We start from the raw sequence: 115,343 nt of genomic DNA on the forward strand, positions 1-115,343 counted from the left end.
ATCTGTATAATAAGCAATTCCCTTCCACCTGCCCATTTCCTTCAGCTGGTACAGAAGTAAGAATATGAAGCATTCTCATATGAAGTGCCCAAAAGGTGTCCATTTTCCCTGCAATCTTTACTTATACTTACCCATACTTGCACATCCGTACACCATCTTGCACATATCTCTTCCTTTATATTGACGGATGTTAACTTGTCAACCATTGCATAAGAGCCCATTTCACCTCAGTCACACCTCTTATCCCCAGTCAATCCACGCAAAAAAGGATCAAGTATCTCTACTTGATCCTAATCTTTCTAATGCGAGCGTTCTTCTCGCTATACTGCAGTCGACGGGACTTGAACCCGTACCCAGTCAACCCGGACTAGATCCTTAGTCTAGCGCGTATGCCAATTCCGCCACGACTGCAATTTGTATTTTTGACTAAATACTGCCCGTCTTTTTCAACGGGCAGATATTAATATACCATGATTAAATTTAAATTGCAAGTACTTTTTTGAATATTTTTTTTAACTCAGAATGTATTTTCTTCCATAACGCTATACTCTCTAGGTACTACGTTTCCCCTTTGTTATCCTATTTTTTCTTATAGGATAAGATATAAGTACCTGGATTATATATCGTACATTGTAAAGTCTTTGTACCAGTAATATCTGTATTCATTTTTCCAATGACTGACTTTCTATTAGGTGTATAGTAAAGCTCGCAATCTTTGATATTAAATCCATCTGGTATGGTTACACGCATAATAAGTGGAAACTCATCAATAACACTATCTGTAGAATCCTCATCGTCAACGATACCTACCTCAAAAGCTATAAATTCACTCTTTCGAACAGCTCGTGTAAGGACTCTGGAAACAGCGCTTGCAGGTAGACTTTCTCCTGTAAATAAGTTAGTATTCACATTCTTTGGTAAATTAACTTCAACTTTACCTTTGTATTTTCCATTTGCTACATTGAATTTCAGAGCATTATTAAAAGAAATGTTTTGTATTGCAACACCCTGAACAATAAACTCTGCAGAAGCTCCACCCGCCTCAACCATCACGATATGATACCCTTCATATGTTATTGTAGGCGACGATAGTCTAAAATCTGTAATCTGCTGTTTTGTGCCATCACTGTATGTCGCTATTACTTCAACATCACTTTTACGAACGGAATATCCAACCCCAACCGGATCCCCTTTATAGGTTGCCTTGATACTGACAATATCCTTTTGTGCGCCTGTTACTTGAAATGGGGCCGATAACCCTTGATAAGATGCTACAACAAGTTGCAGACCAGTCTTGGTTATTATATCAGGATTTAAAGTGTAATTATTGATGGTTTCGCTAGAACCATCTTTATAAACGGCAGTTACTTCTAACTTCCTTGGGTCGATACTTCCGCCAACCATTACAGATTCCCCAGAATAAGTTGCATAAAGTGTTAAAAGCTCTTTGGGCGAGGTGCCATACACAGTGATATTGTATGTTAATCCCTTATAAGTTAATGTTATCGTATTATTTCCTGTTGAGGTAATGACTTTATTTAATATGTTAAAGTCCTCAACGTTTTCACTTGTTCCATCACTATAAACTGCTGTTGCTGATATTTTCCTTAGATCAACAGAGTTTCCAACACTCACGGTTGAACCATGATAGAAGGCATGAAAACTTGTCAACGTCTTCCCAATAATATAAAATCTTGCAACCTGACCTTTATATATGACGATGCACTCGTTAGTTCCAACCTGAGTAATTTTTGTAGTAGCTAATGTATAACCCTTAACCTCACCTGAAGTACCATCCTCATAATATGCAGTAACTTTTAATTTTTCTGGGTCGATGTTATCTCCAACCAGAACAGAAGAACCCATATAATATGCACTTAGACTGATTACTTTTGGTTCATTTACAGTATCTGCATATGCTGTTTCTACACTATGTAAACCAAGTGCCCCACCTAGATTCGTTAGTCCTAATACAAGTGCAGCACTAAAACATGCTATTCTTTTGGATACTTTACACGTTCTTGTCTTTTTTCCTAGCATTCTACTACTCCTTTCTCCTTTTGTTCTTTTCATGCAATACTTAAATCTATCTTACTTCTCTCGTTTTATTTGTTTATCTAATATCTCAGTATCTTTCTTCTTATGATATTATCGTCATCACTATCTCTCTACTTTAGCACTTTTCTTTAATTTGTCAATTAAGACGAGATTTATTATGCTTAATTGATAGGAAACAGCCATACAAAGGTTCGTATGCAAATAAAGTCCTTATTCTTACACTACTATTTAAGAAATTTGTATCTTGGTTTCTCCTCTTGAAATAACCAGTACCTAAGGTGATCATCCAAGATAATTGCGACTATTGCTATAACACACCACAAAATTGAAAATGGTAAACAAATCTGACCAAGTAGGTTGATTTTATAATTTGTATAATCCCAGACATCCCACTTTAAAATAATATTTAGTATAATTCCTGAAATGAACTCTAGTACAGTAATGACACCCCCGCCAATGAAAGACTGTTTCCATAGTGGAGTCTGCCAACTAAGCAGTTCATTAATTAAACCGCAGCAAACAAATGCGAAACCACCGACGATCGCCATGCTCCAATGAGTATCTCCGCGATATAATAACTCGATGCAAATATAGATAAGCCCTCCTAGTAAAAAAAGAATAATGTGTTTCAATAATATTCTAATAAATCGCTTCTCCATTACCCACTGCATGAATAGCCTCCTAATTTAATTCCTATTTATATTATGTTTTAAAAAGAGAACAGCCATCAAACCCTTGATTTTACTGGATTTAATGGCTGTTTTTCTATACTGCAGTTGATGGGACTTGAACCCACACCCGGGAACCCGGACATGAACCTGAATCATGCGCGTATGCCAATTCCGCCACAACTGCATATCACAATCAAATGCGACTTTGTAATTATAACACTACGCCCTAAAAAATTCAATATAAAACTATGGAGCAATCATTGCATAAAAGGACATTCTTCATTAATAGTTGACTTTTATAACATTGTTCCAAGAAATCATAGCTCAACTGTTTTTTGTACTTGTTATAAAAATTACTTTATATTACTATTCTATTATGCAAATCACAAGGAAAAAATATTATTTCCCTTTTTTAAATTTTCAATCGTATATTTATCACGATTAGCGAAAATTATTCTGTATTTTTATTTATATTGCTGTATAATATTTCAAAAAGCATAATTCGACAAAATAGAACAATTTTTTTCATATCATTTGTTACCATATTGTGACTTTTTCTGTTATTTATTTGTAATTAATTCATATTTATGTTATAATACCTATAGCGTTTCAGTTATAAGGAGGTCTATGATGCGCTTCGAATATGTACATAACCAAGATATGGCTACGTTCGCTATAATATGGAAAGAGGATGAATTAATGTTATCTTACTACGATGAACATTTTGGTCAACTTCTTAATATTCCCCATTCAATTGATTCTCCGATACCATTTAGAGCTTATATTGAGGAACAAGATTATCAACTGTTGAAGGGAGCTATTCGGAAACTTGATTCTGACTATAACACATTTCGTTGTTATAAGAAGGTGAAGATAAAGGATACACTCTTACCGTTTACTATATCGGTAGTATCCATTCCATATCTCAGTAAGATTAACTACATATGTTTTGCTACGATGGTTCGACTCCCAATGGCAGTAAAATCTTTAGATTTTCCTCATGACGTAAATCATACCTTATACAATTCTACCAATGATCTCTTATTTACAGTTCAATTAATTAATCAAAAGGAACTGAAGATAACTACATATAATACCCCATTTTTAGGATATCTTAACCTTTCAGAAATACAGGAAGAGAAAAAAAGACTAAGTGAAATCGTACCACCCTATGTATTACATTTCTTTATGAATAATGTATCGCATGCACTTGGGTTCGGTAAGACATATCACAATACACTTCATTACACATGTTCTCAACAAGAGTTAAAAAAATATAGCGTACCAAAAAACGGTGCTTATCATCTTGAAGTCACTTTCGTTCCGCTATATCAACATAATTATCGGTGGGTTCTTTGTTGTGCTAAGGATATTACCGCTGAGGTTGAGGCAAAAAAGGCAATGTCTGATTTATTAGAAGAATATAGCACTCTCTTTCATGCAACTACCAATGCTGCTGCAGTGCTAAATGTTGAATCAAGAGAGCTGATTACAATTGAGCGTATCAACCCTGTAATGACAGAGTACCTACAAAGATATTCCTTATTTAATGTATCAGCTTTATTAACATGCAGACAATGGGCTAAACTTTTTGAGGAGCGAACTACCATAGAATCTCCTATCACCTTCCCTTATGGGATAATTAACTATTATTTTAGATTTTAATCCCTATTTTACGAAAAGAGCGTATACAAAAAGTTATTATCATTATCGTCGATAATACAGAACAGGTTCGATTAAATTCCGGAAGTAATGTGTCATTAACGCCAAGGGAAAAGCAAGTAACCATCCTCGCTGCCGAGGGAGAAAAAAATACATATATTGCTTTAAAGCTTGGTATCTCCGTTGGTACTGTGAAACGGACTCTTTCTAATGCCTATAATAAACTCAATATAAATTCACGCGTGGAGTTGCTTCACTATTACTATAATGGGCAACTAGGGGGCCCACAACTGTGAATATTAAGTTTATTATATGATATTTTCTACATTATTCGACATATCAACCAAAGTTGTATTTCAAGATGTCGAAATAGAAAATATAATAAATTCAGCATGTTATTGTTAGAAATTCACAAAACATGTGTGGTGAGCTCGGGATCGATAACCTAGCTCGTTGCAAACAGTAACTATCACAGGTTACTGAAAAAATAGCGATGATACCATCGTTTGCGTAAGGAGAGAAATGAAACATATGTCGAACACAATGAAAACAACCAACCCCGCAACTGTTGACAATGAATTCGTAAATCCAGAGCAATGGTCTGTATCCGAAGACAAGTATACTATCAAGTATGAACTGCTCTACTCGGTAAATCCTTACTTTGAGGAGTATGAGTTATGGGAATACGGAATTCGTTGTGAGCTTTACAACCAGAATCTTGAGTTATTAAATGATTCCGTTGTTAGAAATGTCAGTAAAGATAAAGCTTATGTTAACAGCATCATGGACATCTTAATCAAACATAAGGTATTCCCTGTACACCTTAATGATGTAATCTCAGACAAATTGATAGAAGATACTTGCTATGCTAGTTAATCATACATAGATAACTTCCCTTTCATGTTAATATAATGATAAGGAATTAAGTAGTATGCCGATTTTATCATAGGTATGAGATAAGGCTTCTAATGAAATGTTAGCGTAATTTTGATACTCGTTCAACTGCAAATTAACAGTAGACTTTTTTAATTCCGGTGAGAATTAGAGCTACTCTAACATTCTGATTAAAAAACTCTCCATAGAATGTATGATAATTTACATTCTATGGAGAGAATACTCTACTTCTTTATTTCTTATAAATCGATTCGTCAAGTACAATAGTAAAAGGGCCATCGTTCACTAAGGATACTTTCATATCTGCTCCAAAACTTCCTGTCTCGACCGTATATCCCTGCTCTTTACATTTTAGAACAAAGTAATCATATAGTTCTTCTGCCTCTTTTGGAGCAGCCGCATTGATAAAACTTGGACGATTTCCTTTACTCGCATCTGCATACAAGGTAAATTGTGATATTATAAGAAGTTCACCAGACACATCTGCTAAAGATAGATTTGTCTTACCTTGCTCATCTTCAAATATTCTTAATTTCAGTAATTTATTCCTATAAAAATCTGCCGTCTCCTTGGTATCCTCTTTTCCAACACCCAAAAGCACAACATATCCCTTCGAAATCTTACCGATGACCTTCTCATCAACTGCTACAGCCGCTTCTTTTACCCTTTGTATTACTAACTTCATAGCGTTCTCCATTCCTACGCATGCTTCTAATTATTCAAAGTTTGTGCTTCAGAGTAACGGAAAGCACAAAACTATCTTGTTAAAATAACTTGATTTCCATTCTTATTTCAAGTATTTTTGTATATTTACTTTTTCATGCAATCCGCTAAGAAAGATTCTCCTTGAATTTTACTAGGAACATTAAAATACTCAAGAATAGTTGCCCCAATGTCTGCAAAGCTCTTTCTAGTACCCAAATTACAATTTCCTTTTATCTGACTTCCGTAGACAATCAATGGTGTATACTCTCTGGAATGATCCGTAGAAGGAGTAGAAGGATCACATCCATGGTCAGCAGTAATCATTAAGATATCTTCCTCTTGCATTGACTCTAAAAATCTTGGAAGTTGCTCATCAAAGTAAGATAATGCTTTCGCATAGCCATCCACATCATTACGATGACCATATACCATATCAAAATCAACTAAGTTTATAAAACATAAACCTTCAAATTCCTTCTTTTGATATTTTAATGTCTCTTCGATACCTTCTTCATTATTCTTTGTATAAACCATTTCAGTAACACCGCTGCCCGCGAAGATATCATTGATTTTACCAACCGCAAGCACAGAATAACCTGCTTCTTTTAATTGATTTAGCATCGTATCTCTCGGTGGCTGTAAAGAATAATCATGGCGCTTTGCAGTCCTTCTGTAATCCGGATATTCTCCTTCAAATGGTCTTGCGATAACACGGCCAACTCCAGTTGCTCCCTGGCAAAGTTCTCTTGCGATTTCACAATAGCGATATAACTCCTCAATTGGAACTATACTTTCATGGGCTGCAATCTGAAATACACTGTCTGCCGAGGTATAGACAATCAATGCACCTGTTTCTACGTGCTCTTTCCCATAATCTTTAATTACTTCGGTACCTGAGTATGGTTTGTTACAAATAACCTTTCTTCCTGTTCTCTTACAAAACTCATCTAACAGTTCCTTCGGGAACCCCTCTGGAAATGTTGGAAGCGGTTTTTCTGATATAATTCCTGCAATTTCCCAATGTCCAATCGTTGTGTCCTTACCCTTTGATGCCTCGGTCATTCTTGCATAAGTAGCCTGCGGTACTACTTTATTATTCGCCATATCGGTTAACCCGTCCATATGAAAAAGTCCTAGTTTTTCTAAATTTGGTGTAGAAAAAAACTCACTTTTTGCGGCTGCTTTTAAGGTATTACTACCTTCATCTTTATAGTTCGCGGCATCTGGCATTTCGCCAATACCAACACTGTCTAAGACAATTAAAAATACTCGTTTCATTGAAACTCCTTTCTCTTTCTGCTAATTTGTTTACAGATTTAAGAATTTTTTCATAATGTTATGCAATACAATATTTAAAAATCTATTGTTCCAAAGGTATAAATATGATATAATCACTTCGATTTACGAAAAAGTATACTAGTAAATGTTTCATATAAGAAAGGTCGTGTTCTCTTGAGTACATTCATAAAAAAATATAAACACGCATGGGTATTACTTTATTTCTTTATCTATGCTCCATGGTTTCTTTATCTAGAAAAAACAGTTACTGTAAACTACCATTCCGTGCATATTAAACTAGATGATTACATCCCTTTTAATGAATTATTCGTAATTCCTTATTATATCTGGTTTGCCTTCATCGCTGTAGTAGTCGGTTACTTATTGTTTGTAGACAAAAAAGAATTCTACCGGTCCACTGCTTTTTTATTTATTGGTATGACTGTCTGCCTATTCATATATACCATCTGGCCAAATGGGCAAGACCTACGTCCAGATTTAGCAACGATTGGACGTGACAACTTCTTAATCGATATTGTTCGCAACCTCTATCGTACCGATACTTCCACGAATGTTTGCCCAAGTATACACGCTTTCAACTCAATCGGAGTTTGTATCGCAGTATTCCATACTAATTCCCTAAAGAATAAACGCTATATCACGATCCCTACTGTAATCCTCGCTATTTTAATTTGTATGTCTACTGTATTTCTAAAGCAACACTCAGTATTTGATGTTATCTGTGCTGGTTTATTAGCAAGTGTCATGTATCTGGTAGTATATGTCCCAGATTATGCAAAGATTTTCGAGAATAGAAAAGCTCGAGTAAAATCATCGATTTCATAAAATACTACGAGTCACAATACACGTTAATAGCATGGTGTTGTTAAGGTATTTATAATAACCTTAACAGCACCATTTCTTTATCCAAATTTAAAAATTTTCTTAGAAATAGAATAACCCATTTTAACGATACTATGCCCTACTTTCGTTTTAAACTTCATACTTTTACCTAGGATGCCTACGCCAACCTTTTTATAGAGTACACTATCCTTGTCTTCAAGGTATTTCCATAAATCATCTCTTTTTTGTAAACTCTCTTCTGACCCTTCTTTAATCAAGTATACGGAGGAAACTGTCATAATGATACTTAAATACTTAATCAAATACCTTTGAAGATTTTTATTTTCAATTGACATTACATCCACAGAATCAATCATAATCTTATTTACCCTAAGTTGCTGATCGATACGTTTTATCATATTAGCTTCCGTCACTGATTGATCATCCCTACCAATAAAATATCGGTAAAGATCAACATTCATATAATACATGGACGTAACATAGCTTAGTGGCTGATAAACAAATATATTATCTACATAAAAAGTATGTTTCGGTAACTCTAACTTGCACTCTCTAAGGAGTTCAGTACGATAAATTACCGAATGCATCAACATATATTTCCCCTGTTGGAAATTTCCTACCTCATCCCACGTAAACACTTTATGTTGTGGAAGTGCAGAAGTATAATTGATGACTTTTTGCTTATTTTCATGGACCTTTTCATAAACATAATTCGCTATGAACATATCCACATAACGTCCCTCTGACGTCATTTCTTTTAAAACCCTCAATACCTTTAATAAAGCTTCCTCATCGAGCCAGTCGTCACTGTCCACAACCTTATAGTACAATCCTGTCGCATTCTTTAAACCAGCATTTACAGCAGACCCATGCCCTCCATTTTCTTGATTTACTGCTTTTACAATTGTAGGATAACGCTTTTCATATTCACTTGCAATCTCAGCAGTCTCATCTTTAGAACCATCATTTACAATAATGATTTCTACATCCTCTCCACCAACTAATATAGATTCTATCGCCTTTCTCATATATGCTGCTGAATTATAGCACGGTACTGCCGCTGTTAAAAGTTTCATTGCAATCCTCCTCCATTTTACTCAACATAGGTAATATAGACACTCCCTGCTTTCTCAAATGTTTCCTCCGCCTGTTTTAGAGTCCATCTTCTCTCTCCCCTTGACGATGGGTCTAATACCATGACAGATGTGCTGTCATACCCTGTTATTACTACTGCTTCCTCCATATCTTTAAAAGCAATGACTGGTCTTTGCTTTCCTACAAAATAAAGTACCTCATCTAAGGTAATTCCCCGAAGTTCTACTGGTGTAGCCTTCATTTGCGACTTCAAATATTCGATTGCTGTCTGCTCATTTTTATTATAGCTTGAAGTATTTACATCAGCATTTTTATACAGAAGCAACATTCTCATACATGCTTGCAAACTGGTAAATCCACTCTCCTTTGTTACCTGGGAAACTTCAGTGAGCTGCATCTTACTTGGCTTTGCTCCCCTTTGCCAGATTACTTTACCAAGATGATCTATTACAATCCCTACCTGCTCATCTGCAGCCTGAATGGCTTTTCCAGCATCGCTGGTAAATTCAATAATTTTACCATAAGAATAGGCAATATAGTACGGACGATAATCCTCTGGACGACTAACACGTACTGTTGTATCCTCTGTAATAATGGTATTTACTGTTGTTTTAGTCTCCGGTAATTTTTCCATAACATAATCTCTTCCAAGAGAAAGATAATACTCTGTTAACATATTTTCTGTCACACGCTTTGTAACTGTAATGCTACTATTTGCGCTGGTAAATTGATTTAAGATATAGTCTGGTTCCGTGGAGCGGTAGCCCACACCCACCGAATTATCTTTTTCCACTCTGGTAAGCTCCACTACATTATTTTCCACATTAGCATCAGTGACAAAGTATCCATCCTTTGCATACTGTTTTTTAACATTCCCTAAACTATCAACAATTAAAACCTCATACATTGGCTCTAATACTGTTCCATCTTCATGTACCGCGATGTCAGAGTTTTTGATTTTACCATAGATAATATTATTATCAATTAATCCTAGTAGCTTTAGCTTCTGACCTCTTTGAGCGTATATTACATCGGCTGCACCACTCTCTAGATTTAAAACATGAATCTTATCTTCCTCAGAATTTTTGTCTTCCTTATATACAATAAATGTATTTGATAAAGAAAAATATAAATTCTTCTTTGGTACATTAGTTGCAATTGTTTTCAAAACTTTTGTTGTCAAGTTATAAGAATAAATCGTATCAAAAATATGAAGGTAAAATACATCAAAATCATTTCGATAACACAGGCTACCAATCTCTTCTTTTAAAATATTGTAAGTAGTATTGATTGGAATATAAATCTGTTCTTCGATACGCCCTAATGTCTTATCATAGGTATATAAGATAAGTCCTACTCTTCCTTCATATTCTCCACGGTTCATATATCCATACACTAAGAAATCAATGTTACCCGCTTCATCCATCTTTAGAATCTTGATGTCATGTTGGTCAAATGTATCACGAACAAAATCTGTCTGATTCTGATAAAAGGAAAATACCCTTACCATAGTATTCTCTGCCAAGTTATAGGACCATAGCTCACGGCCACGTACAAAGGCAATGACGGACTTATCTTGGTTTGCTATTACTTCGACTTCAGGCTGATTGGTAATTCCTAATTTAAACTCGCTTTTTGCAAGACTTGTCCGATCAACATCAAAGATTGCTTCCATTTCTCTATCATAATTATATAAATACGTACGGTTTTGAGTATACTGAAAACGATAATTTTCCTCCACCGTAAAATACTCAAGCCCACTACCTGTTTCGATACTCACAATAAATTTAATCATGACCGATGCTGTATCTTTGGATATCTCTGTAATGGTCGGCACCTGCATATAAATCTTTTTTGGTTTTAAAGATCCATAAGTCACCATATCCAAACCACTGTTGATATTAACCTTAGCGAAGCTTTTTTCCTCTAAACCACGTTTTGTTTCCAAATACTTCTCAATATTTCCTGCGTTATCTTTATCGAAGGTAGCATTATGAAACTCTGATACAAAGGCAAGTTTTTCTGTTACATAGGATTGATCCATCACCTTGACTCTTGTGTAATAGTAAATACGCTTTGATTGATCTGTAATTAAAGTGATTCGAAGAACATATTCTGTATCTTTACTTAAGGCTTCTTTAAACTTTAAACGAGCTACCTTATAATCCTGTTCTTTATCAAATACCAAAGAAGAGCCCTCTTCCAAAGTATTTCCATCCTCCACAGATATCACTTCATATTTTAACTTCTTAACTACACTTTCTTTCTCCGTAATCAAAATTGAGAGCTCCTGAGACGAATTAATCGGTGTAATCGACTCACGTACGGTTAGTACGTCAAGACCTGAACAATAGCCATGTAATAAATTTATCTCCTGTCCCTCAGTAAATAGAGTCACATAAGGAAGTTTTGCATTTTCCATTTCCATTGTTTTGGTTTCTAAATGAAAAATCTGTTCCTCCATATTCATTCCAAAATAAGTTAGAGATCCCAGGAAAATCGCAAGCAAAATTAGGATACGATAGATTAATTTCATTTTCGCTTATTTCCCCTCTATATCTTCTGCCCACTCTTTCGTGGTAGTGATTAACTGATATAATGTTAAGTTACAATTTAAATATTCAAAAATACTCTTTAGTTTATTTAGATTCTCTTGTATTTCTCTTGCAGATGGTTGATTACCTTTTCTCACTGCACGAATTAAAATGTTTTTAGGAGTATGCTCCATATCAATAAATTCTAATATTTGTACCTTATATCCAAGTGCTTCCATTAGATTAGCTCGCATTGCGTCCGTCATTAAAGCTGCCATACGTTCTTTGATTAGACCGTACTTTAATATAGGTTGTAAATCATCACAGGATATCTGTTTATTCAATTCATGCTGGCAACATGGTACTGACAGTACTACTTTTGCTCCCCATATCGCTGCTTTGTATAAGGCATAGTCCGTAGCGGTATCACATGCATGCAAAGTAACTACCATTGTCACTTTATTCGTTCCCTGATAAGATTTAATATCACCTTTTCTAAACTCAAGTTCCTGGTACCCATAACGTTTCTTTAATTCATTACATGTTCTTATTACATCTTCTTTTAAGTCTAGCCCAGTTATTTTAATACGATACCCCTTGATTTCTTTCAAATAATAATACATAGCAAAGGTAAGGTAGGACTTTCCACATCCAAAGTCTATAATAGAGATCTCTTCTTCCTTGGAAAGACTTGGTAGCACATCTTCAATAAATTCTAAATAGCGGTTCATCTGACGATATTTATCATATTTGCTTTTTATTACATTACCATCAATACTCATGATCCCTAAGTCAACCATGAATGGTATCGCAACACCTTCTTTTAGTAGGTATTGTTTCTTACGGTTATGATCAATTAGCTCACGGTTCCCCTCACTCATGAAACCATCACTAGAATTCCAGAGGGGATCCTTTCCTTTACGCTGTTTTGTTTTAACCGTAACAGTCCCTTTCTTGCTAATTAATATAGTTGTCTGATCGCTTAATGTTTTTATCTCTACTTGGCGGAAAAGCCCAGAAAACCAATTGGACAACTCTTTTAAAAGTTCTTCTTTCCCATAATTATAATGTAACACTTTAGTACCACAGAAGCTACTTGCTTGAAAAAAGAGTTCTTTTTTTAATAATACCGGTCGAATTTTTATTTTACTTACTCTATTCGTATCGGAAGAGTTACTTATAATAATTTGTTCTAAATCTTTTGACAAGGCACTTTCAAATGCCATATATATTTTTTGATCCATCTTAGGATACCATCCAATCTAATTCATCTATTCCCCATTCATATTGTAACCTGTTTTGAAGCAAACTGCAATAAGTGTAGAGGACAAACACACTACAAACACCTTAAGATTTGATTAAAAAGCAAGAAAACTTCGGTATCGGTCTAGTAACATATCGCATATATTATTGTGAGTAAATATATATGAGGTTTATTATGTCTCCATTTGATGATCGAATTAGACAGACTTCCGTTGATTCCAATCCACCTTACTATACAAGCTACTCAAAAAACGGAAACAATTATATTATGCGTCAAAACAATACTCCTCCTCCAACCAGAGCTCCTTTTTATACTCTTCCAAAACCATATAAAGTTCCTTGCACACCTGTGGTGGAAACGACAGAAGCAGTTTTAGAGCAGTTTAGAACTTGCGAGGATTTATTGGAGCAATATCAAAAAGATTTAGAATTATTTCTATCACTCTATTCCTTTGACATCAAGCGTCTTAGAAACGAAATTCTAAAAGAAATTAATCGTATTGATCACGATGACAGTTTTATCTATGATAAAATTCCGGATCGTACTACCATCTTAAAAATGGTTGATTTTATTTATCAAAGAATCCTTCCATTAACGGAGACTGAATCCACGATTGAGAGCGAACCTGCGGAAGATAATATGAATGACTTACCAGACAAACTTCCAAGTGCATACTCAGGTGTATGGTTAAGACATGTGATAGAGATCCTTGTTTACCAAGAGTTAATTGAACGCAGAAAAAATTGGTCAGGACGATTAATGAAAAGATAATTAAACTTGATAAACTACAGGGGGAATTACTCAATATGCATAAAAAAAGAGGTATCTGTTGCAACAGATGCCTCTTTTTTTACTCTCTTCCTTATCCGAATCCATCTCTAGAAAAGGAATCCGCAGCGCTGATAAGTAAAAGATCATGTGACTGGGCGTCACGAATTTTCTATAATAAGTGTGTACTTATAGCTCTGTAATCGTTAGGCAGTTATCGGAAGGTAGAATTCTATGTAGGACTCTTCATTATCACGATTCGCAATGACATCGCCACCATGACGAAGTAGGGTGATTTTCATAAATGAAAATCCAACTCCTGTATTATCTTCTCCAGTGCTATAATAAGGTTCAAAAATGTTTTGGATATCTTCCTCACGGATAAACTCACCACTATCACTCACTCTGACATGTATGCATTTACCTTTTTTGTTCTTTTCTGTACTAATCGTCAATGATACTTTTATTTGATCGCCAGGTTTAAAATCATTTAACGCTTCCTGCAACAATTTTCTCATTACCTGCCTCATTCGTAACTCATCAAAACAACATTCATTCGAATAACGTTCTGTTTTTTTGTCATAGCTAATCGATAACAAAACACCTTGCTTTTCATATTCTACATTTACCTCTTGTACGATGGACTTAATTAATTCCAGTATATTGCCTCTTTTTAGTTCCTCCTCCATACAATCATATAAACGCTCATATTCTGTTAGACGATCACATACTACCCTCATATCCTGTTTTACATACTGCATATAATGGCTATCTGAGGTTTCAGGATAATCATCCTCCAATAGCTGCATCGAACTCCGAATGCATGCAAGCAAGTTTCGAAGCTCATGAATTGTTCTTGTCGCAAGAAATCGATGCTCATCACGAAAACGACGAAAAACAAACTCAGCTGTCGAGTTGTCTTTTGTCATTTCGTTTAAAAGCTCATAATCCTTCATTGTTAACATTAAAACGCCCCCTTTCATCAAATATTTTAGCAAATATTGTAATATTAAACAACAACAACACGTTGACATGCAACGACAAAATATAACATCGTAGTATACGACATTTTCAGCCTTTTGAATGATTTTCTCCCTTGCTAAATTCTAAAAATATATTATAATAAATGAAACTATGTAAACTGAATGGAGGTTTTTATGAGCGATAATTCTTGTATATTTTGTAAACTAGCTTCCGGAGAATTTCCTTCCGCGACTGTATATGAGGACGACCTTTTCCGTGCGATTTTAGATATTTCTCCAGCAGCCAAAGGGCATACTCTACTACTACCTAAAACACATGCTGTTAATTTATTCGAACTTGATGAACTTGAGGTTTCTAAAGCACTTTTGGTTGCAAAAAAACTGGCTGCTGCCATTCAGAAGACCCTGCAATGTGACGGTATCAACATTCTCCAAAATAACGGAACAGCTGCTGGTCAATCCGTATTTCATTTTCATATTCACCTTATCCCTCGCTACGAGGAGGATGGTGTTACAATCCCTTGGAAATCTCTTTCTTATTCCGATGGTGAAGCTTTCGAATTAGCAAATAAAATTCATCAGAACTTATAAATGTACATTGGAAAGTTTTGAAGCATAAGATTTTCACCTTTCATCTGTCGAATAATGTCTATGAAAAAAACGGGTATAAAGAGGAAAATTCTAATAAAAACATTTTATTAGTTGCTGTCGAAACTAGAAAATAAAAAAGCAGATATCAATAATAGGAGTTTTAGAATGTATTTTTACACAAAAAACTCTGATTGATTTCTGCTTTTTTATTTCATTACTTTTATTTTATTCGAACCTCTTCTATTAAGGAAAGAATCGTATTCACCGCATTATTTTGTTTGCTGCTCTTCATTGCTTCCACATAGTCTTTTTGATTATCAAAGACGTGATTAACAGCCTGTAATAGAGTTTCATTCGATAAAACCTCTTCTTTTATTACATAGCTGAACCCTTGGTGCTCAAAGGACTCCGCATTCAGTATTTGATCTCCACGGCTTGCTGCTGCAGATAAAGGAATTAATATATTCGGTTTCCTGAGTGCTAATAATTCACAAATAGCATTCGCACCAGCTCTAGATATTACAATATCAGCGGCAGCAAATAAATGATTTAATTCTGCCCCAATATATTCAAACTGAATATACCCTTTTTGATTCTTAAACGCAGGATCTACTTTACCCTTTCCACATAAATGAATCACCTGAAAACGCTTTAATAACGTAGGCAGTAAATTACGTACTGCCTCATTAACCTTGAGTGCTCCTGTACTTCCACCAATCACTAAAAGAACTGGAACATTCGCTGTAAATCCACAAAAATCTAATCCTTTTATCTTATTCCCTGAAAATAATTCCTTTCGGATCGGGGTACCAGTTAATACGGCCTTTTCCTTCGGAAGATAATTTAAGGTTTCTGGAAAGTTTGCACATACTTTCACTGCAGATGGAATACATAAGCGGTTGGCAAGCCCTGGTGTCATATCCGATTCATGTATAATGGCCGGAATCTTTCTTTTTTTGGAAGCAAGTACTACAGGTACTGATACAAAACCGCCCTTTGAAAATACGACATTCGGTTCCAACTTCTTTAGTAGCTTTTTCGCTTCACGATAACCCTTTAATACCTTGAATGGATCAGAAAAATTCTTAATGTCTAGATATCTACGCAATTTACCTGATGATATTCCATAGTAAGGGATATTAAGTTTTTCGATCAAATCTTTTTCTATACCTTCATAAGAACCAATATAATGAATGTCATAGCCTTCCTCTTTTAACCCTGCAATTAAGGCGATATTCGGTGTTACGTGACCGGCTGTTCCACCACCGGTTAAAACAATTCGTTTCATAGATTGCCTCCAATGTTGCTTACTCTAGCTTATTTGCTTAAGAGCTGCTGCTAACTGATCCGGACAAGAGGTGGCTTTGAACCCACATTTTACACCCTGTAACTTCTCAATAACCTCATTAACCGGCATTCCTTCTACGAGTTTAGAAATTCCTTGAAGATTTCCATTACAACCACCAGTAAATTTTACTTCTGTTACAATCTTCTTTCCTTCCTTTTCTTCTACCTCAAAATTAATTTCACTGGAACAAACTCCACTAGTCTTAAATTTCATCTTATCCTCCAATCTTTTGCATCCCTATTTCCACCCATTATTCGTATCTCTTTTTCTATCAATAGTGTTCCCAAAATACATGGATATTTCCGCGCATTCTAATATCAATAGTAACTTAGAACGCAAGTATAATTTGTGTGTAAAAAACCTTTCACTCTCACATCCTAGGTGAATGAAATCTAACCTATTTTATATCAGTTTACCTTAATTTGCAATTATAAATCTTGGAAAATTAACTGTGAAACGTTTTTACAGGCAATATATTGTAGAACTAGGAAAAAATCTGTTATAATAATAACATAATTGAAAATAATTTGAAGTAATAAGCTAATAGAACATATTCTTTTAGCAGAATGTTCGTGCCATGAAAAATCTTGGCACTATGGTGAGCGTGATTAGCGCAAAAGAATGGAGGATATTATGATCGGAATTATAGGTGCCATGGATGAGGAAGTAACTCAACTAAAAAATAAAATGCAACAAATTACAATTACAAAAAAGGCTGGAATGGATTTTTATAGTGGAAATTTTGGGGATAGAGCAGTTGTCATCGTTCGCTCTGGGATTAGTAAGGTAAATGCAGCGATCTGTACACAAATCCTCGTAGATGAATTTCATGCTTCTGCTATCATCAATACAGGTATTGCGGGTTCTTTAAATAATGACATCAACATCGGTGACATTGTTCTCTCAACAGATGCACTTCAGCATGATGTTGATGCTACGGCATTTGGTTATCCTATAGGGGTGATTCCTCGTATGGAGACATCGATATTTATAGCCGATGAAAAATTAATAACGAAAGCAGAAAATTTATGTAAAAAAGTAAATCCAGATATCTCAGTTTTTAAAGGCCGTGTTGTAACAGGAGATCAATTTATTGCTAGTAAAGATCAAAAAGATAAACTAGTTTCTGCTTTTTCTGCACTTTGTACGGAGATGGAGGGTGCAGCAATCGCTCAAACGGCATATTTAAACCAGATACCATTTCTAATTATACGTGCCATCTCAGATAAAGCAGATAATAGCGCTACTGTTGACTATCCTACCTTTGAAGCAAAAGCAATTGAGCATACGGTTAAGCTATTAACAGCTTTAATTCCAGAGATTTAAGTCTCAATCTTTTTAAAATCTAACGAAGCGAAAGGTAACTCTAACCCCTTTTGTGTATAAGTGTACGCAGTAAGTGCGAATAATATGATAGAAAGGAAGAATATATGGAGGGAAAGGAACGTAGAGAAAAACTACTAAATATACTAAACGCAGTAAATATGCCCATCCAAGGAAGTGAACTTGCAAAACAGCTTGGAGTGAGTAGACAGGTCATTGTTCAAGATATTGCTCTATTACGAGCGGTAAATAAGAATATCCTTTCTACTACAAAAGGATATATCCTTTATTGTCAAGAGCCTAAGAAAGTAAATCGTTGCTTTTATGTCAAACATACAACAGAACAAATCGAGGATGAGTTAGGTTCCATCGTAGATCAAGGTGGTAAGATTCTGGATGTTATTGTAAGCCATGAAATTTATGGTACAATTGAAGCAGATTTAATTATTAATACAAAGCAAGATGTCATTGATTTTGTAACTAAGGTAAATCAAAAGCAAACAGTTCCATTAAAAGAACTAACCGGTGGTAATCACTATCATACTGTAGAAGCGGATGACGAGAGTATTTTAGACAGTATTGAAACCGTATTAAGAGATAAAGGTTACCTGATAGATTCTAAATAACATGATTGACAATGCTTTCTGCCTATGATATATTTCTGTAAAGACAGCTGTGTATACACCTGTATGCATGGCTGTCTTTATACTAAAGTAGATGAAAACTTTCTGCTTTCGTTTCATAAATTAGGAGGATAACTATGTCAAACATAAGAAAAATTCTAAACCGTATCTTCATTGAAGGACTAAGTGGAATGGCACTTGGTCTATTTTCTACTCTAATTGTTGGTACCATCTTGCAACAGATTGCAAAGTTCATTGGTGGCACAATTGGTGATACCCTCTTTTTAATAAGTAAAATTGCAACTATTTTAACAGGTGCTGGAATTGGCTGTGGGGTAGCATATAAGTTTAAAGAATCCCCCTTGGTTCTATTATCCGCTGCCACAGCAGGAATGGTAGGTGCCTATGCTTCTAATATCTTAAATGGTACTCTTTTATTATCTGATGCCGCTTCACCTACTTTAGCATTCGCAACCCCAGGTGAACCATTAGGAGCATTTGTAGCTGCTTACATAGCAATTACTATCGGTCATTTGGTTTCCGGAAAAACAAAAGTAGATATTCTTGTTACGCCAATTGCCTCGATTGCATCGGGTTCGATGGCAGGTTTATTGGTTGGCCCAGCCATCTCCAATTTTATTACAGCTTTAGGTGAACTTATCAACTGGGGTACGGAAAGACAGCCTATCCTAATGGGTATCATTGTTTCTGTTATCATGGGTATTGTTCTGACACTACCGATTAGTTCTGCTGCCTTAGGAATTTCTTTAAAATTAGGAGGAATTGCAGCAGGTGCTGCCTGTATCGGTTGTTGTGCTAATATGATTGGATTTGCCGTTGCCAGTTATCGTGAGAATAAAATAGGCGGATTATTTGCACAAGGTGTAGGAACAAGTATGCTTCAGGTGCCAAACATCGTGAAAAAGCCAATCATCTGGTTACCAGCAATTATCTCCAGTGCTATTTTAGGCCCTATCTCTGCACTCATAGGTATGACCAATAACCCTACTGGTTCTGGTATGGGTACTTCTGGATTAGTTGGACAGTTTATGGCTTTTGATTCCATGGTACCGACTTTTGGAACCGCTGGCACGATAGGTTTAATCCTATTAATGCATTTTATTTTACCTGCAGTCATCTCGTTTTTAGTATCTGAATTTATGAGAAAGAAAAACTGGATCAAATTCGGAGATATGAAATTAGATGCCTAATTCACTCTCAATCCGCATATGTATTATGCTTATTTCATAAAAATGCACCAGACAGATATTTCTTTCTCTGCCTGATGCATTTTCATTCATGACAAGAAAAAGTTCGTAATGCGTGCTTTTTCTTGTTTGTTTTCTATCATGATTATTTTTAACCACTCTACAAGTCTCTTATTTCATCTCATCAAACTCTAGTCGTAGAAAATAGTCGTCATATCTATAAATCCTTAAACTTAGCATTATTTAAACTCATACTTCCACTCTCTAATAACTTCTCCGTCTAAAGATTTAATAAGAAAGAAACCTTTTTCATAAATCATATAGCTGTTCTTATTTCCCTCCTTAGGAATCGAAACAGAACCTGGATTTAAGTACATCCCTTTCTCCATCTTGCGGATTGTTTGAACATGAGTATGACCATGAATCAGTATATCTTTATCGCTAATTGGCGGAAGTTTCTCTTCATGAAAGAGATGACCATGCGTTGCAAAAATGGTGATTCCATCTACATAAAGTAGCAAAGAGTCTGACATGATTGGAAATTCCAATACCATCTGATCCACTTCTGCCTCACAGTTACCTCTAACGCATAGGATATCATTTTTCTTTTCATTTAGCATTCTAATGACTTCCTTTGGATTATATTCCTTTGGTAAATCATTTCTCGGACCGTGATATAGAAGGTCACCAAGTAATATTAATTTCTCTGGCTGTTCCTTCTCAAAACATTTCATTAATCTTTCACAATAATATGCAGAACCGTGAATGTCGGATGCAAACATAAGTTTCATAAGGTGTCCTCCTTGATGTCTTTATTCTTCCTATCTTATAGAAGCAGCATGCATAATGCAAGTTTTTTCACAAAAAATAGAACTATCCAAGTTTTACTAGCGTTGACCAGTAGAATATCTTGTGCTAGAATTCAACTATAGAACGGCTGATCCATTTTTTATTGTATCAAAACATTGTGATATTGTCATCAGCTTCTTAAATCAGACCCCTGGTTAAACCAAAAGAAAGGATGGGCCCTTATCATTATAGTAAAGGGCAAGACTACTATGAATGGAATCATTACATTACTTATGATACTTATTATTTTAATTTTCCTCATTTTCTTCCTAATTGCTCCGGGTAAATATCAAAAATCTATGGTAGAACCATTACAATATAGAAATTATGCGCATCGTGGTCTTCATAATAAATCAAAAACAATACCAGAAAACTCAATGGCTGCCTTTAAAAAAGCAGTAGAACATGGTTATGGAATTGAACTCGATATCCAATTTACCAAAGACGAACAGATTGTTGTTTTCCATGATGACACCTTAAATCGTGTCTGTGGTATTGATAATCGTTTGGACGCCTATACCTACAAAGAATTGAAGCAATTTTCACTATGCAACACAAGTGAACATATTCCTCTTTTTACTGAAGTCCTTCAATTAGTTAACGGAAGAGTACCTTTAATAGTAGAACTAAAAAATGGCCCAAAAAACAGCTTGCTCTGTAAAAAAGCCTATGATTTACTAAAAAGTTATCAGGGAGATTTTTGTATAGAAAGTTTCCAGCCATTGATTGTAGCTTGGTTTAAGAAACATGCACCAGAGATTTTACGTGGTCAGCTAAGCGCCGGTCCAGAGGAGTTCAAAAAACAACTTACAAAATTTCAAGCTTATGCAATAAGCCGAGTCCTAACAAATGTAGTTGCAAGACCTCACTTTATTGCCTATCATAAGAAAAAAACAGCTTGGTTAGTAAAATTCTCTGAGTTTCTGGGTGCCATTCCTGTTGTATGGACAGTTCGAAAAAATGATGATTCCTCATTTTATGAGAAAACGAATGACATGGTGATATTTGAATTCTATACTCCACAAGCAAAGTATAAGAAATAGTGATATAAAGTACCTTAAACATCCTGCTTTTCTCATTCGATGCCTCCCGCAATAAAATACTGTATTGATAGGAGGCGATAGCAAATCATTATCTCAACCTTTTTGTGTTCTAAAAGTCACTAAAATCAATACTCTATAATCCTTACTGCGTAACTTTCGTTACGCAGCCCATTCATTTTACCATTGACATGGGCGGCTGGCTTAGCTACCCCTTACGAGTTATTTACTCATAATCTCATGGACAAAGCGTAATTTGGCAAGTACAGATTATGCTCATAAATTACTTGATTCCTATTAAATTTCTTACGTAAGGAATTCTCTTTATTATCTCATATAGACATAAAGTTATTATAAAACTTGTCACCATTATGGTAAGCACCTGCAAGAATAAATCATCAATATATAATAGTGCATAATATCCTACCGTTACAAGAATCGATTGATGCAAAATATATATCGGGAAAGAAGCTTTATTGAAATAATGTAATATTTTTGAACTCTTATTTAAATACTTCATTGCATATGTAATTAATGCACAACTACCTATCCATGCAACAAAATTAACCAGACAATCTCCATAATAAGAATAATTATAGTATAAAATAACTAGTGTAATTAAACTTGCTAAAAATAGGAACATTAAAAGGACCAAATGCCTCTCTAATTTATTTAAAATTTCCTTATTGCTTAAAATATAATAGCCTAATAAATACAACACAAGATTTTTCCCAAGGCTAAATCCTCCGAAATTACCTATATAGTATCCTCCCCATACAAGCATAAACATTGCAATGATTATGTATATATTATTTTTACTATTTAAATCTTGTATTTTATTATATGGAATTAATTTTGTTATTAATAAACACACTAATGAAATAATAAATAAAAATAGGATAAACCATAATTGTCCAGGAGTAAATCCACCATCATATCCAGACAAATCCGTAAAATGTGTAAAAAAATAAATTATATTTTCTAATAAACTTCCATCATAGCCTGCAAAATATTTTCTAGCATATAAAGTTTGAAATGGCACAAGTAAAACCACCCCACTTATAAACGGAATGAATAATTTTTGCACTCTTTCATGAATAAATTCTTTTACTGTTCTTTTTTCTAATGCATATTTTGCACACATACCTGCAATAACAAAAAGAATTGGCATGAACCACGGATTAATCAGTATAATCAAACTACTTAATAATCTATTCTCTCCACCCCAAATATAAAACTTTTGTCCATAATCATTCCAAATCATTAAAGTATGAACCGGAAACAATAATATGATAGATATTACCCTTAACCAATCCAAATAATAACTTCTTTTTTTCTCCATATCTTCCTCCCTATTTATAAATAATCTCTGTTACATCTTCCGATTTGTTAGTCATTATTATATCATATCTCACTCAACGTTTCCAATTCATTCCATAAGCTAACATGGGTAGCCATTTTCAGCGATTTCTTTCAAACACTTATAACAAGATACGTGACTAAGCTATTTAGTCAAAAAAACAGTTGAAGTTTTACCTAACAATAGGAACTTACCTTCAAAGTTTCTATTGTTAGGCTTTTGAATTGATTAATGTAGTATAGAATAATACTATTATTATAGCTTCCGAACCTGCTATACACTGTCTTCCTCTATTTTTCTCTAATACGAATAAAGAAGGAACCAGAATGGCTTCCTTCTTTATTCGTTCTATTCCCTTATAAATCTACAACTCATATGGATTTCCATCCAAAGAAACGTTACCAATCTCCACTAATGATAGGAGTTGCCAGATAAATTTTTGTAGAATCATTCTTCTCATCATAATTCATAGCAACTTGTATATTAATCTTGTTGCCATCTACTTTAATGTATTCATCTAATACACCAGTGTAGGCATAGATTGTATATAAATCATTCTGGCGGTTTTCAAATACAATTGTTCCGTTTAAACTATCGATCATGCGGTCCGCTATTTTATTCTTTGTTTCTAGCAATAGATTTCCTGCAAATGCGCCACTAAACTGTAAGGTTGTATTGATGTTCGTTTTCGACACTTTTAGCTTTTCAAACAAAGACTTAACAATCTTTTGATACTCTAAAATATCATTATTTGCATCTTCATAGATTGTTAAACGTACCATTACATACTGAGTTACTCCTGAAGCTTTCTCTGAATTTTGTACAAATGCATCAACAGAGCTGGTACCATTTACCGTAACTACTTTAATCGTTGTTTTCGCTCTTTTTGCATCTTTAACAAATACCGTTTCCTTCCTTTCTGTGGTCTCGTAGTTTTGTGCTTCCTGATCAAAGCGTATTCCTAATCCATTCGAGAGAAAGGAAATTAACGATAACTTGTCCTCCCTTGTTAAGTACTGATTCCCGTAAGTTGCTGTTATCTCCAAGGTACTTTCCATTAATCCAGAATTGGTATTCATAAAAGCACCGATAATATCTCCGTCCTTCATGAATACTTTATTCGCAATGATTTGAGCCCCGACGGCAGTCCACAATAACATTACTACAGCAACTAAAAAACGCATCTTTCTATTATTTATAACCTCTCGAATCGGTATATGTCTACGTTTCCTATCATCGCTAAATTGAAAATTTCGCATAATAAAACCTCCATTCCTTTTTTACATTATTACCAAGAAATGGAGGTTTATTCTATTTATGATACTTTTCTGCTAGTTCAATACGCAATAAAGATCTACGAAGTGCCATTTCAGCTCTGGTCTCGTTGATATTGCCTTCTGCTCCCTTTAAGCGTCGTTCAGCTCGTATTTTTGCTTCTTTCGCACGATTTAAGTCAATTTCATCCGGCCACTCACACGATTCAGCAAGTATTGTTACCTTATCTCCAAGGATTTCAATAAATCCATCATGAAGAGCTGCGATACGTTCTTCGCTTCCCTTCTTGATCCGAAGAATTCCTGGAGTTAAGATTGCAGTCAGTGGAATGTGATGCTTTAAGATACCCATTTCACCTTCTGTCGTCTTTACTTCAATCATATCAGTCTCTCCGTCATAGAAGATGCGATCAGGAGAGATTACCTGTAACTTAAAATCCTTACTGTTATCTGCCATCTTCTTCTCCTACTTGTTTGCTTTCACTTTTGCAAGTACATCATCGATATTACCTGCATTTAAGAAGTAGCTTTCCGGAATGTCATCATGCTTTCCTTCGATAATTTCCTTGAAACCTTGTATTGTTTCTGTTACAGGAACATATCGTCCAGGAAGACCTGTAAACTGCTCTGCAACGTGGAATGGCTGCGATAAGAATCTCTGAATTTTTCTTGCTCTTGCTACTAAGAGTTTTTCATCCTCTGATAACTCATCCATACCAAGGATAGCGATGATATCTTGAAGTTCTTTATATCTTTGAAGAATTTCTTGAACACCACGTGCTACTTTGTAATGCTCGTCTCCTACAATTCTTGGGTCAAGAATTCTTGAGGTTGACTCTAGTGGATCAACCGCAGGATAGATACCTAACTCAACGATCGAACGAGAAAGTACAGTAGTTGCATCAAGGTGGGCAAAGGTTGTTGCAGGAGCTGGGTCAGTTAAATCGTCCGCAGGAACGTAAACTGCCTGAACGGATGTGATAGAACCATTTTTTGTGGATGTAATACGCTCTTGTAGAGCACCCATCTCTGTCTGTAAGGTAGGCTGATAACCAACGGCACTTGGCATACGGCCAAGTAACGCAGATACTTCAGAACCTGCCTGTGTAAAACGGAAAATGTTATCGATAAAGAGAAGAACATCTTTTCCTGACTTATCACGGAAATATTCCGCCATCGTAAGTCCAGTAAGACCTACTCTCATTCTTGCTCCTGGTGGTTCGTTCATCTGGCCGAACACCATGGTAGTCTTATTAATAACGCCAGAATCAATCATTTCGTAGTAAAGGTCATTACCTTCTCTGGTTCTCTCACCAACACCGGTAAATACAGAGTATCCACCATGTTCCGTTGCAATATTTGTGATAAGTTCCTGTATTAATACGGTTTTACCTACTCCGGCTCCACCAAATAATCCAATCTTACCACCTTTTTGATATGGACATAACAAGTCAACTACTTTGATACCAGTCTCTAAGATTTCCGTCTCAGTCGACTGCTCCTCAAAAGCAGGCGCTTTTCTGTGAATTGGATAATATTCTACGTCCTTTGGTGGTTCCTTCTCATCGATTGGATTACCAAGAACATTAAACATACGACCTAGTGTATTCTCACCAACTGGTACACTGATTGGAGCACCTGTTCCTTGTGCTTCCATACCGCGCACTAATCCATCGGTAGGTCCCATAGCGATACAACGAACGGTATCATCACCTAGATGCTGCGCAACTTCAACTACCAGGGTATCTCCATCGTTCTTCTTTATATTAACCGCTTCGTATATCTCAGGAAGTTTTCCCTCCTCGAACTTGATATCGAGTACGGCACCGATGATTTGAGTGATCTTACCTAAGCCTGACTTCAACTTATTATTACTATCTGTCAATTATTTGTCACTCCTTTTCTAATTAATAGCATTCGCTCCGGCGATAATCTCCGTTAACTCCTGTGTAATCGAACTCTGACGAGCACGATTATACTTCAGTGATAAATCAGAAATCATGTCTTCTGCGTTATTTGTAGCAGAATCCATTGCCTGCATTCTTGCACCATTTTCACTAGCAAGAGCTTGCACTAAGGCACCGTAGATAAGGCTGTTAATGTATTTTGGGATAATCAGATCCAATGCTTCTTCTGCCGCTGGCTCATAATTCATAAGAGTCAAACGCTCATTTAGATCCTCTTTATCATTCCCCTCCTGTAATGCTGCTTCCATATCTACTGGTAACAGCTTTATTAATGTAGGAATATGGCTTACCGTATTCTTAAAAGATGTATAGGCAAGGTAAATTTCACCTACCTCATCTGATACAAATGCATCAAGTACAGCCTGACCAATTTCAATAGCATCCTTATAAATTGGTGCATTCATTACTTCTGAATAGTCTTTTGCAATTTGGTATCCTCTTCTTGCTAATGCCTCTTTTCCTTTACGACCTACGGCATAGATAAGAGCATCTTCCTTTTTAATATCACTGCCCATAACGAGCTTTAGGATATTGGAATTATAACCACCTGCTAGACCACGATTGGAGGAAATTACAATAATCGCCTTCTTATTTGATTTACCTGCTGATAGATAAGGATGTGATATATTACCGGACTTACGAAGCATCGATAGTACAGTATCGTACATATGATCAAAGTAAGGTTTGGTATTCTCAGCCCTTGTCTTTGCTTTTTGTAATTTTACTGTAGAAACTAACTTCATGGCCTTCGTAATCTGCCCGGTGCTTTGAATACTTTCCTTACGCCTTTTAATATCTCTCATTGAGGCCATAGCTTCACACCCTCTCTATTAGTTCGTAAACTCTTTCTTGAATGCTTCGATTGCAGTGACTAATGCTTTCTCACATTCTTCATCCATTACCTTCTTTTCACGAATGCTTGACGGAATATCCGGATACTTCGTGTCGATATACTCAAATAATTCTTTTTCAAAATCTCTTATTCTACTAACTTCAACATCTAACAAATACTTCTTTGTTGCAGCATAGATAATGATTACCTGATACTCTACTGGCACTGGTTTATATTGTGGTTGCTTTAAGATCTCACGAATTCTTTCACCTTGTGCAAGTTTTTCTTTGGTATCTGCATCAAGGTCAGAACCAAACTGAGCAAATGCAGCAAGTTCACGATACTGTGCAAGCTCAATACGAATAGGGCCCGCAATCTTCTTCATCGCCTTGATCTGTGCAGAACCACCAACACGCGATACGGAAAGACCTGCATTCACCGCTGGACGAAAACCTGCGTTAAACATATCGGTCTCTAGATAGATTTGACCATCCGTGATCGAAATAACGTTGGTTGGAATGTAAGCAGATACGTCACCTGCCTGTGTTTCAATAATTGGAAGTGCTGTTAAGGAGCCACCACCAAGTTCATCGTTTAATCTAGCAGCACGCTCCAAGAGTCTTGAATGTAAATAGAATACATCACCTGGGTAAGCCTCACGGCCTGGTGGTCTCTTAAGGAGCAAGGAAAGGGTACGATATGCCGCAGCATGCTTCGTTAAGTCATCGTAAATTACAAGTACATCCTGACCAGACTCCATCCATTCTTCACCCATAGCACATCCGCTATATGGTGCAATATATTGAAGTGGAGCTAACTCACTTGCTGTAGATGCTACTACTGTTGTATAGTCAAGAGCACCATATTCTTCTAAAGTTTTTACTATATTTGCAACTGTAGAAGCCTTTTGGCCAATGGCTACGTAGATACATTTTACATTCTGTCCCTTTTGATTAATAATCGTATCAAGAGCAATCGCTGTCTTACCAGTTTGTTTATCACCGATAATAAGCTCACGCTGACCGCGTCCAATTGGAACCATAGAGTCAATCGCTTTAATACCTGTCTGTAGCGGCGTGTCTACAGATTTTCTTGCGATTACACCAGAAGCAACACGCTCTATTTGACGATATTTTTTTGTTTCTATCGGTCCCTTACCGTCGATTGGCTGTCCAAGAGCATTAACGACACGACCTAACAATGCATCACCAACTGGAACTTCTACTACTCTACCAGTTGTTTTTACAGTGTCACCTTCGTTAATATTCTTCATATCACCAAGCAATACGGCGCCGACATTATCTTCTTCTAAGTTTAACACCATGCCATAGATGTCTCCTGGAAACTCCAAAAGCTCTCCTTGCATAGCATTCTCCAGACCATGAATACGAGCAATACCATCTGCTACTTGAATAACAGTACCAACATCAGATACTAAAAGCTGCATGCTGTAATTCTTTATCTGCTCTTTTATGACTGAACTGATTTCTTCAGGTCTTAAATTCAAGAGATAAGCACCTTCTTTCTGTAAATTTCTTTTCTTAAGAACCGCCTTACAATTCGATTAGCCAAGCTGTATCTTAAAGAGATTTTTGGATAGTGTGGTTAGCTTCGATTTTAGACTGCTATCCACTACTCTATCTCCGATGCGAATAATTAATCCACCAAGGATCGTCGCATCTACCTTGTAATTCATCTCAAATTGAACATATTTTGTTGTAGCCAATAGCTTGTTTTCAATCTTTTCCTGCTCCTGCGCACTTAATTCTAGCGCGGAAGTCACATATGCTACTCCTATTTTCTTATGCTCACGAACCTTTGCCAGAAAATAATCAAAGATTTCCAAAATCTCATCATATCTTCCCTTCTTAATAATTATCACCAGGAATCCAGTAACATCATCACTTACTCTACCTTTAAAGATATTTTCAATAAATGCTACCTTTTCTTCCTTAGTAATCTTAGGATGATTTAAGAACTTGATAAGTTCCGTATTCTCTTTAAATACTTCCTTCACAGCTTTGATTTCTTCTTCTATGATATCAAGAGACTTATTTTCCAAGGCTAAATCGAATAACGCTTCTCCATATGTCCCCGATACTAATTTTGCCATGTCTCATCACCCATCTCATTCAAAGCTTCATCAATCAACTGTTTTTGTTTTGATTCATCTATGTTACCAGCAATGATTTTGCCAGCCATAACGGATGCGACAGCAATCATTTCTTGCTTTACCTCATCCTTCATCTTGCTCTTATTTAATTCAATTTCTTTATTTGCTCTATCTACAATTCTTGAAGCTTCCATCTTTGCTTCATCAACAATTTCATTCTCACGCTTTAATGCCTTCTTACGACCTTCGCTTAAGATTTCATCCACTTCCTTAGAAGCTTCTTTTATCTTTGCTTCGTAATTAGATTTTAACTGCGCTGCTTCCTTTTTATCCTTTGCTGATGCATCCATTTCCTCTTTAATACGGTCTTGGCGTTTTTGTAAGAGTTCTCTGGCCGGGTTGAACAGAAGATAAGATAAAGCTAAAAAAAGTACGAATATGGCAAGACCCATAATAACTACATCTGCTAAAAGTTGCATATCCAAACCAAAGATACGGTTCCATAGACCAGTCTCTTTTGTGGCTGCCAATACTGTACTGTTAACCATGCTTACTATCAAATTGCCCACATTTCGGCCTCCCTTCCTTTAAATTTTTCTAGAGGCCGATTACAGCTTACCGATAAGTGGGTTAGCAAATAAGAGAATAATAGCAACCGCGAAACCATAAAGACCGGTTGTCTCGGCTACCGCTTGTCCCAATAGCATAGTTGACATAATGTTACCCCTTGCACCAGGGTTTCTACCTACCGCAGCTGCACCATGACCTGCTGCAATACCCTGTCCAATACCAGGTCCAATACCTGCGATCATCGCAAGACCTGCTCCAATTGCTGAACAACCTAAAACAAATGCTTCATTAGAAATCATATATATTTCCTCCTTAAATCTTTCTTTTACTCTTTTTGTACTTACCTAAATTTACGCTTCCTCAAATGTGTTTGAGATAAATACCATCGTCAACATACAGAAAACGTATGTCTGAATAGCTCCTGAGAATACATCAAAGTATCCGTGTAAAGGTGCTGGCACCAATAATAAGATTGCCTTCGGCAATAATCCATATACCAATCCAAGCATTACCGTTCCTGATAATACATTACCAAACAAACGCAACGACATAGAAATTGGAGTTGCAATTTCACCGATAATATTTATCGGGGTTAATAGAATTGGTTTAAATAGATTCGTAATGTGTGCAGATTTTTGATACTTAAATCCATTGTAATGAATTAGTACGAAGGTAACTAATGCTAATGCTAATGTTACACCATAATCTGCAGTTGGTGATCTTAAACCAAATAATCCGGAGATGTTGGCTAACAGGATAAAGATGAACAAGGTACCGATGTAATTAGAAAACTTCAAACCATGTTTTTCACCCATGTTAGCTTTGGTTAAATTATCAAAGGTTTCCACCAGGTACTCAATAGCATTTAAAAACTTGCCAGGTACTTTATAGGGATCTGCTTTTTTAATAAAACGATTCGCAACCACTGCAAAAGCTATAATAACGACCATCACAATCAGTAAACTGATATGCGTTGTGGTAATCCATAACTCATGCCCGAATAGCTCATACCGTATCAGACCGTCAACACCAAAGGTTATCTCGTCATTTACCACACTGGTTGCTTGTGGGTCTAAAACACCTGAGGAAAGCAAAATGCCTCCTAAACTCACTTTCTCACCTTCCTTTTCTCTTAATTTTTACTAAACAATTTATGGGTTAACGGCTGCAAATAGGCCGATAACTTCAAGCTTAAAACACCCAGTACCACGGAAAATACGTTGATACTGTTGATAAAAACTGCAGCAACAAGAACTACAATAATTAACAAAAGACGAAAGATAGCATTCCTTTTGGTATAGTTCATTGCGCTCTTTTGATCCATATTTAAAGATTTCTCTATTGTTGTATACATGCTAATTGTCATTAGTACTGCTACCAGTATTCCCAAACCAAGCCCAAGATAATAGGCCAGCTTATCCACTTTCATAAATAATCCTGGAATAAAAAATAGGATTGCAAATAATGCGATACCAATTAATAATTCTTGAAATGTCTTTTTTCCATCACTCATACCAGGCAACCTCCATTTTACTATGACTTATATTCCGTCTCTTTTGTTTCGTAAGTTCCTTCTTTTTTCCTTCTCTCGCGCTCCTTTTTCATCTCATCCAAACGACTTAGTTCTGCATCCTCTCTTGCCTTATCTTTTGCATAAAACGATTTTGTCATTATATATATGTTGCGAAATGCCGCCATAATACCAAGAACAATACCAATAAGTGTAATATAACTGGTACCAAGCCAATCATCTAACTTCCTTCCAACAAAAACGCATAAGAAAATTGGAACAAGCATGCTAATACCAATTTGGCTTACCATTAGTATTCCTTTCACTACACTACTCTTATTCTTCATAATATACAGCCTTTACTCCTTAGTTATTCTTTTTATATTGATAAAAGCTCATAAAATTTTTCTATTTTTTCAGCCTAATTTCCTGTATCATGAGTAATATTATACCATTTTGTCTAAAAAAGTCCACTTTCTTACACTGGAAAAGTATGTTACATTATTCACATATAATTCCATGAATCACAAAAGCTGCTATACTAGCGGTTAATTTACATACTACGTATAATATATGCAAATTCCGTTATTATAACAGCCTTTCATTTTTTTAGTTCTCCAACATAGAGATTCTTCTAATATGTCTCTCATCATTGGAAAATTCAGTGTTTAGAAAGATTTCCACAATCTTTAATGCAAGGCCAGGACCAACTACTCTTCCTCCCATGCATAGTACATTTGCATTGTTGTGTTGTCTAGTCGCTTCTGCACTAAAGCAATCGTGACATAATGCGGCTCGAACTCCATCTACCTTATTTGCCGCCATGGAGATTCCAATTCCAGTTCCACAAATCAAAATACCAAACTCACATTCTTTATTTGCAACTGCCATAGCAACCTTTTTCCCAAAAACGGGGTAATCGCAGGATGCCTTAGAATCTGTTCCAAAATTCTTAAATGGAATTTTCTTCTCCTCTAAGAACGTAATTACTTCCTGCATTAAATCATACCCACCATGATCACATCCAAGTGCTATCATTGTTTCTCCTCCATTCAAACTCTTTCGCTTTTTACGGTCTTATGGTATCATAAAACCTCATCCTTGTATATCCTATTTTATCTCTAATCTCACGTATAATTCATATTAATTCACAATACCAACCCTATATTTCGAACTTATATACACTCAGTACTTAAAGTATTGACATGGATTTCGCAGGCACATACTTCTGTGTGAAAGAAATCTCTATTTCTTTCACACTTCTCGCAATAACCGATACATTGTTTTCTTTACTAAAAGAGCAAGTTCTTCATAACACCCTTCATAATCAAGAAGTGTACCGCCATATGGGTCAACTACATCACCAAACTCTTCTACATACTCTTTTATGCTATATAAATTTTTCTCAATACCATAATCTTGAATGATTTTTAATTTCTGTTTGTATGTCATGGTTAATACCAGGGTATTCTCTGTAACTTCAATCGCTTTAAATTGCTTTGTTGTATGCTCGGTTGTAGGAATGTCATGATTTTTTAAAACCTCTTCCGCTTTTGGATTGATTGGCTCCGAAAACAAAACAATTAATCCTCTCGATAGAATTTCAATCCCTTCCTCTTGAATTAAATTTTTTAGAAGTGCTTCCGCCATTGGACTACGGCAAGTATTCCCTGTACAAACAAAGATTACTCTATCATACTTTCGTGGCATGATTTATCCCCCTACTTTATTTATCTTTCTTCTAAACCTATCCTCTAATCTATTGTAACAACTTGATATCCTGCTGCCTTTAGTAGACGATTCATAATGGCTTGTCCTAAAGAATTATCATCAAAGCTTTCAGAAAAGATGTATGCTGCATTACTAGTGTCAAATTCTCTTAGACACTCAAATAAATGCGCTGCTATCGTTTCTTCCTTTTTTCTAGTTCCAATACTTTTTACTTCTCCATACAAATAATGGTGCTTCGTTTCTTCGGTTGCAAGGATTCCTACATGAAATCCTTCCTCTGTCTTTAGCTTGGCAATTTCATTGATTGCATTAATTACCCGATTTGTATCTCCTTCGTATATCGAAAGTTGTCCTTTCGGTGCATAGTGGCGATATTTCATCCCAGGGGCTTTTGCTACCACCGGATCACTCTTTTCTCTCTTTAATACAGCTTGGTCATACTCTGTTCCCTGAATACATCCATTCAGCATCTCTTTCGTAATAAAACCTGGCCGTAAAATAACTGGAGTTTCTCCAGTCAGATCCACAATTGTTGACTCCAATCCAATCGTAGAGGAGCCACCATCTATTATCATAGATACACAACCATCCAAATCCTCGATTACATGTTCCGCCTTTGTAGTACTTGGTCTTCCTGATTTATTTGCACTTGGTGCCGCTATATAAAGACCAGATTCTTCAATCAGTAGCCTTGCAATCGCATCCGATGGCATACGTATCGCTACTGTGTCAAGACCTCCTGTTGTCTCTCTTGGGACCAAATCACTTTTTTTTAATATCATTGTGAGTGGTCCCGGCCAGAAAGCATCAGCTAACCGATACGCTTCCTCCGGAACCTCCACTGCTAATTCCTTAAGTGCTTCTATATTTGCGATGTGAACGATTAAAGGATTATCAGACGGCCTGCCTTTTGCTTCGTAAATACGTCTTGCAGCTGTTTTATCAAGGGCATCACCGCCAAGACCGTAAACAGTTTCTGTAGGAAATGCTACCAGTTGCCCTTCTTTTAATAATTTTACTGCATCCTTAAAGTCATCTGAGTTTAAATTTTCTCGATCCATTCGCTTTATAATTGTTTTCACTGTTCTACCTTCTTAGCTCTTTCTGCATATTCAACTTACCCACTGATTGAATACTGCGTAACTCGGTGTTAAAAAACTTTCTGTTTTTCAACTTATTATTCCATCGTATTTAAGTACCTCATTACACCAAGATGAATCGCCCACGCCATTTCCCTTTGATATTCATCCGTAGCCAAAAGCTTCGCCTCTTTTTGATTGGAAAGGAAGCCACACTCAACTATAATGAGCGGACAGGTGGACTTCTTTAGCAGGTAATAATCTTTATTTGGTTTTTCCATTCGATGATTACCATCGGTTATTAATTCTTTTAATGTTGCTTGCATCATCTTTGCAAATTCTTTTCCTTGTTCAGAATCCGTATAATAAAATACTTGGGCACCATAACTTGATTCCTGTGGAAAACTATTTTGGTGAATGCTCACTGCCAAAACTGGATTTGCCTCTGCCATCAATTGAACTCGTTTTTTTAAATCTGAAGCTTTTTTGTTAGAGTCACCTTCTGAATAAAGAGCTTCATCTGTGGTTCGTAACATAACAACTTTTAAGTCATTCTGTTCTAATAATTCCTTTAAATGCATCGCAATTGCAAGATTAATATCTTTTTCAAGTGCTCCATTCACTCCAACTTTACCAGGATCAAATCCTCCATGACCAGCATCAATTACTACAGTTAACTTATGATCCTCTTTCGACTCCTTAGACCTTGAAAACATATGCTTCATGGTTTCAATGCTCTTATCTGAGAGAAGTAGCATCGAGCATAGAACCAAGATTGCAAATACAACATTAAAGTAACGTCTTTTCATTGCTCTGACCTAGTTTCCTTGCGTTTCTTTATATCATATGAAACGACAAAGAATCTAATTCACATATTTCTGAATTACATTCCATATGCTCGGTTTCTCAAATCCTAATCTCCAGCTTGCAACACCAGCCAAATCAGCTTCAAAGATAAGTTTCATCTTAGCTTCAATGGATTCTTCTTCCTCTAGCCAAATTTTATATTTCGCTCCATCTTTCTCATATTCTGCATAGTATTGTCCTGTCGTTTGATCCCAGGTCTTCGTTGCATTATTTGCTTCTAGTGTTTTTTCTGCACTAACCATACTAACTGCCTCAGATGCAAGCGCAGGATTTCCAAGTTCCGTATATTCCTTCCATAGTCTTGAATAGAATGGAATTCCCATAATCAACTTTTCCTTTGGTACTTGAAGCAACATATCATCAATAGCTTTTTGTACGAAGCCAATGGAAGCAACAGAACCTGCCTCCTCTGATTTGCTATGGTGCTCATCGTATGCCATAATTACAACATAATCAAGGATAGCCCCTTGTTCTTGCCTATCATAAAACTTTGAATAAGGTGCAGGAACATAAGTATCAGAAGACAATACTATCTGGTTGCTTCGACACTTTACCGAAAGTTCACGTAAGAACTGAATGTAATGTGGTCCCGTCTCCACAGTCAAATTCTCAAAATCAATATTAATACCATCGAGGTTGTATTTTATAGCTTCTGCGATCAGCTCATTAATCAAACGTTCTCTACTTGAAGTTTTTGATAATACCTCGTACGTGTTAACATTAGGATCAAAATTATCTACTAGCGCCCAAACCTCAAGCCCCATACTATGAGCCTTTTCTACATAACTTTCACTTGCCAAAGAAGATAGAGTTCCTTCTACCGAATTAATACGATACCAAGTAGGTGATATTGTCGTAATACCCTTAGTAGAATCTAATACTTCCCCTAACTTCTTATTTGCCTCCTGATTGGTAACCTGATGCCAAGTTAAATTAATCTTATAGTCTTTTGTTATATTGGTATATACAGGTGCTTCAAAGGTACTTGTTACTTTATCATAATAAGAATCGGAAAGATTCTTTTTACGAACGTATCCTCTGATACCTTCTTTCGTCATGACAGTTAAGAAACCATTTTCTTGGTTTCCTCCATTGTTGATTATTAATACTCGATCCCCTTTGCTTAGCTCCTTTAAAATTGGACTTTTAATCGAGGCTTCTGTTCTTACCTGAGTTGCATCCTCTACATCGGCAAACAAGTAATCACCCCATTTGCACTGAATAACAACGATATTCGGATTCTCATATGCTTCATAACGCATATCAGAGTATACAGAAACAAATGGAAGTGCCACATATACTTCTGTACCTATCGTTTTTACAATTGGATAGTCTGCAGCTACTTTATTTTTATTTACTAAATATTCTTTCGTTCCTACCTCTGCTTTAATGATTTCTGTTGGTGTTGTATAGATTAATACATTTTCTATCGCATCCCAATAAAATCTCTTATTAAACTTACTTGTAATGGTTTCAAAATCCATATATAGAACACCATCCATAAGTTTCGCATTTCTCTCATAGACGATATCATCCATGATTACCATCGCTTCCCCTTCAGGAACTTGATAATATTCTGATAATGCTTTAACCTCTTTGCTAGGTGTATTCTTCTCTACGATATAAGATACAACAATCGCAAGTACAACAACCACAACTGCGACAGTTCCGATGATTGCAAGTTTTGTTCTTTTTTCCATATTAACCTCTCTTCATATTCTCCTTTGAGTTTTGTGAGCATGTTAATGCCTGGCTAAACTAATCCATACTGAATATTATAGCATTTTTTCCTAGTATCGTCATCTATTATTTCGCTGTTTTCTTTGCTTTTTCCTTAAAAAAATATAAATAAATCATTGAAATCACTTAATTTGCTGTTCATTAACATAGAAGCACTCTCCTTCTTTGTATTTTAAGAATCTAAAAATTCTATATCTAGAACAAAAAAACAGTCTTTTATCCTAATTGCAAGAAGCAGTGTATTGAGACAATTGCTCCTAAAGCGGTTCACAGATAAAAGACTGTTTCGTCATGTGAGTTCTCGCATTATTATGCGAAACTCAAGTTGCATTTATACATCTTAAAAAACAAAGCAATTGCATCGCTAGTGCGAGTGTTAATTTGGATTATTGGCTAAAGATTTTTCAGCCATTCGAAAATTCTACCCTGATATGTATCGTAAGAACAATTGTAATTACTTTTTTGTTTGGAATAAGAAGGTTGTGATATGCATCTTAACTCCTATTTGTTACAGATTACCGATACAAAGTTGCAATGCTCATTACTTAAGTTTTTAAGTGAATGCCTATAAAAAGATTTTATATAAGAAGCACTGATTCAAATAGCCGTATTGCTTCTACAGATGGATTAAAAAAATCTGGCTCTAAACCAAGTACACTTGGTCTTATAGGTAATTTCAAACTATGATTCAACGACTTTTTTGTTGCCATATTACATATGACAGCTTTTTTTAGCCTATTATTATCCTCCTTCTTATATCTCCATAACATATCCACTGCTTGATACCACGGTGCATTCGTAAATACATAAATTAGAATGTCTAACCTGTCTTCTAACTCGATAACACCTTGATAATTTGTACCAAAATCAATAAGGACGCATTCCTCTTTTAAATTGTTGTTGATCATTACATTATCTTTTATTAAAAACTGAATACCATGTAGCATAAAACCCTCCTCCCACTTATCACAAAGGGAGTAATAATGCGATAGAGACCTCAAATCAAAACGCCCACTCTTTTCTAACACTGTGACCTTATGTCCTAGGCACCCTCTTAAATACTGAGCCATTAAAAGGGTAAGATGAGTAACTCCAGAACTTCTATGTAATCCCAGTATACCTATTCTTTTACACACCTCAATTTTCTTTTTTTTCATCCTTATTCTAATTGTTCTCTTTTCTTTTTCATTTTATTTCTTTTCCCTTTTCTATTTGCTAATACCTATTTTAATTCTTCTGCTTATAAAATATCCTGAAACAATCTTGCCGTTTCTGATGCTTTCCCACAGAGAGTTAACGCTTCATATGGCAATCGTTCAATCCGTAAATTTTCCTTACATAATAATCTTTCCTGATCCTTTGTAGTAATGAAATTTGCAAAATAAGTTACTTTACTATGCTTAAGAAGACTCTGTAGTTGCTTTGTTTGAGATTTTTCCCAATCTTTCGCTCCAACCACGGCGAAACATCTTTTTCCACTTAGATAATCCTCTTTGTTCTCTTCCATCACAACTCCAAAATCATAGACAATATGTCCATACTTTCGTAATACCTCATCAGGGATAATCCTACCTTTTTGAAATGGAATCATTGAAATCCCTTCATATTCGTAAATTCCATCTGCACTTAGTTTCCCTTTCTCAATCAACATATCACGAACTGCATAGGAAGTATTTCTTTCAATATAAAGACAATTACCATATCGATGCTTCAAAAAGTTACATAGTTTTAAAGCAAAATGAGTACATCCAATATGTTGCTGTGAACCACAAACTGAGTAGTAAACGGATTCTTTCCCTATTCCGATTTTACTTTGCTTTTGTTGTATTTGAAGCAATCGCTTTCTAATCTCTGAGATGGATGAATATCTAATCGTCCTTTTTAACTTTAAACAACGATTAATAACATCTGAAAGCTCCCTACTACATCGATTATTTACTTCAATATTTTCCCCTTTTCTCCTCGCATATTCTCGTCCAAATACCATATAATACAATACCATACCAAAAGAATAGATATCGGTTCGCTCATCAAGAGAGAATTGTTCATACTGTTCAGGCGGTGCGAACCATCTTGTTCCAAAAAAATCTTCTCGTAGATCCGATTTTCGCGTCGCACTACCAAAATCGATTAAATAAACATCCGACTCAAATATCAAAATATTAGAGGGTTTTATGTCAAGATGAAGTACAGGTTGCTTTTGGGAATGAAGGTAGTTAAGAATATCACATAACAAGATTGCATAAGATAGAATCAACTTCTCAGAAAGTTCAATAGTTTGACAGATACTAGATAATGTTTTACCAGGAAGATATTGTAGTATCAAACAAGCAAAATCTTTCGTTTCTATGAAGTCAAACACACAAGGAATTGATGTGTTATGTAAACTGCTAAGAATTTTTGCTTCCTGATACAACCCCCGGTACAAAGGAGATTTCTTATCAATTTGCTTTAAAATACAAAGACTATGTAACGATATATGTTCCGCTAAATATACTATAGTATCCTCATGTCTTTTAATTTCTTTTTGGATACGGTATTTTCCAAACCAAAGGTCGTTTTGCATACTCTCCTTTCTACCGGGAAAAAATGAGTTATATAGGCGAATGAATTCCTGAGTATATCACTGATTCAAAAGAATTTTAAGATGAAATAGAATCTATTTCTATTATAGGTGACTTTTCTCTCTGATGCAATGAGATTTCGCAATTTACGCTGTACAAAGTAATGTGGTTTTTTTAGTGATTCTGACGATAATTCTAAAATGTACAGGTTATTGACTTATCTATGGTTATCCATTATACTTTGTTCAAGACAATAGGGTTACCAGCCCTTATTGTTTATACAATGCAAATGATGTTAAGACTCAATATAGAATAGAGCCGTAAGAATAGAAAGGGGTGTGATTCTATGAAACTTGAAAAAATAAGCGATACTCAGATTCGATGCACACTGAATAAGGAAGATCTTATGGACCGTGAACTACGTATTAGTGAATTAGCATATGGTAGTGACAAAGCAAAACAGCTCTTTCGAGACATGATGCAACAGGCTGCTTATGAATTTGGTTTTGAAGCGGAAGATATTCCACTGATGATAGAAGCTACACCGGTATCGGCAGATTGCTTGGTTCTTGTAATTACGAAAGTTGAGGATCCAGACGAACTTGACACTAGATTTTCTAACTTTACACCTTATGCATCTAGTGATGATGACTTAGAGGAAGAGGAAGAAGAGGAAGACGCTTATGCAGATGAGATTTTAAATTGTTTTGAGCACCTTGGCGAATTACTTGGTAAACGCGAAAAAAGCGATTCTTCTAATAAAGAATTTGCTTCAAAACAAAAGGAATCCCAAAAGCAGGGAAAGGCAAATGAGGAGTTTATACAGTTAGCAAGCTCTCTTTATAAAATATTTTCCTTCCGTAATCTAAGTGAACTCACCAACTTAGCAAGGATCATCGTACCATTTTATCAAGGATATAACACATTATATAAGAATCCGGTAGATTCCAAATACTACTTGGTAGTTCATATTTCTAAACATACACCGGAAGACTTTAATAAGGTGTGTAATATAATCTCCGAATACGGGAAATCTGAGAAAACAAATTACGCAAGTATCGCATACTTCAAAGAACATTACGAGGTAATCATAGCGGATAAAGCGATGCAAAAATTAACTGCATTATAAAAACGTTATTCACTTACACTAGTAATCAAAGAATAATTTCTAGCATAGAAAATGGGCTGTATAATTACAGCCCATTTTACTTTCAGAAGACGAAACTCATGCTTAATCTTCTCTAAAATTAATTTTATATTTTATATTATTTTGCTTCTTCATAAGCATTTAATTTTGCAACTAACTCGTCCACTTCGATTCCATGAACCATACATGCTTCCTCTAATGTTTCTCCTTGAGCAGATGGACATCCGATGCAATGCATTCCGGCATCTAATAAAATAGGAATTAAATTCTGGTCAATTGCAATAATATCTGCGATAATCATATCCTTCGTAACTTTCATATTTATTACCTCCTTATGAGTAAAACCTGTCCATATAAACACGTTATCGTGTTCATTACATTATAGTTTACCCAATAGTTGCCGTCAAGCCTCTTCATGGAAAGAATATTTTTTCTTAAATCAAAGAGTGGCTCTTAAACCATCTCTATAGTATTTTCTTGTTTTATCGGAGATTTAGGAGCTTGGGAATAAATTAGTTCTTGTATTCTTTGTCCATTTAGAGTAAAATGAAATCAAATATTTTAAAGGAGGTAAACAAAATGGCATACGTAATTAATGATGGTTGCATCAGCTGTGGTGCTTGTGCAAGCGAATGTCCAGTGGGAGCTATCTCTGAAGGCGCTTCTCATTACGAAATTGATGCAGATGCATGTTTAGATTGTGGCGCTTGTGCAGCAACTTGCCCAACAGGTGCTATCGAGGGCTAATTAAACACATAAGAATCGTTGGATTCTATCAATAGACATACACATTATGTGATTCTATTGTCATGATAAGAAATATTATCATGTACAAAAAAAGCTGTTGTAATTATTACAACAGCTTTTTTTGTTAATGTGACTAGCCTTACCTACTCATTATATCCTAACTTTATTTTTCTTAAAAAATTTACTTTCTCTTTTTTTACCACCGTACTCTCTAGTCGCAGCAACCTGACCTTTCGCCTGCATTTCACGGATAAGTCGGTCTAGTTGTTTGTAACGTTCCTCTTCTCTTTCTTCTCTCAACCTCATACGATAATCAATCTCTTTGACTACAGAATCCGATACGGTACGGCTAATGTCCTTTGCTAAATACTGACTATTTTCCTGCATTGCGTCCACCATAATACCCTGCATAATTTGGATAAATTGCTTAACTTTATCTTGATTGTTTTTTCCAGACTTAATATCAATAGCTTCTACTTCTTTTATGATACTTGGTTCCTTCTCAACTATCTCTACAGATTCTTCGTTATCTAATAATTTCTCATCTCCTAATACTTCTTGAGACAAAGTGGAATCCTCCTTTTGTTCGGTTACCTCTTCCCTTGTTTGCACGTCTTTTATCTCTCCTTTAGCATTCAAATTATCTGATTCCGATGTGTCCTCCATACTATCTAAGTTCATTGCATCCCGCCACTTCGTGTATTGAAAACGCAAATTCTGTTGTGCCTTAGTACCAAAAAGCCCTGTTGCTACCCCTAGCTTGTCCTTAAATAAATCCATACGTTTTGGCTCCATGGAAAACAATTTATCGATATAAGGTAATATCATTCGAATGACCTTAAAAGAAAAACCTTCATTATTTAATATATTCACAGTTTTTAATAATTCGATATCTGATAGCTTATAGCAACGATATCCTAACTCATTACGGGGGATCTTCAATCCCAGTTGCTCTTCCATGTATCGAAGCTCATTGGACTTGACTTCAATCATTTTAGAAGCCTCCGATATCTTATAAACCCTATCTTCCATGTGCGTCCTCCGAAATGTTATAATTTTCCACTTCCTCATTATAACATCTGAACCCCGAAATGCAACAACTCGTCCCAATGTTTTAGAAAAACCCTTCGACAGCAATCTATAAAAAAAAAGAGGGTGTTTCAAAAACACCCTCTAAAACTTTTCATTTTGTCACTTCTTTTAAATTATCGTTCTAAGTTCGCAAATTTTGTAAACTGTGATAACCAAGCAAGTTTTACAGTACCTGTTGGACCATTTCTTTGTTTACCGATAATAATTTCAGAAATACCAGCATCCTCAGAATCGTGATTATAATAATCATCACGATATATGAACATAACGACATCGGCATCCTGCTCGATCGCACCAGATTCACGAAGGTCAGATAGCATAGGTCGTTTATCTGGGCGCTGCTCTACAGCACGAGATAGCTGTGATAGTGCAATTACCGGACAGTTAACCTCTCTGGCTAGAGCTTTTAAGGAACGGGATATCTCCGAAATTTCTTGTTGTCTGGATTCTGATTTCTTACCGCCTGACATCAACTGAAGATAATCGATAATAATTAATCCCAGATTATGTTCTAATTTAAATTTTCTACACTTGGAACGCAGCTCTGTGATCGAAATACCTGGTGTGTCATCAATAATTAACCCTGACTCACCAACGGTTCTAGCACTCTCCATTAACTTTGCCCAATCCTCGTCGTTTAGCTCACCGCTTCGGATTGCCTGAGAGTCCACTTTAGAATTCATAGATAATATACGATTTACAAGCTGGTTCTTCGACATTTCCAAACTAAAAATTGCCGTCGTTATTTTATTTCGAACCGCAACATATTCTGCGATATTTAAGACAAATGCAGTCTTACCCATAGAAGGTCTTGCTGCAACCAATATTAAATCCGATGGCTGTAAGCCAGCCATCTTATAATCCAAATCATAAAAACCCGTAGCAATTCCTGTTACGCTACCCTTACTCTTAGAAGCTGCCTCAATACTATCCAGCGATTTGATAACAATATCCTTGATGCTGACGAAATCACCAGAACTACGGTTTTGAACAATACTAAAGACTTCTTTCTCTGTCTGTTCTAATACCGCATCTACCTTCTCTTTATCAAGATAGCACATGTTGGTGATTCCTTCTGTTACCTTAATCAAGCGACGCAGTAATGCCTTCTCACTAACGATGGTCGCATAATACTTAACATTCGCAGATGTTGGAACCGAACGGATCAAATCACTGATAAACTCTAAGCTACATAATTCAGGAGGTACTTCCTTCTCCTTTAATTTACTCTGTAAGGTAATTAAATCAACAGGTTTTCCTTCCTGAAATAGTTCTATCATAGCATCGTATAATACACCATACTGATGCTGATAAAAATCTTCTGCATTCAATATTTCAGAGGCAGTAATAATCGCATCTCGGTCCATAATCATAGAACCTATTACCGACTGCTCGGCTTCTGCACTATGCGGTTGAATCTTTTTAATAAATGCCTCATCCATGGCTGATGCTCTCCTTACAGACTATCTACTTTTACCTTCAGTTCTGCAGTTACTTTCGGGTGTAGCTTTACCGGTACCGTATAAGTTCCCATATTCTTAATTGGGTCATTTAATACTAGTTTCTTTTTATCAATGTCATGCCCTAACTGCTCTTTTAAAGCAACTGCGATTTCCTTGGTAGAAACAGAACCAAAGGTTCTTCCACCCTCACCAGATTTAATTTTTAATAAAATGCTCTTTGACTCAATTTCTTTCGCAAGAGCCTGTGCCTGCTCTAATATTTCTTGAGCGAGCTTCGCTTCCGCCGCTTTTTGCAACTTTAAGTCATTTAAATTTTTAGGAGTTGCCTCTAACCCTAATTTCTTTGGTAAGATAAAGTTTCTTGCATAACCATCACTTACCTTAACCACTTCACCCTTCTTTCCAAGAGCTTTTACATCCTCTAATAATATAACCTGCATTTATATGTCTCCTTCCTCTGTCATCTTTGTTAATACATCCTTTACTTTCTGCATTGCCTCTGCAAGTGTACAATCACTTAGCTGGGCACCGGCTACACTCATATGACCGCCACCTCCTAGTTTTTCCATAACAACTTGAACATTTAATTCATCTATGGAACGTGCGCTAATATAAATCTTGCCATTAAACTGTGTGAATACAAAAGATGCTTTCATATTATTAATATTAAGAAGTTCATTTGCCACCTGTGCACCAAGAACGGTTGGGCTATCAACTCCATCGCTACTACATTCTGCAAATGCATACTTCTCCATAAAAACCTCAGTTGAAGTGATTGCCTCCGCCTTTGTCATATATTCTGGCATTTCTGTACGGAATGCTTTTCGTATTCTCGTAACATCAGCACCACTTCGACGAAGGTATGCTGCCGCTTCAAATGTCCTTACACCTGTTTTATTTAAGAAATTATTTGTATCAATCATAATACCAGCATACATCGCATCTGCTTCACACTGGCGAAGTTTTAACCCATCTCCAATGTATTGTAACACTTCAGCAACCATCTCACAAGAAGAGGAAGCATATGGCTCAATATAGGATAATACTGCATTTTCAACAGCTTCTCCGGTCTGACGATGATGATCAAGTATTACAATCGTTTTTGTTAATTCCAACAACTCTGGACACTCAGTATAGCTAGGTCTATTTACATCCACAACAATTAACAAGGTATTCATATCAACCGCTTGTATTGCACTGGCACTGTTTAGAAACATATCTTCTTCATAATCCGGATTGTTTGTAAACCTTGAAAGAATTGGGCGAACAGAGATTGTAACTTCATTGATTACAATGTGAGCTTTTTTCCCTAAGGTTTTTGCAATTCGATACATACCAATCGCAGCACCAAAAGAATCTACATCACCAATGGAATGACCCATTATGACGATCTTATCTTTAGCCTCTACAAATTCTCGTAACGCATGGGCTTTTACTCTTGCTTTTACTCTAGTATTCTTCTCAACAGAAACACTCTTTCCACCATAATATGAGATTTTCTCGCCCTCTTTAATAACTGCTTGATCACCACCACGACCTAGAGCAAGATCAATTGCCGCACGTGCAAATTCATAGCCTCTCATATAAGACTCTGCGCTCACTCCAAGCCCCATGCTTATCGTAACCGACATCTCATTACCGATATTAACACTTCTTACTTCCTCTAAGATTGAGAATCGATTGCTTTGGAGCTGTTGCATATATTTATTCTGGAACACAAAAATATACTTGTCTTTTTCAATCTTTTTAATCACTGCATCGATGCTTTGCATATATTTATTTATTTTTCGATCCACAAGCGCTGTTAGTAAGGATCTACGAACCTCATCAATACTCTCTAATGCTTCTTCATAATTATCAATATAAAGTAAGCCTATAATTTGACGCTGGTCATGATTTTCTTTCTGTAATGCTACAATTTCTGTCTCATTATGAAGGTACATCGCAATTAGGTAAGAGGTGTTTTGTATCGTTGTTTCATCTTCCATATAATAACTATCTTCTTCAAAATCCGGAATTGAAACTCGGCGTAATACTACCTTATAATTTGCATCCGCATAAGATAAATGTACTTCCACATCCATCTCACTAACCGGTAATATATCGTTCGTAATCTCCGGGAAAATATTCGTTATTGCATGTCGTGCTCTACGTTCCGAATGGATAATATCGCAAAATTCATCATTTGCCCAAAGCATCTTTCCAGTACTATCAATTACTGCATAAGGAAGTGACAATTCCTTTAATAGCTTACTTTGTACCTGACCATAGTTTGATGCAAAACGTACCATATCACCCATGATACTTGGGCGTTTCACAAAAAACAACGAAAGTGCTATCACAAAGTACAACACAACAAAGCAAGTCATAACTACACTTGCTTTTCGATCAACCATATATATACAAATATTCATAACCACTAATAATGCGGTAAGCAAGAGTGGCCATCTTAAATAAGCTCGTAAGGCTCCATATAATCTTTTTCTATTTCTCATATAAACTCCCATCTGCACGCTTTGGCATACACTACTAAGAGAAAAATTCGTAACTTCCCCCCTATTTTTCATATGCTTTTAGCTAAGGATGTGATATGTATCCCATATTGCAGTTATCCCTTTGTTTACTGCTGTTAAGATTCATATGACACAAGCTTTAAGACTGCAATTGTATTCTTCATTATATCATCTTAGGCGCGATTAATAAAGCCCCTTTTCAATTGTAACCCAAATTTCAGTCTCTCGAACTACTTCAATTCACTCTAAAAGTGAGCTTTAATAATAGTATAACCTACCAAAAGAAGAGAAATGAAACAATTTATGAAACTTTTATGAAACAGTTTGTTAAATAAATGGAACTATAGCTACCCTTAATTCGTCTAAACCATGTATCTCAACAAAGTTGAAATTACAAAGGAAAAGGAGAATCATTATGAAAAAATCTTTATGTTTATTACTATCAGCTACCCTAGCTATTAGTATGACCGCTTGCTCTGGAAAAAATGGAGATAGTGACGTAGAAGCCACCATTACTCCTACCGTAACAGAAGCTCCAACAACGGAACCTACTAGTACGCCAACTGAAGCACCAGTGAATACACCAACTGATGAACCAACCAAAGAACCGACACAAGAACCGACTACCAAACCAACCATAGAACCTACAAAGGAGCCAACAGCTACCGTACAACCTACAAAAGCCCCGGAAGCTACAAAAGCTCCTACAAAGACACCAACACCTACAAAGGCACCAAGTAAACCAACCAGTACCCCAAAACCTACCAATAAACCAAAGCCAACTAGTACTCCAAAACCTACAAAAGCTCCAACTGCTACCCCAGAAGCTCCCGCAGAAAAGAAAAGCTTAGAAGATATGATGAGTACTATTCTAGACGGAGTTAACCTTCCAATGGTTATGAATACTACAATTGATGAAAATAATTTTTCCTATTATTTAAATTTGGATGCAATTCCTGGAGCAGAGGGTCTTGCTTCTGACGCTGCCATGATGTCAGTCGCACATTCTGTAGTTCTTTTACGTGTTCCAAGTGGTAGTGATGTAAAAAGTATAGCAAATGAGGTAAAGGCTAATGCAAATCCAAGGAAATGGATCTGTGTTGAAGCTGAAAAAGTATCTGTTACTTATAAAGACGATGTTATTTTATTAGTTATGTCAACTGAAGAAGTGGCAGATGCAATTGTAGCTAACTTTGAGAATCAATAAAGATCTAACACTCTAAATCCTAAGGAGAATACAAATGAAACGTTCTCACTATTTATTTGCTGTCGCAGTTTTGGCTTTCAGTGTGACTGCTTGTTCCAATAAGAAGGAAGCTAGTAATGTAGAGCCTTCCAACAATCCTGATGCTACGGTTACCGAAGCACCAATAACCCCCACCATAGAGCCTACATTACCAGTAGAGAATCCTACTACAGAACCTACTTCTACTATAGAGCCTACAAAAGAAGCGGAGATAACAGTAGAACCTACAAAAGAACCCGAATTAACTACGGAGCCAACGAAAACCCCAAGTGTTCCATCTTCTACACCAAATCCAACAAGTGCTCCTACTGCAACACCAAAGCCTACAAAAGCTCCTACTTTAACACCGAAACCAACGAAAGTTCCTACTAAGCCTCCAAAGCCAACAAAAGCACCCACCCCTACAGTAACCCCTACACCAGAGGTGCAAAAGCAGAGTCTTACCGATATGATGGATTCCTTACTAGAAGGTATTGATGAATTACCGATGGTCTCCAATATTGAAATTAATGAAGATAACTTCTCTTATTATTTGTTTATCGATTCCATAAAAGGCGCTGAAGCACTCGCATCTGATGCTATGATACGTGTAACCCCTCATTCTGTAGTATTACTTCGTGTCCCTGAGGGTGCCGATGTTGAAAGTATAGCAAAGGATATCAAAGCAAATGCAAATCCAGCAAAATGGATTTGTACTGGAGCCGAGAAAACTTCTGTTACTTACAAAGACGATGTAATTTTATTAGTTATGTCGAGCGAGGAACTTGTTGATGCAATTGTCGCTAACTTTAATGAATTATAGGTAATACCAGATTATACTTAAAGTCTTTATTATTACTAATTACACTTTGATGTCTGCGATTGGTTCACCACTCTAATTAATTAAAAACGGACAGACTTCTTATCCGCCTTGTACACCTCGGATAATTTAGTCTGTCCGTTTTTATTTATCTTAAAGTATTTATTCAATAACTCTTTTAAAAGAGCTGTTCCTCTGTTTCCCACTTTGTCTTCGCCTCATTATAACAATACCCTAAAAATGTCTCAAAATCCTTATGAAAACATTTTTCTAATTCCTTATCATATCCTACGATCATTTGAGGTTGGGACTCCTGATAGTATAGTAATAATGCCTCTGCATCCACCCTGCAGGCATTTATATCTAATTTATTCTTATTGCTGTTAAACGTACGAACTAAGCTTTGTGAATTCTTCCCACTTCTACTAAAATAATATGCCCATACAAAATCACTATGATCTACTACGTGCATATAAGCTCCTGTTTGATAAAACGTATACTTTCTTCCAGCAACGATATTCATTCCGATTAGTTTTCCCTTACTGTATTCTAACTCCAATCCAGAAAGTGTAACCTTACGATTGCTATCTAAAAATTTCTTTATGTATTTATCTGGCTTTCCAATCAGTAGTCCAATCAGTCCGATGATTGCAATAATAAGTGCAATTGCAGCTGCACCAGTTAGTATATAAACAATGATAATATCAACACCATTTACTTCTTCATCGAAGATAGCATAGGGTATCGAGTCAGCAAGTAAATCTCCCTCTGCCAACACCTCATTATAGTATTGTAGTATCTTGCCATCCATCTTCTGAAATGTACCTGTAATTCTCTGGTTCTCATATGAGTATGAACCATTATATATTGCATCCATAATTCTTTCTAAACCGTCTTTTTTGCTATTACTAACCTTAATACCATAGATTGCTTGATAATTCGAAGCTTCATCATAATAGCTTCCCAAATAACATACACTTTTCGTCGTAGTCACACGCGTCTTTGCATTGGTGCTGGTTTCTTCTGCAAATGTCCCAATTACCCAATCCACGTCTAGTGTCACATATTTCCCCTCTAAATCTTCCAGATTCCATGCACCCTTTAATTCCACTGGCCCTTTTAGAATAGTAATGATTCCAAATTTACTAGCAATGAGCATTAAAATGGCTACAACAACACAAATAGCGATCCATTTTAACGTATACTTTCTGTACCTGTATTTCAGTTCTTCTAACATGAGGTCCCCCTTTTTGCTGTAGTGATAGTGTTAACAAGCACTCCTCGAAATATATCGTCATATTTTTGTATTTATTAATTCTTTTTTAATACTATTTTTATTTTTATAACATATGCTTTATTTTTGTTACTTATCATATATCTAAGCTAAACTGTTACATCTATATTCTCACACTATACCTATCAAGCGCTAAACTATATCTAAATGATCCGTATGTAGAATAAAACACCCCACTAAGAAAGAATTCCTTTTCAGTGGGATGTCTCGATTTAAGCTAATTAAACAGGATAGCTCTATCTATCTTTTCATAAATGATCATTTCTCTTTCTCTACTAGATACCTCCTACTATAAGGAAACTCTACTAAAAGCATCCCTATCCAACCAAGCAAACTTGCAAATGCTACGCCAACCATCCCCACCTTTGGCACAAGAAGAAAAACGAATAATACACGAAGTGAAATCTGCGTTATTGTCCCAACCAGTGTGATCTTCATATCCCCCATTCCACGGAAGAATCCTTGTAAGCCGTTTGTAAATGCAGGCAGCAAGTAGAAAAATGCCATGTACCCCAAATAAGTAGTACCAACCTTGATTAAAGCTTCTTCCTCACCCGAAACAAAAAGCTTCATAATTGGTGTCTTAAATAATGTAATGACGATGCATATCATTGCCCAGTATAAAACTTCAACAAAAAGACCGTTACTGAGTCCTTTTCGCATTCGCTCCTTTTTACCCGCACCCCTATTCTGAGCTACAAAAGTCATCATTGCACTCGCTATGCTTTGCTCTGGCGTAAATGCAAAATCATCGACCCGATTAACTGCATTAAAAGCCGCCATCGTATCTACCCCAAGAGGATTGATCGCACCTTGGATTAATAGCTTACCAATCGGTTGACAAGATTGTTGTAGTGCAGTTATGGAGCCATGTTTTAAAGTTTCTTTCAATAATCTGCGATCAAGTTTTAACTCAGCTCTCTTTAATCGAAGCATGGATACCTTACGATTTACATAGTATATACATAATAGGGCAGAAGCTGCCTCTGCAATTATGGTGGTAAGCGCAGAAGTTACTATACCAAAACCAAAGCCCGCAATAAATATCAAATCAAGCAAGCCATTTAATATGGATGCAAATGAAAGAAATAGAATTGGGGTTTTCGAATCCCCTACACTTCGAAGTGCTGAAGCAAACGCATTATAAAGGTATGTAAATGGCATTCCTAAAAATATAATTTTCAGATAGATAGACGCTTCTCCTATAATATCTTCCGGTACCTTCATAAGCCTAAGTATTCCAGTAGAGCAGAGTACTCCAAGCATCGTGATAATTACAGAGAAAAATGCCCCGAACAATAATGTTGTAGATAATTCTTTCTTTAAATCCTCATATTTGCCAGCACCAAACAAGTTACTCATTAATACCGATGCACCAATACATATTCCGGTGATACCAAGTATCACAATATTCATAATCGGATTTGCTGTACCAACCGCAGCAAGTGCATCCTTTCCAATAAACCTACCCACGATAATGGAATCCACTGCGTTATAAGTTAATTGAAAGATGTTTCCTAAGATAATTGGGATAGAAAAACTGATTAGTTGTTTCTTGATGTTTCCTTCGGTTAATTCTTTCATTATGTAACGCCTCTTTCGTTTTTAACCTTCGTTTTATTACCTTCGTTCTCATTGCATTTCCTCATTATAACACTGGATGCAGGAAAAATAAATAATAACGTCGCCTATGCTTGTAGTTTATTAAAGAAATACTATTAGATAATCTATATTAGCATTTTTTTGGAGACACTATTTATTGTTGTATTATAGAAACACAAAGCCTAAAAACTTCAGCTTACATAAAAAGTTTTACTTACACAAAAAACCGCTGCATAGTTTCCTATGAAGCGGTTCCTTTTAAATAATATTTTTAATTAATCTAAAGTGTATGGCATTAAAGCGATGTGACGAGCACGCTTAACAGCTACTGTAAGAGCTCTCTGGTGCTTTGCACAGTTTCCAGTAATTCTTCTAGGAAGGATCTTACCTCTTTCGGAAACGTATCTCTTTAACTTATTTACATCCTTATAATCGATTTCTGTGTGAGTTTTATCTGCACAGAAAACACAAACTTTCTTTCTTCTACGGGTCATACGTCTCTTCATTGGAGCGTCGCCCTTATCGCCTTTATCTTGTCTATTAAAAGCCATTTTTATTTCCTCCTTATTCGATACTGTAGACTTTCGCCTACGATTTTGCTCTTACACATATCAGGATTTGTTTGGGTATTAGTTAAATGGTAACTCCTCATCAATTCCATCTGGAATGTTCATGAAGCCATCACCGACAGCTGCACTTGGAGTAGGTCTTGCAGATGGCTGATATCCACCAGACTCACCGCCTGATGCATTCTTACTTTCTGCGAATTCCTGCTCGTCCACGATAACTTGAACGCTGTAAACCTTCTGGCCTTCTTTGTTCGTATAATTATCCTGTTGGATTCTTCCGGAAATTAAGATTCGAGTACCTTGTTTCAAATATTTTTCTGCAAACTCCGCATTTCTACCAAAAGCAGTACAGTTAAAAAAGTCTGCATCTGGCTCGCCTTCCCTCTTAAAGGAACGGTTTACTGCTAAGGAATATCTTGCAATTGCAAGAGAATTTGCACCTTGTGAATATCTGATTTCTGGGTCTCTGGTAAGTCTACCCATTAAGATGACTTTGTTCATTTAAGGATAACCCCCTTTGTTATGCGTCCTGTCTAATGCATAAAAATCTGATTACGTTCTCCATAATACGAAGTCTTTGTTCAACTTCGTTTGGAGTTGTAGAATCAGCATCGAATTTGATGAAATAATAATAACCTTCTTTCATCTTCTGGATTTCGTAAGCAAGTCTCTTCTTACCCCAATCATCAACGTTAGTAATGTTACCGCCGAATCTTGTAATAAGCTCTTTTACAGCTTCCACTGTAGCATTTTTTGCTTCATCCTCGATTTTTGCATTTACAACTAAGGCTAATTCATATTTGTTCATAGTTGCGTGCACCTCCTTTTGGTCTCTGGCCCTCTTCTTTTAAGAGAGCAAGGAATTAATATACATATCACAATTCGATATTATAACATAATAAAAATGCTTGTGCAAGTCACAATTGAAAGGAATACTTGATAACTGTGATAGAAAATTTGTAAATTTCTTATGCAAACTGCCCACAACCTAGGGGAAGCAGATGTTGTAGGCAGCTAGTGACTTGATGAGTTAGTTATTCATTCATAATTGTTTCGGCAAACGTATCAATTTCAGTCTTATCAGCCAATGCACTTGTTTTACCATTCACTGTTACTGTATAACGATCATCACTATATGGATGATATTCTACAATCAATTTCTCTCCATCTGCCTCAGTAAAGGTTAGTGTTAATACAGCATCTCCGCTAATATGAACCACTTCTTTTAACGGCTCTGCCATCTTAAGACCAATGATTTGCTGATAAGTAGTTCGAAACTCTGTTTCATCCGCTTCCACACCATCGATATAAAATGTTTCTGTGGTGGTAGTATTTCCATCAGAATCTGTAGCATCAGTTCGTTTAATCTCATATACCTTATTCTTTCCAGCCGCAGACACCGAAACCTTCTCAATATTTAAAATGTTAACCATATGAGTAAATTTACTTAGATAACTATCCTTATCTTCTATATTAATCTTCTTATCTACTGAATCCTTTGTCATCAGATAGGTACGATTGGAACCTTCAGGTGAAACATAGTAGTTTCCCTCGGAATCGGTATTTCCTATCCGTAATGTATAGGATTTTTCTTCTCCCTCTGTTGATAAGTATCTTACGAATACCGTGGCGCTTGGAGCTGTAAGGCCGTAGTTTTTCTGGTTCTCTACCTTATAATCAATCCCTTTACTAAAAGAAAATACGGTGTAGTTAGACAGTATTTCACCAGTCATCGTATTATCCATATTGATTGGGTTAACATAAGTATCTTTTATATACCAAGGATAAGTCCCTGTTCCACTATAATCAATTGGATTATTTTCATCGTATACCATATGAAAATCACCAAACGCTTCACTTGTCACTTTCACTTCTCGAATATTGTCTGCTGTGATTGATGGAGAACTTTCAATATCAAACAAGTCATCTTTTGTAACCACATATTTTGTTCTTGTTGCCATAGGTATTACGTATACGGTATCTTCATTTGCTACAATACCATAATAATCAGTGTCTGTTGCAAGTTTATCCCCGATTTGTAAAGAATATTCCTTTCCCTCAATCGTTACAGCTTTTACTAAAATGCTCGGCTGATCCAGTCCATATTCCGACAAATCTTCTGCATTCTCTACTACCAAGCGTTCTGCTGATAATTTTGCAATACCTGCTGCCATTGAACTAAGTTTTGACTGACTAAGCGGATAATCCTCTTCTCCCTGTAAAACCCAAGTATCTTCTTCTTTTACGAAGACAAAATTACCATCCGTTGAAGTTACAGAGATATTAACAATACTATCCGCTTCAAAATCATTTAACACTACTTTGGAATCTTCCGCATCTTCCTGCTCTTTTTCTTTTTCTATTTTATCATTATGTGACTTAAGCATCCCATAACTGATTCCTGCAAGGATTAGAATTAGAAGTAAAAAAATTATTGTTAACGTGTTTTTTTTCTTTTTCTTATTCATAGATACTATTTTCTCCTCCTACGAACCACAACTGTGATGCCTGTTGCAAGGAATAACAGTGGAAGGATAACAACGACAACAAGACCAATCTTATTCTTCTGGGCTGTATTCATTGATACCATTGGTTCGTCTAGACTGGTGGAACGAATCGATAGAGAATTTTCCTGATCTGACATCTCATTGATTGTGTTAATTATTAAGTCAGCATTACCGAAGCTAGCTGTCTGTAGGTATTGGTCCTCTAAGAATGCTTTACCAGTATAAACAGCAACTCTAGTCTCTTCTTCTCCAACTGCTTCTCTTGCTTCAACCCCTAGAATAAATGGACCTGAAATATCATTTTCCTCTTTTTCTGCCACTGTGGAGTTAATATTTATTTTAGAATATGCACTGTCAGAGGTTTTCAAGATCGTATCTGTTTCCACGGTTTCTCTTATGTCATTACGAATTGTTAGTCCGCTACCTAACGGTACAATAATATATTTCTTATCTTTTATATTTTTAACAAACTCATGACTTGAAATTTTTGGTACTAAGAGTGTTGGATACCTACTACTCATCGTATACTGAGAATCTCCCTCTACGACAAAGCCTTCGACAACATCTACTCCATAATAATTTAATAAACTTACTACATTAGGTAGGGTATAGGTGACGTAGTCAACCAAGAAGATTGCATCGCCTCCTTGGACTAAATAGTCCTTAATTAATGCAGCCTCTTCTTCGGTTAGATCGTATTGTGGCATATTAATAAGTAAAACATCACAGTCCTCAGGAACTGATTGAGCCGTTAAAGAACTAAATTCTGTTGCTGTGATGTTATTATCTTTCAATAATTCAGATAAGTAGGATGAAACTGAGGTCTCCCCATGTCCTGTCAGAGTATAAACAGTAGGTAAATCTTCGTTTGTTACGGCTGCAATTGCTGCATCAATCTGTGCTTCGACCTTTAATCCTGTCACATCGTACTGATACGTTGTGTAGTTAATTTCATAATCCAGTAAATCCTCATAAGCAATATATTTTGCTGCATTGGTATCTTCATTTACAACAAGAAAGCTCTGTGTTCCAATTTCATCCTCTACATACTGAGAGGCAAACTTCGGGTACTGAACTGGATCTTTATATTTCACTGTAATTTTACTATTTATGTTATCATAGTTTTTTACGATACGATCAAACTCATCGATCTCGTTACCACTTTCTACAAGATAATAAATCGTTATATTTTGATCTATACTCTTAATTAATTCTTTTGTTTCATCGGTTAAAGAATACCTGCTATCCGCAGTTAAATCCTTCGTAATTCCAAGTTCCTGAACAAATAAATTAATCAATAAAACGATGAGGATAACAACCGCAGAAATAACTGTTGCATAGGCTCCTCCTTTAAACTTACGGCTCTGAAAGGAGGATTTGATTCCTTTTCCAATGTTATGTTCTTTTTTCTCACTCATGACAATTCCTCCCTCCTAGCTCCATCTTCTCTTTTTCAATGCTTGAATCGTTAAGAATACGAAGATGCAAATCACACTAAGGTAATATACGATGGCTGATAAATCAAAAACTTCGTAAACAAAACTATCAAATCTTGTGCTTATCGTTAACCAGTCAAAGAATTTAACCACAGAGCCATCATAAACACTTGGTTTTATCAAATAAAGTCCACCAACGATTCCACTACCTAATAAACCAACCAAGATAGAAAACGTTAAATTATGCATCATTACATACGTAATTATGGCAAGTAATAACACAAATAGTAAGAACACTTTTACTGCCGTAAAATTATCGGTTGGCAGTACTTGCCCAAGCGTAGAACTAAGGGTTGTGATTAACACCACAGCAAAAGTAATAATTGCTGCAAGAGCTTGACTTTCCGTCATCGCTGAGATAAACAATCCGATCGCAAGATAAGCTGCGCCCATAAAAAAGAAGGCAAGTATCGCTGTATAGGATGAAACCAAATTGACATCACCATACTTACTAAGTACGAGTGGATAAATACCTGAGATGGTCATTACTATTGCAAATACTGTTAGTACAGCTACATATTTTCCGATTATAATTCTCTCTAATGAAATCGGTGAGGTTAATAAAAGCTGGTCTGTTTTCTGGCGATTTTCTTCAGCCATAATTCTCATTGTTACCATGGGAATTAAAAGCGTAAAGAAATAACGTATTCCATAGAGAGAATACGAGAAATTTGCATATCCAGAATAAACATTATTGATATAAAAATAAAGTCCGATAAAGAATAAAAAGAACGCAATAAATAAATAACCAATAATAGAATGAAAATAGGCTCTAAGCTCTTTTTTATAAATTGCTATCATCTCTTAGCTCCTCCTCTTCTGTTTCTTTTACTACACTTTCCCCCTGATTATCTTGTGATATTGTTTTTTGTTCTATCTCATCCCCTAAATCTTTTTCTTCACTCTTTGTTAATTCTAAGAAGATATCCTCAAGAGTAACTGATGTTGTGTGCATTTCAAAGATTGGACATCTATGTTTTGCAAGGGCATAAAAGACATCTTCACGGACATCTATGTCAATGCTTTGATGTATGGATACCTCGATTAGATGTGTTTCTTCATTCTCCTTAATTTCTATCTTCTCAATCCCTTCTAATGCAAGAAGAGCCTCTTCTACTGTATTTTTATCTCCTTTTATTGAAAGGATAAGATTATTTGTACCTTTTTGATGTTTTGCTAACATCTCTGGTGTATCACTTACAACAAGCTTGCCATGATTAATGATCATAATCGTATCGCATACCGCACTAATCTCTGAGAGAATATGAGAACTTAAAATGATGGTATGTTGCTTAGCAAGATCACGGATTAAGTCACGAATTTCAATAATTTGCATAGGATCTAATCCTACAGTTGGCTCATCTAATATAATTACTTCTGGATACCCAATGATTGCTTGTGCAAAGCCTACCCTTTGGCGATAACCTTTCGAAAGATGCTTTATGAGTCGGTGCCCTACTTCTTCTAGTCTAACACGACCTATAATTTCCTCTATCATTGATTTTCTTTGCATTTTTGGTACTTTCTTTAGTTCTGCTACAAAATAAAGATACTCTCGCACTGTCATGTCAGGATATACTGGTGGCTGTTCTGGAAGATAGCCAATACTCTTTTTTGCTTCTTCCGGCTCTTCATAAATATCATGCCCATTGATAATTACGGTTCCTTCTGTGGCTGATATGTATCCTGTGATCATATTCATAGTCGTAGACTTACCAGCACCGTTCGGTCCCAAAAAACCCAGTATCTGTCCTCGTTCTACTGTGAAGCTAAGGTGATCAACTGCCAAATGATTTCCATACTTCTTCACCAAACCTTTTACCTCAATCAACTTCTTCTCCTCCTTTTGATCCAAACCATTAAACTCCTTGTTTCTCCGCCCATAGACCCAAAATGATACTAGATAAATGGTATCAACTGTTTGTGAAGAAACGTGGAAAAATATGTGATTTTTCTGTGAACGAAAAGAGCATGGTATTAAGCCTTTCAGCTTCATACCATGCTCTTCCTGTCCTTATTGTTATAGGAACCATCTAATCTTTCGTTGTGCTGTATGGCAATGCTACAGCAATTTACTACATCATAATTTGATCTCTATATTATTTTTTTCTATCTATCTGTTTTATCTGCAGGTATTACCTGACGTATTCCCTTTTCAACCTGTTTTCTTGGAAGCATCACCTGATGTCCGCACCCTTTACACTTTAGACGAAAATCAATACCAACCCGTAGTATTTCCCATTCATTACTTCCGCATGGATGTGGTTTCTTCATCTTAATATTATCACCAATTTTTAAATCCATCGTCAATCACCTTAACTCCTTATTCTACATTCTTACACCCATTGCATACCGCAATTACTAGCAGGTTGTACTGCTAAAATAAACTTTTCCTTACTATGAATACAACGTACTACGTAAAATTTAAAACTATTATAACATACGATTTTTCTATCATCAAGGCTACAACATCTTTCCCAATAGGTTAAGTAAGACAACAATACAAAAAGTATTGCAATTTATTCTTCAATGTAGTATTATCATATCTAGTATATAGTTTCTATTACTACATATAATATCATCCATAGCTATTAGATGTATTACTTATTACCATGGATAATATTGGAACTATAAATTCAGACATCAAGCGCTTAAAACAAAAAGAAAGAAGGTTGACTATGCTAATGGAAATGAAAAGGCAAACTACATCCAAATTCAAATTCAAAGATCCTGGTAGTGCTATTTCGCATCTTATCTTTACTATTATTGCGTTAATTGCCACACCTCCGCTTTTACTAAAGGCATATCATATGCCAGGGTATGCACCGTTATTATCCATGATTTTATTTATGTTAGGCGTTATCTTATTATATAGTGCAAGTACTATTTATCACTCTTTTGATATCTCCATAGAAGTTAATACAAAATTAAAGAAAATCGATCATATGATGATTTATATTTTAATCGCTGGCTCCTATTCTCCTATTTGTTTAATTGCTCTTGGAAATACAACAGGACTGGTTCTTTTTATCGTCATATGGGTACTCGCACTCATTGGAATCTTTCAGGCTCTTTTCTTTATTCATTGTCCAAAGTGGGTAAACTCTACGATTTACATTGCGATGGGATGGAGCTGTATCTTTTCCTTTACACAGTTAATAAATTCTCTTTCAAGACCTGCCTTCCTGTGGCTTCTAGCTGGTGGAATTATCTATACGATAGGTGGAGTCATATACGCATTAAAGCTTCCGATTTTTAATGGACGACATAAAAATTTTGGCTCTCATGAAATTTTTCACCTGTTTTGCATCGGTGGCACGCTTTGTCACTACATCCTGATGTATTATTTAGTTTAATGCAAATATTCCTCTTAGTAGGTGTGAAATTAGAAATTCTTAGTCAGTGTAGTTTACTGGCTTAGAATTTCTTTTCACACTTGAATAAGGGTGCTGCCCAAACAACCTGTCATACAGATTGTCTGGGCAGCACCCTTTGATCTATGTCAAGCAACCGAACATAGTGGTTTTTTAATAAGTGGTAATCCGGGAGGGGGACCTCCACGCATATCCAATAGATCGCAATCTACTGACATCCACAGCATCTTGACTACAATAACCCTTTTGCTGTTGTTCTGCCGCATGAAAAAAGAACGTAGGAAGAGATCGGTTGCTAATTTTTGTAGATATGTACCACTTGTTTACCACCTTCCATTACATATTATATGCAGAAGTCGCGAAATTATTGCTCTAAACAAATATAGAACAAAAAACACTTGGTTGGATAGACTTCCACTCACTATCCAATCAAGTGCTTACTTTCACAATGAAAATACTTTACTCACAGACTTATTTCTTTTCCTCACGATTTACAAACAGTACTCGTAACTTACTTATTCTTCTTTGAATAAGGTCATTGGGTCTAAACTACTATCTCCCTCTAATACTTGGAAGTATAAGTTCTCACCCTCTACAGTATAGAATTTACTTACCTTTGCAAGCTTTGCAAATTCTTTTCCTGCTTCCACTACGTCGCCAACCTTAAGATTATTTTTTTCTAATTGACCATAAACAAGCTTATATCCACTACCGATATCCATAGTTACAGTGATTCCTGTATATGGTGCTTCTTCAATGTTTGTTACAATACCTTTTGCTGCCGCCTTAACAGGTGTCCCAATCTCACCTTGAATCAGGATTGCAGGATTTGTCTTGTATTGTTTTAAGGTTGCATGGAATACGGTTTTATCAACACTATATGGAAGAATCACATTTCCCTCTAGTGGTTTTTCTAATCCTTCTGCCTTATCAAACTTTAAGTTCTCCGCTGTGTTTTGCATAACTGGCTTTGTATCAACTGGGGTATTCTCCTTGGCAGTATCCTGAGGAGTCGTTGTAATCTGTGCTGTATTGTCTTTCTGGGTTATTCCCTCTGTTGTATTTCCCTCTGAGTTCTGTGGTGTCTTATCCCCATCTGGCTGTGTAGCAACCAAAGTATCAGAAGGATCTTTTGCTACATCCTCCTCATCTCCTGTATATGTGCCATCCAATATACTTGCATTGTTCTTACCGATGTCAGCTATTTGATCTTCAGAATCATCAAGACCTACTAAGTTATTATCTTTTTGATCTCCTGTTCTTGCTGTCATGGTTACTAGGGCAACTGCGACAACAACAAATACTCCCACCAATAGCGTTGCATACACTACTTTCTTTTTTGCCATTTCACTTAACTTTTGTTTTTTCACTGTTTGCACCCCTACCTTTCTAGGTTAGAATATGATAAGCATTTCGTATGCCTCAAGTATATTCTGTCCTAAGAGGTGCTTTTTATACATTAACGACAGGCACAAGTCTGTAGATTCCTTAAGATCCTGTCGATTTATAATGTTTTAATCCAATTTGAAAAAAAAGATAACAAGGCAGATAAAAAAATGCAGAAGCAAGAGGTAAAATAATTAGCACTTTGTTCGTATTTCTTCCTAATAAATAAAGAAAAGGGTAATACTGAAATAGCGCAAATGGTACAACATAGGTAACGATCTTTAATACGGCTTTGCCGTATGTATCAAAAGGATATTTCCCATATTCTCTCGCACCATCTGTAACAATATTCATTACTTCAATTCCCTCGATTGTAAAGAAGCTAACCGCTGCGTATAGCAGAAATAGTGCACTGTAAAGTGCAGTTCCCCCAATTAACATAAAACATACCGTAATGATCTTATCTACACTCCAAGGAACACCACTTGTCTTCACACCATAGGTAAACATCACGATAGCCTGAATCATACGACCAATCCTCGTAAATTCTATTTTACTGCATAAAATTTGCAGAAGGATTCCTTTCGGCCGAACTAAAATACGGTCAAATTCTCCATTGTTTATCATAGAAGGAAACGTATCGAAACCTCTTGCAAACATCTCAGCTAAAGAATACGCCATAATATTTACAGCAAAACAAAGCATGACTTCTTGATAAGTATATCCTTTTACAGATGAAAATCTCGCAAATAGAAAATATATTCCTAAAAATATATTAAATGATACTAAAAACTGTCCAATCGTCGTTAGTAAAAACGATACTTTATATTGCATCGCACTACGAAAATGAATACCAAAATATTTTTTATATAATTCCATCCTTTTATACTCCTATCAACTCTTAGGCGGTATCTTTTACCTCCTTAGAACTCCTCTTCATACTAACCGCCTTGTACAACTACTTTATTCAGTGCATTTTTCAGTAGTAATTTACCAGATAAAATCAGGGCAACTACCCAAAATAGCTGTAAGGAGATGGCTCCATATCCTCTGATTCCAGAAAGGTCACCACTATAGATTCGAAACGCTACATTTTGCATGGAAGCAAACGGTAATAGTTCACACACCTGTCTTATGCCATCCGGTAAGAATGGCAGTGGTATAACTGCTCCTGAGAAGAATTCCACCAAGGAAAATGCAACCATACGTATTCCTAGCGGTGAAATAGTATAAAAACATAGGAGATATAAGATCATACTAAACGCAACAGTAACAAGTAACGCAAGTCCCATAGAAAACAAGAACAATATAAATGTAATCAAACTTCTCGGTGGCTGCATTCCATATGGTTTTGGTAAACATGTAGCAAGAAGTAATATTGGAATACATCGAAGCACTGCTTTTGACATACGGTTTGCTATATTTCTCGCAAACCACATAGAGTATAGATCAAGCGGTCTGCATAATTCATATGCAATCCCTCCGCCAGTAATTGAATCAAATATTTCTCGTTCCAAAAACCACATCATATAAAGCGCTAAAAATGCCTGTTGTAACCAAATATAAGACGTAAGTGCTGAAAACTCCATCGGAAACGCTGACGGATCCGCCTCATAAAACGCTTTAAATAATAAAATCTCCATAGCTCCCCATACAAACTGGGTTGACATTCCCGCAATGGCTGCCTGACGATATTGCAATCCCGTAGAAAACCGCATGCGAAAAAAAGAAACATATTTTTTCATATCTTCCTCATTTCTGCGCACGCATTCTTGCGTGTGCTTCTCTGTGCATAGCACATCTTATTCATTTTACATATTCTTTTATTATGCGATATCATACTTACGGTACATGGAAGCAATTACTTCATCAATAGAATCCTCCGCTTTGACAGATTTTAAATCGTCAAGCGTTCCATCCATAAGGAGTCTGCCTTTACCAATTAAAATAATTCGCTTTGACAAAGCCTCAATGTCTTGCATATCATGTGTCGTCAGAATAACCGTCGTTTTATGAGTTTCATTTCGTTTCCGAATAAAATCACGTACTGCTAGCTTTGATATTGCATCCAGTCCTATCGTCGGTTCATCCAAAAATAATATCTTTGGTTCATGAAGAAGGGAGGCTGCAATCTCACAACGCATCCTCTGCCCCAAAGATAATTGTCTTGTTGGGGTTTTTATAATTTGGGATAAATTAAGAAGTGCAATCAGCTCCTCTAGGTTATTCCGATACGTAGTCAAAGGAATATCATAAATATCCTTTATAAGCTCAAATGAATCAATGACAGGAACATCCCACCATAGCTGTGAGCGCTGCCCAAATACGACTCCAATGTCTTTCACATGAGCCTTTCGTTCTTTCCAAGGTATTCTTCCATTCACAAAACAGGTACCGGAATCCGGATATAAGATTCCACTTAAAATTTTGATGGTGCTACTTTTTCCTGCACCGTTTGGACCGATATAGCCAACCATCTCACCGTCAGCTATTGTAAAAGAGATGTCATCGAGTGCCTTTAATTCTTCATATTCACGGTGAAACAGCGCTTTTGCTGCCTCCTTAAACCCTGAATTTCTTCTGCTCACTCGAAAGATTTTAGAAATGTGTTCCACTTCAATCATATTGGTTCCTCCTGGTAGTAATATTATAAAATATCTTGCCAAGCGGCTGACTTTTCTTGGATTTTGCCAAGAAAATTCCGTGGTATAAAACAAGTAAAAGCACGCTTCGCGAACTTTTCCTTGTCATGAATTATACTGCATATGCATATTCTTAAGCTTTCATGCAGGAAATTACATTTTATCACAATTATGTAAGAATGTCAATAATACAAGCATATTTTACCACAATATTCGTTTACAAATGAACTGCAATATGCTAAAGTACCAGTGTATGGTTTCGTTCATTTTCGTAACATCAAGAATGTACATGAAAACCATAATATTCTACATTTTATTTTACCTTCAGCTCACTATAATGAAGGTACACAACCAATGTTTTAATACTTAGGAGGACTGATCCATGACCCCAATGAAATGGTTTTTTTCATTTCTAAAAAAGTACCGACTGCGGATGATCATTGCATTTATTATGGTAACCGTAGCAACCGCCATGTTTATTATTAACCCTTATGTATCCGGTATCATTGTTGACCGCGTCATAGAGAAAGGCGAGTACGAACTTCTGTGGAAGCTTGTGATTATCTTAATTGGAACGACGGTAATCCGTTCCATTATGAAGTACTGTTATCTCTTTCTATTTGAAACTACTTCACAACGAATGTTATTTACTATGAGAGATCATGTATATCGCCGTCTCTTACTACAGGATTTTAATTTCTACAACAAAAACCGTACTGGGGAATTAATGTCCAGACAAACTGGAGATATGGATGCGATCCGTCATTTCGTAGCTTATGTTACCTACTCCGTCTACGAAAACTCCTTGTTATTTCTATTTGCCATGATTATGATTTTTACGGTAGATTACCGTTTAGCCTTATGTTTAATCGCCATTGTACCATTAACAGCTTTTACCACAAGGAAGCAGTTAAAAGCAATTAAACCAGCATTTCACAACATAAGAAAACATTTTTCTAGCTTAAATACTGCAGTGCAGGAAAATATTAGCGGAAATCGTGTTGTAAAAGCATTTGCAAAAGAAGATTATGAAATCGAAAAATTCATGAAAGAAAACGACGGATATAGAAATGCAGAATTGAACGCAACTGCACAATGGCGTAAGTACATACCATTTTTCGAATTTTTTGCAAACTTTTCTTTGTTCGTCCTTTACCTCGTTGGTGGAATTATGGCAATCAATGAAACTATTTCTGTAGGTCAATTAATTACGGTAAGCGGTTATCTATGGATGATTAATAACCCTCTAAGAATGGCTGGCTGGCTTGCCAATGATTTTCAGCGTTTTGTTACTTCTGTAGAACGAATTTATTATACTATTAATAAAGATCCAGATGTTTCAGATCCAGAAGAACCAATGAAAGTTGACAGAATAAAGGGGGATATTAAGTTTTCTCATGTTTATTATAATAGTGAAGATGATGTGATTTTAAAGAATATAAATTTTCATGTAAAACCTGGCCAGACAGTTGGAATTATCGGAGCTACCGGTTCCGGTAAATCAACTCTTATGAATCTTTTATGCCGCTTTTATGATGTATCTTCTGGTGAAATTACCGTGGACGGGATTAATGTGAAAGATTATGAACTCTATAGCTTACGTGGCAATATTGGTATGGCAATGCAAGATGTTTTCTTATTCTCAGACACGATTGAAGGTAACATCGCATATGGAAAGCCAAACTGCTCCTTTGAAGAAGTAGAGCGTGCTGCAAAACTTGCAAATGCAGACGAGTTTATAAGACAGATGCCAGAAGGTTATGATACGATTGTCGGCGAGCGTGGTGTTGGTTTATCTGGCGGCCAAAAGCAACGTATTTCCCTTGCCAGAGCAATCCTAAAAGATCCTGCCATAATTATTCTTGATGATACGACTTCTGCCGTAGATATGGAAACAGAATCACAGATACAAGAAGCTTTGCATTCCATACAAAATCGTCATACCGTCTTCTATATTGCACATCGAATCTCGTCCATCAAGGATGCCGATCAGATTTTAGTAATTGACGAAGGTACCATAAGAGAAGCTGGAACTCATGACGAACTAATCGCAAAGAAAGGCTATTATTATACAGTATTCCACCATCAGTATGGTGAATTCGATTCGATAAAAGCTCAGAAAGGGGATATTAGTCATGGCAAGGAATAAATACGATATTGATGAAACCTTACAATCCGAGTTTAATATAAAACACCTGAAACGACTTGGTCACTATATTTCACCATACCGTAAAGATATGGTAGTCACGATATTATTAATGATGACCTCCAGTGCCCTTGGAATGTTAGTGCCGCTTTTTTTCATGAAGATTATAGATGATTTTATTCCTAATAAGAGTGTTGCCGGTATCGTTGTTGTCTGCCTCTTATTACTACTGATTAATATTATCAATATGATCATTCTTAGACTTAAAGTAAATATTACAGCAAAACTTGGTCAAAATATTATCCATCAAATACGTACCGATATTTTTACGCACCTTCAGAAGTTGCCATTTTCGTATTATGATGATCGCCCACATGGAAAGATTCAGGTGCGTGTTGTTAACTATGTTAATAGTTTAAGCGATCTTCTAAGTAACGGTATTGTTAATACAATTACCGAATTGTTTAGCTTATTCTTTATCGTCGGCTTTATGTTATCTATTGATATAAGACTCACCGGTATATGTATGATTGGTCTTCCTGTTTTAATGGCGCTAATCTTCTTTATTAAAAGAAAACAACGTGTTGCTTGGCAGATACAAAGTAACAAATCATCGAACTTAAATGCCTATATCGCAGAAAGTATTAATGGTATTCGCGTGACTCAGAGTTTTGTTAGAGAGCGTGAAAATATTCAGATTTTCAATAATCTTAGCAAGAGTTATAGTACTTCCTGGATGGATGCTGTTCGTTATAACTTTATGCTTTGGCCAGCGATTGATAATATCTCAACACTTACCACCGCTGCAATCTATGTCCTTGGTGTCAGTTGGATAACAGGAGGTGTCGCAGGGATTACAACTGGTGTATTGATTGCCTTCACCTCTTATATAGGCAGGTTCTGGGCTCCGATTAACACCTTAGCAAGTTTTTATAACTCTTTATTAACCGCTATGTCATACCTGGAACGTATTTTTGAGACAATTGACGAGGACGTTACCGTAAAGGATAAGGAAGGTGCTACAGAAATGCCTCCAATCATCGGCGATGTGGAATTTAAAGATGTAACTTTTAGCTATGAGGATGGAGTGCCTATTTTAAATGGAGTTAGCTTTCATGTAAAACCAGGAGAAACCTATGCAATCGTTGGTCCTACCGGTGCTGGAAAATCTACTATTATTAACTTAATCAGCCGTTTTTATAATCTAGATTCCGGAGAGCTATTAATTGACGGTATTGATATTAATAGTGTAACCATCAAATCCTTAAGAAAGCAAATGGGTGTCATGCTTCAGGATAGCTTTATCTTTTCTGGTACTATTATGGATAATATCCGTTATGGTAACATGGAAGCTACGAATGAAGAGGTCATTGCTGCTGCAAAAACGGTCTGTGCCCATGACTTTATCATAGGCTTAGAAAAAGGCTATGAAACTGAGGTAAACGAGCGAGGATCCCGTTTGTCCGCTGGTCAAAGACAGTTGATATCCTTTGCCCGTGCCTTACTTGCAGATCCAAAGATATTAATACTAGATGAAGCAACTTCTAGTATTGATACGGAAACCGAGATACTATTACAAGAAGGATTGGCAAAATTACTGGCAGGAAGAACCTCTTTTATCATAGCTCACCGTCTCTCTACCATTAAAAACTCAAGTAAGATTATGTATGTGGATGGCGGTCAGATTGTCGAACTTGGTAACCATGATGAATTAATGGCTCTTAAGGGAAAATACTATGAACTCTATATGTCTCAGTATGACTTCTTAAGAGAATAAACTGTATATGATATGATAAAGCAGTAGAGCTTTCCTCTATTGTTAAAGTAAGCAGAGAGAACTAGGTGATTATAGTGTTAACTTCCACTTTGAATAACCTACTTTTCTCTGCTTGTTTCTGTTATATTATCTAATATAGCTAGTCACACACGAATTTGTGCTGTCACCCAAACAAGCAGGATTTCGACAAAATGGGAAGTAAGGTTCAACGTAAGCGGATAATCTGAAGCATAATAAAACTTTACAATATGTTACAACTTATTCATAACTTGAACATAGTTTTGCCACAATCCAACGTTATAACGATATCTGATTTACTGTTTAGCGCACAAAGTTACTATTATCAAAAAAAACGCTAAAGCACCAGAATGAATGTTATTATAACCTATCTAGGAAAGGATCTAAGAAGATGAACGATAAAAAAAAACAAATTGATCTGATCGAAGATGATTGGGACGAGCTCTCAGAAGACTATATACAAGAAGAAAAACCACTTTCACTAAATAAGCGTTCTCAGTTAAAGCGGAAAAAAAAATCAAATAAAGTATTAAAAAGATGTCTTGCTGTCTTTATTATCGTAGGCTCTCTCTTTTTATTGTTTTTTGGTACTCGATTTGGTAGAGGGCTTATTTATCGTATGGCAAGTAGCTATGTTTATGGTTCACTTGTGCATGATGAAGAAGCCACAGAAGCTATGAGCCAAAATAATAATGGAATTGTTGGACGACAAGAGGATGGTGTAACCAATCTACTTTTATTTGGTATTGAAGAAATAGGAGGAGCTAGGAATACAGACAGTATGATGATAGCTTCAATTAACTCGAATAAAAAAACAGTGAAACTAGTTTCCCTTATGCGTGATTCCTATGTTTCCATTCCTGGATGGAAATCTACAAAGTTAAATGCTGCTTACGCAAAAGGTGGAGCAGAACTATTAATTAGAACAATTGAAGAAAATTATAAACTTCACATCGATGCTTATGCGTCAGTAAACTTCGAATCTTTTGAAAAAATTGTGGATAGCATAGGTGGTGTATCAATTGAACTTGGCAAAGAGGAAGCAAAGTATTTAAGACGCACCAATTATATCTCAAACCCTGAGTATCGTACTGTAAAAGCTGGCGTAAATACACTAAATGGTAATCAGTTGCTTGGATACTGCCGTGTTCGTAAAGTTAAAACTTTAGGTGGGGCAAATAACGATTATGGTCGTACTGTTCGTCAGAGAAGAGCAATGAATGCTATCTTTGATAAAGTAAAATCTCAAAATATCTTTAAAACTGTAAGCCAAGCAAATAAATGGATGGGTTATGTTACTACTAATATTACAAGAGATCAGATTGAAGATATTATCGTTACGGTCATGGAGTATCGTATTAATACCATTGATACGCTAAGACTTCCTGTCGATGGAATGTTTGATGATCCAAAGTCATATGAAGGGGTCACTTATCCGTTAGTTCTTGATTGGGAGAAGAATATCGATGAGTTATATCGCTTCCTGTATGAATAAGTTTAATAAAATGACTTCATTCTAACGTTAGTTTCTAACAACATCAGCATAAGAAATTTCAAAATGAAGATTTAAATTAGAGAATGGCAGCTACACATTTGTAACTGCCATTCTGTTTCATTTTATTATGAAGTTACTCAAAAGTATGTTTTCAGATATTTTTTTCAACATTAGAAGGAACCAAATGGGTCTTTTTTTCTAATTCTCTTTCCAGCGTTTTAGAGTTTTATAGTAGGTTAGCATATCTTTTCGCACCTCATCGATACTTTTTCCCTCTCCCTCTTTATAAACGAAAGGTATACAAAACTCTACCATCTCTTCCATCGTTTGATTGGCAACGAAATTTCCATCCTTTAAACAATAAATACAATACTCTTCATTCTTGCTGCCGTCTAAATTTGTTGCAAACTCCTCCTCTTTTATTAGTGGCATAGCACATGACTGACATACTTTACCTTCCATTTAAACCTTCCTTTCCGCGTATAGCACTCCATACTCAACTACCTTATTTAAATCTTATAAAACTGACAAAGCACGTTTTCTATGATTTATGTAAATATTATAGAACAAAAAAGCTGACACCCCATGTCATATTATACATATCTTTTCCTTGAAACAAATAATTTAATCGTAAAGTTATAATTCCACTCATATAGGCTCGAGCCATCATCTACAAGAAATCTTTCTATTTTTCTCTCATAGGCGAATTTCTCCAACTATGTTATAATAGTTCTTAAATATTACATAAAAAGTTTAATGCTTACAAAGAAAGGATACATATGATTACTAAATATTGTTTTGGAACTCCATTCGAAACAGAGGCAGTAACAGCGAATTTAAATTCGATAGCTGTAACGCCTTTTGATCTTACCAAAGAAAGTTCAAAAGATATGTTTCATTGCCCTATTTCCATAAAGTCTGACGATAATTTTTCTTTAGAATATGAGATGGAAGATAACGTTATTGTCTATGGTCTTGGTGAAGCAAACCGCGGAATCAATAAGCGTGGTTATCAATACATAAGCTATTGCGCGGATGATCCAAATCATACAGAAAATAAATTCTCACTTTATGGGGCACATAACTTCATTATCATTGATGGGAATCCATGTTTTGGTCTTTTTCTTGATTATCCAGGAAAACTTACCTTCGATATTGGATACTCCTTTCATTCAAAGTTACGAATCTTTTCGGAAGATTCCAATCTTTATCTTTATGTCATCTCAGGTACAAACCCATATGACATCGTAAAGCAATTTCGTGAATTAATCGGGGAATCCTATCTTCCTCCGCTTTGGGCATTTGGCTACCAACAATCTCGTTGGGGATATCAGACTGCACAGGATATCAGAACTGTTGCAGACGAATATCAAAAACGTGGTATTGGTCTTGATGCTATCTACATGGATATTGATTATATGGAACGATATAAAGATTTTACGATTGACGAAGAGAAATTTCCGAATTTTTCAGAGTTTGTTGCTGAGATGAAAAATAGAAACTTACATCTGATTCCTATTATTGATGCAGGAGTGAAAATCGAAGACGGATATTCTGTCTACGAAGAGGGCGTAGCAGGCGATTACTTTTGCAAACGAGAAGATGGTACCAACTTCATTGCAGGTGTATGGCCTGGTGATACTCATTTTCCTGACTTTTTTAAGAAAGAAACTAGAGACTGGTTTGGAAACAAGTATCAGTATCTATTAGAGAAAGGAATCGATGGTTTTTGGAATGATATGAATGAGCCTGCTATCTTTTATTCCAAAGAAGGCTTAGAGAATACATTTGCAGAAATAAAAAAACTAGAAAATAGAGAATTAGACCTTACGAATTTCTTCTATTTAAAGCACCTTGTAGATTCCTTACAAAACAATGAAGAGGACCATAAGAGATTTTATCATGAAGTTGATGGCGTTAAAATCCGACATGATAAAGTCCATAACTTGTACGGCTATTATATGACACGCGCTGCGGGTGAAGCATTCTTAAAATTAAGTGAGTCGAAGAGAATCTTACTATTCTCCCGCTCTTCTTATATTGGTATGCACCGTTATGGTGGTATTTGGACAGGCGATAATCAGTCCTGGTGGTCACATCTTCTATTAAATATTAAAATGATGCCATCTCTAAATATGTGCGGATTCCTATACAGCGGCGCAGATCTTGGAGGTTTTGGTAGTGATGTAACCAGAGATTTGATGCTAAGATGGTTAGCTTTTGGTATCTTTACCCCGCTTATGAGAAATCACTCCGCCATCGGTACTAGAAACCAAGAGTGTTATGAATTAGAATCAACAGAGGAATTTAAGCATCTAATAGGAATTCGATATCGCCTCATCCCATACCTTTACAGTGAATTTGTTAAGGCTGTAAAAAATAACGAGATGCTCTTTCGCCCACTCGCTTTTGATTATCCAAACGATACACAGGTACGACGTATCGAAGACCAATTAATGTTAGGTGACGGTTTAATGATAGCACCAGTCTACACACAAAACGCTACAGGGCGTTATGTATATCTTCCAGAGGACATGTTGTATCTTAAATTTACTAAGGGCTCTGATTATAGCATGGAAGTTCTCACAAAAGGACATCATTATCTTTTGGTTGGCTTATCAGAAGTTCCTTTGTTTGTAAAGCCAAATCATATAGTATTGCTTGCAAATCCAGCCCAAAATACTGCCACCTTAAACCGTAAAAACTTTACCTTACTATGCTATTTAACTAAAGAAGCTTCTTACGAGTTTTACGAAGATGACGGTATAACACTTCCTGCAAACGGTACAACAACCAATCTATCGATTGACTGCCCGGATACGGCACGGATTGTAACGTCAGAGTTTGTAATTAACTAATAAAAGGAAAACTTCGTAAATTTTCTTTCCTTGAGTTAAAAAGGTCCATAAAAACTGCTAAAACAGTTTCAAGGACCTTTTTTTAAGTAGTGATTATTCTATGTAAATCACTCTTACTCTTGAACAAATACTTCTTTTGTTTGACCACAGATAGGGCATTCGTAATCATCTGGTAATTCTTCAAATGGAGTATCTCCATCATATACATAGTGGCATACGGAGCAAACATACTGTACTTCCTGACTCATATTATCACCTCCTTTCAATGGAGTGTTAACCGTTAACTTACCTTTTCTCTTCAAATCTCGGTAATCTTCATAGTTTATTGGTCTATCATTACTAAAAACTTGTGCTTCCGGTATCTCGCAGACGAATTGCCAAGAGCATCTATATCAATTGTCTCTGACACACTCAAACTAAAATATGTGGCCATAGATTCTTGTATGTACGGATTTCCTAAGTGGTCTGTAGCATAAGAAATACTATAAAATTTCATTATCTCTCTGCCACTCCTTGACCCAAAATTCTGAATGAAATCTTTTTTAGCATTTTGACACCGTTCCAAGGGTTATGGTATAATACTCGATGGTTCTTCCAATTGTAAATCAAATCATTAAAAAAAACAACCTTTTGAATAATTTTGGTATCAGAACCAATAATTTTAGGTATGGCAATGAGAGCTCAAACCGAAAATTTATTATCGTTATTAATAGGTGCTAAAGCACCAGAATAGAGGTTACTATGAGAACAATGTTAGTTGTGCTAGCAATAACGATTTTCTTAATAATATCGTTACCATTCTATTTGATTTCTTTAATCATCGGCTTATTTAGTGAGCATGCCAAAATCAGATTCTCCCAGACAGCTGCAAAGATTTTTTTCCGTATTATTTTAATCTTCTCGGCTACTAAGTTCAAGACGTTTGGTCGTGAAAATATTCCGGCAACGGAAGCCGTTTTGTATGCTGCAAATCACCGAAGCTTATCTGATATAGCAGTAGCTTATGTAACATTACCAACCCTAACCGGTTTTGTTGCAAAGAAAGAAATGGCTAAGATTCCAGTGATGAGCTGGTGGATGAAAAACCTTAATTGTTTATTTCTTGACCGTGAAAACCCACGAGAGGGCTTAAAAACTATTCTCACCGGTGTAGAGAATATCAAAAAAGGTTACTCCATGTTTATTATGCCAGAAGGCACAAGAAACCGTGAAGAAGATATGCTACCTTTCAAAGAAGGAAGCTTAAAAATGGCTGAGAAAACAGGGTGTGCTATTATTCCAGTAGCTATTACAAACTCCGACGCTGTTTTTGAACGTCAATTCCCTTGGGTAAAAAAAGCAACTGTATACATTCATTATGGAACTCCAATTTATCCAAATAATATACCAAAAGAAGAACGTAAATTCCTTGGCAATCATGTCCGTGATGTAATCGCCACTATGTTAGAAGAAGATAAAAAGTTACCACTTTAATCCTCTTAAATGAAAATTTATTTTTCTATTTCTTTTTTTAAGAATTAATGTTAAAATAATATCCATGGCTTTCTTGAACAACCTATGAAAAAGAGAGCCGTTTCGGGATATTACATAACGAAAGGAGGTAGTCATATGCCAACGTGGACAATTGTAATGTTAGTCATTTTAGCAATCTTAGTTGTTATCTTTGTTGCTTTACTCATATATGGAAGAAAGATGCAAAAGAAACAGGAGGCATCTCAAGCAGACATTCGTGCCGGTGCACAGACATTTTCAATCTTAGTAATTGATAAAAAACGTATGCGTATTAAAGAAGCCGGGTTCCCTCAGATCGTAATTGACCAAACACCAAAGTATCTTCGCCGTGCTAAGGTGCCAGTTGTGAAAGCAAAAATCGGCCCTAAAGTTGCAACTTTAATGTGTGAAGAAAAAGTTTTTGATCTTGTTCCAATCAAGAAAGAAATCAAGGCTGTAATTAATGGTATCTACATTCTTGATGTAAAAGGCCTCCGTGGCGGTTTAGAACAACGTCCGGTCAAAAAAAGCTTAATTAAGAAAATGAAATCTAAGATTACCAAGAAGGACTAATCGTTTCCTATATCTAGAAGGACATTAAATTAGCAAATAACCAGTAATCTTATAAAAAGGTTGTTTAACAATAAATCAGTTCCGTTGGAATTTGATTTATTCCATGTTAAACAGCCTTTTTTGATGTTCATTATTGTATACTCGTATATTAGGCTATCTTTCTCTTTCGGTAATTTTTATTGTAAGGTTACATTCTGATACATATTGATAATTAATATCTAATGCATATAACAACTCTACCATAATTTCTTTCTCTCTCTCTACGACATCGATGGACTTCGTAGTAACACCTATCATCAAATCACCAAACGGAGTCGTATAATAATTCATATGGCTTTTTCCAAGTTCAAATACCATATGAGAAGCTGCATCCCCTTTTTTTGTTAACTCAACTTGATTTTTTGCAATTTTTAATGTACATCGCACCGTTTTATCCGGTGCACTCTCTTGATCCAGCAATTCGTCATACAATACAAAATGTTTTCCATTACGAAAATAGTATTCACCAAGGCTAATTACTTCTATGGCTTCTTCTTGTTCTGTCTCATATTGTAAGCCGGCAATCGATACAATTACTTCTTTCGTCATTCTTTCGGTTACCTTTCCAGTACAATTCTTTATTCGAAAGTCTTTAAATTAACATCCTTTGTTTCGATGATTTCACACGGTAAAATAGTATTTGCAAAGTTACGGAATTTTTCAGCACCATCACTAACAAAAAAGGAATGTTCTGGTGTATTGGTTTCTTCTGATAGCAATCCCTGATCTGCTAATACTTGTTTTAAGGTTCTAGCTGTTTCATAGGCTGGATTAACTAATTCAATATTATCACCAGCTACCTCATGTATCACCTTATGTAGCAAAGGATAGTGAGTACAACCAAGAATTAAGGTATCTATATCTTTATATAAAAGTTCTTCTATATACCTGCTTACAACTTCCTTTGTTATTGGATCATCAATCCAACCTTCTTCTACTAAGGGTACAAACAAAGGACAAGCTTTCCCAAACACTCGAAGATCTGGACGAATTTCTCCTAAAAACTCATTATAAATACCACTTCGTATCGTACCCTCGGTAGCTATTACTCCAATATTACCATTTCTTGTCGTCTCAGCCGCAGTTTTGGCACCTGGATTAACGACTCCGATAATTGGTATTTCAATCTCTTTTCTTACTGTTTCAAGGGCAAAGGCACTTGCTGTATTACATGCTATTACAATCGCTTTTACATTCTTTGTCAATAAAAAACGAATGATTTGCCTGGAGTACATCGTTACGGTTTCCTTTGACTTACTTCCGTAAGGTAAACGCGCGGTATCTCCAAAATAAATGATTTGCTCCTTGGGTAATTGATTCATAATTTCCTTGGTGACCGTAAGGCCACCAATACCGGAATCAAACACTCCAATTGCAGATTTGTTCGACATATCGTTCCTCCGCACAGCTTACTTCATATTTCTAGTAAATGCTGTTTGAATTAATTTTTCCACCAACTGTGGCTTAGCAATCCCTTTTGCTTCCCATAACATAGGGTACATACTGATTGCCGTAAATCCTGGAAGCGTATTGATTTCATTAAAAACAATTTCATTCGTATCCTTTTCTAAGAAGAAGTCTACTCTTGATAAGGAATAACCATCTACAGCACGGAATATCTTTACTGCTGCATCACTGATTTCCTGTGCTTTACCTTCTGGAAGCTCTGGTGTAATTATAGTTTTAGAGTCTGCATTGTTGTACTTTGCATCATAATCGTAAAATTCTGCAGCTGCTACAATCTCACCTACTCCTGACGCCTTTGCCTCAATACCACCAAGCACCGCACACTCAATCTCTCTACCTATAATAGTTTCCTCTACTAGTATCTTGCGATCATGCAACGAAGCCTCTTTCAAACCGTTGATTAATTGCTCACGATTATGTGCTTTTGTAATGCCCTTTGAAGAACCAGCATTAGAAGGTTTAATAAACACAGGGTAAGGTAAATTACTTTCTATTCGCTCCACTACCTTACTCATCTCGTCTAATTCCTTCACATACACAGCTTCATAAGCCGCTTGACGAATATCAAGATTATCTACAATAATCTTAGTAAATAATTTATCCATGGATACCGCACTTGCAAGTACTCCACAACCAACATAAGGAACTCCTGCTAATTCAAGTAATCCCTGTACAGTACCATCTTCACCGTATAATCCATGTAGTACCGGGAATACAACGTCTATCTTTTTATATTCTACATGATTCCCTTCCATAATCAAAAGATTTGGATTACTTCTATCGGGTGAAAGGATTGCGGTTTTTTTCCCATCTCTCCAAACTCCACTTGTGATGTCTTCTACACTTCCTGTAAGCAACCACTTTCCTTCTCTAGTGATACCCACCAATAAAATATCATAATGGTCAAGGTCAATATGGTTAATAACCGTTACTGCTGAAACACATGATACCTCATGCTCTGAGGATTGCCCTCCAAACAGCACAACAATAGTCTTCTTATCCATGCTAGTCATCCTTTCTGTCTGCCTATCTATTCCAGTTTTCATCTAAATCGAAATGTCGCAATCACTTAATTATTGAATCAAATATATTATTTCACTGAATTTAGTTATCCAATGGAATTCTTTGTTTCATAAAATCAATTATCTCACTAGGCTTTGAATGTTATTCTTTCCTAATCACTATATTCATTTTACACTCAATTAGTTATTAATTCAATGTTTTTTCTTGATATCTCTTTCTTATACGCATCCCATTCTATGTAGATCTACTTCTTTCTCCATAATCTCATAAACTAAAACTGCATCCTTTTCAACACTTCGCTGACAATGCTTCATAGTTTTATAACCTCTCTTCTCATACAACATACTTGCAGGTAAGAAAGAATGAAGAATCGCTCTGTCATAATCACTAAATATTCGATCTTCTAGATCTTGCATAATAAAATTACCAAAACCTTGGTTTTGATAGTCTGGAGAAACATACCTCTTATTTAATTTATTATAGACCCAAAGCATGGATGTCATCATAATTGTTTAAATCAGCGTTGTAAGGACATACTATAAATAAATCTACGAAGTTAAATTAATTTGTGATAAAGGAGACTTACTATGAAATCATTACGCTATCTTAATCCTAGTACGTATAAAACTATTCCTCAGGAATCTACCCTAAAAAAATTATTTCTATCTTACATATTGCCTTTTGCCCTCGCATTCTTGATTACTTTATACGCCTTGTTTGGAGCCTTTGTTTCTTTCGCAGGTTCTAAAGCCATAAAGGAAAATTCTACACTTCTACAGGAGGAATTAGCAAAACAAATACTGCGCTTTCATGTGCTTGGTAATAGTGACTCTGAGGAAGATCAAAATGTAAAACTCTATGTAAAAGAAGGTTTGATGTCCTATCTAACGCCACTCTTAAAGGATTGCACCGAGAAAGAAGATACCACCAAGGTATTAATGGCTCATCTAACCGACATAGAAGCAGAAGCAACTAGGCTTCTTGCTATGGAAGGGTATTACTATGGAGTTACTGCTTCCCTTGGAAAGAGTACCTTTCCAATCAAGGTTTATGGTGACATCACGTTACCAGCAGGTGAGTATGATGCTCTTAAAATAGAACTCGGAAAAGCAGAAGGCCGTAACTGGTGGTGTATTTTGTTTCCAAACTTGTGCTTTGTTGATGCCACTTATACCGTCGTACCAGATGACTCCAAGATGCAATTAAAAGCATTATTAACAGAGGAAGAATACACCTCAATTATCAAAGAAGAAAAACCAAATGTTGTAGTAAAGTTTAAACTCTTTGATTTCCTATCAAAGCTTTTTTAGATGGATTATGTGAGAAACGGACTTTAAGATATCATCGCGAAAGGAATGTCTGAATACTACTTGCAAAACCCCTCCTTGACTAATATAATGGACAGTATCAAGGTTATGTAAAACCACACGACAGGAGTTTTAAATGGATATTATTTCACTAAAGGCATATGCAAAAATAAATCTTGCACTCGATGTGATTGGCAAGCGTCCGAATGGGTACCATGATGTCCGAATGATTATGCAAACCATTAAGTTGTACGATAAAATTACAATCAAACCAACCACAAATCCGGAGATTACTATCAAAACAAATCTACACTTTTTACCAACCAATGAGAATAATATCGTATATGCGGCCTGTAAGCTGTTTAAGGAAACTTTTAAGATTGACGACGGTTTCTACATTAATCTAGAGAAAAGAATTCCAGTTGCAGCGGGCATGGCTGGTGGAAGTTCTGATGCCGCCGCCACTCTCTTTGGTTTAAATGAACTTTTTCAAACGAACCAATCCTTAGAGGATTTAATGAAGCTTGGTGTGAAACTCGGAGCAGATGTTCCTTATTGTCTTCTTCGAGGAACCGCTTTATCTGAAGGAATTGGAGAGGTCCTAACTCCCCTCCCACCTGCGCCAAACTGTTATTGTTTAATCGTAAAACCGCCAGTCAGCGTATCCACCAAATTTGTGTATGAAAACCTTAAATTAGAGGAAGACACCAAACATCCAGACATTGTGGGAATGGTAGAAGCAATTAAAAAACAAGACTTACATCAAATGTCTGCGCTTGTTTCAAATGTTCTGGAGTCCGTAACAACCAAGTATCATCCAGAGATTGAACGAATTAAAATAGATTTACTCGCACATGGAGCTCTATGTGCCTTAATGAGCGGAAGTGGTCCAACCGTATTTGCCCTATTTGATAATCAAAAGGCTGCAGAACGTGCTTTTTATGAATATAAAGTTGGCCCTTGTGGGAAGCAGACGTTTCTTACACGATTTTTTGAGTCTAAGAATGTCTAGCTCTAATTCACCTCACATGTTTGCAGGTTATAAAAAGACTCTGCAGAAAAAATAATTCATTTCATATACCGCAATTAAAAAGAACAAATAACAGCATCTATTAAAATTTGATTCGTTAGTAGATATTGTTATTTGTTCTTTTTATCTTGTTGCTATACTACTACTCACTTACTATACGAATTTTTTATTCTCTTTTCACATAGCATATAATATCATTCATATTTTGCATTCATAACTACTTATCCATACTCATATAATGTGTTAGACGCATACGTGGGAAATTAGAACACGAATAGAATGAGCAAGGAGGGAATTTACTTGGAACTCATTAAAAAGAACATACATATGAATAAACTGAAATGTAAAAGCAATCTTCAGGTAACCTTTGACGATGATTTCAATGTACCGGATAGTAAACCAGACATTAGTAAATTAATTAAATCTCAAGGGGAAATCAAGTTTAACGATCAGAAAATAAACAATGGGAAACTGTATGCAAATGGTTCATTGCATTTTCAGGTATTATATTTAAGTGATGAAACCGCTCGGCCAATCCATAGCTTAAGTGGGCAGATTCCTTTCGATGAGGTAATCAACTTAAATGAATCCTGTAACCATGATACTGGTACATTAAAATACGAGATTGAAGACCTAACTGCAAGTATTATTAACTCTAGAAAACTTAGTCTAAAGGCCTTGGTGCGCCTAAGTGTAGCCGTAGAGGATCTGTATGACGAAGAAAGTGCAGTAGCAGTTGATGCTGAGCCAGACGTGCAATCCATAACTAAAACAATTGACGTTACCAATATGGCTGTTAACAAAAAGGACAGCTATCGTTTTCGTGACGAGGTTTCATTACCATCCGGTAAGAGCTGTATCTCTGAAATTCTTTACAACAATATAGAACTTAAGAATGTCGATGTGCGTCTATTGACAGATAAGTTCACTGCCAAAGGTGAGATTTCGCTGTTTGTCCTTTACATAGGAGAGGGTGAAGACAGCCCTATGGAATACTATGAGACTGATCTACCTTTTAGCTCATCAATTGATTGTACCGGATGTACTGAGGATATGACTCCTGATATCTCACTTGAAATCGTTGGTAATAATTTGAGTGTAAAACCAGACTCGGATGGAGAAGAAAGAGTTCTTGATTTAGAAACAATCTTAGATGTTTCCATAAAGATCTATGAGGAAACTCAGATGCAGATTCTTCAAGACATCTATTCTCCAGTGAGAGAACTAACTCCTATCTACAAGGAAGCAAAATACGAAAATCTTCTTATGCGCAATAGTAATCGCGCCCGCATATCAGAAAGAATCAAATTAAATAATGATAGTGCAAAGTTATTACAGATATGTCATGGAAGTGGTAACGTTAAGATTGACGATATTGTCCCGATTGATAATGGTTTAGAAGTGGAAGGTATCATTGACCTTAGCATACTTTACATAAGTTCAGATGATGCGAGACCTTTGCAGGCTATAAAAGCCGCTGTTCCATTTGCTCAAATGATTGAAATTCGTGACCTTAAATCCAACAGTAACTATGACGTGAAACCATGTCTTGAGCAAATCAACATTATGATGTTAGACAACACTGAGGTTGAGGTAAAAGCTAGTGTTGTTCTAAATGTGATAGCGTTTGACTGTTTAACAGAATCCTTTGTAGTTGACTTTAAAGAAGAACCATTAAACTTAGAGCTATTGCAGTCGATGCCTGGAATGATTGGTTATGTCGTAAAACCTGGCGATAATCTATGGAAAATAGCAAAAAGCTATCATACCACTGTAGATGCGATTAAAGATATCAATGATTTGGATTCGGACTCCATTAGTGTTGGTGATCATCTTTTAATTGTAAAAGAATTAGATCCATGTTTTGCATGATTAAAAAATCATCTCCAAATGTATAAAAAGCATAAAAAGTACCTTGGAAATGGCTTTTATAGGCCAGTCAAGGTACCTTTTTATGCACTATTATTTATGAAGTAATTTAGTGTCAAACTCATATTCTATGGATTTAGAAAGCGATTACTCTAAACCATCTTTCCACTTGTTTAACTTTTCAATCGTTGTGTCTAATGTTTTTTGACATATCTCAGGAAGTTTACCTCCCCAAGTTTTCGTTGCTTCATCAAATCCTTTTTTGACAGCATTAATCATGGTTTCTGCTTTGGAGGAATCATTTCCTGCTAATGCTTTCGCAAAAGACACTAAACGTTCGGAGGTTTGTTCAACACCCCAATATCCATCCTCTGCAATATCTGAGGAAGCTTTCGCAGCTGTCTCTGGATCAACCTGTACTTTTCCTTCTCGAAGTAGTGCCCAAATGTCAGTAGCATCTGTTACCTTCTCCCCTTGTTTTAACATCATTTTCTCTACTAGGGAGCGAAGGCTTGCTGTTCTTTGTTCTGCATCCGCTTTTAATCTTTCGATTGTCGTTCTATCCTGTTGCTTATTTGTTTTGCTTTCCTCTGACTTTTCATAAGTTGCAGCTACAGTTTCTTGTTTCGACTCATTCGCCTTCGAACTCTTCTTTTCTAATTCTACCGACTCTGTTGATGCATAGGTGCTTCTTACACCCGTAACTCCGTTTACACTCATACAATACCCTCCTTGGTATTCTTAGGATAATAAACCCTAAGCTGAAAGACAATAGTTCCCGACCTTTTTTAGGTCTTATTTCTTATATCGGAAGGAATCGTAAAAATGTTTACCTCTCTACCTGATTAAGGTTCTAAACCCTTAAGTGCATTCAGTACCTCAGATGCACTTTTCCTTTTAGCAAGTAAAACGTGAATTGGTTCATTTATCTGTCCCAGACTATGAGCATCTGAATCAGAAATTACTCTACATTGAGAAAGATATGGATTACTATCTAATAAACATTCTTTGTTCTCTAATTTGGATAACTCAACACAGGAAAATCTACTATCCGGCGGAAGAAACCCGAGATTAGATATTACACTGTTTGAGTTTTTATCGATATGTGCCGGAATCATGACTCCGTGATAAGCTTTTACAACTTCATAGACTTCAGAAAATCCGATCGTGGTTGCATTAATCAAAAGATACTCTTCCCTATCTATCTCCTTCTCATCCTCATCAACTACAATCTGATTTCCAAATATGTTTTCTTTATTCTTTACTTTTATCAAACGTTCATAAACATAGGTATCAAACCTCATCGCATCTTCTAAATCTGCAAACAAGCAAATAACATGCACTTCCTCTGAAGTCGTTAACTCCATGCCTGGTAAAACTAAAATATCATTTTTCTTCCCGATTTCTATTGAAGCCTTGCAGTTTTTACAAGTATTATGATCAGTAATTGCAATCACATCCAGACCCTTTAGCGCCGCCATCATAACTATATTGGTCGGAGTCATATCATCATCAGCACAAGGGGATAAGCAGGTGTGAATATGAAAATCATAGGTCAACTGAAGCATGAATAATTTGATACACCTCATACGCTGCTTCAAATATTGAAAGGTCGGTAGCTAAAATTGTAATAGCTTCACTTTTCGCTTTTGATAATGCAGCCGCATCAAGCGTAATTCCCTCCGCCAAAATTACACAAGCTGCTTCCGTTAAAGTTGCAACCGCTAACGTATTTATGTTACCCATTACTGTCACCCAAGCAGATCCGGCTGGAATTTTACTCATTGCAATACTTAATAGATCACAGCAAAATGGAGTCTTTACCTCTGTATTTAGATTGTTCCCTTCGTTGATAACAGTAAAATTACATCTCCTAATAAATTCTTGTTTTGTCATCCTTACCTCCCGCTTAAGTAAATTCTATGTAGGTGTTTCTTTCGATCTAATATTGATAGCATTTTGGTACTAATCATTACTTCAAAACTCAGCCGTTGACTTAAGCGCATTTAGTCTGAATTATCCTTTGGAAATTGAACAGATAACTTGTTCACATACTCTCTAAAGATATGGATGCAATAATTTTCATCCGCGACCCCTCTCACAATATCCTCTGCAAGAGCCTTACATGTCGGAGCCCCACAAGAACCACAGTCAAGCCCAGGAAACTTCTTACAAAGTTCTTCTACTTTTGCCACTTTACCAATACTTTCAATTAAACTGACTCCAAGATTAAAAACTGGTTCATATTCAACCTCTTGTGTCCAACCAATATCAATACTTTCTAGTGGTATATGCGTTCTAGCAACAGGCATATATTTACGAAGCCTTTTTAGTTTTACTTTCGCTACATATGGATTTTCAACGGTTAGGACACCCCCAACACAGCCTCCATTGCAAGCATTAAGCTCAATAAATTCTAAGTTTGTAAACTTTTGATCCTCCATATCCTCTAGTACACGAATGATGTTTTCAATTCCATCTGCTGCAAGATAACTATCTGTTAGAAGACCACTTGCTTCACCACCGCTAGAGCCCCAACTAATTCCTATTTTCCCTGATATCGCAAGGTCTTCTAACTCTTCTTTCTCTGCTACCGTCTTCATACATCCAATTAGCTGAGGATAGACATCCTTAATTGCAAGCACCCCATCTACCTCACTTTTTTCATAACCCAATGGATTTTTAGCCGCTGTTACCTTCGCTGGGCACGGTGAGATGAAGAAGATTCCTATTCTCTCTCTTGGAAGACCTGTCTTCTCCATGGCCACTTTTACAGCTAGTTCAGCAGCTATATCAACTGGCGCCTTTAACGGAAGTAGATGCTCCAATAAATTAGGAAAGCGCACTCGAATCAGTCTAGTCACCACAGGGCATGCTGTACTGATAATAGGCCACTTTTCTTTATGTTCTTCTATATACATTCTAGATGCTGCAGATAAGATTTCAGCGGCGCCACTAACTTCAAATACATCGGAGAATCCCATCAACTTTAAGGCATTTAAGACAATATTAATATCGTCTAAATTATTCATCTGGGCATACAAAGAAGGTGCTGGTAGGGCAACAGTATACTCATACTGTTTTATCATGTCCATACTATCAAACGTCGCATTCTTAGCATGATGAGGACATATTCTTATGCACTCACCACAGTCGATACAAAATTCTTTTGTAATTACCGCCTTTTGATTACGAACTCTTATTGCCTCGGTAGGGCATCGCTTAATGCAATTAATGCACCCCATACAAAGGTTTTCATCCAATCGCACCGCGGTATAAAACTTCCCCATACTCTTCCCCCCTCTCCTAGTGTATCTCTACGTCTACTCGTTTTCCTTTAAGTTAAATTTTCTATTATTAACTATATTCAATAATCATCTAACATTCCTTACTTTCTTATACGCCATTTTTAGATACTTACATAAAAATTTTTAACGTTACAGTAGTCCCTTCTCCTAGTATGGTATCAATCTTCATATCATCTGAGTATTTTTTCATATTCGGAAGACCCATACCCGCTCCAAATCCCAGTGCTCTTACATTATCTGGTGCGGTAGAATATCCAGCTTGCATAGCAAGTTCTACATCTACGATTCCTGGCCCTTCATCATTTAGTATTATTATGACTTCTTGAGACGAAATATGAACTGTTATTTCTCCTCCATGAGCATGAATTACCATGTTTATCTCACCCTCATACATAGATATGGCAACCTTTCTCACAACCTCTGGTTTTGCACCCATCTGCTTTAACTTCTTTTTCACATCGCTGGATGCTTCCCCTGCCCTTGTAAAATCATCCCCAGATATCGTATAAGTTAATGTGATTGTATTACTCAATTTGAAATACCTCCACGCAAACCATTTTGATATAGTAACCCACATGCAGAAAACATACGATGCCCTGTGCATAGTAATGGTATCTCTCTTTCGTTTGCAAGCTCAATCATAGATTCATCTGGTCTCTTTCCCCGAACAAAAACAATGCACACGACATCCATCATCTCCGCAGTACGCACTACCTGTAAGTTGCATAATCCAGTTAATAACACGCATTGTTCCTTGACAAATGCAAGTACATCACTCATCATATCGGATCCGCAGCCTGTGTGCGCTTCACGATCTAAAAACTCTTCACCGCTAATTACTTGTGCTCCAAGTATTTCTTTCACATCTCTTACAGTCATGTACGAATGCCTCCTTATCCTCTATGCGGTATACGTAACATATCATAAAGACAACTCTTCCCGCTTAAGTTATCTACTTTTTTGTCATTGTTATAAAATATAACAATGCCGTTCTTCACTTTCATTATAATTTTGCCATTGCTTTCTTTTTGTACTAAAACTGTCAATATTGTATAATTTTTACACATTTTTATTTATATATCAGTATAACATTACCAAAGACTCTTTTCAACTCTAGCTACATAAAATTTTCCAAATATATGTTATTTTATTAACTATGTTATATCTTTTATTGTGCTTTCAGAACAATTAATTCTATATCTATTACATTTAAATTGTTAATAGTGCTTAATTGAATACACAATTTCATAATTTGTATTTGCTTTACTTGATTTTAAATACTGTTATTTGTTAAATATATATCATTGTGGATTTTTCACTAATATCATGCTATAATATTATTGTTTTTCGACAACATGTCATCGAAAAGATTGTTAAAAAACTATCAAGGAGGTTTTATCATGAGCTCACAGAAATCAACCGTTCCTTTTGCTGGAACAAAAGAGCAAGAGGAAGCACTTATTAGTGTCATAGAAGAGCTTAGAAGTGACAAAGGTGCCCTAATGCCTATACTTCAGAAGGCACAAGAAATCTATGGCTACCTTCCGATTGAAGTTCAAACCATAATTTCAAACACGTTAGATATTCCTTTAGAAAAAATCTATGGAGTAGTAACCTTTTATTCTCAATTCTCTCTTTTCCCAAAAGGTAAATTCAAAATTTCCGTATGTCTTGGTACTGCTTGTTATGTAAAGGGTTCTGGAGACATCTACAATAAACTTATGGAGAAGCTTGGTATCGCTAGTGGTGAATGCACTCCAGACGGAAAATTTTCTTTAGAAGCTTGCCGCTGTATTGGTGCTTGCGGTCTAGCCCCAGTTCTTACCATTAATGATGATGTATACGGAAGACTTTCCATTGACGACTTAGACGGTATTCTTGCTAAGTACGAATAATCAGATTTGTATCGTTTTTTTGTCATAAAATTATCTTTGTCTATAAAACATGAAATAGAGGAAATCAATTATGATGCCGGAAATCTCTCTGAACGTTTTGGATGTCGCCCAAAACTCCATTCGTGCAGATGCAACACTAATTGCAATAACTGTAACTGTAAATAGAAATAAGGATACCCTGACCATTGCCATTAAAGACAATGGTTGTGGCATGACGAAAGACCAAGTAACTCGTGTCTTAGATCCTTTTTATACAACAAGAACAACCCGTAAGATTGGGCTTGGAATCCCGTTTTTTCAACACGCGGCAATTGCCACAGGCGGTAACTTTTCTATAGAGTCTGTTGTAGGTGAAGGTACGGTAGTTACAGCAAGCTTTATACTCTCTCATATTGATCGGATGCCGCTTGGAGACATGACAAGCACGATGCATACGCTAATAACATTGAATAACCGGATAGATTTCTTATATACATACACAGTAGATAACAGAAGTTTTACCCTAGATACCAGAGAATTTCGAATGATTCTTGATGGAGTACCATTTAATACTCCAGATGTCTCTAACTATATACGAGATTTCTTAAGCGAGAATAAACAAGAAGTCGATCAAGGAATCATTTTCTAAGATAATTTGTCTAAATTTGTACAAAGACATCAATATTAACTTGATGTCTAGTGCTAAACAAGAAAAAGTTCGTTTACAGACCTTTTCCTTGTCATGAATTATATGCGCAAAAGATCTGCGCAGGAATGGAGGAATTATGAAATCTCTTGAAGAATTAAAAGCAATCCGCGAGAAGATGCAGAATCAGATAGGCCTTCGTAATGAAGCTGGAGCAAATATCCGTGTCGTTGTAGGTATGGCCACCTGTGGTATCGCAAGTGGAGCAAGGCCTGTACTCAATGCCCTTTCTAGTGCAGTCCAAGAAAAAGGCCTTACAAACGTAATGGTCACACAAACTGGATGTATTGGTTTATGTCAGTTTGAACCAATTGTAGAGGTTATGGAAGCCGAAAAAGAAAAGGTAACTTATGTCAAGATGACAGCAGAAAAAGCGCTTGAAGTAGTTGAAAAGCACTTGGTACGTGGTCAGATTATCAAAGAATACACGATTCAAAATTATATTAATTAGCGAGGAGGACCTAATATGTATCGTTCACACATCTTAGTTTGTGGTGGAACCGGTTGTACTTCCTCCGGAAGTCAGCAGATTCTTAATGCGTTACAGACTGAAATCGAAAAAGCCGGCCTTAAAGAGGAGGTTGCTGTAGTTCAGACAGGTTGCCACGGACTTTGCGCTTTGGGACCAATTATGTTGATTTATCCAGAAGGCACATTTTACTCCATGGTAAATGTAGACGATATCCCTGAAATCGTAACAGAACACTTATTAAAGGGCAGAATTGTAAAACGTCTTCTCTATAACGAGACCGTTACAGAAGATGGTATCAAAGCATTAAACGAAACAGATTTTTATAAAAAACAACACAGAATCGCTCTTCGTAATTGTGGTGTAATTAACCCTGAGAATATTGAAGAGTACATAGGAACAAGAGGCTACGAAGCACTTGGTAAGGTTCTTACTGAGATGACGCCAGATGATGTAATACAAGTCCTTTTAGACAGTGGATTACGTGGCCGTGGCGGCGGTGGATTCCCAACGGGATTAAAGTGGAAACTTGCAAAAGGAAACGATGCTGATCAAAAATACGTCTGTTGTAATGCCGATGAAGGTGATCCAGGTGCATTCATGGATCGTTCCGTATTAGAAGGTGACCCTCACGTAGTATTAGAGGCTATGGCAATTGCAGGTTATGCAATTGGAGCAGACCAAGGTTATATTTATGTTCGTGCAGAATACCCAATCGCAGTTGCTCGACTTGAAATTGCAATTAAGCAAGCTAGAGAGTATGGACTTCTTGGAAAGAATATATTTGGAACTGATTTCTCCTTTGATGTTGGTCTTCGTCTAGGTGCTGGTGCTTTCGTTTGCGGTGAAGAAACTGCTCTTATGACCTCAATTGAAGGAAACCGTGGTGAACCTCGTCCACGTCCTCCATTTCCAGCACAAAAAGGCTTATTCCAGAAACCTACTATATTAAATAACGTAGAAACCTACGCTAACATTCCACAGATTATTTTAAATGGACCAGAATGGTTTGCCTCCATGGGTACAGAAAAGAGTAAGGGTACAAAAGTATTCGCTCTTGGTGGTAAAATTAAAAATACTGGTCTGGTTGAAATTCCTATGGGTACTACTCTCCGTGAAGTTGTAGAGCAAATCGGTGGTGGTATTCCAAATGGCAAAAAGTTTAAAGCTGCTCAAACTGGTGGCCCATCTGGCGGTTGTATTCCAGTAGAACATTTTGATATTCCAATTGATTATGATAACCTTATTTCTATCGGTTCCATGATGGGTTCTGGTGGTCTTATCGTAATGGATGAAGATAACTGTATGGTTGACATCGCTAAATTCTTCCTTGAGTTTACAGTAGAGGAGTCTTGTGGCAAATGTACTCCTTGTCGAATCGGTACGAAGCGTATGCTTGAGATACTTGATAAGATTACAAAAGGAAATGGTACCTTAGAGGATTTAGATAAGTTAGAAGAACTTTGTTACTATATCAAAGATAATTCTCTTTGCGGTCTTGGTCAGACAGCTCCTAACCCTGTATTATCCACACTTCGCTACTTTAGAGAGGAATATGTTGCACATGTAGTAGATAAGAAGTGTCCAGCAGGTGTATGTAAATCCTTATTATCCTATACTATCGATGCAGACAAGTGTAAGGGATGTACTTTATGTGCACGTACTTGTCCAAATGGTGCAATCGAGGGTAAAGTTCGTGAAGCTCATGTTATCTTGCAAGAAAAGTGTATTAAGTGTGGAGCTTGTATGGAAAAATGTAAATTCGGCGCAATCAGTAAGAAATAAATGGCAGAATGGAGGTTATAATTAATGGCGAATATTAATATAAAAATCAACGGCATGGAAGTCTCTGCTCCAGCAGGTTCGACCATCTTAGAAGCTGCCAGATTAGCTCATATTGAAATTCCAACTCTTTGTTATTTAAAAGAAATCAACGAGATTGGTGCTTGCCGTATCTGTGTAGTAGAAGTAAAAGGTGCACGAAGCTTAGTAGCTTCTTGTGTATATCCTATAAACGAGGGTATGGAGGTGTTTACCAACACTCCTAAAGTTTTAAAATCAAGAAAAAGAACCCTGCAATTAATTCTTTCTAACCATGATAGAAGATGTCTCTCCTGTGTAAGAAGTGGGGATTGTGAGTTGCAAAAATTATGTAAGGATCTTGGCGTTGAGGATGAATCCCTCTACGATGGCGAGAAAGGAATCTATGAGCTCGATGAATCCGCAGCTCATATGGTTCGTGATAACAATAAATGTATTCTCTGTAGACGTTGCTCTGCTGTCTGTTCTCAAACACAGGGAATCGGAGTAATTGGAGCAAACGAAAGAGGATTTAAGACTAACATCGGTTCCGCATTTGAGATGGGTCTTGGAGAAACAAGTTGCGTATCTTGTGGTCAGTGTATCGCTGTCTGTCCAACCGGAGCTCTTTATGAGAAAGATAGCGTTGATGAAGTATTAGAAGCAATTGCAGATCCAGAGAAATTTGTATTCGTACAAACTGCTCCAGCTGTACGTGCAGGACTTGGAGAAGCATTTGGACTTCCAATTGGAACGAATGTCGAAGGTCAAATGATTGCTGCTCTTCGTCGTGTTGGTTTTGACAAAGTATTCGATACAAACTTCAGCGCTGACTTAACTATTATGGAGGAAGCAACAGAATTTCTTGATCGTGTACAAAATGGTGGCGTATTACCATTAATTACTTCCTGTTCTCCAGGATGGATAAAATACTGCGAGCACTACTTCCCAGAGATGACAGAAAACTTAAGTTCCTGTAAGTCTCCACAGCAGATGTTTGGTGCTATTGCAAAAACTTACTATGCAAAGAAGCTCGGTATTGACCCAGAGAAGATGGTTAGCGTAAGTATTATGCCATGTACTGCAAAGAAATTTGAGCTTGGTCGTGACGATCAATCCGCAGCCGGTGTTCCAGATGTTGACTATTCTTTAACTGTTCGTGAGCTTGCAAGACTTATTGATAAGGTTGGCCTTAACTTCTTATCCTTACCAGAGGAACAGTTTGACAATCCACTTGGTATCTCCACTGGTGCTGCTGTTATCTTTGGTGCAACTGGTGGTGTTATGGAAGCCGCTCTTCGTACCGCAGTTTGGAAGTTAACTGGTGAGAATAATGATTCTCCAATTGAATTTACGGAGGTTCGTGGAGTACAAGGAATTAAAGAAGCAACCTTCCATGTTGCTGGAATGGATGTTAACGTCGCTGTCGCTTCCGGACTTTCTAATGCCAGAGAACTACTTCTTAAAGTGAAGTCAGGAGAAGCAAACTACCACTTTATCGAAATTATGGGATGTCCAGGTGGTTGTGTCAATGGCGGTGGACAGCCACAGGTACCGGCAAGCATTCGTAATTTCACAGACATCCGTGCACTTCGTGCCAAAGTGTTATATGATGCAGATGCTGCAAACCCAGTTCGTAAGTCACATGAAAATAAGGCAGTGATGAAACTCTATGAAGAGTTCCTTGGTGCTCCTGGAAGCCATAAGGCGCATGATATCTTGCATACGACTTATGTAAAGAGAACCATTAACTAAGTTCAATTAATTAAAATAAAAAAATGTCTCTGTACAGTTCAAACTGCAGAGACATTTTTTATTTTTACCAGAACATATTTTATTTACTTTTTTCCTTTGTCTCTTTACATAGCTCAAATATTCGATCCATATTGAGATTAAAAAAGAAATAATATTTACCATTAACTGAAAAATCATCTTTATAGAATATTATTTCATTAGTTATGTTACCGTTCGTGTCTATCATAACGATTCCATAATCCCATCCTCCAGCTGGAAGCTTGATTGGTTTGTATACATAATATCCTTCATTCAACAATTGAAATAACTCTTCCTTTTGTTCCATATCAAATGGAATTATAACTTTCGCCATTTGCGAAAAGAAAAGTGAACAACGTCACGCATCCTAAAGTCCCTAATTAATTTATAATTCTTTATTACTGTAAAAACGAACAATACTTCAGCACCACTGATATAACAATCTTTTAAATCAAAAATAAACCAATCAAACAGTAATATATAATCAAGACTGCCACCAAAGAATATCTTGTCTATAAGGCTGCAAATTGCTCCTGATAACAATAGTACATAAATGGTTTTAGGTAGTATTCCCTCCTGTTTTGCACAGTAAAGATAATACTGGTAGGTAAAGTAAGCAAACACTATCACAATAACATTAATCAGTATTGCAACCCAGGGAGAGCGAAAAATATCTAAATAATTCCCCAGATAGGATTGGTTCGTATTTACTTTGGGTTTGAAGGCAAATATTCCTCTTACTATCAGAAAGCTTTTATCAAAATGATAATGTCGTATCATAGCCTTTATCACCTGATCAAGCGCTACTAACCCGCCAATTGTTATTCCTTTTTTTACGATTGGTTTCAAGAAAAATTCTCCCCTCTTTCTAATTAGAAACGAATTCTATATAAAACCTCTTCCTCCACCCATTCGCTATGTACCGGTTGAAATCCAAGTCTCTGATATAGTTTTCTCGCCTGATTATTATCTGGCTCAAAACTAATATAGACCATCTTCTGACCTTTTTCCTCTTTCATATACTGCAAAAGCTGCTTCATTGCTTCTGCACCAAACCCCTTTGATTGATACTTCTCATCAATCATAAACCGGATAATGAGATAGTGATACTCATCCGGATGCAGACAATACATTAAAAATCCAACCAACTCTTCTTCAAAGTAAATTGTCATTGGCATATAGTCCTTATGAATCTTTGCTTGTTCTAAAGAATAGTGGTTGGATACTAAGAAGCGGCGTTGGTCCTCTTTCACTTTTAGGTTAGTCACCGCATCGTAATTGGACTCTGTAATACCCCTAAGGGATACCAAAGGCTACCCTCTCCTCTCGATATGATATTCATTCGGGAAATTCCCCGGATATTCTTTGGTAAGTTCTTATATTATATAGTTAAATATCCCCATTTGCAACAATCTCTTTTTTATCATCTCTATCTCTAATATTTTATTAGTATCTCTATCTCTTTTTCTAGATTACTATCTCTTTTACTATATCACTATCCCTTTTACTATATTACTATCGCGTTTACTAGATCGTATCCCTCTTACTAGATTACTATCCCTTTTGCTTCATCATCATTATAACATTTCGTTTGCCAATACAGCGATAAGAAATCCCCAACGCTATCAATATTACAGATGCAAATAGCAAATAGTATTTTTCTGTTAAACTATCTCTTAATAATGAAAATAGATAAAAGTTGCCCAGTTTCTTTCCAGCCCCATAAGATAGAATATAGTATAAAACAGGTATCATATAAGCGATTGCTATATTATCGAATAGTGCGTAGAAGAAAATACCAAGCCCTCCTAAAAATAAAGCACTGATGATACCTCCAAAGTATAATTTCGCAAAATCAAATACACACTCTCCTTGTTTTAGGCAAATTAAAAAGATTGCCATTAAGATAAGTAAACAGACTAGTGCTTCTAGTAATCGAATAAGATGTACAGTAAGCATTGGTTCTTTCTTACTTGACAATAGATCTCGGATGTCCTTATCCTGATCAGGTAAAAATTGTGGGACAAAGAATACTACTCCAAGTAAGGATAAAAATAATTCAACAATCCGTGCACTTTGCAGTTCATTTAAATTCTCTATACTCATAGCGAGAGGTGCCACAAGGCAAAGTAACATCCCTAACACCAGGTGGGGAAGCAAATGATATCTAAAGTTGGTTTTTCCTATTGATACGTAACGCTCCATGAGATAAGCTTCCTCCTTTTCTTCTCCAATGATAGATTCCTATGGTTAACACTATCAGTAGGATTGCTATTGCTGTATACATTACACGATTCCTAATAAGTTCAGGTAAGACCTCTTGATAGATGTTATAATTTCCAAAACTATTAAACCTTGGAATTAGGTTAAATCCAACCATACCAGTCAACGATCCTTGATTGGAATTAATGCTTAAAAACCACCAGATTCCCTGAACTAAAATAGCACTTGCACTTTTAGTAAGTTCTGTGAAGAAAAATCCGACTGATACCGTAAGTAATATTGTAGGAGTCAGCCACCATAACACAACCCTAATAAGTGTAAAGAAATTTTCACTTTGCCCTACTGCCTTCATACTATACTGAGTTTGAAGAGTTGGAGAGATTGCTAATAAAAGAAGAGGAAGTAATGCCATAACAATTGTAGATAAGTAGCGGCTTAAAATAATACACGAAGACGCTGCTTGTTTGGAATCAATTACTTGAACTGCTTTCGCCCTGCGATCCCTAAGGCCTCTAGAAACTGCTAAGAACACTGGTAGAATGGCAAGTAAGATTCCCATATAGTCGCAAAACTGTCTTGCATAAGCATTTCCAATACCATCTTCCTTGATAAGTTCTTCATACTCACTAAGCGCCTGTTCATATGTCTTAGGTACATAGGCACTCGTTTTTATCTTTTCCGTCTGGTAGTCACTACCGCCTCCAATTAACTCATCAATCTGTTCCATCTGGCTGCAGAATTCTTGAAAACTTATGCTATCTAATGGCGCTATCTCTAGATCAAGCTGGTTTGCCATAATCATAGTACCATTCTTCAGCGCGTCTTCTTGAATCTGATTATTTTTTTCTTCCCATTTTATCCTTAATTCCGAGATCTCATATCCTGTAATATCTTCAATGATTTCTCCTATTTTTTCCTGTTTTTTTTCACTTAATACAACATTTTTAAGGAACCCGAAAGGATATGTTTTATATTGATTATCAAAAAACTCTTGAAGCAATCCCTTCGTTGTCATCTCCATCATCAATCGTTCCTCTGTACTGTAAGTAAAACCATAACTTTGGGCACCTGGCTTTGGCTTTGTAACTCCGTTATATTCTCCCATTTGCGTAATATAAAATAAGATTAAACAGGCAATAAACAGATAATACAGCATACTTTTTGCTATCTGGATACATTCGATTTTACATAGGGTTAAAAAGTTTTTCATACTTTCTCCCCCCTTGCCTGATTCATCAACCACATATAAGCATCTTCTACATTAGGCTCTACCAAAATAGCATTTGAAGGGTTTGAAGGATTATTCTCTGGGACTACGTATCGTACTGTAACCTTATTCCCCATCGTTAACATACCAGTCACTACAAAAGTTTTCTTAAGTTCCTCTAACTCCATTCTTGAGATCTCCGAAGAATAGATTTTCCCTCGCGCCTGCATCAGTAGATTCGCTACTGTACCGTGATAGATGATTTCTCCTTCATCCATGACCGCTATTTGCTCACATGTAGCTTCAATATCACCAACAATATGGGTCGAGAGAAGCACAATCCTGTCTTTCGCTATCTCACTAAGAAGATTTCTGAAACGTACTCTTTCTTCCGGATCAAGACCTGCTGTTGGCTCATCGACAATTAATACTTTCGGATTATGGAGAATCGCTTGTGCTATTCCAAGCCTTCTTCTCATTCCACCTGACATCGCTTTTACTTTCATTTTTCTATTATTTAAGAGGTTTACTTGTTCTAAAAGGTAAGGTATCCTCTCCTTCCTCTCCTTCTTTGTTAGGCCCGAAAGGACACCAAGGTAATCCATCGCATCGTAAGCACTCATGGATCCATACATCGAGAAATCTTGAGGAAGATAACCTATCATGCTTCTTATTTTTTTCGATTCCGTAATTGGTATACCGCATATTTCCACGGTGCCACCAGTCTGTGAATGAAGTGTAGCTAATACCTTCATTAGTGTTGTTTTCCCCGCCCCATTCTTTCCAAGCAAGCCAAACATACCTTCTGTTATAGTGAGGTTAACATTTTTTAATGCCTGCTTCGTTCCATAGAATTTATTAACGTTTTTTAGTATTATTTTAGTTTCCATACGACTCCTATCTGCTCAATGCGTTTGTATTGAAACGATTCTTTATTGTAAGCTTCGTCCCTGTTATAGATATAGAATACGATAGAAATCTCTACAAAAACTCTACAAAATCAAAAAATCTGCGCAAACGATAGCCCCACCCTTCATACTATTACTAAAGCTGATATTTCCTCCATGCTTTTCACACAATAACTTACATATCGTGAGTCCGATGCCAAAATGGTCTAAGTCACCAGAACTATCTGTATAGTAAGGTCTTTGAGCTTGATATAGTTCTTCCGGGGTAAATCCTCTTCCATCATCTCGGACATATAAATGCAATGTATCATTTTCACGCTCCAAAAGAACATCAATCGTAGAATTTCCGTATCTGATTGCATTCGATAATAAGTTTTCCGCAACTTCTAGAATAACATGTTCATCGAAGTAACATTCTTTTTCATCCACATTATTTGTTACCTTTATATCGATTGGATGAACCTGCATTAACCCTTTCGCTGTTCTTAGTAAAGCTTCCACTAAAACATCTGTGTTCCCTTTTTTCTTCGTCACCTCCATTGAATCGAAGGTGTGAATCTCCTTCATAGTCTCAGAAAACCGCTTAAGCCTAGTTAATTGATCTTGTACTAAAGATAAGGTACTCATTAGTTTTTCTTCACTTATCTTTCCTATAGGGTAATATTTCTTTAATAAGTCCGTGTACCCCTGCATCACAGTGATCGGTGTACGTAAATCATGTGCGAATGCTGCATTTAGACTTCTTTGATCTTCCATTAACCCCCAAACTATCTTTTGATTCTTTATTAATTGCTTTCTCATCTCATTAAAGGCAGCACAGATTTCACCCATTTCATCACCGCTCTCATACTGGCATTCATAACTTAAGTCATTTCTTCCAATACGTGCTGCTTCTTCCCGTAGTATCTTAATTGGCTCACTTAATTTATTCCGATAAAACATACTTGTTGTGATAAGAATAGCTAAAACTGAATATAGTAAAAGTGAGACTGGCTGTAGGATTTCAAAAAATAACAGGAGATTTTGGTCTTCTTTCGAAATTTCAGCGCCTGAAGAAAAATAACTAACATCACCAATCATATGATATCCCTCCATCACCTGATACTTTGATAATATTAAATTCCTCCAACTTTCACAAAACATCACGGTTGCTGTAAAGCAAATGATAACACCAATAATTGCAAGGATAATATAAATCCCTAAGGTCCTCCTTAGGGATGAATTTTTTAGCGTTTGTTTTAACTTTTCTATTTTTTCTTCTATATAGTCCATCGGTACCCCACTCCCCATACAGTCTCTATAAAGGTTTTGTCTGTATATTTCGATAGTTTCATGCGGATTCTTCTCACATGCTCTGTAATAATACTACTATCTCCCTCTTTATCAAATCCCCATAGCTTCTCATAGATGGTTTCTTTATCAAATACTCTCCCACGATTCATACTTAAGACCTCAATAATATCAAACTCTGTCTTTGTAAAGGCGATTTCTTTGTCTTGCCAACTAACCATTCGTTTGCTGTACTGAATCGCTAACCCATCAAAAAAGCTAACTTCTGCCTTTTGACTTTTTCTTTCTTCTCTACGAAGGTGCGCAAGTACCCTTGCTCCTAACTCCTCGATACTAAATGGTTTTATAATATAATCATCTCCGCCAACAAGTAAGCCTTGAATCTTATCTTCTTCCTGTGCTCTTGCAGTAAGAAATATAATAGGGCAAGATATGATATCTCTGATACGCTTACATACTGTAATACCATCAAGATTTGGCATATTGATATCAAGTAAAATTAAATCTGGATTTAACTCAATTTTACGGAGTGCCTCCTCCCCGCTCTTAGCACTATAGACTAGATAGCCTTCGAGTTCGAAGTAGTCTTTTAATAATAGTAATATTCCCTCATCATCATCGACGATTAACAATTTATATTTCATCATAGCCTCCCTATGTACCATTTTTCTATCTACAGTATAGTTGCACCTAATAGGAAATTCAATCAATATTTCAATATAATAATTTCATAAATTTATTATTCAATATTGAGTAACTATGTCATTCTCCCCTCTAAAGTGCATCTATCATAACTGTTTTTTACTGTTTGTGCGCATATACAATTAATTTATCACAATGGTGTCAAATTCCATTTTCTTGTAATTTATGTGCATTATGATATAATAAAGCTTATAAATTACAATTATGAATTTAGCATTTAAATTCATGATATATTAAGACTGCCAAACCGAACGCTTGTGTAGATCTCGATCATGAATTTAGTATTTATATTCATGATAAATCATTTTTAAATATTAAATTTGTGAGGTTGCTGTATGAATGTGAAGGAAGCAAATAGAATTGTAAATGAATTAAAAACTAATATTCAACAAGTAATTATCGGAAAAGACGATGTTATACTTAAAGTCATTACTACTCTTATCGCAGGTGGACATGTTTTGCTGGAGGATACTCCTGGTACTGGAAAGACATTACTTGCTAAGGCACTTGCTCGTTCCATCTCTCTGAATTTTAAACGTATTCAATTTACACCTGACCTGCTCCCCTCCGATGTAACTGGATTAAATATATATAATCAGAAGGAAGAAAGGTTTACATTTTTAGCTGGGCCCGCGTTTACGAATATTTTATTGGCAGATGAAATTAACAGAGCAACTCCAAGAACGCAATCTAGTTTATTAGAATGTATGGAGGAACACCAGATAACGATTGATGGGGAGACGAGAACTTTAACTGACCCATTTTTTGTTATTGCGACACAGAATCCAATTGAAACTGCTGGAACCTTTCCACTGCCTGAAGCTCAGATGGATCGTTTTATCATGCAGTTGTCTATGGGATATCCTACCGAGGCGGAAGAGCTTCGTCTGATGGATCGATTCATCTTAAATAATCCACTAACCAAGCTAAATCCAGTGTGTAGCGCAGAAGAAATTCTCTCCATTAGAGAATTTTCAAAAACTATTTTTATACATAACTCCATCAGAGAATACCTCGTTTCTATTGTTCAAGCAACTAGAAAACATCCTTCCATATCCGTTGGAGTAAGTCCGCGAGGTACGTTAGCTCTTATGAGAACTTGCCAAGTTTATGCCGCGATACAAAATCGTAATTACTGTCTCCCAGATGACGTAAAACAGCTGGCTCCTTGCGTATTAAAACATCGTGTACTTCTATACGGCAACTATAAGCAAGGATCTACCAAGCATCCGATCGATGAAATACTTCAAAGAGTACCAGTACCAACTGAGGATTTTAGTGAGATGAGGATAGGTTAAAAACTTCTTCCATTGGTAATTTGTAAACAAATTTGCAATTGATAAGAAAAGGCGTAAATCGCCAGAATCGAGGATACTATGAGAATTTTGACATCTTTTCTTCTCATTGGTCTTGTATACTATATTCAACGATATTTATACGAGAAATATTGGGATTATCAATTGAGAGTAACCTTATCTTTTGAAGATGGATTTGTAACCGAGGGCCAGAAATCTTATCTTATTGAATGTGTGGAAAACAATAAATTTTTGCCTATTCCACTCCTTCGTGTTAAATTTTCAGCTTCAAAGTACTTTATTTTTGGGAAAGAAAGTAATTCAAACGTTACGGATCAGTATTATCGTCATAATGTTTACTCTATTATTCCATACCAAAAAATCACGAGAAAGTACCCTTTTTTATGTAGCAAAAGAGGCTGTTACACAATCAATCATATTGATTTAATTTCCCGCGATTTATTTCTATCTGGAATACTAGCAAATCAGGTGCCTTGTGAGAGTACGATCCATGTCCTTCCAGGAACAGTTTCCTCGCTACATTATCCAAAATACCTGATTTCATCACTGCAGTCTATCATTCTTCAGTCTGCATTAACAGAAGATCCTTTTGAACTAAAAAGTATCCGTGATTATGAACCGTATGATAATATGCGGCATATTAATTGGAAGCAGACCGCAAGATCAGGACAATTAAAAGTAAATACTCATTTTCCAACAACGCAGCAGAATGTTTCCATCTGCCTAAACTTAGACCCTAATATTGTTTCACATCAAGAAGATCTACTAGAAGAAAGCATACGAATTGCTTTTACAATCGCTACTATGCTGAATGAAGCTAATGTACCTGTACGGTTTTTATGCAATGGGAAAGATATTTTTACAGATCAAACCATTCGAATGGAAGCAGGAAGTGGCAGACACTACTTAACTCAGCTTGGCGTATCCCTGGCAAGAATCGATTTAAAGAAATCAGTGAATAATTTCACCTCTACACTCGACCAATTTTTGTTACAAAGTCATCTGTCCCATCAACTAATACTTATATCTAATTACCGAAAACCTGACTTATTAGACGTCTATCAGAAACTTGTGGACTGTGGGTATTCTTGTTTTTATATCATCCCAATCCTAAAGTCTGTAGAAGTATTAGAAACACCAATTCCTAATACTATGATATGGGAGGTGGATTATCTTGAAACCACGTTATCAGAAACTCCTTGATGTATTCCACCTTGGAATGCTATTTCTTTTTTGTTGCACATTGACAATACCATTTTATCAATATATGAAACAACCTATAAGTGCAAGGCAGTTTGTTTTCTATGCTATTATCCTAATGTTTTCTTATCTGATCAACCGTTATGTAAGAAAGAATTTTTTTATATTTCTTTTTCCTCATTTAGCTATCTTTATTTTATTATTCTTCTTACCAATATTTATAGTAGATAAGTGCTTGTGTATTATTTTGTGGTCTTTTCTAGTAGGTTTTGATATTTTGTATTGGTGTAATAAAACACAAGCAAAAGTTATCTTCATGCCTCTTTGGATTGCTTTAATCTATCCTATTCTTTATTGGTATTTAGGTAAAAATTATACTGGTAGTTATCAGATTATTTCTTATTACTTTGGGATTTTATACTTGATTCTCGCACTACTATGTTCATATCTAAAGAATACGAAGTACATCGAACCGATTGAGGAACATACTGGGTATACACCAACTAAGGAAATTTTAAAAAGCAATAATCGTATGGTCTTTAGCATGGGGGGGATTCTACTTTTTGGTACCTTTTTTCTACGATATAGACCAGTAGAGGATTTCCTATCCTCCGCTATTTCATTTATAAAGCAAGGACTTACGGCTCTACTTACGTTTGTAATCAATCTATTTCGAAGTACTCCCAAAATCCCTGAGAGCGAAGATTTAAAACTATCTGATATACCACAGGATATTTTACCAAAGGGTACTGCAAACCCATTCTTTTCATTACTTCAGGAGATTCTAATTTTTATAGTTTGCTTTGCTCTTATTACTGGAGGTACCATTACTCTCTCCATATTAATATACCGTTTTATAAAAAAGTATCTTTATCATCCTCCTCAAACCACCACTTCGGATGAGGGTGATTTTTCTGTTATTGTAACCAAAGAACGTCTTCTGAGAACAGAGCCAAAAAAAGAAGACGTTGATAATCATCGAAACAATAACCAAAAGATAAGACATTATTATAAGAAAAAAGTAAAGCGCATGATAGAGAGAAAGAAATCTTTTGATCAGTCGCTAACGCCAAATGAGCGTGTCAATATTCCGGACTCTATTTCCGAGAAAGGTTTAGTGGAACTAACAACCTATTATAACCGTGCAAGATATAGCAATGATGCAATGACAAAAGAAGAGGCGAAAGAAGCAAAAACTTATTTATGAAAATAGATTATCCTTATGTTTACGTATAGTTCAGAAAAATTTATCATAAGATAGAATAAGAATTGTTCGGAGTAATACCACATGAAACAAATTATTAAAAAGCTATTGCTTCTATCCTGCCTATCCTTTTTTAGTGTTTCTCTAATCTCTTGTAAGAAGACAGATGGTGCACCAGAGAAAGATAGAGATTTGGAATTTACCGTTGTAGAGAATGCTGATTTACCAGAAAAATTAGCAAAATACATCGAAGAGAAGAAGACCAATCCATTTAAACTAACTTATGAAAATGAAGATTATCTCTACATAGTGCAAGGATACGGTGCACAAAAAAGTGGTGGCTATAGTATCTCTGTCGATGAACTTTATCTTGGAGACAATTGGATTTACGTAAAAACTAGCTTAATTGGCCCTGGAAAAAATGAGCCAGTAACTCAAAACATTACCTATCCATACGTAGTTATCAAAACGGAATTTATGGATAATGATGTTGTATTTCAATGATAAAAAAAGCAAAGCATTCTATTCAATGCTTTGCTTTTTTCTATGTATCAATGTAAAACAACAAGATTTAGTATATCAAAATGATGTTTAACCAACATATAGTATATTATACTAAATTTTTTTACTTTTTTCTATATTTTTGTTATTAATGCTCATGTATACTTATATACATTGTGCATTATCTCTTCTAATTCTAGTTCTAACTACCCAAATATTAGAAAGTAGAATATAAACATGCATAATATTACAATCTTTTGTTGTGCAATATTATTCTTTGGAACAAAATAATCGAACCTACATTCTCCTCCTAATTTGACTTTAATACTCTAGTATGCTATAGTATATTTATGATTTTCTAGTTTTTGGATATATCATGGCTACTAGTTATAACTTAATGTAATACTTTGTCAGATGATTCTATCAATAACTTTCTGCTTTCCTCTAAAAAGTGGACAACCCAAAGCTGTTTTAGAATCCTTTGAACAATAGTTTTGTATCACTTACTATAACAAGCATGTAAAGCGTCAAGTTTCACAGACCGTACTGCAGATTGGAGTATAATAATGAAGCAACCAGAAAACATGTGCAAGGTAAGAAACACTGTAGTTAATAACGTGGGGAGAAGAGTAAAAATCAAAGCAAATAAAGGACGTAATAAAGTAGATATTGCTGAAGGTATTATTGCTCAAACCTATCCATGTGTATTCTTAATTCAGGTCGAAGGCGAATTAGCTGAGTCCGTAAAGACAATGTCTTTTAGTTATACCGACGTTTTGACTAAGGAAGTGGAGTTGGTTCTCTGCTAATTAGCATGTCATAATACCTAATAATATAAAGCATATTTAACATATAAAGATGTCAAATATGATATTCCCATTGTTTTATGGTGTATCATAATTGACATCTTTTTAATTATACACATTGACATTTTACGTTTTTTTCTATATAATTAGTAATCATTATTAATATAATCATCATAAAGAAAGGAGTCAAGCTTGCAAACAACAAAATATAGTAGACAAAGAGAATCCATCAAAGATTATCTTGCTCACACCAAGGAGCATCCTACTGCCGACACCATTTATATGAAGGTTCGTGAAACTTATCCTAATATTAGCTTAGGAACCGTTTATCGTAATCTGAATCTTTTGGTTGAACAAGGCGAAGTAATAAAAATTAGCTGTGGCGATGGAAGTGACCATTTTGATGGTACAACAAGACCACATTACCATTTTATATGTTCTACTTGTAAAAAAGTGATGGATCTTCCTACATTATCTCTAGATCATATCGATACCTTAGCAGGGGCTAACTTTGCAGGTAAAATAGAAGGTCATTCCGCTTTCTTCTATGGGGCTTGTCCAGAATGCATGGCTAAGACTTCCAATAGTTTAATCCAGCAACCCACCTCAGATGAGATAGCGGATAAATAGATGATAATGTAATTCTCTAGTTGCGCATAAGAAAAAACCAGGATCTTTTCGAATCTAAAGGTCCTGGTTTTTTCTTATGTTGAAAAGAATATAAAATAAATTTAAAAAGATAGGAAAGAGGTATTGACATTTCATTTTATATGATGTATTATATCAATATCAGTAATGATTACTAATTTTTAAATCAATAACTTCAATAGAAAGATTATTACTAACAGTTCTACTATTTATATTATGTATTCTTTCTATTGTGCTATAAACAGAACCTTATTTTTAGGTCTGTATTGAAACAATAAAAATGTATTGAAATGAAAAGGAGATTATAAGTATGAAGAAGTTTGTATGTTCTGTATGTGGTTATGTTCATGAAGGAGATTCTGCACCTGAAGTCTGTCCAATCTGTAAAGCAGGTTCTGAAAAGTTTGCTGAGCAGTCTGGCGAATTCTCTTGGGCAGCTGAGCACGTAATCGGTGTTGCTCAGGGCGCTAGTGAAGATATTTTAAAAGATTTAAGAGATAACTTTACTGGAGAATGTACTGAAGTAGGTATGTACCTTGCGATGGCAAGAGTAGCCCATAGAGAAGGTTATCCAGAAATCGGTTTATACTATGAGAAGGCAGCTTATGAAGAAGCTGATCACGCTTCTAGATTTGCAGAATTACTTGGTGAAGTAGTAACTAACAGCACTAAGAAGAACTTAGAGTTAAGAGTAGCTGCTGAAAACGGTGCAACAGCTGGTAAGTTTGATCTTGCGAAACGTGCAAAAGAAGCTAATCTTGATGCTATTCATGACACAGTACATGAGATGGCTAGAGACGAAGCTAGACATGGTAAAGCATTCTTAGGCTTACTTCAGAGATACTTTCAGTAATTAATTACATTGCTTGTTTCCTTAGGGGAATACACTCCCCTGTATTCCCCTAGTTTTAAAATAACTCGCCCACCCTTGGCGAAATATTCTATACTCCCCTATGAAAGAAAGGTAAGACTTCTATGCCCATAGAAGCCTTACCTTTCTTATTAGTTATTTAGTATATTTGCGTGTTTTCTATCCCCATGCTATAATACCTAACAATAACGATAGCAATAACAACCTTTGTCGATATTACAAATAGAATAGGAGAATTCCATATGAAAACATACCGCTATTCCACTTTACTCTTTGATGCTGATGATACCTTACTCGACTTTAAAGCATCTGAGAGAGATGCTTTAGCTTATCTATTTGAACAGCTTAACATTCCTCTAACCAATGAGATTCGTTCCTACTACCTTGATATTAACCATAACTTATGGAAGGCATTCGAGCGTGGGGAAATCTCTCGAACCGATGTATTACATACTCGCTTTGTCACCGTATTAGATACATTACAAAAACAAGAAATTGCACCGTTAGAGCTTACCTTTGGTGGTAAACCAATCCATTCCTCAGAGCTAGAACCTCTATATCAGGCAAAACTTGCGATGGGGCATAACTTAATCCCAGGTGCAAAGGAACTCATCGAAACCCTACGCAAAACCCATCGTGTCTACATTGTCTCAAATGGTGTAGCCACAACCCAGCAAAATCGATTAAATGCCTCTGGACTATATCCTCTTTTTGAAGACATTTTTATATCAGAAATAACTGGATACCAAAAACCACAAGTTGAGTTTTTCCACTATTGTATTGACCGTATTCCTGATTTCTCTCCAGAGACAACTTTAATTATTGGAGATAGCCTTACTTCTGATATAAAGGGAGGTAATAATATCGGAATAGACACTTGTTGGTACAATCCACGCCAGGAAGAGAAGAATGTTGAGGTAACTGTTACCTATGAAATCCATACATTAGAAGATCTATATACAATTGTTTAGGTTTTTAGAATCTAGTTACCTTTCTATTGTTCTATCAATAAGGCCATCCCTTATATAGATAATGGATTATAAAATATAGTAGGGTTCTTTCATGAATCCTCTATATTTTTTTCTTATTTCATGAAAAGGTAAAGTTAGTAAGTTGTACTTTTCTTTTTCATGAATGTAAAATTAAAGGATACCTCTTTCGCTTTTTGTAACATCATAATAAATCATATCTACTATTTCTTCTTGGCTTAATTCCTTGGTAAGTATCTTTTCTTTTATACCTTCTATATAGTCCTTTTCCTTCCACCACTTTTTCATCTCAGCTTCACCAAATTCATCACAGTTTGGTTTTTTCCTATGGCGAATTAAAGTCTCTTCAAAGGATAAATCAAAATAATATGCATAAATATTGTGTTTATATTCTGAAAGTAACATCGTAAATAATTCTTTATACCAGATAAAATTTAGAATTCCTTCCAATATTACAACTTCACTATTTTCTCTTCCATAGTTTGCAAGCTCCATTAATAGAGAGATTGCTTTTGTATCCATGCCGTCTCTAACATATAATATTTCTCTTCTTATGACATCCTGCGATATAAGCATTGTTCCATGTCCAAACTTCATTTGTAAAGCTTTTGCAGTGGTTGACTTTCCACTTCCAGAGTTACCCCTAAGTATAATTAACTTTGCATTACAATTATGTATAATAAAATCACCTCCAGAACCTCCATATGTATTATGAAATATCACTAGTTTGGTTTATTATACAACTACAAAAATGTATTGTCATGAGTTAATTTTTTTCTCTAGTTATAAATACGTAACGCTTCAAGTATCTTAATATAAAAAATGAGAACTAAGACTTAATCTTAATTCCCATTTTTCTTTGTCTCTTTTAACAAACTCATTCATACCTAGTTGATATTATTTTAGTCCATATAATCTGGTATAGTTTATAATACATAACTGTGTATTTCTAAATTGTAATCTATTTATGATTCGCTGGCTCTATATTAATGGATTTTCCTTTAATCTTAGATTCCTTCATAACCTGAATAACATCAGCTGCATATTCTCTTGGCACTTCAACAAAGGTATACTTATCATACATATCGATGCTGCCAATCAGTTTTCCAGGCATTCCAGTTTCACCTGCAATCGCACCAAGAATATCGCCAGGTCTAATGTTCTGCTTTTTACCAAGATTGATAAACAAACGAACCATTCCTTGTTCCGCTCCAGTATCACCAAAGTCTGGAGTTACCTGTTCTTCCGCTTGATTTTCATTTCCCATAGACATCTTTAAAAAAGCAGCAGCAACATCAAGGGCTGTATAATCGGATTCATTAACTTTTGTTTCAATTAAAGAAATCATCTTTGTTAGATCTTCAGATTCCATGATCTCATTGATACGGTCTAAGATTTTTTCAGCCTTCACTGCGGTTACATCATTCACAGATGGAATAGGCATAATTTTAATCTTTGTTTTGCAATAACGCTGGATATCACGTAATTTATATACTTCTTTTCCAACTACTAACGTAAATGCACGTCCTGTTCTTCCTGCTCTACCAGTACGTCCGATACGATGTACATAGTACTCTTCATCCTGTGGTACGTCATAATTAAATACTGCTTCCACATCATCTACGTCAATTCCTCTTGCGGCTACATCTGTAGCAACTAAGATTTCTGCTTTGCCATTACGGAAGGAATTCATGACACGGTCTCTTTGTTGCTGCTTTAAGTCACCATGAAGTCCTTCTGCAAAAAATCCACGACCAGTTAATGAAGTAACTAATTCATCTACTTGACGCTTAGTATTACAGAATACTAAGCAACGCTTTGGAGAATACATATCCAGTAATCTAGATAGAACATCAACCTTATTCTTAGGTCTTACTTCGTAGTAGTACTGTTCAATCTTTGGAACTGTTAATTCCTTCTTTACTACCTTTACTAAAGCTGCATTCTTTTGATAAGTTCTGGCAATCTCCATAATTGGCTGAGGCATAGTTGCAGAAAATAATAATGTCTGACGTTCCTCTGGCATTTCCTTTAAGATAGTTTCAATATCTTCACGGAAGCCCATGTTTAACATCTCATCCGCCTCATCTAAAGCAATCATAGAAACCTTATCAAACTTTACTGTTTTTCTTCTCATATGGTCCATAACACGGCCTGGAGTACCAATTACAATCTGAACTCCTGCCTTTAATGCACGAATCTGTCTTGCGATGTCCTGACCTCCATAAATAGGAATCGCCTTTATTCCATGCATAAACTTAGAAAATTTATGCATCTCATCCGATACCTGAATTGCAAGCTCTCTTGTTGGGCAAAGTACCACTGCCTGTAATCCTTTTACCTTTGGATCTACCTTTTGTAAAATTGGTATCGAAAACGCAGCCGTCTTACCAGTCCCTGTCTGAGCTTGGCCTACAATATCTCTTCCTTCTAGTACAATCGGTATCGCTTGAGCCTGAATCGGTGTCATCTCTTCATAGCCAAGCTCCTCGATTGCTCTAAGAATCGGAGCTTGTAACTCCATTTCATTAAATCTAATTGTCATTCTTTACTTCCTTTCTAAAACGCATAGAAAGCACCATGCGCCTATCCACAATGTTATATCGGAAATTTCTACGCAGCATGGTTGGCACCGCGTTTCAGAAACATTTAGTGTATCTCCACTTCTTTCTATTTAAACCCGATGTATACGCACAAAAAGTGCTGTAAAATTACCATGATCAACTCAATTACCCATTGATACAGGGTGAATCTTACAACACTCCCTTTTCATTTAGTGTAAATGTCTATTCCGATAATACTTCGGCTTGTAGTATATCATTAAATGCTTATGGCGTCAAGGCGTTTTCCAGAAAGAAAAAATCTACTATAATAGGCAATTTGAGCTATTTTAGGTATTTCAGAGACTTTTACTTCCAGTATTTCACTGAAAAAATAACAATAAAACTCCTTCTATTGCATTATATTGGCTCGGTGATTTGATGATTGCAGTCATGTTGGTACCTTCTTAAAGCTCGAATCTAATACCCCTACTTCCCGAATAAGGAGTTTATTACTTATCTCTTAACCTTCGCAGTGAGCTTATCACCTTCTGCCTCAATTATGATAGTATCTCCTTCTTTTACTTGATCACCTAAGATTAGTCTAGCACTTAATGTCTCAACGTTCTTCTGAAGGTACCTTTTCAGAGGTCTTGCACCATAAACCGGATCATACGCTTGTTCAATTACTAACTGTTTTGCGACATCGGTTAATTCTACACGGATACTACGGTCTTCAAGTCGTTTATTTAAGTTGGTAATTAATAAATCAACAATGCTACGAATGTCTTCCTTATTTAATGGCTTGAATAGGATAATCTCATCCAAACGATTTAAAAACTCTGGTCTAAAATGAGCACGTAAATCTTCCATCACTAGGCTCTCTGCCTGAGTACTAATATCTCCTGCTTCATCGATGCCCTCTAATAAATAAGAGGAGCCAATATTAGAAGTCATAATTAAAATCGTATTCTTAAAGTCTACCGTACGGCCCGTGGAATCCGTAATACGACCATCATCAAGTACCTGCAATAAGATATTAAACACATCCGGATGAGCCTTCTCAATTTCATCAAATAACACAACAGAATAAGGCTTTCTACGAACAGCTTCCGTAAGCTGTCCACCTTCATCGTATCCTACATATCCTGGAGGTGCTCCAATTAATCTGCTGACAGAATATTTCTCCATATACTCACTCATATCGATACGAACTATATTTTGTTCATTATCAAATAAAGATTCTGCAAGTGCTTTGGCAAGTTCTGTTTTACCGACACCAGTTGGTCCAAGGAATAAGAAGGAGCCTATTGGTTTACTTGGATCTTTAATACCAGCCTTAGAGCGAAGGAGAGCATCTGCGACACGTCTTACACCATCCTCTTGCCCTATCACTCTCCTATGAAGCTCCTCGTCAAGATGGAGTGTTTTATTTCGTTCGCTTTCCGTTAACTTTGCTACCGGAATTCCTGTCCAACGAGAAACGATACGTGCAATTTCTTCCTCACTCACACTTTCATGAACCAAGGTGTGAGCTTCTTGTTTCACTTTCTCTTCCTCTAGTTCAAGTTGCCTACGAAGAATTGGTAAACGTCCATATTTTAATTCCGCTGCTTTATTTAGATCATAGTTTAACTCTGCATTTTGTATTTCATTATTTATGGCTTCCAATTCTTCTCGAAGCTTTTGAACTTTTTCTACCGCAGCCTTCTCATTATCCCATTTTGCCTTTTGTACATTAAATTCTTCACGAAGCTCTGCTAACTCTTTTTGTAAACTTGCTAAACGCTCTTTACTTAATCGATCATCCTCTTTCTTTAGCGCTGCTTCTTCGATTTCCATCTGCATAATACGACGCGAGATATCATCAAGCTCGGTAGGCATCGAATCAAGCTCTGTCTTTATTAATGCACAAGCTTCATCCACTAAATCGATTGCTTTATCCGGAAGAAAACGATCTGAGATATATCGGTTACTTAAAACTGCTGCACTCACTAAGGCGGCATCTGTAATTTTTACCCCATGGAACACTTCATAACGTTCTTTCAGACCACGTAAAATAGAAATAGTATCTTCAACCGTTGGCTCATCCACCATGACTGGCTGGAATCTTCTCTCTAGGGCTGCATCCTTTTCAATATACATACGATATTCATTTAAAGTTGTAGCACCGATACAATGGAGTTCCCCACGAGCTAACATCGGTTTTAACATGTTGCCTGCATCCATGGCTCCATCCGTCTTACCTGCACCGACAATTGTATGGAGCTCATCAATAAATAGGATAATTTGACCATCGCTATTCTTCACATCATCAAGAACTGCTTTTAAACGCTCTTCAAACTCTCCACGGTACTTTGCACCTGCTACCAGGGCACCCATGTCAAGAGCAAATAAACGCTTGTCCTTTAACCCTTCTGGCACATCACCACGTACAATACGCTGCGCTAATCCTTCTACTACAGCAGTTTTACCAACCCCTGGTTCACCAATTAGCACTGGATTATTCTTTGTCTTACGGGATAATATACGAACTACATTACGGATTTCACTATCACGACCAATGACTGGATCTAGCTTTTGGTTCTTTGCACGCTCTACTAAATCAACCCCATATTTCTCCAGTGTATCATAGGTTGCTTCCGGATTATCGCTTCGAACCTGTTGGTTACCACGAACAGAAGCAAGCGCAGTTAAAAATCGGTCTTTATTAATATTAAAATCTTTTAATAGTTGTGCAATCTCCTTGTTTGGATACTTTAACATACTAAGGAACAGATGCTCCACAGAAACATACTGATCTCCCATTGCTGAAGCTTCATTCTCTGCGTAAATTAATACCTTGTTTAAGTCATTACTGATATAGACATCCCCACCAGTAACCTTCGGACGTTTGTTTAATAATCCCTGTAGCTGAGCAAGAAACACTTCTGTGTTAATGTCCATCTTTTGAAATAATTTTGGCAACAAGCCTTCCTTATCGTTTAACAGACAGTACAAAAAGTGTTCTTCGTCAATCTGCTGATGTCCATACTCATAAGCCAGTTTTTCACAGTCTTGCACTGCTTTTAATGATTTTTGAGTAAACTTACTAATATTCATACTAACCTCCAATCTGTGTACTTTCGCACACTTATGAAATAAAAGGAAACCAAATTTCTTTGAGTGTATAATCCTACTTTAAAGATTGTGATTCTAAAAAATAGTAGGAACTACCGACTTCGGAAATTGGCTTTTTAACATGATCTGTTTGCTAATTGCTGTTTGCTCCTTGCTCCTTGCTCTTTATTGCTTCTTGATTCTTGTTTCTTTTGTCTGATATTATTTCAAATTTATTTGTTCTATTACAACTATAACACATGTAATTAAGTTGTCAAGTTTTTTTTTACTTTTTATACTTATTTTAATGAACTTGTCATTTTACATTAAAGTATTAAAAATTAACATTAAATTTATTGTTACAATAACTCTGAATTATTCATGCTGAAGTAGTCAGCATCATTTAGCACCTCATTACCACTGTATTAAATTATTTAGCTGAATTACTTAAGCTATTGATAGATTTAATTTTACTGAATCAAATATTTTTCACTCAGTGATAAACTTTTTCATAACCAAATGATTCACCACCTGACTCAAGCAAAAGTTGGATAGTATTTGTACCAGATAATTGAACCAAGAAAAAGCACGTTTCGCAAACTTTTCCCTATCTGAAATAAAAAGGTATCGTAAAACTCATATCAAAAAAGCGTTTATTACACCCTTTTTTCATAGTTTCACAATACCTGTCTTATTTATTCGTTCCCTAAAATTAATGTTTCTTTATCCACTCTGCAATAGCTAAAATCACATTCTCGTCAACTTTGCTTTTTGCACTATAATCGCTAATGTCTCGTACTCCTGTTGTTGGCATAAACAAATGATTTAAGCCTTCATAGAATAGGAATGTTGCATTGTCTTTCTCTATAAGAAGATCTTTCCACATCTTAAAATCTACTTCAGGATACACTTGAAAATCCGCTTCTCCCTGCATAAATAACATAGGGAGGTTTAGATTTACAACTATTTTCGGAGTATCTATTTCATTCAAACTCTTCCAGTAGTATCCGTTTGCTCCGAGCAATGGTTCCTCTAGATTTTCCTCTGTAAGATTTTTAATTTGTTCATTTTGAGCCTTTATCGTATCTAGATATAGCGTTTTCTCTGTCTCGCTCACTGCACCATTCTCTGCTGCCTCGGTAGCTTGGTCAAGTATAATATCCTCTAATCTTCTTGGACTACCTGCTAAAGAAATAAATCCTGCAATTTCCGGATTATCCTCCGCTATCTTAGGACATAACATGCCACCTAAGCTATGTCCAAGTACAAATACCTTTTCCGTATTTACATTCGATAAACTCTTAGCATATTGAATAGCATAAGTAACATCCTCTAATACCTCGTCTGAAATTGTCATCGTATCAGTGACTTGATCCATGTATTGATAAAATCTTTTATTATAACGGATAGAAGCAATGCCCTCACTCGCTAGACCTCTTGCTATATCACGGAATGGCTTATTGCTTGTTCCACCAATCGTCTCATCCATATCACTTTGACCTGAACCATGTACTAAGATTACAACTGGAGGATTTTTTATACCCTTTGGCATGGTTAATATACCATCCAAAGGAAATTCTCCCTCGCCGATGGTAATATCGATTTCCTCCATCTTTTCCTCATCGTATTCTTCCTCAATTGGTTGATAAGAAAACCAAATTTTCTCTAACTTACAGTCTTTATTATATACATAAGATATCTTTAGACCATTTTCTGTATATTCCACTAAGCTATCTACAGAGATGTATTCTCCCGTAGTTGTCGCTTTCACAGAAGTAACAGCTACCAACTCACCTATCCGTTCAATCGTACTTTCCCAAGCCTTCTCTAAGTCTGATAATGCAAACTGTTCTTTTAGCGTATCATTAATATATGAATAGACCTCTTCAAAATTCTCTGTTAATAAATCTTGTGTCAATTTTGCTGAAAGTTCCGACATACCATTTTCGCTAAACTCAACAGATTCTATGATACCTGGGGTTGGTGTCATAGTTTCTTTTGGTACCTCAGTAACCACAGCCTCTGTTATCGTTGGTGTCACGGTCAGCTCCCCATCATTGATCGCCTGGTCTGTTTGATTAACTTTCCCTTTACACGAAACCATACTTACAATGAATAGACAGCTGACTACTCCCAGTAATACCCTTTTCATTCTAACCTCCTTGACCTATCTGTTTTATCATCTTATGAATCAGATAGGGTTTGCATACACGGTTGAAAATCCTAATTCTTCAACCTTTTATCCTGCGATGACTTTTTCGCAGATCCTCCCGTTTCATGCATCATATTCACAGTTTACACAATTTTCTTTCCTTTACACAGGAAAGTGCCACAAAATCTTTCTTTCTTATTGAAATCATTTGTAGCACCATCATTCCTACTATTTAATTATACCACCTTAATCAATAGAATTAAATATCTGAGCTAACGGAGAATCAGAATTTAAGATTAAAGTTTTGTTGTTCCCATTTAAAGAAGCTTTTGCAGCATCCAGAGAGCGGACGAAGGAATAAAAATCACTTCTCGACTCATCGGAGTAAGCACCTGCAAGAATTTTCATATACTCCGCCTCACCTGCTGCTATTGTTTTTTCAGCCTCTGCTTTCGCAGCAGAAATTTTAATTGCTATCTCATTGTCCGTCTGGGTACGGATCTTTTTTGCTTCCGACTCACCTTCTGCCGTATAAGAAGCTGCTATATTATTACGCTCTGAAATCATTCTCTCATAAACTGCTGTTTTGTTATCGCTTGGTAAATCCAAGTGTTTCGTTTCAACACTAATTATTTTAATACCATACTGATCCATTACATCACCAATGTTCTCCATGATTGCGGAACTTAACGCTCCATCACGGCCAGAGATAACATCAGTCTGTGACATTCTACTAATTACATTTTTAATAGAGTTATAAACGGTCGTATTAATACGGCTCTCTGCATTCGCTATTTGTGAGTTTAAGCTCTTTACAAAAAGAAGAGGATCTTCAATCTTCCAAAGAACATAGCTGTCTGCAACCATTGTCTTTTTATCTTTTGTGATTACATCAGAAGTCGCCAAATCATATAGCATTGTTTTGTTTGGCAGCTTGGATGTTTCTTCAATAAAAGGTATTTTAAAACTAAGTCCTGGTTCCGTAATAATACGCTCTACTTTTCCAAACTGGCGAACTAAGGTATACTCATCCTTCTCTGTGACAACTATGGATGTCACCAAAACAAATAGCCCAAGGACAGCAATTATTATAATAAATCCAAGAGCAAACTTCGGTGCTCTTCTTTGTTTGATATGTTCCACATCACCCATACTTACTGCTCCTCCCCTACAAATGATTCTATTGGTAACATTTTTTGAACTCCACCTTCGGAGTTATCGATGATAACTTTTAAGTCTGGTAAGATGTCCTCCATTGCTTCATAGAACATTCTTTGCTTTGTTATCATAGGATACTTTTTATATTCCTGATACATTGCATTAAATCTGGCTACCTGTCCTTCTGCCTCATTGATACGGGCTTGCTTTGTTGCATCTGCCTCTTTTGTTATCTGATCAATCTGTGCCTCAGCAGCAGGAAGCTCTTCACTACGATACTTATTTGCATTATTGATTGCTGTTTCTTTTCCTTGTTTTGCAGTTTCTACTGCCTTAAATGCCTCCATAACTTCTACGGTAGGTGGTTCTGCATCCTGGATTGTAATGTTTACTAAAGATATACCTAAGTCCTGTTCTTCCAACTTCTCCATTAACATATCACGAATTACCGTTTGAAGTTCATTCTTACCAGTAGTTATTACACTATCTACTTCATAACTTCCTACCTGAGAACGGATACAGCTTTGAGCTAAATTCTTTAAGATATTCATTGGCTCATCCGAAGCATATAAGTATTTTACCGGGTCCGTTACTTTATACTCTACAAAGAAATCTACAAGTACAAAATTATAATCCACTGTAATCATTAAAGACTCTTCATCAATGGATTCACCGGTTGTAGGGTCATAACCAATTGCAAACCCCTTAATTGTAGTATCCACCATCTGTACTTTCTGTATCAATGGGATTTTAAAATGTAACCCTGGTTCGCTTACTGTTTTGGGAATACCAAAGGTGGTAACAACCGCCTGTTCCTGTTCATTGATTGTGTATGCGGACATACCCGCTAGAACTGCGATTACTACAATAACGATAGCAAGCGTTGCGATTCTCGAACCCTTCTTTATTGCATATTTTTGTTTCTCATCCATCTTATTTACCTTCCCCTTTCTTTTAAAGGAATTTATTGTAGTTCTATCTTACCTATTCACCCTTAGAAAAGCAAGAAAATCCATATTAGAGTTTTATTAAAATATGTTAAATTTTAATAGTTTTATAAATAAAACTTACCTATTCCTCCTTTATCATCCCAAATCTAGGTAATATAGCATATTGATTCATTGTCAAAATTTATCAATAATATTCTTAATTACATAGTATTACGACGTAATCTATTCAATATGATACGAATATCAACAAAAATAGTCGTACCTATCTATCAAATTGACATTTTTATAGTTATTGTGACATATAATATTAAATTATTTACATTTTTTCTAAAAATAGGTATAATAGTAGTAGAAAATCTTGGAGGTGCCCCTTGAAGAAAATACCAATAGCTACATCAATTATTGTTTTATTTAGCCTCATTCTTTTCGGACTATTTATCGTTAATTATAAATCATATACGGAAGACTTAGATTATCAATTTGAATCTCAGGCTTCCAATAAACTATCTAAGATCAATGGGACTAAAAGGGAAACCATTGATTTGAGATTAGAAAATCATATGCAAAAAATGAAGCTTCTCTGTGAAAAAATAAAAGATAGAGACCCTGGCTACGAACCTAATAAATTCTTAGAATCAGCCGATGATATGACCGTTCCAAAACTCTATTCAACGACGATTGGTGGTGCAGATGGGCTCTCTCCTTTTAACGTACATAAATATCTAAATGATCGTTATTATACTCAATTATCTAATCTCCAAGGGGTGATAAGTTACGGTCCAAACGGTATTGTTATAATCTACCCTTATCAAGTGAATAGTAAATCCATAGAAGTCCTTTACCAAACCTATAGTTTGGAGGAGTTTTCTGATTTTATGGCAATAGGAAAAATGGAATATGGCGGAACGACTTACTTAATTAATGAGGCTGGTGATATCTATGCTTCCGATATTTCAAAATACATTAATAAAAATCTATTTGAAAAATTACGACAGTCGGTTTTTAAAGGTAAGCATACTTTTGATGGTTTCGTATCCAACTTAAGCTCTGGAAAAAGCAGTATAACTCATTATAAAATGGATGATATCGACACCTATGCTTACTATTCACCAACTACTATAAAGGGCATTTATCTCCTCCACACTGCACCATCCAATATTTTAGATCGTGATTCTGAAGCAATCAATACGATAGCAAAGCGCTTTATGAATACCGTATTAGTGATTGTTTTCCTTTTAGTTATGGTTGTTTTTTTAGTACTATCCGTTTATACCCTAAAAGTTAATAAAAACCGCGATGTATTACTTCTAGAGA

Annotated in this window: 113 protein-coding genes and 2 tRNA genes (1 of these 115 running past the window's edge); 38 read left to right on the plus strand and 77 right to left on the minus strand. The window is 36.0% G+C overall.

The genetic code is table 11. The features are described from left to right. Positions 1-326 precede the first annotated feature (326 nt). The 4 genes from CC92_RS0110555 to CC92_RS0110570 form a co-directional block, all read right to left on the minus strand. Positions 327-411, minus strand: a tRNA-Leu gene (locus CC92_RS0110555). A 168-nt stretch (positions 412-579) separates the two neighbouring features. Further along, positions 580-2,040 carry a bacterial Ig-like domain-containing protein gene (locus CC92_RS0110560; protein WP_029502918.1) on the minus strand — a complete coding sequence of 487 codons (1,461 nt, stop codon included), beginning with the start codon at positions 2,038-2,040 and terminating at the stop codon, positions 580-582. A 242-nt stretch (positions 2,041-2,282) separates the two neighbouring features. Beyond that, positions 2,283-2,729 (minus strand): putative ABC transporter permease, encoded by a 447-nt coding sequence (locus CC92_RS0110565; RefSeq protein WP_029502917.1) that lies wholly within the window; start codon positions 2,727-2,729, stop codon positions 2,283-2,285. Between the two features lie 100 nt (positions 2,730-2,829). Next, positions 2,830-2,913: transfer RNA gene (locus CC92_RS0110570), tRNA-Leu, on the minus strand. Between the two features lie 446 nt (positions 2,914-3,359). Between CC92_RS0110570 and CC92_RS0110575 the strand changes: the two genes are divergently transcribed. The 3 genes from CC92_RS0110575 (at position 3,360) to CC92_RS0110585 (ending at position 5,267) form a co-directional block, all read left to right on the plus strand. Further along, complete coding sequence (locus CC92_RS0110575) at positions 3,360-4,394, plus strand: hypothetical protein (RefSeq protein WP_029502916.1); 1,035 nt, start codon at positions 3,360-3,362, stop codon at positions 4,392-4,394. An 89-nt stretch (positions 4,395-4,483) separates the two neighbouring features. Continuing rightward, the gene (locus CC92_RS23635; protein WP_029502915.1) at positions 4,484-4,687 is read left to right on the plus strand and encodes a helix-turn-helix domain-containing protein; all 204 of its coding nucleotides are present in this window, start codon (positions 4,484-4,486) and stop codon (positions 4,685-4,687) included. Between the two features lie 235 nt (positions 4,688-4,922). Beyond that, positions 4,923-5,267 carry a DUF6514 family protein gene (locus CC92_RS0110585; protein WP_029502914.1) on the plus strand — a complete coding sequence of 115 codons (345 nt, stop codon included), beginning with the start codon at positions 4,923-4,925 and terminating at the stop codon, positions 5,265-5,267. Positions 5,268-5,517: 250 nt separating this feature from the next. On the opposite strand, the gene dtd is transcribed toward CC92_RS0110585, so the two are convergent. Both dtd and CC92_RS0110595 read right to left on the minus strand, forming a co-directional pair. Then, positions 5,518-5,970: a D-aminoacyl-tRNA deacylase gene (dtd, locus tag CC92_RS0110590; RefSeq protein WP_029502913.1), complete on the minus strand. Its 453-nt coding sequence runs from the start codon at positions 5,968-5,970 to the stop codon at positions 5,518-5,520. Positions 5,971-6,095: 125 nt separating this feature from the next. Further along, complete coding sequence (locus CC92_RS0110595) at positions 6,096-7,268, minus strand: phosphopentomutase (protein ID WP_029502912.1); 1,173 nt, start codon at positions 7,266-7,268, stop codon at positions 6,096-6,098. A gap of 174 nt (positions 7,269-7,442) precedes the next feature. On the opposite strand from CC92_RS0110595, the gene CC92_RS0110600 reads away from it, so the two are divergent. Next, a complete protein-coding gene (locus CC92_RS0110600) occupies positions 7,443-8,114 on the plus strand; it encodes a phosphatase PAP2 family protein (protein ID WP_029502911.1) in 672 nt (223 codons plus the stop codon). 77 nt (positions 8,115-8,191) lie between these two features. On the opposite strand, the gene CC92_RS0110605 is transcribed toward CC92_RS0110600, so the two are convergent. From CC92_RS0110605 to CC92_RS0110615, 3 genes are read right to left on the minus strand one after another with little or no spacing between them, the layout of a single operon-like run. Further along, positions 8,192-9,208 (minus strand): glycosyltransferase family 2 protein, encoded by a 1,017-nt coding sequence (locus tag CC92_RS0110605; protein WP_029502910.1) that lies wholly within the window; start codon positions 9,206-9,208, stop codon positions 8,192-8,194. A gap of 17 nt (positions 9,209-9,225) precedes the next feature. Next, positions 9,226-11,763, minus strand: a complete 2,538-nt coding sequence (locus tag CC92_RS0110610; RefSeq protein WP_029502909.1) for a hypothetical protein — start codon at positions 11,761-11,763, stop codon at positions 9,226-9,228. Positions 11,764-11,769: 6 nt separating this feature from the next. Then, the gene (locus tag CC92_RS0110615; protein ID WP_029502908.1) at positions 11,770-13,005 is read right to left on the minus strand and encodes a class I SAM-dependent methyltransferase; all 1,236 of its coding nucleotides are present in this window, start codon (positions 13,003-13,005) and stop codon (positions 11,770-11,772) included. Positions 13,006-13,199: 194 nt separating this feature from the next. Here CC92_RS0110615 and CC92_RS0110620 point away from each other — a divergent pair, with 194 nt between their 5' ends. Continuing rightward, positions 13,200-13,796 carry a hypothetical protein gene (locus CC92_RS0110620; RefSeq protein WP_029502907.1) on the plus strand — a complete coding sequence of 199 codons (597 nt, stop codon included), beginning with the start codon at positions 13,200-13,202 and terminating at the stop codon, positions 13,794-13,796. 203 nt (positions 13,797-13,999) lie between these two features. On the opposite strand, the gene CC92_RS0110625 is transcribed toward CC92_RS0110620, so the two are convergent. Beyond that, on the minus strand, positions 14,000-14,758 hold the full coding sequence (locus CC92_RS0110625; RefSeq protein ID WP_029502906.1) for a sensor histidine kinase: 759 nt from the start codon (positions 14,756-14,758) through the stop codon (positions 14,000-14,002). A 192-nt stretch (positions 14,759-14,950) separates the two neighbouring features. Between CC92_RS0110625 and CC92_RS0110630 the strand changes: the two genes are divergently transcribed. Further along, positions 14,951-15,367, plus strand: a complete 417-nt coding sequence (locus tag CC92_RS0110630; RefSeq protein ID WP_029502905.1) for an HIT family protein — start codon at positions 14,951-14,953, stop codon at positions 15,365-15,367. A gap of 220 nt (positions 15,368-15,587) precedes the next feature. Here the strand turns inward: CC92_RS0110630 and CC92_RS0110635 are convergent, their stop codons facing one another. Both CC92_RS0110635 and CC92_RS0110640 read right to left on the minus strand, forming a co-directional pair. Next, positions 15,588-16,655, minus strand: coding sequence for an undecaprenyldiphospho-muramoylpentapeptide beta-N-acetylglucosaminyltransferase (locus CC92_RS0110635; protein WP_029502904.1), 1,068 nt, complete (start codon positions 16,653-16,655; stop codon positions 15,588-15,590). Positions 16,656-16,679: 24 nt separating this feature from the next. Continuing rightward, entirely contained in the window at positions 16,680-16,928 is a 249-nt protein-coding gene (locus CC92_RS0110640) for a TIGR03905 family TSCPD domain-containing protein (protein ID WP_029502903.1), read from the minus strand. A gap of 420 nt (positions 16,929-17,348) precedes the next feature. On the opposite strand from CC92_RS0110640, the gene CC92_RS0110645 reads away from it, so the two are divergent. The 3 genes from CC92_RS0110645 to CC92_RS0110655 all read left to right on the plus strand — a co-directional run bounded on the left by CC92_RS0110645 (position 17,349) and on the right by CC92_RS0110655 (position 19,872). After that, the gene (locus CC92_RS0110645; protein ID WP_029502902.1) at positions 17,349-18,041 is read left to right on the plus strand and encodes a 5'-methylthioadenosine/adenosylhomocysteine nucleosidase; all 693 of its coding nucleotides are present in this window, start codon (positions 17,349-17,351) and stop codon (positions 18,039-18,041) included. A 104-nt stretch (positions 18,042-18,145) separates the two neighbouring features. Continuing rightward, a complete protein-coding gene (locus CC92_RS0110650) occupies positions 18,146-18,664 on the plus strand; it encodes a transcription repressor NadR (RefSeq protein WP_029502901.1) in 519 nt (172 codons plus the stop codon). 134 nt (positions 18,665-18,798) lie between these two features. Further along, positions 18,799-19,872 (plus strand): PTS transporter subunit IIC, encoded by a 1,074-nt coding sequence (locus CC92_RS0110655; RefSeq protein ID WP_029502900.1) that lies wholly within the window; start codon positions 18,799-18,801, stop codon positions 19,870-19,872. Positions 19,873-20,108: 236 nt separating this feature from the next. Here CC92_RS0110655 and yfcE read toward each other — a convergent pair whose 3' ends face one another. Next, positions 20,109-20,660: a phosphodiesterase gene (gene yfcE / locus CC92_RS0110660; RefSeq protein WP_029502899.1), complete on the minus strand. Its 552-nt coding sequence runs from the start codon at positions 20,658-20,660 to the stop codon at positions 20,109-20,111. 267 nt (positions 20,661-20,927) lie between these two features. On the opposite strand from yfcE, the gene CC92_RS0110665 reads away from it, so the two are divergent. After that, the gene (locus CC92_RS0110665; protein ID WP_029502898.1) at positions 20,928-21,761 is read left to right on the plus strand and encodes a glycerophosphodiester phosphodiesterase family protein; all 834 of its coding nucleotides are present in this window, start codon (positions 20,928-20,930) and stop codon (positions 21,759-21,761) included. 280 nt (positions 21,762-22,041) lie between these two features. Here the strand turns inward: CC92_RS0110665 and CC92_RS0110670 are convergent, their stop codons facing one another. The 19 genes from CC92_RS0110670 to CC92_RS0110760 form a co-directional block, all read right to left on the minus strand. Then, positions 22,042-23,100 (minus strand): acyltransferase family protein, encoded by a 1,059-nt coding sequence (locus CC92_RS0110670; RefSeq protein WP_029502897.1) that lies wholly within the window; start codon positions 23,098-23,100, stop codon positions 22,042-22,044. A gap of 416 nt (positions 23,101-23,516) precedes the next feature. Then, positions 23,517-24,377 carry a YwmB family TATA-box binding protein gene (locus CC92_RS0110675; protein ID WP_029502896.1) on the minus strand — a complete coding sequence of 287 codons (861 nt, stop codon included), beginning with the start codon at positions 24,375-24,377 and terminating at the stop codon, positions 23,517-23,519. Between the two features lie 52 nt (positions 24,378-24,429). Next, positions 24,430-24,849 carry an ATP synthase F1 subunit epsilon gene (gene atpC, locus CC92_RS0110680; RefSeq protein WP_029502895.1) on the minus strand — a complete coding sequence of 140 codons (420 nt, stop codon included), beginning with the start codon at positions 24,847-24,849 and terminating at the stop codon, positions 24,430-24,432. A gap of 9 nt (positions 24,850-24,858) precedes the next feature. Continuing rightward, on the minus strand, positions 24,859-26,277 hold the full coding sequence (gene atpD / locus CC92_RS0110685; RefSeq protein ID WP_029502894.1) for a F0F1 ATP synthase subunit beta: 1,419 nt from the start codon (positions 26,275-26,277) through the stop codon (positions 24,859-24,861). Positions 26,278-26,295: 18 nt separating this feature from the next. Then, positions 26,296-27,171, minus strand: a complete 876-nt coding sequence (gene atpG / locus CC92_RS0110690) for an ATP synthase F1 subunit gamma (RefSeq protein ID WP_029502893.1) — start codon at positions 27,169-27,171, stop codon at positions 26,296-26,298. A gap of 18 nt (positions 27,172-27,189) precedes the next feature. Then, positions 27,190-28,698 (minus strand): F0F1 ATP synthase subunit alpha, encoded by a 1,509-nt coding sequence (gene atpA / locus CC92_RS0110695; protein WP_029502892.1) that lies wholly within the window; start codon positions 28,696-28,698, stop codon positions 27,190-27,192. 57 nt (positions 28,699-28,755) lie between these two features. Next, positions 28,756-29,304 (minus strand): ATP synthase F1 subunit delta, encoded by a 549-nt coding sequence (gene atpH, locus CC92_RS0110700; RefSeq protein WP_029502891.1) that lies wholly within the window; start codon positions 29,302-29,304, stop codon positions 28,756-28,758. Then, positions 29,292-29,873, minus strand: coding sequence for a F0F1 ATP synthase subunit B (gene atpF, locus CC92_RS0110705; RefSeq protein ID WP_242841342.1), 582 nt, complete (start codon positions 29,871-29,873; stop codon positions 29,292-29,294). The genes atpH and atpF overlap by 13 nt, the downstream gene beginning before the upstream one ends. A 39-nt stretch (positions 29,874-29,912) precedes the next feature. Then, the gene (atpE, locus tag CC92_RS0110710; protein WP_029502889.1) at positions 29,913-30,173 is read right to left on the minus strand and encodes an ATP synthase F0 subunit C; all 261 of its coding nucleotides are present in this window, start codon (positions 30,171-30,173) and stop codon (positions 29,913-29,915) included. Between the two features lie 51 nt (positions 30,174-30,224). Beyond that, on the minus strand, positions 30,225-30,986 hold the full coding sequence (gene atpB / locus CC92_RS0110715) for a F0F1 ATP synthase subunit A (RefSeq protein ID WP_051650711.1): 762 nt from the start codon (positions 30,984-30,986) through the stop codon (positions 30,225-30,227). Between the two features lie 20 nt (positions 30,987-31,006). Then, positions 31,007-31,387: an ATP synthase subunit I gene (locus CC92_RS0110720; protein ID WP_029502887.1), complete on the minus strand. Its 381-nt coding sequence runs from the start codon at positions 31,385-31,387 to the stop codon at positions 31,007-31,009. A gap of 20 nt (positions 31,388-31,407) precedes the next feature. Beyond that, a complete protein-coding gene (locus CC92_RS0110725) occupies positions 31,408-31,731 on the minus strand; it encodes an AtpZ/AtpI family protein (RefSeq protein WP_051650710.1) in 324 nt (107 codons plus the stop codon). Between the two features lie 262 nt (positions 31,732-31,993). Further along, positions 31,994-32,422 carry a ribose 5-phosphate isomerase B gene (gene rpiB / locus CC92_RS0110730; RefSeq protein WP_029502885.1) on the minus strand — a complete coding sequence of 143 codons (429 nt, stop codon included), beginning with the start codon at positions 32,420-32,422 and terminating at the stop codon, positions 31,994-31,996. Positions 32,423-32,638: 216 nt separating this feature from the next. Further along, positions 32,639-33,094 (minus strand): hypothetical protein, encoded by a 456-nt coding sequence (locus tag CC92_RS0110735; protein WP_051650709.1) that lies wholly within the window; start codon positions 33,092-33,094, stop codon positions 32,639-32,641. Positions 33,095-33,138: 44 nt separating this feature from the next. Then, positions 33,139-34,197, minus strand: a complete 1,059-nt coding sequence (locus CC92_RS0110740; protein ID WP_031420344.1) for an L-threonylcarbamoyladenylate synthase — start codon at positions 34,195-34,197, stop codon at positions 33,139-33,141. 95 nt (positions 34,198-34,292) lie between these two features. After that, the gene (locus tag CC92_RS0110745; protein WP_029502882.1) at positions 34,293-35,003 is read right to left on the minus strand and encodes an N-acetylmuramoyl-L-alanine amidase; all 711 of its coding nucleotides are present in this window, start codon (positions 35,001-35,003) and stop codon (positions 34,293-34,295) included. Positions 35,004-35,057: 54 nt separating this feature from the next. Next, on the minus strand, positions 35,058-36,761 hold the full coding sequence (locus CC92_RS0110750) for a glycosyl hydrolase family 18 protein (RefSeq protein WP_029502881.1): 1,704 nt from the start codon (positions 36,759-36,761) through the stop codon (positions 35,058-35,060). Between the two features lie 618 nt (positions 36,762-37,379). Next, positions 37,380-37,748, minus strand: coding sequence for a hypothetical protein (locus tag CC92_RS0110755; protein ID WP_029502880.1), 369 nt, complete (start codon positions 37,746-37,748; stop codon positions 37,380-37,382). 293 nt (positions 37,749-38,041) lie between these two features. Further along, complete coding sequence (locus CC92_RS0110760) at positions 38,042-39,367, minus strand: serine/threonine protein kinase (protein ID WP_029502879.1); 1,326 nt, start codon at positions 39,365-39,367, stop codon at positions 38,042-38,044. 344 nt (positions 39,368-39,711) lie between these two features. Here CC92_RS0110760 and CC92_RS0110765 point away from each other — a divergent pair, with 344 nt between their 5' ends. Then, positions 39,712-40,494: an adaptor protein MecA gene (locus CC92_RS0110765; protein WP_029502878.1), complete on the plus strand. Its 783-nt coding sequence runs from the start codon at positions 39,712-39,714 to the stop codon at positions 40,492-40,494. A gap of 136 nt (positions 40,495-40,630) precedes the next feature. Here CC92_RS0110765 and CC92_RS0110770 read toward each other — a convergent pair whose 3' ends face one another. Beyond that, the gene (locus CC92_RS0110770; protein ID WP_029502877.1) at positions 40,631-40,831 is read right to left on the minus strand and encodes a DUF1858 domain-containing protein; all 201 of its coding nucleotides are present in this window, start codon (positions 40,829-40,831) and stop codon (positions 40,631-40,633) included. A gap of 260 nt (positions 40,832-41,091) precedes the next feature. Between CC92_RS0110770 and CC92_RS0110775 the strand changes: the two genes are divergently transcribed. Then, complete coding sequence (locus tag CC92_RS0110775; protein ID WP_029502876.1) at positions 41,092-41,259, plus strand: DUF362 domain-containing protein; 168 nt, start codon at positions 41,092-41,094, stop codon at positions 41,257-41,259. A 150-nt stretch (positions 41,260-41,409) separates the two neighbouring features. On the opposite strand, the gene CC92_RS20950 is transcribed toward CC92_RS0110775, so the two are convergent. The 4 genes from CC92_RS20950 to CC92_RS0110800 form a co-directional block, all read right to left on the minus strand. After that, positions 41,410-42,291 carry a MerR family transcriptional regulator gene (locus CC92_RS20950; protein ID WP_034218406.1) on the minus strand — a complete coding sequence of 294 codons (882 nt, stop codon included), beginning with the start codon at positions 42,289-42,291 and terminating at the stop codon, positions 41,410-41,412. Between the two features lie 173 nt (positions 42,292-42,464). Beyond that, positions 42,465-43,793, minus strand: a complete 1,329-nt coding sequence (gene dnaB, locus CC92_RS0110790; protein ID WP_029502875.1) for a replicative DNA helicase — start codon at positions 43,791-43,793, stop codon at positions 42,465-42,467. Positions 43,794-43,807: 14 nt separating this feature from the next. Next, positions 43,808-44,254, minus strand: coding sequence for a 50S ribosomal protein L9 (gene rplI / locus CC92_RS0110795; RefSeq protein WP_029502874.1), 447 nt, complete (start codon positions 44,252-44,254; stop codon positions 43,808-43,810). Next, positions 44,255-46,309: a DHH family phosphoesterase gene (locus tag CC92_RS0110800; RefSeq protein ID WP_029502873.1), complete on the minus strand. Its 2,055-nt coding sequence runs from the start codon at positions 46,307-46,309 to the stop codon at positions 44,255-44,257. Between the two features lie 433 nt (positions 46,310-46,742). Between CC92_RS0110800 and CC92_RS22535 the strand changes: the two genes are divergently transcribed. Next, positions 46,743-47,534, plus strand: coding sequence for a hypothetical protein (locus tag CC92_RS22535; RefSeq protein WP_051650708.1), 792 nt, complete (start codon positions 46,743-46,745; stop codon positions 47,532-47,534). 34 nt (positions 47,535-47,568) lie between these two features. Further along, the gene (locus CC92_RS22540; RefSeq protein WP_029502871.1) at positions 47,569-48,375 is read left to right on the plus strand and encodes a hypothetical protein; all 807 of its coding nucleotides are present in this window, start codon (positions 47,569-47,571) and stop codon (positions 48,373-48,375) included. Between the two features lie 175 nt (positions 48,376-48,550). On the opposite strand, the gene CC92_RS0110815 is transcribed toward CC92_RS22540, so the two are convergent. The 10 genes from CC92_RS0110815 to CC92_RS0110860 form a co-directional block, all read right to left on the minus strand. Then, on the minus strand, positions 48,551-49,609 hold the full coding sequence (locus CC92_RS0110815) for a DUF6709 family protein (protein WP_029502870.1): 1,059 nt from the start codon (positions 49,607-49,609) through the stop codon (positions 48,551-48,553). A 315-nt stretch (positions 49,610-49,924) separates the two neighbouring features. Then, positions 49,925-51,250 carry an MATE family efflux transporter gene (locus tag CC92_RS0110820; protein WP_029502869.1) on the minus strand — a complete coding sequence of 442 codons (1,326 nt, stop codon included), beginning with the start codon at positions 51,248-51,250 and terminating at the stop codon, positions 49,925-49,927. Positions 51,251-51,543: 293 nt separating this feature from the next. Next, entirely contained in the window at positions 51,544-51,819 is a 276-nt protein-coding gene (gene rpsR, locus CC92_RS0110825; RefSeq protein ID WP_029502868.1) for a 30S ribosomal protein S18, read from the minus strand. A gap of 78 nt (positions 51,820-51,897) precedes the next feature. After that, complete coding sequence (locus CC92_RS0110830) at positions 51,898-52,338, minus strand: single-stranded DNA-binding protein (protein ID WP_029502867.1); 441 nt, start codon at positions 52,336-52,338, stop codon at positions 51,898-51,900. A gap of 19 nt (positions 52,339-52,357) precedes the next feature. Further along, entirely contained in the window at positions 52,358-52,645 is a 288-nt protein-coding gene (rpsF, locus tag CC92_RS0110835) for a 30S ribosomal protein S6 (protein ID WP_029502866.1), read from the minus strand. A 226-nt stretch (positions 52,646-52,871) separates the two neighbouring features. Continuing rightward, entirely contained in the window at positions 52,872-54,305 is a 1,434-nt protein-coding gene (locus CC92_RS0110840) for a DUF4340 domain-containing protein (protein ID WP_029502865.1), read from the minus strand. A 5-nt stretch (positions 54,306-54,310) separates the two neighbouring features. Beyond that, positions 54,311-55,762 carry a GldG family protein gene (locus CC92_RS0110845; protein ID WP_029502864.1) on the minus strand — a complete coding sequence of 484 codons (1,452 nt, stop codon included), beginning with the start codon at positions 55,760-55,762 and terminating at the stop codon, positions 54,311-54,313. Positions 55,763-55,777: 15 nt separating this feature from the next. After that, positions 55,778-56,641, minus strand: a complete 864-nt coding sequence (locus tag CC92_RS0110850; protein WP_029502863.1) for an ABC transporter permease subunit — start codon at positions 56,639-56,641, stop codon at positions 55,778-55,780. Next, the gene (locus CC92_RS0110855; RefSeq protein ID WP_031420346.1) at positions 56,625-57,671 is read right to left on the minus strand and encodes an ABC transporter ATP-binding protein; all 1,047 of its coding nucleotides are present in this window, start codon (positions 57,669-57,671) and stop codon (positions 56,625-56,627) included. The genes CC92_RS0110850 and CC92_RS0110855 overlap by 17 nt, the downstream gene beginning before the upstream one ends. Before the next feature lie 278 nt (positions 57,672-57,949). Then, a complete protein-coding gene (locus CC92_RS0110860) occupies positions 57,950-58,144 on the minus strand; it encodes a DUF951 domain-containing protein (RefSeq protein WP_029502861.1) in 195 nt (64 codons plus the stop codon). A 380-nt stretch (positions 58,145-58,524) separates the two neighbouring features. On the opposite strand from CC92_RS0110860, the gene trhA reads away from it, so the two are divergent. After that, on the plus strand, positions 58,525-59,196 hold the full coding sequence (gene trhA, locus CC92_RS0110865) for a PAQR family membrane homeostasis protein TrhA (protein WP_081842022.1): 672 nt from the start codon (positions 58,525-58,527) through the stop codon (positions 59,194-59,196). Positions 59,197-59,729: 533 nt separating this feature from the next. Here the strand turns inward: trhA and CC92_RS21630 are convergent. The 4 genes from CC92_RS21630 to CC92_RS0110885 all read right to left on the minus strand — a co-directional run bounded on the left by CC92_RS21630 (position 59,730) and on the right by CC92_RS0110885 (position 63,224). Continuing rightward, positions 59,730-60,584, minus strand: a complete 855-nt coding sequence (locus tag CC92_RS21630) for a M23 family metallopeptidase (RefSeq protein ID WP_051650707.1) — start codon at positions 60,582-60,584, stop codon at positions 59,730-59,732. A gap of 118 nt (positions 60,585-60,702) precedes the next feature. Beyond that, positions 60,703-61,479 (minus strand): ABC transporter permease, encoded by a 777-nt coding sequence (locus tag CC92_RS0110875; RefSeq protein ID WP_029502858.1) that lies wholly within the window; start codon positions 61,477-61,479, stop codon positions 60,703-60,705. Between the two features lie 62 nt (positions 61,480-61,541). Further along, positions 61,542-62,345 (minus strand): ABC transporter permease, encoded by an 804-nt coding sequence (locus CC92_RS0110880; protein ID WP_029502857.1) that lies wholly within the window; start codon positions 62,343-62,345, stop codon positions 61,542-61,544. An 81-nt stretch (positions 62,346-62,426) separates the two neighbouring features. After that, entirely contained in the window at positions 62,427-63,224 is a 798-nt protein-coding gene (locus tag CC92_RS0110885) for an ABC transporter ATP-binding protein (protein WP_029502856.1), read from the minus strand. Positions 63,225-63,624: 400 nt separating this feature from the next. On the opposite strand from CC92_RS0110885, the gene CC92_RS0110890 reads away from it, so the two are divergent. The 3 genes from CC92_RS0110890 to CC92_RS0110900 all read left to right on the plus strand — a co-directional run bounded on the left by CC92_RS0110890 (position 63,625) and on the right by CC92_RS0110900 (position 68,678). Continuing rightward, the gene (locus CC92_RS0110890; RefSeq protein ID WP_029502855.1) at positions 63,625-65,391 is read left to right on the plus strand and encodes an ABC transporter ATP-binding protein; all 1,767 of its coding nucleotides are present in this window, start codon (positions 63,625-63,627) and stop codon (positions 65,389-65,391) included. Continuing rightward, on the plus strand, positions 65,378-67,165 hold the full coding sequence (locus CC92_RS0110895) for an ABC transporter ATP-binding protein (protein WP_029502854.1): 1,788 nt from the start codon (positions 65,378-65,380) through the stop codon (positions 67,163-67,165). Before CC92_RS0110890 ends, CC92_RS0110895 begins: the two co-directional genes overlap by 14 nt. A 409-nt stretch (positions 67,166-67,574) precedes the next feature. Further along, on the plus strand, positions 67,575-68,678 hold the full coding sequence (locus tag CC92_RS0110900) for an LCP family protein (protein ID WP_051650706.1): 1,104 nt from the start codon (positions 67,575-67,577) through the stop codon (positions 68,676-68,678). A gap of 198 nt (positions 68,679-68,876) precedes the next feature. On the opposite strand, the gene CC92_RS0110905 is transcribed toward CC92_RS0110900, so the two are convergent. Further along, positions 68,877-69,140, minus strand: coding sequence for a zinc ribbon domain-containing protein (locus CC92_RS0110905; protein ID WP_029502852.1), 264 nt, complete (start codon positions 69,138-69,140; stop codon positions 68,877-68,879). A gap of 317 nt (positions 69,141-69,457) precedes the next feature. Here CC92_RS0110905 and CC92_RS0110910 point away from each other — a divergent pair, with 317 nt between their 5' ends. Further along, positions 69,458-71,536 carry a glycoside hydrolase family 31 protein gene (locus CC92_RS0110910; RefSeq protein WP_029502851.1) on the plus strand — a complete coding sequence of 693 codons (2,079 nt, stop codon included), beginning with the start codon at positions 69,458-69,460 and terminating at the stop codon, positions 71,534-71,536. Between the two features lie 113 nt (positions 71,537-71,649). Here CC92_RS0110910 and CC92_RS21635 read toward each other — a convergent pair whose 3' ends face one another. Continuing rightward, entirely contained in the window at positions 71,650-71,784 is a 135-nt protein-coding gene (locus CC92_RS21635; RefSeq protein ID WP_029502850.1) for a rubredoxin, read from the minus strand. Between the two features lie 493 nt (positions 71,785-72,277). Here CC92_RS21635 and CC92_RS0110920 point away from each other — a divergent pair, with 493 nt between their 5' ends. Then, complete coding sequence (locus CC92_RS0110920; protein WP_029502849.1) at positions 72,278-73,009, plus strand: lysophospholipid acyltransferase family protein; 732 nt, start codon at positions 72,278-72,280, stop codon at positions 73,007-73,009. Positions 73,010-73,144: 135 nt separating this feature from the next. Further along, complete coding sequence (locus tag CC92_RS0110925) at positions 73,145-73,600, plus strand: hypothetical protein (RefSeq protein ID WP_029502848.1); 456 nt, start codon at positions 73,145-73,147, stop codon at positions 73,598-73,600. A 153-nt stretch (positions 73,601-73,753) separates the two neighbouring features. On the opposite strand, the gene CC92_RS0110930 is transcribed toward CC92_RS0110925, so the two are convergent. The 4 genes from CC92_RS0110930 to CC92_RS0110945 all read right to left on the minus strand — a co-directional run bounded on the left by CC92_RS0110930 (position 73,754) and on the right by CC92_RS0110945 (position 76,623). Further along, positions 73,754-74,188 carry a DUF1934 domain-containing protein gene (locus tag CC92_RS0110930; RefSeq protein ID WP_029502847.1) on the minus strand — a complete coding sequence of 145 codons (435 nt, stop codon included), beginning with the start codon at positions 74,186-74,188 and terminating at the stop codon, positions 73,754-73,756. Positions 74,189-74,217: 29 nt separating this feature from the next. Further along, positions 74,218-75,030 (minus strand): glutamate racemase, encoded by an 813-nt coding sequence (gene murI, locus CC92_RS0110935; protein ID WP_029502846.1) that lies wholly within the window; start codon positions 75,028-75,030, stop codon positions 74,218-74,220. 18 nt (positions 75,031-75,048) lie between these two features. Further along, complete coding sequence (locus CC92_RS0110940; RefSeq protein ID WP_029502845.1) at positions 75,049-76,110, minus strand: D-alanine--D-alanine ligase family protein; 1,062 nt, start codon at positions 76,108-76,110, stop codon at positions 75,049-75,051. Between the two features lie 237 nt (positions 76,111-76,347). Beyond that, the gene (locus tag CC92_RS0110945) at positions 76,348-76,623 is read right to left on the minus strand and encodes a GNAT family N-acetyltransferase (RefSeq protein ID WP_051650705.1); all 276 of its coding nucleotides are present in this window, start codon (positions 76,621-76,623) and stop codon (positions 76,348-76,350) included. 93 nt (positions 76,624-76,716) lie between these two features. On the opposite strand from CC92_RS0110945, the gene spoIIR reads away from it, so the two are divergent. The 3 genes from spoIIR to CC92_RS0110960 all read left to right on the plus strand — a co-directional run bounded on the left by spoIIR (position 76,717) and on the right by CC92_RS0110960 (position 80,338). Continuing rightward, positions 76,717-77,439, plus strand: a complete 723-nt coding sequence (spoIIR, locus tag CC92_RS0110950; RefSeq protein ID WP_051650704.1) for a stage II sporulation protein R — start codon at positions 76,717-76,719, stop codon at positions 77,437-77,439. A gap of 133 nt (positions 77,440-77,572) precedes the next feature. Continuing rightward, complete coding sequence (gene ispE, locus CC92_RS0110955; RefSeq protein WP_029502842.1) at positions 77,573-78,448, plus strand: 4-(cytidine 5'-diphospho)-2-C-methyl-D-erythritol kinase; 876 nt, start codon at positions 77,573-77,575, stop codon at positions 78,446-78,448. A 318-nt stretch (positions 78,449-78,766) separates the two neighbouring features. Beyond that, entirely contained in the window at positions 78,767-80,338 is a 1,572-nt protein-coding gene (locus tag CC92_RS0110960) for a DUF3794 and LysM peptidoglycan-binding domain-containing protein (RefSeq protein WP_029502841.1), read from the plus strand. A 144-nt stretch (positions 80,339-80,482) separates the two neighbouring features. Here the strand turns inward: CC92_RS0110960 and CC92_RS0110965 are convergent, their stop codons facing one another. The 6 genes from CC92_RS0110965 to CC92_RS0110990 all read right to left on the minus strand — a co-directional run bounded on the left by CC92_RS0110965 (position 80,483) and on the right by CC92_RS0110990 (position 84,522). Next, positions 80,483-81,055, minus strand: a complete 573-nt coding sequence (locus tag CC92_RS0110965; protein ID WP_029502840.1) for a hypothetical protein — start codon at positions 81,053-81,055, stop codon at positions 80,483-80,485. 125 nt (positions 81,056-81,180) lie between these two features. Beyond that, positions 81,181-81,924 (minus strand): PHP domain-containing protein, encoded by a 744-nt coding sequence (locus CC92_RS0110970; protein WP_330372721.1) that lies wholly within the window; start codon positions 81,922-81,924, stop codon positions 81,181-81,183. Beyond that, complete coding sequence (locus CC92_RS0110975) at positions 81,884-82,231, minus strand: hypothetical protein (protein ID WP_029502838.1); 348 nt, start codon at positions 82,229-82,231, stop codon at positions 81,884-81,886. The genes CC92_RS0110970 and CC92_RS0110975 overlap by 41 nt, the downstream gene beginning before the upstream one ends. 110 nt (positions 82,232-82,341) lie before the next feature. Then, on the minus strand, positions 82,342-83,625 hold the full coding sequence (locus CC92_RS0110980) for a [Fe-Fe] hydrogenase large subunit C-terminal domain-containing protein (RefSeq protein ID WP_029502837.1): 1,284 nt from the start codon (positions 83,623-83,625) through the stop codon (positions 82,342-82,344). A 127-nt stretch (positions 83,626-83,752) separates the two neighbouring features. Next, a complete protein-coding gene (locus CC92_RS0110985; protein WP_029502836.1) occupies positions 83,753-84,175 on the minus strand; it encodes an ATP-binding protein in 423 nt (140 codons plus the stop codon). Then, positions 84,172-84,522: a DRTGG domain-containing protein gene (locus CC92_RS0110990; protein WP_029502835.1), complete on the minus strand. Its 351-nt coding sequence runs from the start codon at positions 84,520-84,522 to the stop codon at positions 84,172-84,174. The genes CC92_RS0110985 and CC92_RS0110990 overlap by 4 nt, the downstream gene beginning before the upstream one ends. Positions 84,523-85,043: 521 nt before the next feature. Between CC92_RS0110990 and CC92_RS0110995 the strand changes: the two genes are divergently transcribed. The 5 genes from CC92_RS0110995 (at position 85,044) to CC92_RS0111015 (ending at position 90,247) form a co-directional block, all read left to right on the plus strand. Next, entirely contained in the window at positions 85,044-85,538 is a 495-nt protein-coding gene (locus CC92_RS0110995; RefSeq protein ID WP_029502834.1) for a complex I 24 kDa subunit family protein, read from the plus strand. Between the two features lie 70 nt (positions 85,539-85,608). Next, positions 85,609-86,166, plus strand: a complete 558-nt coding sequence (locus tag CC92_RS0111000; protein ID WP_029502833.1) for an ATP-binding protein — start codon at positions 85,609-85,611, stop codon at positions 86,164-86,166. Between the two features lie 136 nt (positions 86,167-86,302). Next, a complete protein-coding gene (locus CC92_RS0111005; RefSeq protein ID WP_029502832.1) occupies positions 86,303-86,674 on the plus strand; it encodes a (2Fe-2S) ferredoxin domain-containing protein in 372 nt (123 codons plus the stop codon). Between the two features lie 15 nt (positions 86,675-86,689). Beyond that, positions 86,690-88,477, plus strand: a complete 1,788-nt coding sequence (locus tag CC92_RS0111010) for an NADH-quinone oxidoreductase subunit NuoF (RefSeq protein WP_029502831.1) — start codon at positions 86,690-86,692, stop codon at positions 88,475-88,477. A 24-nt stretch (positions 88,478-88,501) separates the two neighbouring features. Then, complete coding sequence (locus tag CC92_RS0111015; RefSeq protein ID WP_029502830.1) at positions 88,502-90,247, plus strand: NADH-dependent [FeFe] hydrogenase, group A6; 1,746 nt, start codon at positions 88,502-88,504, stop codon at positions 90,245-90,247. A 79-nt stretch (positions 90,248-90,326) separates the two neighbouring features. Here CC92_RS0111015 and CC92_RS0111020 read toward each other — a convergent pair whose 3' ends face one another. The 8 genes from CC92_RS0111020 to CC92_RS0111055 all read right to left on the minus strand — a co-directional run bounded on the left by CC92_RS0111020 (position 90,327) and on the right by CC92_RS0111055 (position 96,537). Beyond that, a complete protein-coding gene (locus tag CC92_RS0111020) occupies positions 90,327-90,545 on the minus strand; it encodes a hypothetical protein (protein ID WP_155998347.1) in 219 nt (72 codons plus the stop codon). 38 nt (positions 90,546-90,583) lie between these two features. Continuing rightward, positions 90,584-91,114 carry a signal peptidase II gene (locus CC92_RS0111025; protein ID WP_051650703.1) on the minus strand — a complete coding sequence of 177 codons (531 nt, stop codon included), beginning with the start codon at positions 91,112-91,114 and terminating at the stop codon, positions 90,584-90,586. A 23-nt stretch (positions 91,115-91,137) separates the two neighbouring features. Further along, positions 91,138-91,575 carry a GNAT family N-acetyltransferase gene (locus tag CC92_RS0111030; protein ID WP_029502827.1) on the minus strand — a complete coding sequence of 146 codons (438 nt, stop codon included), beginning with the start codon at positions 91,573-91,575 and terminating at the stop codon, positions 91,138-91,140. Between the two features lie 244 nt (positions 91,576-91,819). Then, positions 91,820-92,470 carry a hypothetical protein gene (locus CC92_RS21640; protein WP_051650702.1) on the minus strand — a complete coding sequence of 217 codons (651 nt, stop codon included), beginning with the start codon at positions 92,468-92,470 and terminating at the stop codon, positions 91,820-91,822. Further along, a complete protein-coding gene (locus CC92_RS20960) occupies positions 92,433-93,698 on the minus strand; it encodes a hypothetical protein (RefSeq protein ID WP_051650701.1) in 1,266 nt (421 codons plus the stop codon). The genes CC92_RS21640 and CC92_RS20960 overlap by 38 nt, the downstream gene beginning before the upstream one ends. Then, on the minus strand, positions 93,695-94,585 hold the full coding sequence (locus CC92_RS0111045; protein ID WP_029502824.1) for an ABC transporter ATP-binding protein: 891 nt from the start codon (positions 94,583-94,585) through the stop codon (positions 93,695-93,697). Before CC92_RS0111045 ends, CC92_RS20960 begins: the two co-directional genes overlap by 4 nt. A 102-nt stretch (positions 94,586-94,687) precedes the next feature. Continuing rightward, the gene (locus CC92_RS0111050) at positions 94,688-95,875 is read right to left on the minus strand and encodes a HAMP domain-containing sensor histidine kinase (protein WP_029502823.1); all 1,188 of its coding nucleotides are present in this window, start codon (positions 95,873-95,875) and stop codon (positions 94,688-94,690) included. After that, positions 95,863-96,537 (minus strand): response regulator transcription factor, encoded by a 675-nt coding sequence (locus CC92_RS0111055; RefSeq protein ID WP_029502822.1) that lies wholly within the window; start codon positions 96,535-96,537, stop codon positions 95,863-95,865. The genes CC92_RS0111050 and CC92_RS0111055 overlap by 13 nt, the downstream gene beginning before the upstream one ends. Positions 96,538-96,930: 393 nt before the next feature. On the opposite strand from CC92_RS0111055, the gene CC92_RS0111060 reads away from it, so the two are divergent. The 8 genes from CC92_RS0111060 to CC92_RS0111095 all read left to right on the plus strand — a co-directional run bounded on the left by CC92_RS0111060 (position 96,931) and on the right by CC92_RS0111095 (position 104,112). After that, positions 96,931-97,893 (plus strand): AAA family ATPase, encoded by a 963-nt coding sequence (locus tag CC92_RS0111060; protein ID WP_029502821.1) that lies wholly within the window; start codon positions 96,931-96,933, stop codon positions 97,891-97,893. Between the two features lie 78 nt (positions 97,894-97,971). Beyond that, on the plus strand, positions 97,972-99,114 hold the full coding sequence (locus CC92_RS0111065) for a DUF58 domain-containing protein (RefSeq protein ID WP_029502820.1): 1,143 nt from the start codon (positions 97,972-97,974) through the stop codon (positions 99,112-99,114). Further along, positions 99,086-100,318: a hypothetical protein gene (locus CC92_RS0111070; RefSeq protein WP_029502819.1), complete on the plus strand. Its 1,233-nt coding sequence runs from the start codon at positions 99,086-99,088 to the stop codon at positions 100,316-100,318. Before CC92_RS0111065 ends, CC92_RS0111070 begins: the two co-directional genes overlap by 29 nt. An 81-nt stretch (positions 100,319-100,399) precedes the next feature. After that, positions 100,400-100,819 (plus strand): protease complex subunit PrcB family protein, encoded by a 420-nt coding sequence (locus tag CC92_RS0111075; protein ID WP_029502818.1) that lies wholly within the window; start codon positions 100,400-100,402, stop codon positions 100,817-100,819. Between the two features lie 563 nt (positions 100,820-101,382). Then, complete coding sequence (locus CC92_RS0111080) at positions 101,383-101,625, plus strand: Veg family protein (protein WP_012201809.1); 243 nt, start codon at positions 101,383-101,385, stop codon at positions 101,623-101,625. Between the two features lie 189 nt (positions 101,626-101,814). Then, the gene (locus tag CC92_RS0111085; RefSeq protein WP_029502817.1) at positions 101,815-102,252 is read left to right on the plus strand and encodes a Fur family transcriptional regulator; all 438 of its coding nucleotides are present in this window, start codon (positions 101,815-101,817) and stop codon (positions 102,250-102,252) included. 328 nt (positions 102,253-102,580) lie between these two features. Next, positions 102,581-103,123 (plus strand): NADH peroxidase, encoded by a 543-nt coding sequence (locus CC92_RS0111090; RefSeq protein ID WP_029502816.1) that lies wholly within the window; start codon positions 102,581-102,583, stop codon positions 103,121-103,123. Between the two features lie 260 nt (positions 103,124-103,383). Continuing rightward, on the plus strand, positions 103,384-104,112 hold the full coding sequence (locus CC92_RS0111095; RefSeq protein WP_029502815.1) for a YjjG family noncanonical pyrimidine nucleotidase: 729 nt from the start codon (positions 103,384-103,386) through the stop codon (positions 104,110-104,112). Positions 104,113-104,283: 171 nt separating this feature from the next. On the opposite strand, the gene CC92_RS0111100 is transcribed toward CC92_RS0111095, so the two are convergent. The 6 genes from CC92_RS0111100 to hflK all read right to left on the minus strand — a co-directional run bounded on the left by CC92_RS0111100 (position 104,284) and on the right by hflK (position 114,011). Further along, the gene (locus CC92_RS0111100) at positions 104,284-104,853 is read right to left on the minus strand and encodes a kinase (protein ID WP_242841341.1); all 570 of its coding nucleotides are present in this window, start codon (positions 104,851-104,853) and stop codon (positions 104,284-104,286) included. A gap of 238 nt (positions 104,854-105,091) precedes the next feature. Beyond that, positions 105,092-106,675, minus strand: a complete 1,584-nt coding sequence (locus CC92_RS0111105) for a DEAD/DEAH box helicase (protein ID WP_029502813.1) — start codon at positions 106,673-106,675, stop codon at positions 105,092-105,094. A gap of 511 nt (positions 106,676-107,186) precedes the next feature. Further along, complete coding sequence (gene clpB, locus CC92_RS0111110; RefSeq protein ID WP_029502812.1) at positions 107,187-109,772, minus strand: ATP-dependent chaperone ClpB; 2,586 nt, start codon at positions 109,770-109,772, stop codon at positions 107,187-107,189. A 709-nt stretch (positions 109,773-110,481) separates the two neighbouring features. Further along, positions 110,482-111,921, minus strand: coding sequence for an alpha/beta fold hydrolase (locus tag CC92_RS0111115; protein WP_051650700.1), 1,440 nt, complete (start codon positions 111,919-111,921; stop codon positions 110,482-110,484). Positions 111,922-112,167: 246 nt separating this feature from the next. Next, entirely contained in the window at positions 112,168-113,073 is a 906-nt protein-coding gene (gene hflC, locus CC92_RS0111120) for a protease modulator HflC (protein WP_051650699.1), read from the minus strand. 2 nt (positions 113,074-113,075) lie between these two features. Next, positions 113,076-114,011: an FtsH protease activity modulator HflK gene (gene hflK, locus CC92_RS0111125; RefSeq protein ID WP_031420356.1), complete on the minus strand. Its 936-nt coding sequence runs from the start codon at positions 114,009-114,011 to the stop codon at positions 113,076-113,078. A 389-nt stretch (positions 114,012-114,400) separates the two neighbouring features. Between hflK and CC92_RS0111130 the strand changes: the two genes are divergently transcribed. Further along, positions 114,401-115,343, plus strand: partial view of a sensor domain-containing diguanylate cyclase gene (locus CC92_RS0111130; protein WP_029502808.1) — the start only. Its footprint extends 1,394 nt past the window's final position; only the first 943 of its 2,337 coding nucleotides appear in the window; its start codon is at positions 114,401-114,403; its stop codon lies off the right edge, out of view.

Origin of the sequence: Lachnoclostridium phytofermentans, from assembly GCF_000733755.1 — a bacterium.
GTDB lineage: Bacteria > Bacillota > Clostridia > Lachnospirales > Lachnospiraceae > Lachnoclostridium > Lachnoclostridium phytofermentans_A.

Excerpts from the sequence above, each read along its gene's own strand:
- CC92_RS0110560 (WP_029502918.1), bottom strand. The coding sequence starts at position 2,040 with ATGCTAGGAAAAAAGACAAGAACGTGTAAAGTATCCAAAAGAATAGCA.
- CC92_RS0110565 (WP_029502917.1), bottom strand. The coding sequence starts at position 2,729 with ATGCAGTGGGTAATGGAGAAGCGATTTATTAGAATATTATTGAAACAC.
- CC92_RS0110575 (WP_029502916.1), top strand. The coding sequence starts at position 3,360 with ATGCGCTTCGAATATGTACATAACCAAGATATGGCTACGTTCGCTATA.
- CC92_RS0110585 (WP_029502914.1), top strand. The coding sequence starts at position 4,923 with ATGTCGAACACAATGAAAACAACCAACCCCGCAACTGTTGACAATGAA.
- dtd (WP_029502913.1), bottom strand. The coding sequence starts at position 5,970 with ATGAAGTTAGTAATACAAAGGGTAAAAGAAGCGGCTGTAGCAGTTGAT.
- CC92_RS0110595 (WP_029502912.1), bottom strand. The coding sequence starts at position 7,268 with ATGAAACGAGTATTTTTAATTGTCTTAGACAGTGTTGGTATTGGCGAA.
- CC92_RS0110605 (WP_029502910.1), bottom strand. The coding sequence starts at position 9,208 with ATGAAACTTTTAACAGCGGCAGTACCGTGCTATAATTCAGCAGCATAT.
- CC92_RS0110610 (WP_029502909.1), bottom strand. The coding sequence starts at position 11,763 with ATGAAATTAATCTATCGTATCCTAATTTTGCTTGCGATTTTCCTGGGA.
- CC92_RS0110615 (WP_029502908.1), bottom strand. The coding sequence starts at position 13,005 with ATGGATCAAAAAATATATATGGCATTTGAAAGTGCCTTGTCAAAAGAT.
- CC92_RS0110620 (WP_029502907.1), top strand. The coding sequence starts at position 13,200 with ATGTCTCCATTTGATGATCGAATTAGACAGACTTCCGTTGATTCCAAT.
- CC92_RS0110625 (WP_029502906.1), bottom strand. The coding sequence starts at position 14,758 with ATGTTAACAATGAAGGATTATGAGCTTTTAAACGAAATGACAAAAGAC.
- CC92_RS0110630 (WP_029502905.1), top strand. The coding sequence starts at position 14,951 with ATGAGCGATAATTCTTGTATATTTTGTAAACTAGCTTCCGGAGAATTT.
- CC92_RS0110635 (WP_029502904.1), bottom strand. The coding sequence starts at position 16,655 with ATGAAACGAATTGTTTTAACCGGTGGTGGAACAGCCGGTCACGTAACA.
- CC92_RS0110640 (WP_029502903.1), bottom strand. The coding sequence starts at position 16,928 with ATGAAATTTAAGACTAGTGGAGTTTGTTCCAGTGAAATTAATTTTGAG.
- CC92_RS0110645 (WP_029502902.1), top strand. The coding sequence starts at position 17,349 with ATGATCGGAATTATAGGTGCCATGGATGAGGAAGTAACTCAACTAAAA.
- CC92_RS0110650 (WP_029502901.1), top strand. The coding sequence starts at position 18,146 with ATGGAGGGAAAGGAACGTAGAGAAAAACTACTAAATATACTAAACGCA.
- CC92_RS0110655 (WP_029502900.1), top strand. The coding sequence starts at position 18,799 with ATGTCAAACATAAGAAAAATTCTAAACCGTATCTTCATTGAAGGACTA.
- yfcE (WP_029502899.1), bottom strand. The coding sequence starts at position 20,660 with ATGAAACTTATGTTTGCATCCGACATTCACGGTTCTGCATATTATTGT.
- CC92_RS0110665 (WP_029502898.1), top strand. The coding sequence starts at position 20,928 with ATGAATGGAATCATTACATTACTTATGATACTTATTATTTTAATTTTC.
- CC92_RS0110670 (WP_029502897.1), bottom strand. The coding sequence starts at position 23,100 with ATGGAGAAAAAAAGAAGTTATTATTTGGATTGGTTAAGGGTAATATCT.
- CC92_RS0110675 (WP_029502896.1), bottom strand. The coding sequence starts at position 24,377 with ATGCGAAATTTTCAATTTAGCGATGATAGGAAACGTAGACATATACCG.
- atpC (WP_029502895.1), bottom strand. The coding sequence starts at position 24,849 with ATGGCAGATAACAGTAAGGATTTTAAGTTACAGGTAATCTCTCCTGAT.
- atpG (WP_029502893.1), bottom strand. The coding sequence starts at position 27,171 with ATGGCCTCAATGAGAGATATTAAAAGGCGTAAGGAAAGTATTCAAAGC.
- atpH (WP_029502891.1), bottom strand. The coding sequence starts at position 29,304 with ATGGCAAAATTAGTATCGGGGACATATGGAGAAGCGTTATTCGATTTA.
- atpE (WP_029502889.1), bottom strand. The coding sequence starts at position 30,173 with ATGATTTCTAATGAAGCATTTGTTTTAGGTTGTTCAGCAATTGGAGCA.
- CC92_RS0110720 (WP_029502887.1), bottom strand. The coding sequence starts at position 31,387 with ATGAGTGATGGAAAAAAGACATTTCAAGAATTATTAATTGGTATCGCA.
- CC92_RS0110725 (WP_051650710.1), bottom strand. The coding sequence starts at position 31,731 with ATGAAGAATAAGAGTAGTGTAGTGAAAGGAATACTAATGGTAAGCCAA.
- rpiB (WP_029502885.1), bottom strand. The coding sequence starts at position 32,422 with ATGATAGCACTTGGATGTGATCATGGTGGGTATGATTTAATGCAGGAA.
- CC92_RS0110735 (WP_051650709.1), bottom strand. The coding sequence starts at position 33,094 with ATGCCACGAAAGTATGATAGAGTAATCTTTGTTTGTACAGGGAATACT.
- CC92_RS0110745 (WP_029502882.1), bottom strand. The coding sequence starts at position 35,003 with ATGAAAAGACGTTACTTTAATGTTGTATTTGCAATCTTGGTTCTATGC.
- CC92_RS0110750 (WP_029502881.1), bottom strand. The coding sequence starts at position 36,761 with ATGGAAAAAAGAACAAAACTTGCAATCATCGGAACTGTCGCAGTTGTG.
- CC92_RS0110755 (WP_029502880.1), bottom strand. The coding sequence starts at position 37,748 with ATGCTACATGGTATTCAGTTTTTAATAAAAGATAATGTAATGATCAAC.
- CC92_RS0110760 (WP_029502879.1), bottom strand. The coding sequence starts at position 39,367 with ATGCAAAACGACCTTTGGTTTGGAAAATACCGTATCCAAAAAGAAATT.
- CC92_RS0110765 (WP_029502878.1), top strand. The coding sequence starts at position 39,712 with ATGAAACTTGAAAAAATAAGCGATACTCAGATTCGATGCACACTGAAT.
- CC92_RS0110770 (WP_029502877.1), bottom strand. The coding sequence starts at position 40,831 with ATGAAAGTTACGAAGGATATGATTATCGCAGATATTATTGCAATTGAC.
- CC92_RS0110775 (WP_029502876.1), top strand. The coding sequence starts at position 41,092 with ATGGCATACGTAATTAATGATGGTTGCATCAGCTGTGGTGCTTGTGCA.
- CC92_RS20950 (WP_034218406.1), bottom strand. The coding sequence starts at position 42,291 with ATGGAAGATAGGGTTTATAAGATATCGGAGGCTTCTAAAATGATTGAA.
- dnaB (WP_029502875.1), bottom strand. The coding sequence starts at position 43,793 with ATGGATGAGGCATTTATTAAAAAGATTCAACCGCATAGTGCAGAAGCC.
- rplI (WP_029502874.1), bottom strand. The coding sequence starts at position 44,254 with ATGCAGGTTATATTATTAGAGGATGTAAAAGCTCTTGGAAAGAAGGGT.
- CC92_RS0110800 (WP_029502873.1), bottom strand. The coding sequence starts at position 46,309 with ATGAGAAATAGAAAAAGATTATATGGAGCCTTACGAGCTTATTTAAGA.
- CC92_RS22535 (WP_051650708.1), top strand. The coding sequence starts at position 46,743 with ATGAAAAAATCTTTATGTTTATTACTATCAGCTACCCTAGCTATTAGT.
- CC92_RS22540 (WP_029502871.1), top strand. The coding sequence starts at position 47,569 with ATGAAACGTTCTCACTATTTATTTGCTGTCGCAGTTTTGGCTTTCAGT.
- CC92_RS0110815 (WP_029502870.1), bottom strand. The coding sequence starts at position 49,609 with ATGTTAGAAGAACTGAAATACAGGTACAGAAAGTATACGTTAAAATGG.
- CC92_RS0110820 (WP_029502869.1), bottom strand. The coding sequence starts at position 51,250 with ATGAAAGAATTAACCGAAGGAAACATCAAGAAACAACTAATCAGTTTT.
- rpsR (WP_029502868.1), bottom strand. The coding sequence starts at position 51,819 with ATGGCTTTTAATAGACAAGATAAAGGCGATAAGGGCGACGCTCCAATG.
- CC92_RS0110830 (WP_029502867.1), bottom strand. The coding sequence starts at position 52,338 with ATGAACAAAGTCATCTTAATGGGTAGACTTACCAGAGACCCAGAAATC.
- rpsF (WP_029502866.1), bottom strand. The coding sequence starts at position 52,645 with ATGAACAAATATGAATTAGCCTTAGTTGTAAATGCAAAAATCGAGGAT.
- CC92_RS0110840 (WP_029502865.1), bottom strand. The coding sequence starts at position 54,305 with ATGAATAAGAAAAAGAAAAAAAACACGTTAACAATAATTTTTTTACTT.
- CC92_RS0110845 (WP_029502864.1), bottom strand. The coding sequence starts at position 55,762 with ATGAGTGAGAAAAAAGAACATAACATTGGAAAAGGAATCAAATCCTCC.
- CC92_RS0110850 (WP_029502863.1), bottom strand. The coding sequence starts at position 56,641 with ATGATAGCAATTTATAAAAAAGAGCTTAGAGCCTATTTTCATTCTATT.
- CC92_RS0110860 (WP_029502861.1), bottom strand. The coding sequence starts at position 58,144 with ATGGATTTAAAAATTGGTGATAATATTAAGATGAAGAAACCACATCCA.
- trhA (WP_081842022.1), top strand. The coding sequence starts at position 58,525 with ATGGAAATGAAAAGGCAAACTACATCCAAATTCAAATTCAAAGATCCT.
- CC92_RS0110875 (WP_029502858.1), bottom strand. The coding sequence starts at position 61,479 with ATGGAATTATATAAAAAATATTTTGGTATTCATTTTCGTAGTGCGATG.
- CC92_RS0110880 (WP_029502857.1), bottom strand. The coding sequence starts at position 62,345 with ATGAAAAAATATGTTTCTTTTTTTCGCATGCGGTTTTCTACGGGATTG.
- CC92_RS0110885 (WP_029502856.1), bottom strand. The coding sequence starts at position 63,224 with ATGATTGAAGTGGAACACATTTCTAAAATCTTTCGAGTGAGCAGAAGA.
- CC92_RS0110890 (WP_029502855.1), top strand. The coding sequence starts at position 63,625 with ATGACCCCAATGAAATGGTTTTTTTCATTTCTAAAAAAGTACCGACTG.
- CC92_RS0110895 (WP_029502854.1), top strand. The coding sequence starts at position 65,378 with ATGGCAAGGAATAAATACGATATTGATGAAACCTTACAATCCGAGTTT.
- CC92_RS0110900 (WP_051650706.1), top strand. The coding sequence starts at position 67,575 with ATGAACGATAAAAAAAAACAAATTGATCTGATCGAAGATGATTGGGAC.
- CC92_RS0110905 (WP_029502852.1), bottom strand. The coding sequence starts at position 69,140 with ATGGAAGGTAAAGTATGTCAGTCATGTGCTATGCCACTAATAAAAGAG.
- CC92_RS0110910 (WP_029502851.1), top strand. The coding sequence starts at position 69,458 with ATGATTACTAAATATTGTTTTGGAACTCCATTCGAAACAGAGGCAGTA.
- CC92_RS21635 (WP_029502850.1), bottom strand. The coding sequence starts at position 71,784 with ATGAGTCAGGAAGTACAGTATGTTTGCTCCGTATGCCACTATGTATAT.
- CC92_RS0110920 (WP_029502849.1), top strand. The coding sequence starts at position 72,278 with ATGAGAACAATGTTAGTTGTGCTAGCAATAACGATTTTCTTAATAATA.
- CC92_RS0110925 (WP_029502848.1), top strand. The coding sequence starts at position 73,145 with ATGCCAACGTGGACAATTGTAATGTTAGTCATTTTAGCAATCTTAGTT.
- CC92_RS0110930 (WP_029502847.1), bottom strand. The coding sequence starts at position 74,188 with ATGACGAAAGAAGTAATTGTATCGATTGCCGGCTTACAATATGAGACA.
- murI (WP_029502846.1), bottom strand. The coding sequence starts at position 75,030 with ATGTCGAACAAATCTGCAATTGGAGTGTTTGATTCCGGTATTGGTGGC.
- CC92_RS0110940 (WP_029502845.1), bottom strand. The coding sequence starts at position 76,110 with ATGGATAAGAAGACTATTGTTGTGCTGTTTGGAGGGCAATCCTCAGAG.
- CC92_RS0110945 (WP_051650705.1), bottom strand. The coding sequence starts at position 76,623 with ATGCTTTGGGTCTATAATAAATTAAATAAGAGGTATGTTTCTCCAGAC.
- spoIIR (WP_051650704.1), top strand. The coding sequence starts at position 76,717 with ATGAAATCATTACGCTATCTTAATCCTAGTACGTATAAAACTATTCCT.
- ispE (WP_029502842.1), top strand. The coding sequence starts at position 77,573 with ATGGATATTATTTCACTAAAGGCATATGCAAAAATAAATCTTGCACTC.
- CC92_RS0110965 (WP_029502840.1), bottom strand. The coding sequence starts at position 81,055 with ATGAGTGTAAACGGAGTTACGGGTGTAAGAAGCACCTATGCATCAACA.
- CC92_RS0110970 (WP_330372721.1), bottom strand. The coding sequence starts at position 81,924 with ATGAGGTGTATCAAATTATTCATGCTTCAGTTGACCTATGATTTTCAT.
- CC92_RS0110975 (WP_029502838.1), bottom strand. The coding sequence starts at position 82,231 with ATGACAAAACAAGAATTTATTAGGAGATGTAATTTTACTGTTATCAAC.
- CC92_RS0110980 (WP_029502837.1), bottom strand. The coding sequence starts at position 83,625 with ATGGGGAAGTTTTATACCGCGGTGCGATTGGATGAAAACCTTTGTATG.
- CC92_RS0110990 (WP_029502835.1), bottom strand. The coding sequence starts at position 84,522 with ATGACTGTAAGAGATGTGAAAGAAATACTTGGAGCACAAGTAATTAGC.
- CC92_RS0110995 (WP_029502834.1), top strand. The coding sequence starts at position 85,044 with ATGAGCTCACAGAAATCAACCGTTCCTTTTGCTGGAACAAAAGAGCAA.
- CC92_RS0111000 (WP_029502833.1), top strand. The coding sequence starts at position 85,609 with ATGATGCCGGAAATCTCTCTGAACGTTTTGGATGTCGCCCAAAACTCC.
- CC92_RS0111005 (WP_029502832.1), top strand. The coding sequence starts at position 86,303 with ATGAAATCTCTTGAAGAATTAAAAGCAATCCGCGAGAAGATGCAGAAT.
- CC92_RS0111010 (WP_029502831.1), top strand. The coding sequence starts at position 86,690 with ATGTATCGTTCACACATCTTAGTTTGTGGTGGAACCGGTTGTACTTCC.
- CC92_RS0111015 (WP_029502830.1), top strand. The coding sequence starts at position 88,502 with ATGGCGAATATTAATATAAAAATCAACGGCATGGAAGTCTCTGCTCCA.
- CC92_RS21640 (WP_051650702.1), bottom strand. The coding sequence starts at position 92,470 with ATGGAGCGTTACGTATCAATAGGAAAAACCAACTTTAGATATCATTTG.
- CC92_RS20960 (WP_051650701.1), bottom strand. The coding sequence starts at position 93,698 with ATGAAAAACTTTTTAACCCTATGTAAAATCGAATGTATCCAGATAGCA.
- CC92_RS0111045 (WP_029502824.1), bottom strand. The coding sequence starts at position 94,585 with ATGGAAACTAAAATAATACTAAAAAACGTTAATAAATTCTATGGAACG.
- CC92_RS0111050 (WP_029502823.1), bottom strand. The coding sequence starts at position 95,875 with ATGGACTATATAGAAGAAAAAATAGAAAAGTTAAAACAAACGCTAAAA.
- CC92_RS0111055 (WP_029502822.1), bottom strand. The coding sequence starts at position 96,537 with ATGAAATATAAATTGTTAATCGTCGATGATGATGAGGGAATATTACTA.
- CC92_RS0111060 (WP_029502821.1), top strand. The coding sequence starts at position 96,931 with ATGAATGTGAAGGAAGCAAATAGAATTGTAAATGAATTAAAAACTAAT.
- CC92_RS0111065 (WP_029502820.1), top strand. The coding sequence starts at position 97,972 with ATGAGAATTTTGACATCTTTTCTTCTCATTGGTCTTGTATACTATATT.
- CC92_RS0111075 (WP_029502818.1), top strand. The coding sequence starts at position 100,400 with ATGAAACAAATTATTAAAAAGCTATTGCTTCTATCCTGCCTATCCTTT.
- CC92_RS0111080 (WP_012201809.1), top strand. The coding sequence starts at position 101,383 with ATGAAGCAACCAGAAAACATGTGCAAGGTAAGAAACACTGTAGTTAAT.
- CC92_RS0111090 (WP_029502816.1), top strand. The coding sequence starts at position 102,581 with ATGAAGAAGTTTGTATGTTCTGTATGTGGTTATGTTCATGAAGGAGAT.
- CC92_RS0111095 (WP_029502815.1), top strand. The coding sequence starts at position 103,384 with ATGAAAACATACCGCTATTCCACTTTACTCTTTGATGCTGATGATACC.
- CC92_RS0111105 (WP_029502813.1), bottom strand. The coding sequence starts at position 106,675 with ATGACAATTAGATTTAATGAAATGGAGTTACAAGCTCCGATTCTTAGA.
- clpB (WP_029502812.1), bottom strand. The coding sequence starts at position 109,772 with ATGAATATTAGTAAGTTTACTCAAAAATCATTAAAAGCAGTGCAAGAC.
- CC92_RS0111115 (WP_051650700.1), bottom strand. The coding sequence starts at position 111,921 with ATGAAAAGGGTATTACTGGGAGTAGTCAGCTGTCTATTCATTGTAAGT.
- hflC (WP_051650699.1), bottom strand. The coding sequence starts at position 113,073 with ATGGGTGATGTGGAACATATCAAACAAAGAAGAGCACCGAAGTTTGCT.
- hflK (WP_031420356.1), bottom strand. The coding sequence starts at position 114,011 with ATGGATGAGAAACAAAAATATGCAATAAAGAAGGGTTCGAGAATCGCA.